Genomic DNA, 112,504 nt, shown 5'->3' on the forward strand with positions numbered 1-112,504 from the left:
CGGCGTGCACCAGCGTCTTCTCGGCGAACGCGCCGATGCCCAGGGCGGGGGAGAGCTCGGTGCCGTCTGCGAGGGTCATCTTCTGCGCGGCGTTGTGGGTGTCGAAGCAGTACTGCAGCTGCCCCTTGCGGCAGGCGCGGCACTGCCCGCAGACCGCCCGCCAGTTGAGGATCACGTAGTCGCCGACCGCGATGTCGGTGACGCCCTCCCCCACCGCCGAGACCACCCCGGCGGCCTCGTGGCCGAGCAGGAAGGGGAACTCGTCGTTGATCCCGCCCTCGCGGTAGTGCAGGTCGGTGTGGCAGACCCCGCACGCCTGCACGTCGACGACGGCCTCACCGGGGCCCGGGTCGGGCACGATGATCGTCTCGACGGTGACCGGGGCTCCCTTGCTGCGGGCGACGACGCCCTTCACCTCGTAGGCCATGTGGCGAGCTTAGGGGCGGCGCCGCCCCGCGCTCCCGCCCGCTCCCGGCAGGCGGAAGGGCCCGGTCACCCGATCGTTGAGAAGGCAACGATCCGGTCTCGTTCGGCGCGCGATCCGGCCGGACGCGACTTACCGTTCGCGGAGGTCCGTGACGCCGCGCACAGGCCCGTCCGAGACACCGGAACGTCGGAGGCCCGCTCATGGCAGTGCCCAGCTTCCTCAGCCGGGAGCGCATCGTCGCGCGCCCGGGCTTCAACCGCTGGCTGATCCCGCCGGCGGCGCTGGCGGTGCACCTGTGCATCGGCCAGGCCTACGCCACCAGCGTGTACAAGACCGCCCTGGTCAACCACTTCGAGACCAGCCTGACCGCGATCGGCATCATCTTCTCGATCGCCATCGTCGTGCTGGGCCTCTCGGCCGCGGCGTTCGGCACCTGGGTCGACAAGAACGGCCCCCGGGCGGCGATGTTCACCGCCGCCTGCTTCTGGACCTCCGGGTTCCTCGTCGGCGCTCTCGGCATCGCCACGAACCAGCTGTGGCTGGTGTACCTGGGGTACGGCGTGCTCGGCGGGATCGGGCTGGGCATCGGCTACATCTCGCCGGTCTCCACGTTGATCAAGTGGTTCCCCGACCGGCCGGGCCTGGCCACCGGCATGGCGATCATGGGCTTCGGCGGTGGCGCGCTCATCGCCGCGCCGCTGTCCCGCCAGCTGATGAACTGGTACGACCCCACCTACGACGGCACCGCGGGCACGACGCCGTCCGGCGGGGCGGTCGCGGCCCTGTTCGTCACCCTCGGGCTGGCCTACCTGGTCTTCATGATGTTCGGCGCCTTCCTGGTGCGGGTGCCGGCCGACGACTGGAGGCCCGACGGCTGGGATCCGTCCTCGGTGAAGCAGAAGTCGCTGGTCACGACCGAGAGCGTGTCGGCCCGCAACGCCATCAAGACCCCGCAGTTCTGGCTGGTCTGGACGGTGCTCTTCTGCAACGTCACCGCCGGGATCGGGATCCTCGAGCAGGCCGCGCCGATGATCCAGGACTTCTTCCGCGAGGGCGGCACCTCGACCGTGGCCGCGGCCGCGGCGGGCGGGTTCGTCGGCCTGCTGTCGCTGTTCAACATGGCCGGCCGGTTCGTGTGGTCCTCGACGTCGGACTACATCGGCCGCAAGGGCATCTACATGGTCTACCTCGGCGTCGGCCTGGTGCTGTACGTCGCGCTCGCCACCATCGGCAGCTCGGCGGTGTGGCTGTTCGTCATCCTCGCCGCGGTCATCATCAGCTTCTACGGCGGCGGGTTCGCCACGGTGCCCGCCTACCTGCGCGACCTGTTCGGCACCTACCAGGTGGGTGCCATCCACGGCCGGCTGCTCACCGCCTGGTCGGCCGCCGGCATCGCCGGCCCGCTGATCATCAACGGCGTCCTGGACACCCAGGGCACCCCGGGCGAGCTGGTCGCCGCCAACTACCGCCCGGCGCTGTTCATCATGGTCGGCCTGCTGGCCGTGGGCTTCGTCGCCAACCTGCTGATCCGGCCGGTGGCCGCCAAGTGGCACGAGCCGCAGGCCACCACCCCCGCCACCGCCCGCGCGAACCCGGAACGGAGCGCCACCCGATGAGCTCGAGCATCTCCTCCACCCCTGGGCAGCCGGCCTCGCACGAGGAGCCGACGCACACGCCCACCGCCCTCGTCGCCTTCGCCTGGACGCTGGTGGGCATCCCGCTGGTGTACGGCCTGGTGCAGACCATCCGCACCGCCAGCACGCTGTTCACCGGCTGAGCCGCCGCACCGTCCGCAGCGCCCCGGTCGCCCCTGGCGGCCGGGGCGCTGCGCCGTGGAGGCCCGCGCCGCGGCGGCGGCGCTCCATCCCGCCGGGACGGCTCCCGGCCGCGGTGCGCCCGACGAGCGGGGGCCCGCAGGGTCCCCCGAGGAGGGCACGACCGAGCGGCTCAGCGCCACCCGGGGACGGCTCCCGGCCGCGGTGCGCCCGACGAGCGGGGGCCCGCAGGGTCCCCCGAGGAGGGCACGACCGAGCGGCTCAGCGCCACCCGGGGACGGCTCCTGGCCGCGGTGTCACCCGGAGGGTGACGGAGGATGCGAAGTCCCCAGAGGGCGCAGGGGCAGGTAGGCGCTGAGGTCCGCCCGGTTGCCGCTGGCGCCGATCCGGCCGCCGGCCACCGCGGCCGCCCAGGTGTCGGCCCCGGTGCACAGCCGCAGCCAGGTGTGCGGGTCGGTCTCCACCACGTTGGGCGGGGTGCCGCGGGTGTGCCGGGGTCCGGGGATGCACTGGACGGCGACGTGCGGGGGGACCCGCACCTCCACCGACCGGCCGGGCACCTGCTGGGCCAGCCAGCGGGCGGTCGTCCTGACCGCGGCGGCCAGCACCGGGCGCGGCGGTGGCCCGTCCGCCCCCTCCAGCCAGCCGCGCACCGGGTCGACGGCGGCCCGCAGCTCCTCGGCGGGGATCGGCCCCCGGCCTCCCGTCCCCATCGCGGTCAGCTGGTCGGGACGGTCCCCGCCGGGACGCTGCCGACCGTGGCCTCGGGGGTGCCGAACAGGGCCGGGAGGGTGGCCGTCCACGCCGCCCGGAGCTCGGCCAGGGGCAGGTCGGCCGCGCCCTCGACGGCGAGCACGTCCCCGCCGGTGGTGCCGAGCTCGGTGACCGGGACGCCGGCCCACTCGGCCGAGGCCCGCACGCCTTCCGGGTCGGTGGTGGTGACCACGGCGCGGGCGGTGGACTCGCTGAACAGCGCGGTGAAGGCGTCGAGCCCGTCGGGCAGCGCCAGCCGGGCGCCGGTGCCGTGGCGGAGCGCCGACTCGGCGAGGGCCTGCGCCAGGCCGCCGTCGGCCAGGTCGTGCGCCGAGGTGACCAGGCCCTCCCGGGCCAGGGCGGCGAGCAGCTCGCCGAGCGCGCGCTCGGCCGCGAGGTCGACCGCGGGCGGCCGGCCGCCGAGGTGGCCGTGCACGACGCTCGCCCAGGCCGAGCCGCCGAGCTCCGGCCGGGTCTCCCCGAGCAGGAGCACCGCCTCCCCCGCCGTCCGCCACCCGGTGGGCACCCGCCTGCGGACGTCGTCGTGCACGCCGAGGACGCCGATGACCGGGGTGGGGTTGATCGCGACGTCGCCGGTCTGGTTGTAGAGGCTGACGTTGCCGCCGGTGACCGGCAGGCCGAGGTCGCGGCAGGCGTCGGCCAGGCCGCGGACGGCCTCGGCGAACTGCCACATGACCTCGGGCTCCTCCGGGGAACCGAAGTTGAGGCAGTTGGTGACCGCCAGCGGCCGGGCCCCGCTCACCGCCACGTTCCGGTAGGCCTCGGCGAGGTTGAGCTGCGCGCCGGTGTACGGGTCCAGCCGGGTGTGGCGGCCGTTGCCGTCGAGGGCCAGCGCGATGCCGCGGTGGGTCTCCTCGTCGATGCGGACCACGCCGGCGTCGTCCGGCTGCGCGAGCACCGTGTTGCCGCGGACGTAGCGGTCGTACTGCTCGGTGACCCAGGTCTTGTCCGCGCCGTCGGGGCTGGCGACGACGGCCAGCCAGTGCGCGGACAGCTCCTCGGGCGTCCGCGGCCGGGGCAGCGCCGCGGGGTCGTCGCCCCGCAGGTCGTCGAGGTCGGCCGGGCGCCGCATCGGCCGGTCGTAGACGGGGCCCTCGTGGGCGACGGTGCGCGGGGGGACGTCGACGATCCGCTCGCCGTGCCAGTCGACGGTGAGCCGGTCGCCGTCGGTGACCTCGCCGATGACGGTGGCCAGCACGTCCCACCTGCGGCAGACGGCGAGGAAGGCCTCGACCTTGCCGGGCTCGACGATGGCGCACATGCGCTCCTGCGACTCGCTCATCAGGATCTCGGCCGGGGTGAGCGTCGAGTCGCGCAGCGGGACCCGGTCGAGGTCGACGTGCATGCCGCCGGTGCCGGCGCTGGCCAGCTCGCTCGTGGCGCAGGAGAGACCGGCACCGCCGAGGTCCTGGATCCCGGTGACGAGGTCCTGCGCGAAGATCTCCAGGCAGGCCTCGATGAGCAGCTTCTCGGTGAACGGGTCGCCGACCTGCACGCTGGGGCGCTTGGCCGGGCCCTCCTCGTCGAAGGTCTCGGAGGCCAGCACGGAGACCCCGCCGATGCCGTCGCCGCCGGTGCGTGCGCCGAACAGGACGACCTTGTTGCCGACGCCCTCGGCCCTGGCCAGCCGGACGTCCTCGTGCCGCATGACGCCGACGCACAGGGCGTTGACCAGCGGGTTGCCGGCGTAGCAGTCGTCGAAGAGGACCTCGCCGCCGATGTTGGGCAGGCCCAGGCAGTTGCCGTAGCCGCCCACCCCGGCGACGACACCGGGCAGCACCCGGGCGGTGTCGGCGGCGTCGGCCCGGCCGAAGCGCAGCGAGTCCATGACGGCGACCGGCCGCGCGCCCATGGTGAGGATGTCGCGGACGATGCCGCCGACGCCGGTGGCCGCGCCCTGGTAGGGCTCGACGTAGCTGGGGTGGTTGTGCGACTCCACCTTGAAGGTGACCGCGTAGCCGTCGCCGACGTCGACCACGCCGGCGTTCTCGCCGATGCCGACGAGCAGGGCCTCGCTGCGCGGCAGGTCGCCGAAGCGGCGCAGGTGGACCTTGGACGACTTGTAGGAGCAGTGCTCGCTCCACATCACCGAGTACATGGCCAGCTCGGCGGTGGTGGGCCGGCGGCCGAGGATGTCCCGGATGCGGTGGTACTCGTCGGACTTCAGGCCCAGCTCGCCGTAGGGCTGCTCGACGTCCGGGGTGCGGGCGGCGAGCGCGACGGTGTCGAGCTGGCGCGACAGCGGGCCGGGCCCGGTGTCGAGGTCGGAGAGCCCCTGCGTGGCGCTGTCGGAACTCATGCGCTGACGACCGCCTCCAGGACGCTGGTGAAGAAGCCGAGACCGTCGGTGCCCGGCCCGGTGAGCGCCTCGACGGCGTGCTCGGGGTGCGGCATGAGACCGACCACCCGGCCGTCGGCGCTGGTGACGCCCGCGATGTCGCGGCTGGAGCCGTTGGGGTTGCCCTCGACGTACCGGACGGCGACCCGCCCCTCGCCCTCGAGCCGGTCGAGGTCGGCGTCGGCGGCCACGTAGCGGCCCTCGCCGTTCTTGACCGGGACGACGATCCGCTGGCCGGGCGCGTAGGACGTCGTCCACGCGGTGTCGGCGCGCTCGATGCGCAGCGCCTGGTCCCGGTTGCGGAAGTGCAGGTGCGCGTTCCGGGTCAGCGCGCCGGGCAGCAGGCCGGACTCGCAGAGCACCTGGAAGCCGTTGCAGATGCCCAGCACCGGCATGCCCTGGCGGGCGCGGTCGACGACGTCCTGCATCAGCGGCGCGCGGGCGGCGATGGCACCGGCCCGCAGGTAGTCGCCGTAGGAGAAGCCGCCCGGGAGGACGACGGCGTCCACGCCCTTGAGGTCGTGGTCGGCGTGCCAGAGCGCGACCGGCTCGGCGCCGGCCAGCCGCACGGCCCGCGCCGCGTCGACGTCGTCCAGGCTGCCGGGGAAGGTGATCACACCGATGCGCACGGGTCAGCCCTCGGGGAGGTGCAGCTCGACGTCCTCGATGACCGGGTTGGCCAGGAGGGTCTCGGCGATCCGCCGCAGCTCGCCGGCGTCCGGCGTCCCCTCGACGTCGAGGACGAAGTGCTTGCCCTGGCGCACGCCGCGCACGCTGTCGTGGCCGAGGCGGCCGAGGGCTTGCAGGACCGCCTGACCCTGGGGGTCGGAGATCTCCGGCTTGAGGACGACGTCGACGACCACCCGCGGCACGCCGACGAATGTACCGGGGTGGCGCGGGCTCCCCGCCGGGGTGCGGGTGACGCTGCCCACCCGCGCTGCGTCGAGTGCGACGAACCGGTGGCCGTCGCGGCCGGATCGCCACGACGTCGTCGCACTCGCCGGCGGACCGGCCGGGGTCGGGGGTGCCGGGCGCCCGCGGGCCGGCAGCGTCAGGGGGTGGGGACCAGCTCCCACACCGCCTCGGGGGTCTCCCAGTGCGCGTTGTGCCCGGCCCCCGGGAGGACGACGGCGTCCGGGTCGACCCGCTGCATCGTCGCGAGGTCGACCATCGGGTCGGTCTCCCCGGCGGCCAGCCGCAGCGGGGCCGCGCACCGCGCCAGCACCTCCTCCACCCGCGGGCCCACGGCCGAGAAGGTGCGCGGGTCGAGCGCCACGCCGAAGCCGCCCTCGACCTCGCGGACGCCGGCGGCCGCCACCGGGTCCCCGGGGCCGGCCAGCGAGCGCAGCCCCGCGAGCCTGAGGTGCCGGTCCTCGGCCTCCTCCCGGGTCGCGAAGACCTGCGGCGGCCGGCCGGCCATCCGGCGGGCGCCGGCCTCCTCCTCGTCCGTCCAGCTGATCTTGACCCCGACGGCGACCACGCGGGCCACCTCGACGCCGTACCACCCGCCGCCGAGGACGGCGCCCACCACGCCGCCGAAGGAGTGGCCCAGCACGGTCACCCGCGCGGCACCGGCAGCGGCGGCGAGCTCCGCGACGTCCGCGGCGTGCACCGCGTAGCCGTACGGCGGCTCGGCGACCGAGCGGCCGTGCCCGCGCAGGTCGGGCGCGGCCCACGCGCCGGGCCAGTCGCGCTCGACCCGGGGCAGCAGCCGGTCCCAGACCGCACCGGTGGCCCCCAGGCCGTGCAGCAGGACGAGCAGGTCCTCGCCGGACCCGCCGGATCGGTAGGACATCCCGGTACGCGTGAGCGGCACGTCAGCGGAAGGTAGTGCCCGTCAGCCGTTCGTAGGCGGTCACGTAGCGCTCCCGCGTGGCGGCCACGACGTCCCCGGGCAGCTCCGGCGGCGGGGAGACGCGGTCCCAGCCGGAGGCGGTCAGCCAGTCCCGCACGTACTGCTTGTCGTAGGAGGGCTGGGCGGCCCCGGGGGACCACAGCGTGGCCGGCCAGAAGCGCGAGGAGTCCGGGGTGAGGACCTCGTCGCCGAGGGTCAGCCGGCCCTCGGCGTCCAACCCGAACTCGAACTTGGTGTCGGCCAGCACGATCCCGGCCTCCAGGGCGATCTCCGCGCCCCGGCGGTAGAGCGCCAGGGTGAGCTCCCGCAGCTCGGCGGCCCGCTCGGCGCCCACGGCGGCCTCGACCGCGGTGAAGTCGATGGCCTCGTCGTGCTGCCCGGCCTCGGCCTTGGTGGACGGCGTGAACACCGGCTCGGGCAGCCGTGACCCCTCGACCAGCCCTGCGGGCAGCGGGACGTCGCGGATGGAGCCGGTGCGCCCGTACTCCACCGTGCCCGACCCCGACAGGTAGCCGCGGGCCACGCACTCGACCGGCAGCATGTCCAGCCGCTGCACGAGCATGGCCCGCCCGGCGACCTCGGCCGGGACGTCGCTCGCCGAGACCAGGTGGTGGGCGGCGCCGAAGCGCTCCAGCACCGGCGCGAGCTGCCCGAACCACCACACCGAGAGCTGGGTGAGCACCCGCCCCTTGTCCGGGATCGGGGTGGGCAGGACGTGGTCGTAGGCGGAGATCCGGTCGGAGGCCACGAGCAGCAGCCGCCCGGCGCCGGCGTCGTAGACCTCCCGGACCTTGCCGCGGGCGACCAGCGGCAGGTCCACCTCCGGGCCGGAGCTCACGACAGCGCGGCCACGCGGTCGAACAGCGGCCCGAGCCGGGCCACGTACCGCTCCGGCCGGCAGATCTCGTCCAGCCGGGCCTCGTCGAGGGTCACGCCGGCGGTCTTCGCCCGCTCCCGCAGCGTGTCGCGGAACGGCGTCCCGGTGTTCCAGGTCTCCATCGCCGCGGACTGCACCAGCGCGTAGGCGTCCTCGCGGGACAGCCCGCCCTCGACCAGCTCCAGCAGCACCGAGGAGGTGTAGATCAGCCCGCCGGTGGACTCGAGGTTGGCCCGCATCCGGTCGGCGTCGACGACCAGGTTCTCGACCAGGCCGGTGGTCAGGTGCAGCAGGTAGTCGGTGGTGATCGCCGCGTCGGGGAGGAACACCCGCTCGGTGGAGGAGTGCGAGATGTCCCGCTCGTGCCACAGCGGGATGCCCTCCATCACCGGGACGACGGCGGCCCGCACCACCCGTGCCAGCCCCGCGATGCGCTCGGAGCGGATCGGGTTCTTCTTGTGCGGCATGGCGCTCGAGCCCTTCTGGCCCGACCCGAACGCCTCCGACAGCTCCCGGACCTCGGTGCGCTGGCCGTGCCGGACCTCCAGCGCGACGGTCTCGCAGACCGTGGCGACGATGGCCAGGGCGGCGACCCACTCGCTCACCGAGTCGCGCAGCACCACCTGCGTGGAGGCCTCCGCCGGGCGCAGGCCCAGCGCCTCGGCCACGGCGACCTCCACCGAGGGGTCGATGAGCGAGTAGGTGCCCACCGCCCCGGAGATGGCCACCACGCCGATCCGCTCGCGGGCGGCGCGCAGCCGGTCGCGGGAGCGGGCCGCGGCGAAGGCGATGTCGGCGACCCGGTGGCCCCACACGTCCGGCTCGGCGTGCACCCCGTGCGTGCGGCCGACCTTGATCGTGCCGCGGTGGGCCAGGGCGTGGTCGCGGAGAGCGGCGACGAGCCGGTCGAGACGGGCCAGCAGCAGGTCGGTCGCCTCGGTCAGCTGCACGGCCAGGGCCGTGTCGAGCAGGTCCGACGACGTCATGCCGTGGTGCACGTAGGCGGCGGCCGAGCGGGGCTCGGTGTTGTCGGCCCAGGCGGTGAGGAACGCGATGACGTCGTGCTGCGTGGTCTCCTCGATCTCGGCGACCCGCTCCGGCGTCGGCGGCGGCGCGGCGCGCACCGGCTCCACCACGTCGGCGGGCACCCGGCCGGCCGCCGCGTGGGCCTCCAGGACCAGGGTCTCGACCCGGCACCACAGCTCGTACTTGTGCTGGTCGCCCCAGACCCGGCCCATCTCCGGCAGGGTGTAGCGCTCGATCATGCGGGTACCGCCCGGTGCCGGTCAGCTCGTCGAACCACGGGAACAGTCTCCCGTAGCGCTAACGTGATCATGGACGGCCCCTACTGCGGCGGAGGTGCGGGATGCTGCGACGGGCCAACACCCTGGTCGCCAGGGCGCGGGAACGCATCCGGGCGGCCGCGGAGCACGATCCGCACGCGTGGCCCGAGCGGGACGACGACCGGGCCATCCTGGTGTACGACGAGCCGGCGCCCGACCCCGCCGGGGCGGCCTCCCCCGGGTGGGACGACGACGCCCCCGGCCCCGCCGGGCCGGACGGCGGCGCCTCGCCGCCGCCGGGCGGCTCCGCGCGCCCGCCGCTGGGCAGCCCCGAGCCCGGTGCCCCCGACCTCGACGGCGCGCTCGGCCCCGGCGGGGTCAGCGGCCCGCCCGACGGCGGCGCCGCACGCCCCGGCACGGGCCGCCCGGCCGGCCGCGGTGACTACGCCCGGCGGCTGACCGCCGCCGGTCGCCGTCCCGCCGACGACCCCGCGGTGCCGGCCGCGCTGCGGATCGCCGCCTCCTGGTCGTGGCGGCTGATCGTGGTGATCGCCGGGGTCTACGTGCTGCTCTACGCCGCGGCGCACGTGGCCGTGGTCGTCGTCCCCGTCTTCGTGGCGCTGCTGCTGTCGGCGCTGCTGCAGCCGGGCGCGGCCGCCCTGGTGCGGCACGGCTGGCCGCGGTCGCTGGCCGCGACGACGATGCTCGTCGTGGGCCTGGGCGTGGTCGCCGGGATCATCACCCTGGTGGTCGAGCGGTTCGCGGCCGGGTTCACCGACCTCGCCGACCAGGTGAGCGAGGGCCTGGACCAGGTGCGCGACTTCCTGGTGAACAGCTTCCCGATCACCCAGCGGCAGATCGACGAGGCGATCACCGCCGCCCAGGACGCCATCGTCGACAACCAGGAGACCCTGACGTCGGGCGCGCTCACCACCGCCGTCACCGTCGGCGAGGTGTTCACCGGCATCGCGCTGGCGCTGTTCACGCTGTTCTTCTTCCTCAAGGACGGCCGCACCATCTGGCTGTGGCTGGTGGGGCTGTGCCCGGCCGAGGCCCGCGCCTACGTCGACGAGGCCGCCCGCCGGTCGTGGCGGACGCTGATCTCCTACGTCCGCGCGACGGCCGCCGTGGCCCTCGTCGACGCGGTCGGCATCGGCATCGGGCTGGCGGTCCTCGGCGTCCCCCTCGTGATCCCGCTCGCGGCCCTGGTCTTCCTCGGCGCGTTCATCCCGATCATCGGGTCGTTCCTCGCCGGCACCGTGGCGGTGCTCGTCGCGCTGGTGTCCGAGGGGCCGATCACCGCGCTCATCGCCCTGGCGATCGTCGTCCTGGTGATGCAGCTGGAGGGGCACGTGCTCCAGCCGCTGCTGCTGGGCCGCGCCGTCCGCGTGCACCCGCTGGCCGTGGTGCTCGCCATCGCCGCCGGGCTGCTCGTGGCCGGCATCTTCGGGGCGCTGATCGCCGTCCCGCTGGTGGCCTGCGCGAACGTGGCCGGCACCTACCTGGCCCGCCGGCACGAGGGCCCGCGGCCGCCCGAGCCGCGCCCGGAGCGGGCCCGGCCGGTGGTGGGCGCGGGCTGAGCAGCGGCTCCCGGCGAGGTTCCGGCACGCCGGCCGTCACGGCACGCTGATACGGCCCTCCACGGCGGCCAGCGCGATGTCGGTGCGCCAGTGCGCGTCGGCCAGCCGGACGCCGGCGACCCGCTCGTAGGCCCGCTGCCGGGCGGCCGCGAGGTCCTCGCCGACCGCGGTCACCGCGAGCACCCGGCCGCCGGCGGACCGGACCGCGCCGGTGGCGTCGAGCGCGGTCCCGGCGTGCAGCACCCCCTCGGCGTCGGCACCGGTCACCGGGTCGCCGGTCCGCGGCCGCTCGGGGTAGCCCGGCGCGGCGACCACCACGGTCACGGCCGCGCCCGGGCGCCAGCGCAGCGGCGGGTGCCCGGCCAGCGTGCCGGTGGCCGCGGCCCGCAGCAGCCCGCCCAGCGGGGTGGCCAGCAGCGGCAGCACGACCTGGGTCTCGGGGTCGCCGAAGCGGGCGTTGAACTCCACGACGCGCACGCCGCGGGAGGTCAGCGCCAGCCCGGCGTACAGCAGCCCGCTGAACGGCTCGCCGCGCCGGGCCATCTCGTCGACGGTCGGCTGCAGCACCGTGGCCAGCACCTCCTCGACCAGCCCCTCCGGCGCCCACGGGAGCGGGGCGTACGCCCCCATCCCGCCGGTGTTGGGCCCCGCGTCGCCGTCGTCGCGCCGCTTGGCGTCCTGGGCGGGCACCAGCGGCAGCACCGTCGTCCCGTCGGTGACGGCGAACAGCGACACCTCCGGGCCGTCGAGGTGCTCCTCGACCAGCACCGCGCCGCCCGCGTCGAGGACGGCGGTGCCGTGCGCCACGGCCGCGGCCCGGTCGGGGGTGACGACGACACCCTTGCCCGCGGCCAGGCCGTCGTCCTTCACCACGTAGGGCGCCCCCGGCGCGAGCCGGGCGACCTCGTCGAGCGCGGTCTCCAGCTCCGCCACCCCGCCCACCGGCCAGGAGCGGGCGGTCGGGACCCCGGCGGCGGCCATCACGTGCTTGGCGAAGGACTTGCTGCCCTCCAGCTGCGCCGCCTGGGCCGAGGGCCCGAAGCAGGCGATCCCCCGGTCCCGCACCGCGTCGGCGGCACCGGCCACGAGCGGCACCTCGGGGCCGACGACCACCAGGTCGGCCCGCCAGTCGGCGGCCAGCGCGGCGATGCCGGCCGGGTCGGCGACGTCGATCGGCATGGCCTCGGCCAGCGCGCGCGTCCCGGCGTTGCCGGGGGCGCAGGCGAGGGCGCTGACCGCCTGGTCGTCGGACAGAGCGACGCACAGGGCGTGCTCCCGGGCTCCCGAGCCGATCACCAGCACGCGCACGGCTGGCGACCCTACCGACCGGCGCTCACCTCGTCCGGGCGGGCCGGGCCCGCTGCGCCCGGTGCAGGGCCCGCACGCGGGCGTGTTCGGCGGCCCGCGCCCGGGCGTCGGCGCGCAGCTCCTGCCGGTGCGCCTCGGCCTGCAGCTTGCGCCAGGCGGTGTAGCGGGCGGGGTCCAGCCGGCCGTCCTCGATCGCCGCCGCCACCGCGCAGCCGGGCTCGGTGCGGTGGGCGCAGTCGCGGAAGCGGCACCCCGCCGCCAGCTCCTCCACGTCGGCGTAGGCGGCCCCGAGGCCCGCGTCGTCCACGAGCCCGAGTTCCCGCATCCCCGGCGTGTCCACCAGCAGGCCCCCACCCGGCAGGAGGTGCAGCTCGCGGGCGGTCGTGGTGTGCCGGCCGCGCCCGTCGGCCGCCCGGATCTCCCGGGTCGCCGCCACGGCGCGACCGGCCAGCGCGTTCACCAGGCTGGACTTCCCGACGCCGGAGGGCCCCACCAGCGCCGCCGTCCGCCCCGCCCCCACGCGGGCCCGCACCGCGTCCAGGCCCTCGCCCGTGACCGAGCTGACCGCGAGCACCTCGACGCCCGGCGCCGACTCGGCCACCTCCGCCACCCCGGCGGCGACGTCGTCGCACAGGTCGGCCTTGGTGAGCACGACCAGCGGCCGCGCCCCGCTGCCCCACGCGACGGTCAGGTAGCGCTCGACCCGGCGCAGCCGCGCCTCGCCGGCCAGCGCCTCCACCACCAGCACCAGGTCGAGGTTGGCGGCCACGACCTGCTCCCCCGAGGTGCGCCCGGCCAGGACCCGGGCGAACGCCGTCCGCCGGGGCAGCACCCCGACCGCGCGCCCGTCGCGCAGCGCCACCCAGTCGCCCACCGCCGGGCCGGTGCCGGACTGCACCGCCGGCGCGGCCGGTACCCGGTGCTCGCCGCCCCCGTCGACGACGGTCAGCAGCCCGCGGTCCACCCGGGCCACGCGGGCCGGCGCGGAGCCGCCGGGCAGCTCGGTCACCCGGTCGGGCGTCCAGCCGAGGAGGGCGAGATCGGTCACAGCCGGCATGGTCCCGCGCAGGTCAGCCCGCTGTCGTCCGATTTGTCGGCCGACCTCCGCCCGGCGTTGGGCTGCTGTTCAGGGAGGCGGTGTGTTGTAGCGGGCATGCGAGCGCCCGAGTCGCCGGCCCTGCCCCCGGTGACCCGCTTCCCCGGACCCGTCGTCGTCGGCCACCGCGGCGCCTGCGCCTACCGGCCCGAGCACACCCCCGCCAGCTTCGAGCTCGCGGTCGACATGGGCGCCGACCTGCTCGAGCCCGACGTCGTCGTGAGCCGCGACGGCGCGCTCGTCGTCCGGCACGAGAACGAGCTGTCGCTGTCCACCGACGTGGCCGGCCGTCCAGAGTTCGCCGCGCGGCGCACCACCCGGGAGGTCGACGGCCGGGAGCGCACCGGCTGGTTCACCGAGGACTTCACGCTCCCCGAGCTGCGGACGCTGCGCGCGGTGGAGCGGATGCCGCAGCTGCGCCCGCTCAACACGACCTACGACGGCCGGCAGGGCGTGCTCACCCTGGCCGAGGTCGTGGCCATCGCCCGGCGCCGGTCCACCGCCGAGCGGCCCGTGCGCGTGCTGGCCGAGCTGAAGAAGCCGAGCTGGTTCGAGGCGCACGACCTGCCGATGACCGAGCTGGTCGCCGCCGAGCTGCGCCGGCTGGGCGCCGACACCCCGGACGGCACGGTGGTGGTGCAGTCCTTCGACGCCGCGGCGCTGCGGACCCTGCGCGCCGAGCTCGGCAGCCGCGGGCCCACGATGCTGCAGCTGGTGGACGACGGCCCGGACGACGACCACCTCGTCACCCCCGTGGGCCTGCGCGAGGTCAGCACCTACGCCCAGGGCATCGCGCCCAGCCGGCACCGGGTGCTCCTCCGCGACGCCGACCAGGTCATGACCGGCGTCTCCGACCTCGTCGCCCAGGCGCACCGGGCCGGCCTGCTCGTCGTCCCGTGGACGCTGCGCCCGGAGAACGTCTACCTGCCGCAGCACCTGCGCCGCGGCGCGGACCCGATCGGCCCGGGCGACGCGCAGACCGAGGCCCGGCTGCTGTTCGCGCTCGGGGTGGACGGCGTCATCACCGACGCCCCGGACGTCGCCGTCCGCGCCCGCGGGGAGCTGTACCCCTCGCGGCCCGGGCAGCGGCGGGGCGCGGTCCCGGGCACCCGCTGAGCCCGTGATCGCCGGCCTCGCCGTGTGGTCGCCGACCTCGCCGCGCACCGCGGGGACGGCGGCAGCGGCGCGGGGCCGGCCGCGGGCCGGGAGCTCGCTCAGCCGATGAGGTCGTGGAGGACGACGTTCTCGTCCCGGCCCGGCCCGACGCCGATCACGCTCACCCGCGCACCGGAGAGCTCCTCGATGCGGCGGACGTAGGCCTGCGCGTTGGCCGGGAGCTCGTCGAAGGTCCGGCAGGCGCGGATGTCCTCGAACCAGCCCGGCATCTCCTCGTACACCGGGGTGGCGTGGTGGAACTCGGTCTGCGTCATCGGCATCTCCTCGTGCCGGACGCCGTCGACGTCGTAGGCGACGCAGATCGGCACGGTCTCCAGCCCGGAGAGGACGTCGAGCTTGGTGAGGAAGTAGTCGGTGATCCCGTTGACCCGGCTGGCGTAGCGGGCGACGACGGCGTCGAACCACCCGCAGCGCCGGTCCCGGCCGGTGGTGACGCCGACCTCCCCGCCCTGCTTGCGGAGGTACTCGCCCCACTGGTCGTGCAGCTCCGTGGGGAACGGCCCGGAACCGACCCGGGTCGTGTAGGCCTTGAGGATGCCCACCACCCGGTCGATGCGGGTGGGGCCGATCCCCGAGCCGGTCGCCGCGCCCCCGGCGGTCGGGTTGGACGACGTCACGAACGGATAGGTGCCGTGGTCGACGTCGAGCAGGGTGCCCTGGGAGCCCTCGAGCAGCACCCACTCGCCGGCGTCGAGCGCCCGGCCGAGCAGCAGCCGGGTGTCGGCGATGCGGTCCCGCAGCTGGTCGGCGTACCCGGCGTACTCGGCGACCACGTCGTCGACGTCGATGGCCTTGCGGTTGTAGACCTTGACCAGGACCTGGTTCTTCTCCTGCAGGGTCCCCTCGAGCTTCTGCCGGAGGATCGACGGGTCGAGCAGGTCGGCCACCCGGATGCCGGTGCGCGCGACCTTGTCGCCGTAGGCCGGCCCGATGCCGCGGCCGGTCGTGCCGATGCGCCGCTTGCCCAGGAAGCGCTCGGTGACCCGGTCCAGCGCCCGGTGGTGCGGCATGATCAGGTGCGCGTCGGCCGAGACGACCAGCCGCGAGGTGTCGACCCCGCGCTCCTCCAGGCCGGCCAGCTCCCCGATGAGCACCTCCGGGTCGATGACCACGCCGTTGCCGATCACCGGGGTGCAGCCGGGGGTGAGGATGCCCGACGGGATCAGGTGCAGGGCGTACTTCTCCCCGTCGGGGGTGATGACGGTGTGCCCCGCGTTGTTGCCGCCCTGGTAGCGGACGACGTAGGGGACCCGGCCGCCGAGGAGGTCGGTGGCCTTGCCCTTGCCCTCGTCGCCCCACTGGGCACCGATCAGCACGACTGCCGGCATCGCTCGTCCAGTTCCCCTCGAAGGCTCGGCACCGGCGGATGACCGGCTGGCAGGTGGCAGGGTATCGGCATGTCCCTCGTCGAGCTCGACCTGCGCGGCCTGGCCCCCGGCTGCGGGCCCGAGCGCGCGGCCCTCGAGGGGGTGACCGGCGCCGCGGCGCTGCTGGTCCGGGGGCCGGTGCCGGCACTGGCCGCCGCGCTCGCCGCGCTGCACAAGCAGGGCCGCACCGGGGAGGTCCCCGTCTCCTGGGAGCCGGCCGACGACCGCGCCTCGACCGGGCTGGCCCGGGCGCTGGGGATCGGCACCGGCAGCGAGCGGGAGCTCGGCCTGGTCCGCGACGACCACGGCGGGGTCCTGCTGCACCACGGCCGGGTCGAGTCCGCCGCGGACCGGCCGCGCGCGGCCCTGGGGCGCCGGCTGGGGGCGCGGGCGTACAACGACGACACCCGGGTGGCGGACGGGACGATCACCCGCATCGACGTGCGCCCGGACTGGGCGGCGGTGGACACGATCGGCGTCGTCGTCATGACCCTGCCGCTGCGCCCGACGGTGCGCAGCCGCGGCCGGGCCCTGCAGATCGCCTCCGACCCGGCGCGGGTGCTGCGCGACGGCGTCCCCTACCCGCGGCCGGTGAACCGCTGGACCTGGTACGCCGACGACCGGGTGCGCTGGCGGCTCGCCCCTTAGAAGGACGCCCGTGCCCCCACCCCTCGCTCCGCTCGCGGCGGGACCCTGCACGCGCGCCGCCCGTACCCCGCCGGCCGGCTCGCGGTGGGGCCCTGCACGGGGGATGCCGTCGCGGTCGTGGACACTGGGGTCCTGCCCCGAGGAGGTCTCCCTGCCGACGTCCGGACCCGCCCGGTGACCAGCGGCCGCCTGCCCTCGTTCGGGGCCCCCACGGCGGCGCTCGGCCCGGTCCGGCGCCGCGGCCCGGCCACGCGCGCGCTGGCGCGGCCCAGCCTCCCGGCCCTGGTCGGCCTCGTCCTGGTCCTCGCGCTCTTCCTGCCGGTCGCCCCCGGGCTGCTCGACAGCGGCGGGCTGGCCACCCTGCTCGACACCGCGGCCCTGGTCGGGATCGGCGGCGTGGCCGTGGCCCTGCTGATGGTGGCCGGGCACTTCGACCTGTCCGTCGGCGCGGTCGCCGCCGGCAGCGCCGTGGTCAGCGGGCTGCTCATGGCCGAGCTCGGCTGGGGCGCCTGGCCGGCGCTGGCCGCCTCGCTCGCGGCAGCCCTGGCCGTCGGCGCGGTCAACGCGGGCCTGGTGGTCGTGACCGGGCTGCCGAGCTTCCTCGTGACGCTGGCGACCGCGCTCGTCCTGCAGGGGACCGCCCTGGCCGGCACCGCCGCCCTCACCGGCTCGCTGCGGGTGGCCGGCCTCGAGGGCGCCGCCGGCTGGGGGTCGGTGACCGCCGTCTTCGACGCGACCGTGCAGCTCGGTGACGGGCGCTACCGCGTCTCCCTGCTGTGGTGGCTGGCGCTGACCGCCTGGGCGTCCTGGGCGCTGTGGCGGACCCGCTTCGGCAACGCGGTGCTCGGCATGGGCGGCTCCCGCCGCGCGGCGCGCGAGCTCGGGGTGGCCGACCGGCGGACGACGGTCGTCCTCTTCTGCGGCACGGCGGCCGCGGGATGGCTCATCGGCACGCTGGGGCTGGCACGGCTCGGGGCCGTGCAGGCCGCACCCGGGCTCACCGCGGCGATCCCCTACGTCGTGGTGGCCGTCATCGGCGGCTGCCTGCTCACCGGCGGCTACGGCTCGGCGGTCGGCGCCGCCCTGGGCGCGCTGGTCTACGCCACCGTGCGGCAGGGGGTGCCGCTGGCCGGCTGGGACGCCCGGTGGTTCGAGGTGTTCCTCGGCTTGCTGCTGCTGGCCGCGCTCGTGGCCAACGGCGTTGTGCGCGGGCGGCTGCGGGCGGTGCCGCGCTCGTGAGCGCCCCGGCGCGCCCGCCGGTGCTCGAGCTGCGCGGGCTGAGCGTCCACCACGGGCACGTCCCCGCGCTCGCCCGGGTGGGGACGGCGCTGCCGGCCGGCCGCATCACCTGCGTGCTGGGCGAGAACGGGTCGGGCAAGTCGACGTTGGTCGGCGTCCTCTCGGGGCTGGTCCGGCCGGACGCCGGCGAGCTGCTGCTCGACGGCCGCCCGGCGCGCTTCCGCTCCCCCCGCGCCGCGCGCGCGGCGGGCGTCGCGACCGTCTGGCCGGACCTCGCCGTGGCGCCGCTGCTGTCGGTGTGGCGCAACTTCTTCCTGGGCGCCGAGCCCACGCGCGGGTTCCCGCCGCTGCGCCGGATCGACCGGGACGCGGCCCGGGAGACGGTGGTGCGCGCCATGGCGCAGGTCGGGGTCCCGGGGATCGACCCCGAGCTGCCGGCGGCGGCGCTGCGGGCCGGGGAGCGGCAGAGCCTGGCGGTGGCCCGGGCGCTGCACTTCGGCGCCCGCGCCCTGGTCGTCGACGAGCCCACGGCCAGCACCACGATCAGCCAGCACGCCCTCGTCGGGCAGGCGGTGCTGGCCGCGCGGGCCCGGGGTCTGGCGGTCCTGCTGGTCACCAGCAACCCGGGCTTCGCGCACCTGGTCGGCGACCGGTTCCTGCTGCTGGCCCGCGGGCAGGTGGCCGGGGACCTGACGCGTGAGGACGTCGACGTCGACGTCCTCACGCGCCTCATGGCCGGCGGGGAGGGGCTGACGGCGCTCACCGCGACGCTCCGTGAGCTGCACCCGGAGCTCGACGAGCGGTGAGCGCCCCGGTCAGACGAAGACGCTCACCCCGAAGGGGCCGACGATCAGACCCACGACGATGAGCACGATCCCCCACAGCAGCTGGCGGCGGACGATCGCGACGATGCCGGCGATCACCAGCACGACGGCGAGGATCCACAGGAGCGTGGCCACGTGACACCTCCTTCTCGGGCACCCGGTCGGGCGCGCGTGGACGGAGCGTAAGCAGCACCGGGAGAACCTGCACGTCGGACGGTCACCCAGTGTAGTGAACGGGCGGCCGGGCCGCGGCCGCCTACCGTGCTGCCCTCGTGGGGGGACTCGTGCAGGCGGTGCTGCCCGCCCGGCTCGGGTCGCCGTTCCGCTGGCTGGTGGCCTCCTCGTGGAGCAGCAACCTCGGTGACGGCATCGGCCTGGCCGCCGGGCCGCTGCTGGTGGCGTCCCAGACCTCCGACCCCCTGCTGGTCGCCCTGGCCGGCCTGCTGCAGCGGCTGCCGTGGCTGCTGTTCGGGCTGCACGCCGGGGTCCTGGCCGACCGGGTGGACCGCCGCCTGCTCGTCGTGCTGGTCGACGGGCTGCGGGCGGCCGTGCTCGGGGTCCTCACCGTGGTGCTGGTGACCGGCCGGGTGGACGTCGCCGTGGTCCTTGTCGCCATGGCCCTGCTGGGCACCGCCGAGGTCTTCGCCGACACCGCGACCGGCACGCTGCTGCCGATGGTGGTGCCGCGGGCCGACCTCGGCGTCGCCAACGCCCGGCTCATGGCCGGGCACCTGACGGCCGGGGAGCTCGCCGGGCCGGCGATCGGGGCGGCGCTGTTCGCCGCCGGCAGCGCCTGGCCGTTCCTCACCCAGGCGCTCTGCGTCGCGCTGGGCGCCGTCCTGGTCTCCCGCATGCGGCTGCCCGCCGTGCCCCGCCCGGCCGGCCGTGCCCGCGTCAGCCGGGACATCCTGGAGGGGCTGCGCTGGACGTGGGGCAACCCCGCGGTGCGCACCCTGACGCTCACGATCGTCAGCTTCAACGTCACCTACGGGGCGGCCTGGTCGGTGCTCGTGCTCTACGCCGACCAGCGGCTCGGCCTGGGCCCGGTCGGGTTCGGGCTGCTCACGTCGGTCGGCGCGCTCGGCGGCGTGGTGGGGACGGCGTCCTACGACCGGCTCGAGCGGCACGCCGGCCTGGCGGGGCTCTGCGGGTCGGGCTGCTGCTGGAGACGCTGACGCACCTGGCCCTGGCCCTGACGACCACCGCCTGGGTGGCGATGGTGGTCATGTTCGTCTTCGGGGCGCACGCGTTCGCCGGGGGGACGACGTCGCGCACCGTGCGGATGCGGGCCGTCCCGCTGCACCTGCAGGGCCGGGTCGGCGCGCTGTACGCGATCGGCGTCTTCGGCGGCATCGTGGTCGGGCAGGCCGTGGGCGGGGTGGTGGCGCGGACCTGGGGCGTGACCGGCCCGTTCTGGTTCGGGTTCGCCGGCTCGGCCGTCGTCCTGGCGCTCATCTGGCGGCAGCTGGCGCACGTCGCGCACGCCGACGAGGGGGCCCGCGCGGCCGGGTGAGGCTCAGGCCGCCGGGTGGACCAGCCGGGCGAGGAGGTCGACGTGCCAGTCGACCTGCACCCGCCGGCCGACCGACCCGGCCGGGCGGACCAGGTCGAAGCGGGTGAGCACGCCGCCGGCGTCGGCCCAGAGCAGCGCCAGGTGGGTGGTGGTGGCTGCCGGCGTGTCGTCCAGGCCGAGGCGCAGCTGGCGGCTGGGCTCCTGGCGGTAGAAGGCCCGCAGGCCCTCGGTGGAGGCCGCGGGCAGCTCGCCGTCGTCGGCCCGCCACACCCGCAGCACGTCGGTGGGGGTGCGCAGCAGCAGGCCGCTCATCGGCAGGCCCAGGTTGTCGGTGCCGGGATCGCCGACCTCCAGCTGCCGGGCCTGGAGCGGGTCGGAGAGCTCGTCGTGGTGGGCCCCCCACGGCCGCAGCCGCTCCATCGCCTGGCGGCGGACGAGCTGGTGGTCGAGGTGCCGGTCGGCGGCCGGGTTCCAGCCGTGGGCGGCGTGCACGGCGGCGCTGACCCGGACCCCGGCGCCCAGCGCCTCGTGCACCGCGAGCAGGAGCGGGCGCAGGCGGACCAGGACGGCGGCGGGCGAGTGCTGCACGGTGACATCGTCGTCCTACCGGACGACAACCGCGGCCCGGTGCCGTCCCCGACCCGCGCCGAGCCGCTGCGGCCGCCACCCTCCTCGGGGACCCTCCGGGCCCCGCTCGTCGGGCGCAAACCGCGGCCCGGTGCCGTCCCCGACCCGCGCCGAGCCGCTGCGGCCGCCACCCTCCTCGGGGACCCTCCGGGCCCCCCTCGTCGGGCGCTCCCGGTCCCGCACGACTGCGGGGAGTCGTCGTCCGCGAGCGGTCCCGGGCGACGACTTCCCCGCAGCTGCCAGGGCGCTACCCCGCCAGGCTGGGGTCGCAGTCGCGCAGCAGCGCGGTGCAGCGCTCCTGCTCGTCGGTCTCGCCGATCGCCTCGGCCGCGCGGGCCAGCACGGTCAGGCAGCGCAGGAACCCGCGGTTCGGCTCGTGCGACCAGGGCACCGGCCCGTAGCCCTTCCAGCCGTTGCGCCGCAGCGCGTCGAGCCCGCGGTGGTAGCCGGTGCGGGCGTACGCGTAGGCCTCGATCGTGTCCCGCAGCTGCCGCTCCGGCCGGTGCAGCGCCTCCTCGGCCAGCGCCGCCCAGGCCGCGCTCACGGTCGGGTGCCGCGCGGCCACCTCGGCCGCCGGGGTGCCGGAGGCCAGCTCGGCGTCGGCCTCGGGGTTGCCCGGCAGCAGGGTGGCCGGGGGCTCCCCGAGCAGGTTGTGGTGCCCGTGGGTCACAGGCCCGCCTCGCTGACGCTCGTCGGCCCTGCGTCCCGGGCCGCTGTGTCCACGCGTGACCTCGCCGGCTCGGTCACGTCAGGCGCCCTGCGCCTGGCCGGCCGACCGGAGGTCCTCGCAGGCCTGGACGACCCGGGCGGCCATCGACGTCTCCGCGGCCTTCAGGTAGCTGCGGGGGTCGTAGGTCTTCTTGTTGCCGACCTCGCCGTCGATCTTCAGGACGCCGTCGTAGTTGCTGAACATGTGACCGGCGATGGGGCGGGTGAAGGCGTACTGGGTGTCGGTGTCGACGTTCATCTTCACCACGCCGTAGGAGAGCGCCTCGTGGATCTCCTCCTGCAGCGACCCGGAGCCGCCGTGGAACACCAGGTTGAACGGCTTGCTGCCCTCGGGCAGGCCGAACTCCTTGGCGACCAGCGCCTGGCCGCGCTGCAGCACGTCCGGGCGCAGCTTGACGTTGCCCGGCTTGTAGACGCCGTGCACGTTCCCGAAGGTGGCGGCGAGCAGGTAGACGCCGCGCTCGCCGAGGCCCAGTTTCTGGGCGGTGCGCAGGAAGTCGCCGTCGGCGGTGTAGAGCTTCTCGTTGATCTCGGCGACGACGCCGTCCTCCTCGCCGCCGACGATGCCGATCTCGAGCTCGAGGACGATCTTGGCCGCCGCGGCCTTCTCCATGAGCTCCTCGGCGATGTCGAGGTTCTCGCCGAGCTCGATGGCCGAGCCGTCCCACATGTGCGACTGGAACAGCGGGGCCTGCCCGGCGTCCACCCGCTCCTTCGACAGCGCGATCAGCGGTCGGACGTAGGAGTCCAGCTTGTCCTTGGGGCAGTGGTCGGTGTGCAGCGCGACGTTGACCGGGTACTTCGCGGCGACGACGTGCGCGAACTCGGCCATGGCGACCGCGCCGGTGACCATGTCCTTCACCCCGGTGCCCGAGGCGAACTCCGCGCCGCCCGTGGAGAACTGGATGATGCCGTCGCTGCCGGCGTCGGCGAAGCCCCGCAGCGCGGCGTTGACCGTCTCCGAGGAGGTGCAGTTGATCGCCGGGTAGGCGAAGCCGCCCTCCTTGGCCCGGTCGATCATGTCGGCGTAGACCTCAGGGGTCGCGATGGGCATGCGGGGCACTCCTGTCGTCAGGGGTCGGTCGCTCGCTCGGCGGTCAGTATCCCGCCGCCCCCGGCGCGGGCGACAGCCGCCGTCCTCACCCGACCCGCAGGCCGAGCGCGGTCGCGAGCGCCACCGCCTGGGCCACGTCGACGAGGGCGCCGCGGAGCGCCACGGTGCGGGGGTCCAGGCCGGTGAGGTCGCTGCCGCGCAGGTCCGCACCCGAGAGGTCGGCGTCGGTGAGGTCGGCCGCGGTCAGGTCGCACCCGGTCAGCGTGGCGCCGGCGGCGTGCACGCCGGCGAGCACGGACTCGCGCAGCCGGGTGCCGGTGAAGGACGCCCGGTGCAGGTCGGCGCCGGCGAGCACGGTGAGGGACCAGTCCCCCCGCTCCACGGCGAGCAGGTCGAAGCCGCACCGCTCGAAGCGGCTGCCCAGCAGTTTGCAGTCGGTCAGCGACGCCTGGGCGAAGGAGCAGCCGGTGAAGGTGCAGCCGACCAGGGCGGCGTCGGTCCAGGCCGCCCCCGTGAACCGGCAGTCGCGGAAGGTGCAGTCGGTCCAGACGACGCCGTCCCCGGTGGTCTCGGACAGGTCGACGCCGCTGAGGAGCACGCCGGTGTGCTCCTCGCCGGAGAGGTCCTCCCCGTAGCGGTCGACGTCCCGGACCTCGGCGCTCACGGTCGGACCGCCCCGCCCGCGCGCACGGTCAGGAGAGACCGAGGTCGTCGAGGGTGAACGCCGCCCGGTACTCCAGCCCGGCCTGCTCGACCGCGGCCCGCCCGCCGCGGTCCACGACCACCGCCACGGCGATCGGCTCCGCGCCGGCCTCCCGCAGCGCCTCCACGGCGGTCAGCGGGCTGGAGCCGGTGGTGGACACGTCCTCGACGACGAGGACCGCCCGGCCGGCGACGTCCGGACCCTCGATCCGCCGCTGCAGCCCGTGCGCCTTGCCGGCCTTGCGGACCACGCAGGCGTCCAGGTGCCCCTCCCCGGCCGCGGCGGCGTGCAGCATCGCGGCGGCCACGGGGTCCGCGCCGAGCGTGAGCCCGCCGACGACGTCGTAGCGCAGGTCCCCGGTCAGCTGCCGCATCACCCGGCCGACCAGCGGGGCGCCCTCGTGGTGGAGGGTGAGCCGGCGCAGGTCGATGTACCAGTCGGCCTCCCGCCCCGACGAGAGGGTGACCCGGCCGTGGACGACGGCCAGCTCGACGACCAGCTCGCGCAGACGGTCGCGGTCGGGGTGCGCGGCCCCGCCCCAGGGGCCCTCCCCGGCGGACGAGGGGTGCGCGGGGGCGGGGTCGGTGCTCATGCGCCCGACCCTACTGAGGGGCCACGATGGCACCGTGCCGCTCTCCCGCACCCGCCTGGCCGCGGCGGCCGGCCCGCTGGCCGCCGCCGTCCTCGGCGGCCTGGCCACCGACCCGGACAGCGCGTGGTTCCGCCGCCTGTCGAAACCCGGCTGGTACCCACCGCCGCAGACCTTCGGCGTCGTCTGGACCGGCCTCTACGCGGGGCTGGCCTGGGCGGCCGGCGAGGTGCTCGCCCGGTCGCCGGACGGCGGCCGGGGGTTCGCCCGCGCCTACGTGGTGAACCTGGCGCTCAACACCGCCTGGACGCCGGTCTTCTTCCGCGCCCACCGGCCGTGGCTGGCCGCGGTCGAGAGCGCCGCGCTGACCGCCTCGACCGCCGACCTGGTCCGGCGGGCCGGGCGGGTGAGCCCTCCCGCGGCCGCCGTCCTGGTGCCGTACGCGGCGTGGACGGCGTTCGCCACGGCGCTCACCACCGCCATCGCCCGGCGCAACTGACGCGGGCGGGGCCCTCCGTCAGGAGGCGGCGGGCGCGAGCACCCCGTCGATGACGTAGACGGTGGCGTTGGCGGTCCGGACGTCGCCGCAGACCACCGTGGCGGCGGTGCCGGTCAGCGTCCGGTCGATGGTGAACCGCTCCCCGGAGCCCTCGATGGTCACCTCGTCGTTGTTCAGCGTGGCGTGCGTCCCGGCCAGCTCGCCGGGCGCCAGCCGGCCCGGGATGACGTGGTGGGTGAGGACCGCGGTGAGCTGCGGCGTGTCGGCCAGGAGGGCGGCCAGCCGGTCCTGCGGCACGGCCTCGAAGGCGGGGTTGGCGGGGGCCAGGACGGTGATGTCCTCGGTGGTGTTGAGGGTGTCCACCAGGTTCGCCGCCTGCAGGGCCTGCACCAGCGTGGTCAGCACCGGGTTGTTGCCGGCCGCGGTCGCGACCGGGTCGTCGGCCATGCCGGTGAGGCTGCCCTCGCCGTCGGCCGGCACGGCCGCGCAGCCCTCGCCGAAGGGCTCGGTCGGGGCGGTCGCCCGGTCCGTGCCGCCGTCCGTGCCCGCCGCCGGCGGGGCGGGGGAGCTGGTGGCAGCGGCGTCCGCCCCGGCCGCGGTGCCGGTCGTGTCGTCGGAGCCGCAGGCGGGGAGGGCCAGCGCCAGGGTGGCGGCGAGGGCCGGCAGGCCGGTGCGGGCGAGGGTGCGCGTCACGGTGGGTCTCCTTGTCGGGGGCGTGCGCCATCGTCCCCGAGACCGGCCGCAGGGGTCGGTGACCGCGCCGACGGCCCGGCCGCACGTCAGGTCGCGACGACCCGGATCGAGTGCAGGCCGGTCGCACCCGAGGGGGAGGGGGGCGCCCGCTCGGCGGTCTGCACCTCGCCGTCCTCGGTCGTCGCCCGCACGGTGAGCAGGTGGGAGCCGGGGGCGAAGTCGTGCGGGAGGACCCACTGGCGCCAGATGTCGGCGTCGACCCGGGGGGAGAGCCGGGCCTCCTGCCACTCGCCGTCGCCCACCCGGACCTCGACCCGGCCGATGCCCCTGGTCTGCGCCCACGCCACCCCGGCGATCGCCCGCCGGCCGGCGGGGAACCGGCGCAGCGGGCCGGGGGTGTCGATGCGGGAGGCGACCTTCACCGGCCCCCGGGCGGCCCAGCCGCGCTCCACCCAGTACGCGTCGAAGGCGGCGTAGGTGCTGGCCTCGATCTCGGCGAGCCACTTGCAGGCCGAGACGTAGCCGTAGAGCCCGGGGACGACCATGCGCACCGGGAAGCCGTGCTCGACGGGGAGCGGCTCGCCGTTCATGCCGACCGCGAGCATCGCGTCCTCGACGGTGAGCGCCGCGCGAGCGGGGGTACCGATCGTCATGCCGTCCACCGAGCGGCAGACCAGCTGGTCGGAGTCCGGGGACACCCCGACCTCACGGAGCAGGGCGCCCAGCGGGACGCCGAGCCAGCGGGCGGTGCCGGCCAGCCCGCCCCCGACCTCGTTGGAGACGCAGGTCAGGGTCACGTCGCGCTCGATCAGGTCGTCGCGGCCGAGCAGGTCGTCGAGGGTGTAGCTGCGCGGGGAGCCCACCATCCCGCGCAGGGTCAGCCGGTAGGCCACCGGGTCCACCTGCGGCACGGTGAGCGCGGTGTCGATCCGGTAGAAGTCGCGGTTCGCCGTCACCAGCGGGGTCAGGCCGGGCACCTGCGCGGCGAGGTCGGCGCCGGCCGGCAGCGGCCCGGCGGGCGAGGCCGGCGCCGGGAGGACCAGTCCGGCCCGGGCGCCGGTGACGTCGAAGCGGCGCAGCAGCAGCCGGCCGGTCCCCCCGGCCGCCACGGCGGCCCCGGCCGCGGCCCCGGTGGTGAGGAGGAAGCGGCGGCGGTCCAGCCCGGCGCCCTTGCGGTCCCCCGCGGCCAGGGCGTCGCGGAGCCGCGCCACCCGGGCGGCCCCGCGCGGAGGTGCGGCCCCAGGCGAAGGTGCGGCCCCGGTCAGAGGTGCGGCCCCGGTCGCGGACGGCGCCTCCAGCGGGGCCAGCAGGACCGGCAGGACGAGGACCCCGGCCGCGGCCCCGACCAGCGAGGGGAGGACGTCGAGCGGGCTGCCGGCCGGACCGGTGAGCGCGGCCAGCGCCCCCAGGGCACCGAGCAGCAGGATCCCGGTCGTGCCCGCGGCCCGCCGGCGCAGCGCGAGGAGCCCGAGCGCGGCCGCGGCGAGCGCGACGAGGACCAGCGTGCCGCCGACGAGGACGGGCTTGTCGGCCTCCCCCAGGACGGCGATGGCGGCCTGCGCGACCGGCTCCGGGACGAGCGTGATGACGCGGTCCCCGACGGCGACCACGGGCGAGGACTGCGGCCCCACCGCCGCGGCGGTCAGCTCCGCGATCCCGAGCGCGAGCCCCGCCGCGACCACACCGGCCAGCGCGGCCGGCCACCGGCGCCGCCGGCCCGGGGTGGGGGCCGGGCCGGTGACGGGCGCCGGCTCGGTGGTGGTCACGGCACGTCTTCGTCCTGGGGGGCCGATCCGGTTCACCGGCGGGCCACCGACCGGTGGCGACGAGGTCGGCGGCGGGGTCAGCGCAGCCCGGCCCGCCTGCGGGCGGTCATCGCCGCGTACCACTCGGTGCTCGGCCGGCGGGAGAGCAGGACGATCCCGACGACGGCCAGCAGCATCTGGCACACCGCCAGCGCGGTGAGGAAGCCGGTGCTCGGCTGCGCGAGCGCCGACAGGCCGCTGACCACGGCGAACGCCCCGAGCACCAGCAGCACGACCCGCGCCCAGTTGCGCCCCTGCCAGGCGAACCAGAGGAACAGCACCTCGAGGACGGCGAAGACCAGGGCGACCACCCCGGTGATGAGGAAGACGGTGCGGACGCCGTCCTCGGTCAGCTCGGCGCCGCCGCCGGCGAGCGCCGTGTCGATGATCGAGTCCAGGTCGGCGAAGGTGACCACCGAGCCGACCAGGCCCAGCAGCAGGTTCGCGATGAAGGCGCCGACGCCGAACCGCACCGTGTCGGGGCGCACCGGGGCCGGCCCGGCGGGCATGCCGGGAGCGGACGGGGCGGGCCGGTAGCCGCCGGGGTGGGGCGGCGGCGCCTGCGGGTCCCGCTGCGGCGGCTGCCACCCCTGCTGGGGGTCCTGACCCCCGGGACCTGCGGTCATCGGGCGCTCCCTCCCCGTCGGCCTGCGCGGACGCCCCACGCTATCGGTGCGGGCGCGGCGACCCGCCCCGCGCCGCGGGTGGACGCGCGGACCCGGCGGCGCGGAGCCGCCGGGTCCCGCGTCCCGGGTCACCCGCGGGTGACGGTGAGGCCGTCCACGGCGAGGTCCTCCGGGGCGTCGACGAGCACGCGGTCGCCGTCCCGGATGTCGCCGGCCAGCAGGGCCTTGGCCAGCTGGTCGCCGATCGCCGACTGCACCAGCCGGCGCAGCGGCCGGGCGCCGTAGACCGGGTCGAACCCGTTGAGCGCCAGCCACTCGCGGGCGGCGTCGGTGACGTCGAGGGTCAGCCGGCGGGCGGCCAGCCGCTGCGCCAGGACGCCGACCTGGATGTCGACGATGCCGGCCAGCTCCTCGCTGCCCAGTGCCCGGAAGACCACGACGTCGTCGAGCCGGTTGAGGAACTCGGGCTTGAAGTGCGACCGGACCACCTCGAGCACCGCCGCCCGGCGCCGCCCCTCCTCGACCGACTGGTCGGCGATGAGCTGGGACCCGAGGTTCGAGGTCAGGATCAGGATGGTGTTCCGGAAGTCCACCGTCCGGCCCTGGCCGTCGGTCAGCCGACCGTCGTCGAGCACCTGGAGCAGCACGTCGAAGACGTCCTGGTGCGCCTTCTCGACCTCGTCGAACAGCACGACGGTGTACGGGCGCCGCCGCACCGCCTCGGTGAGCTGGCCGCCGGACTCGTAGCCGACGTAGCCGGGGGGTGCCCCCACCAGCCGCGCGACCGAGTGCTTCTCCGAGTACTCGCTCATGTCGATGCGGACCATCGCCCGCTCGTCGTCGAACAGGAACTCCGCCAGCGCCTTGGCCAGCTCGGTCTTGCCGACGCCGGTCGGGCCGAGGAACAGGAAGGAACCCGTCGGCCGGTTCGGGTCCGCCACGCCGGAACGCGCCCGGCGGACGGCGTCGGACACCGCACGGACGGCGTCGGGCTGGCCGACCACCCGCCGGCCGAGCTCCTCCTCCATCCGCAGCAGCTTCTGCGTCTCGCCCTCGAGCAGCCGGCCGGCGGGGATGCCGGTCCAGGCCTGCACGACCTCGGCGATGTCGTCCGGGCCGACCTCCTCCTTGAGCATCGACTCGCCGTCCTCGACCGACGCCTCGGCCTCGGCCAGCGCCTTCTCCAGCTGCGGGATCCGGCCGTAGCGCAGCTCGGCGACGTGCGCCAGCTCGCCGTCCCGCTCGGCCCGCTCGGCCTCGGTGCGCAGCCGCTCCAGCTCCTCCTTAATCTGCTGGATGCGGACGATCGCGCCCTTGTCCTGCTGCCAGCGGGCGGTCAGCTCGTCGAGCTGCTGCCGCTTGTCGGCCAGGTCGGCGCGCAGCGCCTCGAGCCGCTCGACCGAGGACGGGTCGTCCTCCTTGGCCAGCGCCATCTCCTCGATCTCCAGCCGGCGGACGGCCCGCTCGACCTCGTCGACCTCGACGGGGCGGCTGTCGATCTCCATGCGCAGCCGGCTGGCCGCCTCGTCCACCAGGTCGATCGCCTTGTCCGGGAGGAAGCGGGCGGTGACGTACCGGTCGGAGAGGGCCGCCGCGGCGACGATCGCCGCGTCGGTGATCCGGACCCCGTGGTGCACCTCGTAGCGCTCCTTGAGCCCGCGCAGGATGCCGATGGTGTCCTCGACGGAGGGCTCGCCGACCAGCACCTGCTGGAAGCGGCGCTCCAGCGCGGGGTCCTTCTCGATGTGCTCGCGGTACTCGTCGAGCGTGGTGGCGCCGACCATCCGCAGCTCACCGCGGGCGAGCATCGGCTTGATCATGTTGCCGGCGTCCATCGCGCCCTCGCCGGTCGCGCCGGCGCCGACGATCGTGTGCAGCTCGTCGATGAAGGTGATGACCTCGCCCTCGGCGTCGGTGATCTCCTGCAGGACGGCCTTGAGCCGCTCCTCGAACTCACCGCGGTACTTGGCGCCCGCGACCATGGAGGCCAGGTCCAGCGCCATCAGCCGCTTGCCCTTCAGGCTCTCCGGGACGTCGCCGGCCACGATCCGCTGGGCCAGGCCCTCGACGATCGCGGTCTTGCCGACGCCGGGCTCGCCGATGAGCACCGGGTTGTTCTTGGTCCGCCGGGACAGCACCTGCACGACGCGGCGGATCTCGGTGTCCCGGCCGATGACCGGGTCGATCTTGCCCTCGCGGGCCCGCTCTGTGAGGTCGACGGCGTACTTCGCCAGCGCCTGGAACGTGCCCTCCGGGTCGGGCGTGGTCACCTTGCGGCTGCCGCGCACGGTGCGGAAGGCGGCCAGCAGGGCGTCGCGGGTCGCGCCGGCGCTGCTGAGCACCGCCCCGGCCTCACCGCCCGCGTCGGCGAGGCCGACGAGCAGGTGCTCGGTGGAGACGAACTCGTCGCCCAGGGCGGAGGCCTGCTCCCCCGCCGCGTTGAGGACGCGCAGGAACTCGCGGGACGGCGACGGGGCGGGCACCGTGGCGCCGCTGACGCTGGGCATGCGACGGACGGCGGCCTCCGCCTTGGTGCGGACGTCGGATGCGTCGGCACCGACCGCCCGGAGCAGCGGGCCGGCGATGCCGTCGGTCTGCTCCAGGAGCGCGACGAGCAGGTGCAGGGGCTCCAGGGCCGCCTGGCCACGGTCGACCGCCAGCCGCTGGGCGGCCGCGATCGCCTCCTGCGAACGGGTGGTGAGCTTGCTCTGCATGGTCGGGTGGTCCGGTCCTTCCGCGAGTGGTCGGGGCGTCGACCGGTCCAACGCGCCAGGAGTTGAGTCTGTTCCGCTCAAGTCCACCGGCGGCCGTGCGGCCCGCGGGGGCCGCGACACCCTGGCGGGCGAGTTCGGGTGGGCGAATCCCGGTCGCGCGCCACCGAGCGCCTAGACTCGAAGGATGACGCGTCTGCCGGCCCCGAGCGTGGTCCTCGAGGACCAGTTGTGCTTCGCGCTCTACGCGGCCTCGCGAGCCATGACGGCGCGGTACCGCCCGCTGCTCGACGCCATCGGGCTCACGTACCCGCAGTACCTGGTGATGATGCTGCTCTGGGAGCAGGACAACCAGACCGTCGGCCAGCTCGGCGCCCGCCTCAACCTCGACAGCGGCACCCTCTCGCCGCTGCTCAAGCGGCTGACCGCCGCAGGCCTGGTGACCCGCCACCGCCGCCTCGACGACGAGCGCTCGGTCTCGATCGCCCTCACCGACACCGGCCGGGGCCTGCGCGAGCACGCCGAGCGGATCTCCTCCGAGATCATCTGCGCGCTGGACATGGACTCCGCCGAGTTCACCGAGCTCAAGGGCCGCCTGGAGCAGGTCACCGACCGGGTCACGAACAACTGACCCGCCGGGCGGGCGGTTGCCCGCAACCGGCCCGGGTAGGGCGCTCCCCGGACACCACCCGTCCGAGGAGGAGGACCCATGCCCACCCGTACCGCACGGACCGCCTGGAACGGCACGCTCATGGACGGCTCCGGCCAGGTCGAGCTCTCGAGCTCCAAGGTCGGCACCTACGAGGTGTCGTTCCCCAAGCGGGCCGCCGAGGAGGCCGACGGCACGACGAGCCCCGAGGAGCTCATCGCGGCGGCCCACTCGTCCTGTTTCGCGATGGCGCTGTCCAGCGAGATCGGCAAGGCCGGCGGCACCCCGCAGGCCCTCGAGGTCTCGGCCGACGTCACGCTCGGTCAGAAGGACGGCGCACCGACCATCACCACGATCAAGCTCACCGTGCGCGGTGAGGTCGAGGGGCTCGACGCCGACGGCTTCCAGCAGGCTGCGCAGGCGGCCAAGGTCGGCTGCCCGGTGAGCAAGGCCCTCGCCGGCGTCGAGATCAGCCTGGACGCCGCGCTCGACTCCTGAGCCCGTCGGCAGGGTCCGGGACGAGGAGGGACCAGGCCGCCGGCCGCACCGTCCAGGTGCGTGCCGGCACGGCCTCCTCGATCTCGCCGTCCCCGTCGAGGTCCACGGGCGCGCCGGACAGCCGGACGGCGCGCCCGCGGACCCGGACGACGTCCTCCCGCTCCAGGTGCCTCCCGGCCGCCAGCGCCGCCGCGTAGCCGGCCCGGGCCACCGGTCCGGTGGCGACGCTCACGACGACGTCGAGCAGCCCGTCGCCCGGGTCCGCGTCCGGCGCCAGCTCGCTGCCCCCGCCGATCGAGGGGCCGTTGCAGACCCCGGCCATGAGCACCGGCCGGTCGCCGTCGGCGGTCCACGCGCCGTCCGCGGCGGTCACCACCGCGCCGTCGACCTCCACGCGCAGCGGCCAGCCCTCCTCGGCCACCCCGGCCGCCACCGCACCCACCGGGTAGGCGACCGCTCCGAGCGCGGCCTTGAGGCCCGCGGCCCGGGCCCCCGCCCGAGCGCCGATCCCCGCGTGCACCGCGTTGACCACCAGGCCACCGGCGTCGTCGTCCAGCACGTCGAGCCGCCGGGGCACCCCGCCGAGGACGACGGCCGCGGCCTCCTCCGGGTCCAGCGGCAGCCCGAGCGCGCGGGCCAGGTCGTTGCCGGTGCCGGCCGGGACCACCCCGAGGGGCGAACCCGCGTCGAGCACCCCGGCCCGGTCGAGCGCGGTCGCCACCGCCGAGAGCGACCCGTCCCCGCCCACCACGACGAGGCGCCGGTCGCCGGCGGCGGCGACCACCTCGTCCAGGTCCTCGGGGGCCCGGGTTCCGACCACCTCGACGTCCGCACCCCGGCGCAGCGCCGCCACGGCGGCGTCGACCGCCTCCTCGCCGGCCGAGCCGGCCGCCGCGTTGACCACCACGAGCAGTGCCCGGTCCGCGGCCACCCGCACCTCCCTCGTCGCCGGCCCGCCTCCTGCGGGCCGGCGGACGACGCTAGCGGTCGTCCCGGTCGCCGCGCAGGCGCTCCTCGCCGCTCTCGGTGCGCAGGGCCACCTCGCGGACGAGCAGGACGGCCACCACGGCGACGACCGCGACCAGGCCGGAGACGAGGAAGACGCGCCCGGTCGCGTCACCGTAGGCGACCCGGATGAGGGTCTGCACCGCGGCGGGTGCGTCGGCCAGGTCGGCCAGCCCGACGCCCCCGGAGCCCTGGGCGGCGCGGGCGACCGCGGGCGAGCCGGCCAGGCCCTCGGTGACGAGGTCGCCGACCCGGCCGCTGAGCACCGCGCCGAGGACGGACACGCCGATGGTCCCGCCGAGGCTCCGGAAGAAGGCGACCGCGGAGCTGGCCGCGCCCAGGTCCCGGGCGGCCACGGTGTTCTGCACCGCGAGGACGAGGTTCTGCATCGTCATGCCGATGCCGGTGCCGAGGACGAAGAGGAAGACCCCGAGCACGACCACGTCGGTCTCGTGGTCGACGGTGGCCAGCAGGCCGAACCCGAGGACGACCAGCAGCGAGCCCCCGACCAGGAAGCGCTTCCACCGGCCGTACCGGGTGATCAGCAGCCCGGAGACCGTCGAGGACACCAGCAGCCCGGCCACCATCGGGACGGTGAGCAGGCCGGCCGCCGTGGGCGAGTAGCCGCGCGAGATCTGCAGGTACTGGCCGAGGAAGACCGACGAGCCGAACATCGCGACGCCGATCGCGATGCTGGCCACGACGGCCAGGGTGGTCGTCCGGTCCCGGAAGAGCCGCAGCGGCACGACGGGCTCGGCCACCCGCAGCTCGGTGACGACGAACGCGACGCCCGCCAGGGTGCCGCCGGCGAGGAGGAGCGCGGTGGGCAGCGACCACCACGGGAAGGTGTCGCCGGCGAGGGTGACCCAGATGAGCAGCGCGGAGACGCCCGCGGTCAGGAACGCCGCGCCGAGGTAGTCGATGGTGACGGCGCGCCGGGTGACCGGCAGGTGCAGCGTGCGCTGCAGCAGCACCAGGGCCAGCGCCCCGAAGGGGACGCCGACGTAGAAGACCGACCGCCACCCCAGCCAGCTGGTGTCGACCAGCACGCCCCCGAGGAGCGGGCCGCCGACGGTGGCCACGGCCATCGTGGCGCCGATCAGGCCGGAGTACCGACCGCGCTCCCGCGGGCTGATCATCGCGGCCATCGCGATCTGCACCAGGGCCTGGATGCCGCCCAGGCCCAGGCCCTGCAGCACCCGCCAGGCGATCAGCGTGTCGACCGACTGCGCCAGCCCGGCCAGCATCGAGCCGACGACGAACACCACGATCGCCAGCTGGAGCAGCAGCTTCTTGCTGGCGAGGTCGGCGAGCTTGCCCCAGACCGGCGTCGACGCGGTGGAGGCGAGCAGCGTGGCGGTGACCACCCAGGTGTACTGGGCCTGGCTGCCGCGCAGGTCGGTGATGATCGTCGGCAGGGCGTTCGAGACGACGGTCGAGGACAGGAACGCCACGAACATCGCCAGGAGCATCCCCGAGAGCGCCTCGAGGACCTGGCGGTGGGACATCGGGCCCTGCTGCTCGACCGGCGCGGTGGCGAGGGCCGGGCGGTCGGCGGGGCCGTCGGGCGCCGCGGCGGTGCCGGGACGGCGGAGGGTGGTGGTCACGGTGCTCCCGGAGCCGGTGCCGGGAGCACGGGCACGGGCCCGCCCTCCCCGGAACAAGGTGTAGACCGCAACCGTACGTCCACTTGGTTGCGGTCTACAACTTGCGGCGGGTGCGAGGTGGCCCACGCTCCCCGGTGGGGGAGGTCAGGACCGGTCGGCGTCCTCCCGGTCCCGCGCCTCACCGAGCTGGTTCAACCGGGCCAGCAGGTCGGCCAGCGTGCCGACGTCCTCGGCCGGCCAGTGCGCGAGGTCGGCCTCCCAGCGGGCCCGGCGCGCCTCGCGGATGCGGGTCAGGCGCGCGGCACCCTCCGGCGAGGTGCGCAGCACCTGCGCGCGCCCGTCGGCGGGGTCGGCCTCCCGGGTCACCAGGCCCAGGTCGACGAGCGAGGCCAGCTGCCGGCTGACGGTGCTCTTGTCCAGCCCCAGCCGGACGACGAGGTCGCTGGCGCGCAGCGGCCCGGTGTCCTGCAGCAGCGCGAGCAGGCCGTAGGCCGCGCCGTCTAGGTCGGGGTGCAGCTCCCGGGACAGCCGGGCGGAGATGGCGCGGGAGCGGCGCAGCAGCAGGCCGATCTCCCGCTCCAGGCGGACGTAGGCCTCGTGGGTGGCCCCGGCGGTGTCGCTCATCGGCGGTCCCGGGGCCGCCACACGACGAGCGCCGAGGTCGAGGGCCGCAGCGGGACCAGGTCACCGCCGAAACCGGCCCGCATCGCCGACTCGGCGGCGACCGCGCGGCCCTCGGCCACCTCGAGCTCGGTGAGCAGCTCCTGCACCCGCTGCCGGAGCGCCTCCACCTGCGACTCGAGGTCGATGATCCGCTTGATCCCGGCGAGGTTGACGCCGTCCTCCTGGGAGAGGCGCTGGACCTCCCGCAGGAGGGCGACGTCGCGCGGGCTGTACCGGCGGCCGCCCCCGCGGGTGCGGCCGGGGCTGACCAGGCCGAGCCGGTCGTACTGGCGCAGCGTCTGCGCGTGCATGCCGGCCAGCTCGGCGGCCACGGAGATCACGAACACCGGCGCGTCCTCGGCGACCGCGCGCCCGGCGTCCCGCTGCTCGCGGCTCCCGTCGATCGGTGCGCTCACCGCCCGCCCCCCTGGTCCTGCACGGCCGCGGTGATCCGCGGCCGCGGGTCGCCGAGCTCGGCGTCGAGGACCTTGACGGCCTCCTGCGCGGCCGGCGAGAGCCGCTTGGGGACGGCGACCTCGACGGTGACCAGCAGGTCGCCCGGGCGCCCCTTGCCGGGCACCCCGCGGCCGCGGACGCGCAGCGTCTGCCCGCTGGCGGTGCCCGGCGGCACCTTGAGCGAGACGCTGCCGTCCAGGGTCGGCACGGTGAGCGTCGTCCCGAGGGCCGCCTCGGCGAAGGTGACCGGGACGGTGAGCGTCAGGTCGTCGCCCTTGCGGCCGAACAGCTCGTGACCGGACACGTGGACCACGACGAACAGGTCCCCGGCCGGCCCGCCGCGCCGACCGGGGGCGCCCTTGCCGGCGAGCCGGATCCGCTGCCCGTCCTTGACCCCGGCCGGGATCCGCACGGTGATGGTGCGGGTCTGGGTGGTCACGCCGTTGCCCGCGCAGGTGGGGCAGGGGTCGTCGATCACCGTGCCGGTGCCGCGGCAGTTGCGGCACGGCTCGGAGAAGGCGAAGGCCCCCTGGCTGCGGCTGGTGACCCCCGCCCCCTGGCACACCGAGCACGTGTGCGGCGAGGTGCCGGGCCGGGCGCCGCTGCCCGAGCAGGTCGGGCAGACGCCCGGGCTCTGCATGCGCAGCGGGACGGTCACGCCGAGGACGGCCTCCTCGAACGAGAGGGTCGCCTCGGTCTCGACGTCCTGGCCCCGGGCCGGGCCGGAGGCCGCCTGGCTGCGGGCCCGGGCCGAGCCCGCGCCCCCACCGCCGAAGAGGCCGCCGAACAGGTCGCCCAGCCCGCCGCCGGCACCGGCCCCGCGGCCGGCGCCCGCGGCGCCGAACAGGTCGCCGAGGTCGAACGGCTGCCCGCCACCGGCGCCACCGGGGAACCCGCCGGGGAAGCCGGCCCGCGCACCCGCGCCACCGGCGCCGAACAGCCGCCGCGCCTCGTCGTACTCGGCCCGCCGCTTGGGGTCGGAGAGCACGTCGTAGGCCTCGGAGACGTCCTTGAACCGGGCCTCGGCCTCGGTGTTGCCCGGGTTCTTGTCCGGGTGGAGGTCCCGCGCCAGCTGGCGGTAGGCCTTCTTGATCGCCGCGGCGTCGGCGTCCTGGGGGACGCCCAGCGCGGCGTAGTAGTCCTTCTCGATGAAGTCCCGGGTGCTCATCGGACGCCCCCTCTCGCGCTCAGTCGGACGCCGGGGCGCCGGTCGACGGGTCGCTCGGGGCCTCGGTGCCCGGGGCGGCGTCCGCGGCACCGTCCCCGGCCCCGGCCGCGGGGGCCGCCGGGGACTCCGGGTCGGTCACCGCGACCATCGCGGTCCGCAGCACCCGGTCGCCGCGGCGGAAGCCCTGCCGCAGCACCGTGCTCGCCGTCGGGACCTGCACCTCGGGGGAGGTGTCGTGGATGACCGCCTCGTGCAGCGCCGGGTCGAACGGGTCGCCGGCCCGGCCGAACGCCTCCACGCCGAGCCCCTCGACCAGGCCGAGGATCCGGTCGGCCACCGACTTGAACCCACCGGTGAGCTCGCCGTGGTCCCGGGCGCGCTCGATGTCGTCGACGATCGGGAACAGCTGGGTGGCGAACCGCTCCGCGGCCTGGTCGACGACCAGCTGCCGGTCCCGGTCGACCCGCCGCCGGTAGTTCGCGTACTCCGCGGTGACCCGCTGCAGGTCCTCGGTCCGCTCCGCCAGCTGGCGGGTCACGTCGTCCTCGGCCGCCGCCGGTCGGTCGCCGGCCACGGTCTCGTGCTCGCTCATCTGCTCCCCTGTGCCGTGTGCGCCCGTGCGGGCACCGGCCGGCTCCTCACCGGCCGGCACCCGCACGGTGCCGCTGATCGGGTCGATGCGCCGCTTGTCGCGGATGACGACCCGCGGCTCCTCTTCCCGCTCCGTCATCGCCGACCTCCGCACGCGTCGGTCGGTGTCATCGGCGGTCGGTGCCCTCGCCCGGGCCCTCGTCGACGATCTCGGCGTCCACGACGTCGTCGTCCGCCGACCGGGCCGACGCACCGCCGTCACCGGGAGCGCCCGCCCCGGCCCCGGCACCGGCCGCACCGGCCGCACCGGCCGCACCGGCCTCGGACTGCTGGGCGTAGAGCGCCCCGCCGACCTCCTGGGAGATGCGCGCGACCTTCTCCTGCGCGGACTTGATGGCGGCGATGTCCGAGCCGCCGAGGGCGGAGCGCAGCTCGGTCAGCGCCTCGCCGAGCTCCTCCTTCTTGTCGGCCGGGATCTTCTCGCCGTTCTCGGCCAGGAACTTCTCGGTCTGGTACTGCAACGACTCGGCCAGGTTGCGGGTCTCGGCCTCCTCGCGGCGGCGCTTGTCCTCCTCGGCGTGGGCCTCGGCGTCCTTCATCATCCGCTCGATGTCCTCCTTCGGGAGGGCCGAGCCGCCGGTGATGGTCATCGACTGCTCCTTGCCCGTCCCGAGGTCCTTCGCGGTGACGTGCACGATGCCGTTGGCGTCGATGTCGAAGGCCACCTCGATCTGCGGGACACCGCGCGGCGCCGGGGGCAGGCCGGTCAGCTCGAACATGCCGAGCTTCTTGTTGTAGGCCGCCATCTCCCGCTCGCCCTGGAAGACCTGGATCTGCACCGACGGCTGGTTGTCGTCGGCCGTCGTGAAGATCTCCGAGCGCTTGGTCGGGATCGTGGTGTTGCGCTCGATGAGCTTGGTCATGATCCCGCCCTTGGTCTCGATGCCCAGGGACAGCGGGGTCACGTCGAGCAGCAGGACGTCCTTGACCTCGCCGCGGAGGACACCGGCCTGCAGGGCGGCGCCGATGGCGACGACCTCGTCGGGGTTGACGCCCTTGTTGGGCTCCTTGCCGCCGGTCAGCTCGCGGACCAGCTCGGTGACGGCCGGCATGCGGGTCGAGCCACCGACGAGGACGACGTGGTCGATCTGGCCGACGGAGATGCCGGCGTCCCGGACCACCTGGTTGAACGGGGCGCGGGTGCGCTCGAGCAGGTCCTGCGTCATCCGCTGGAACTCGGCGCGGGTGATCGTGACGTCGAGGTGCAGCGGCCCCTCGGCCCCGGCGGTGATGTAGGGCAGGTTGACGTTGGTCGACTGCGCCCCGGACAGCTCGATCTTGGCCTTCTCGGCGGCCTCGCGGAGCCGCTGCATGGCCAGCTTGTCCTTGGACAGGTCGATGCCGTTGGCGGCGTTGAACGTCTTGACCAGGTGGTCGACGATCTTCTGGTCCCAGTCGTCACCACCGAGGTGGTTGTCACCGGCGGTCGCCTTGACCTCGATGACGCCCTCGCCGATCTCCAGCAGGGAGACGTCGAACGTCCCGCCACCGAGGTCGAAGACGAGGATCGTCTGCTCGGTCTCGCCCTTGTCCAGCCCGTAGGCCAGCGCGGCGGCGGTCGGCTCGTTGACGATGCGCAGGACGTTGAGGCCCGCGATCTCGCCGGCCTCCTTGGTGGCCTGGCGCTGGGCGTCCTCGAAGTAGGCGGGGACGGTGATGACGGCGTCGGTCACCGGCTCGCCGAGGTAGGTCTCGGCGTCCCGCTTCAACTTCTGCAGGACGCGGGCGCTGATCTCCTGCGGGGTGTACCGCTTGCCGTCGATCTCGGCCGACTTCCAGTCGGTGCCCATCTCGCGCTTGACGCTGCGGATGGTGCGGTCGACGTTGGTGACCGCCTGGTTCTTGGCCGACTGGCCGACGAGGACCTCGCCGTTCTTGGCGAACGCGACGACCGAGGGGGTGGTGCGCGAGCCCTCGGAGTTGGCGATGACCGTCGGCTCACCGCCCTCGAGGACGGTGACGACGGAGTTCGTGGTGCCGAGGTCGATACCGACCGCTCGAGCCATGGGGCTGGCCTCTCTTCCGTGAACTGCGTGCTGTGCTGTGGTGTCCAGGAGCCGGGCGGGCCGCCTTGCGCGAGGTCCGCTCAACTTTCCTGACCACCATAACGGCACCCCGCACGCCGGTGTTCCCGGGGGGCCCGCCGTCCTCACCCGTGACCCCCACCACACCGCCGCGCCGCTCGATGACCAGGCGCGCACCTGGGTGACCCGACGATCAGGTGACCTGGTCGTCGCCGGTCCTGGCTCACGACCGGTGGTGAGCCAGGACCCGAAAGGGTGAGCCAGGACGGCGGATGGGCGCTTCACGCGCTCCGCGGCTCCCGTTCCTCCATCGGCACCGCCGTGAACCGCCGTGGACCCAGGAACGGGGTGGCGAGGAGCGCCGTCAGCCGCTCCTCGACGCGCGGCCAGGCCGGGCCGAGGTCCGCGTTGGCGATCCGCACCACCCGGATGTCCAGCGCGCGCAGCGCGTCCTCGCGCCGCTTCTCCTCCCAGACCACCCGGGCCGGCGATCGACCGTCGCGGGGCGCCTCGTACTTCACCAGACCGTCGAACTCGACGGCCACCGCCGCCTCCTCGTACCACCCGTCGACCCGGCCGACGAAGCCGTGCCGGTCGTGGATCTCCACCTGCAGGTCGGGCGCGGGCAACCCGGAGCCGAGGATGCGCAGGCGGCCCCGCGTCTCGAGCGGCGACTCGGCCCGGCCGTCGGCCAGCCCGGCCGCGCGCGCCGCACCACCGATGCCGAGCCAGTGCGTCTGCGCCAGCACGGCCGCCCTCAGCTCCTCGGCACCCAGCAGCCGGCGGTGGATGGCGTCGTCCATGGCGACGACGGCATCCTCGAGCGCCCACTGGCGCGCGCAGTCGACGAGGGTCCGGGCGGGCGCGGTCACCCGGAACGGGCCGAGGGGACGGACGGAGCCCTGCGGCAGGGAGGCCCGGGTGACCTCGTACCCGCGGCCGCGCCGCCACTGGGCCTCGTCGGTGAGCCGCACGTGGTCATCGGGGGATCCCGGGACCACGAGCCCGAGGACGCGGGCCGCGGAGGCGTGGCTGACGGCGGGGCCGGGTGCCAACCGCACGAGGACGGCGGCGCAGGCCAGGCGGTGCTGCGCCCCCGGATCCCCCGCGACCGCGTCGACGGCGGCCCGGTCGGCGTAGACCCCTCGGCGCAACCGGACCCGACGACCGCGGGCGACGAGCCCGCCGACGTCCTCCCGTGCGTAGCCGGCCGCGACGGCCTCCGCGGCGGTGAAGACGCCGAAGCGGGACTCGGCCACGGCCCTGAGTGTCGGGTGCACCAGGCCAGCGTCCGGCCCGGGGCCGGGCGGCGGGGCCCGCCGAGGACCTCTGTGGACAACCGCCGTCCGGGCTCACCGTTGCCGGTCCTGGCTCAGCACCGGTGGTGAGCCAGGACCGGCGACGACCAGGTGACCTGATCGTCGTCCGGGGCGGCCGGTCGCGGCGCCGACGTCTTCGGTTACCGGCGAGTAGCCTCCTGGCCCGACAGCTATCGTGCGACGCGTGCGGGCACCGGTGCCCGCCGCGGCCCGTCCCCGGCCCCGAGCCGGCGCGGGCACACCCGTCGTCCCGGCGGGCGGGGAGTCAACGGACGCCGGGCGGCGTCCGGGAGGGAAGTCGATGGGCCCCTTGCAGATCGTCCTCGGGACGATCAGCGTCCTGTTCCTGGTGGTCTCGGTCGTCATGGTGTACCGGGCGGTCCGGGCCATGATCCGCATCATCCGCACCGGGCAACCCGACGGGACGCGCTCCGGTCCCGTCGGCCCGCGCCTGAAGACGCTCGTCGTGGAGTCCCTCGGGCACACCCGGATGCTCAAGTGGTCGGCGATCGGCGTCGCCCACTGGTTCGTCTTCGTCGGCTTCTACGGCCTGTTCCTCACCCTGGTCGAGGCCTTCGGCGAGGTGTGGGACCCGGCGTTCCACCTGCCGCTGATCGGCAGCTGGGGCATCTGGAGCCTGTTCGTCGACGTCATCGGCACCGGCACGGTGCTCGGCATCATCTACCTGATCATCCGGCGCCAGCTCGACCACCCGCGCCGCCAGGGCCGCAGCAGCCGCTTCGCCGGCTCCAACGAGGGCCGCGGCTACTTCGTCGAGGCGATCGTCCTCATCGTCGGCCTGTGCATCCTCGGCATCCGCGCCGCGAAGATCGCCGCCGGCCTCGACGACGCCCCCGCGTGGTCGCACCCGGTCTCCGGCCTGCTGGCCAACCTCCTGCCCGCCTCCCCCGACCTGGTCAGCGTCATCGCGTTCGTCAAGATCGTCGCGTCGCTGGTCTGGCTGGTCGTCGTCAGCCGGCTGCTGAACATGGGCGTGGCCTGGCACCGGTTCAGCGCCTTCTTCAACATCTACTTCAAGCGCGAGGACGACGGCCGGGTGGCGCTCGGCCCGCTGCAGCCGATGACCTCCGGCGGCGAGCCGATCGACTTCGAGGACCCCGACGAGGACGCGATCTTCGGCCGCGGCAAGATCGAGGACTTCACCTGGAAGGGGATGCTGGACTTCACCACCTGCACCGAGTGCGGGCGGTGCCAGAGCCAGTGCCCGGCGTGGAACACCGGCAAGCCGCTGAGCCCCAAGATGGTGATCATGGACCTGCGGGACCACCTCTACGCCAAGGCCCCGTACCTGCTCGGCGAGAAGACGGCCAGCGAGTCCGCCCCCGACTACGACGTCCTCAAGCCCAGCGACGAGCAGGTCTGGGCCTCCGGCTACGCCCGCATCGAGGGCACCAACGACGCCCAGGCCCACCGCCCGCTGGTCGGCACCCTCGAGGAGGGCGGGGTCATCGACCCCGACGTCCTGTGGAGCTGCACCAACTGCGGCGCCTGCGTCGAGCAGTGCCCGGTCGACATCGAGCACGTCGACCACATCGAGGACATGCGCCGCTACCAGGTGCTCATCGAGTCCAACTTCCCCTCCGAGGCCGGCGTGATGCTGCGCAACCTGGAGAACCGCGGCAACCCGTGGGGCGTGCAGGCCGGCACCCGCGAGGACTGGATGAAGGAGCTGGACTTCGAGGTCCGGCAGGCCGACGGCCCGCTGCCCTACGACGTCGAGTACCTGTTCTGGGTCGGCTGCGCCGGCGCCATCGACGACCGCGCCAAGAAGGTCACCAAGGCCGTCGCCGAGCTGCTGCACACCGCGGGCGTCGAGTTCGCCGTCCTCGGCTCCGGGGAGACCTGCTCCGGTGACCCGGCGCGGCGCATGGGCAACGAGTTCGTCTTCCAGATGCTCGCCCAGGAGAACGTCGAGACGCTCAACGGCGTCTTCGAGGGCCGGGTGCCGGGGATGCGCAAGATCGTGGCCACCTGCCCGCACTGCTTCAACAGCCTCGGCCGGGAGTACCCGCAGCTCGGCGGCCACTACGAGGTGGTGCACCACACCCAGCTGCTGGGCAAGCTGGTCGAGGAGGGCCGGCTCACCCCGGTGACCCCGGTCGACCGCAAGGTCACCTACCACGACCCGTGCTTCCTCGGCCGGCACAACAAGGTCTACACGCCGCCGCGGGAGATCCTCGACTCCGTGCAGGGCCTGGACAAGCAGGAGATGCACCGCTGCGGGGACCGCGGCTTCTGCTGCGGCGCCGGCGGGGCCCGGATGTGGATGGAGGAGAAGATCGGCAAGCGGATCAACATGGAGCGCACCGAGGAGGCGCTCTCCCTGGATCCCGACCTGATCTCCACCGCCTGCCCGTTCTGCATCACGATGCTGTCGGACGCCCTGACCACCAAGAAGCAGAACGGCGAGGCCGGCGAGCACGTCGAGGTGCTCGACGTCAGCCAGATCCTGCTGCGCTCGCTGGCACCGGCCGGCGCGCCGGGCACCGAGCCCGGCGCCGACGTGGGCCGCAAGGCCGACGACGTGGCCGGCACCGGCTCGGCGGCCACGGAGCACGGCCCCGCGTAGGCGGACGGCCGGCGGCCGGCCCCCACGAGGCCGCGGAACCACGACGGCGCGTGTCCCGACCCGGGACGCGCGCCGTCGCCGTCCCGGGCGGTAGAACACCCCGGTGCTGCTGCACCTGCGGGTCACCGTGCCCCCCGACCGCACCGCCGCGGTGCGGGAGCTGTTCGCCGCGTGCCCGGGCACCGCGCACGTGGCGGTGTTCCCCGGCGCCTCGCTGGCCCCGCCGGGCGACCTGGTGCTCGCCGACGTCGCCCGCGAGTCCGCCGACGAGCTGGTCGCCTGCCTGCGCCGGCTGCACGTCGACCGGGACGGCGGGATCACGATGGAGGCCGTGGACGCGGCCGTCTCGGCCGCCGCGGAGGAGGCCGAGCGGCGGGCGCCCGGGGACGGCACGGACGCCGTGGTCTGGGAGCAGGTGGTGCGGACGACGGACGCCGAGTCCTCGCTGTCGGCCTCCTACCTGGCCTTCCTCACCATCGCCACGCTGCTGGCGGCGGTCGCCATCGTCAACGACTCGGCCGTCCTGGTGATCGGCGCGATGGTGCTCGGCCCGGAGTTCGCGCCCCTGGCCGCGCTCGCGGTCGCCGTCGTCCACCGGCGGCGCTCCATCGCCCGCCGGGCGGCCGTGTCGCTGGCCGTGGGGTTCGCCGTCGCCATCGGGGTCACGACCCTCGTCGCCGTCGCCGGGCGGCTGCTGGGCTGGTTCGGGACGGAGGTGCTCACGATGCCGCGCCCGGCCACCGGGTTCATCACCGCGCCGGACCGCTGGTCGGTCGTCGTCGCCGTGCTGGCCGGGGTGGCCGGCGTCCTGTCGCTGACCTCGGCGAAGAGCGGCGCGCTCGTCGGCGTCTTCATCTCGGTGACCACGGTGCCGGCCGCGGCCGACATGGCGGTGGCGATCGCGCTCGGCGGGGGCACCGAGTTCGCCCGCGCGGCCACCCAGCTCGGCATCAACCTGGCGGGCATCCTGCTGGCGGCGCTGGCCACGCTGGCGGTCCAGCGGGCGGTGTGGCGGCGGGTGCCCCGGTCGGCGCCCCGGGTGGAGCAGGTGCAGCCCACCGGGCACTGAGCAGGTCGTTGCCCAGTGAAACGACCCGGCTGCAGGAGGCCCCCGGCGGGGGTGGACCATCGTCCGGTGACCTCTCCCGCCGGCCCGGCCCGCGGCCAGGGCCTGGTGCTCATCGGCACCGCGATCGTGCTGACCGGCTTCAACCTGCGGACGGCGGTCAACAGCATCGGCCCGGTCCTCGAGGAGCTCGAGGCCGGGCTGGGCATCTCCAGCGGCCTGGCCGGGCTGGTCACCACGATGCCGGTGCTCTGCTTCGCCGCGATCGGGTTCGCCGGGCCGCCGCTGGCCGCCCGCTACCGCGACGGGCACGTGCTGGCCGGAGCGCTGCTGACCATGACCGCGGGGCTGCTGGTGCGCGCGGCCGCCGACGCGTTCTGGCTGTTCCTCGTCGGCACGGTGCTGGCCATGGTCGGCGGGGCGCTGGGGAACGTGCTCCTGCCGGGCCTGGTGCGGCGGCACTTCCCCGGCCGGACCGGCCTGCTCGTCGGCGCCTACGGGGTCGCCATGGCCGCCGGCGGCGCGGTCGCGGGCATCGCCGCGGCGCCGGTCGCGGCCGCGGTCGGCGAGGGCGGCTGGCGCTGGGCCCTGGGCATCTGGGCGGTGCCGGCGCTGCTGGCCGCCGTCCCGTGGCTGGCCGTCCCCGCCCGCCGCGGGCGGCCACCGGCGACCTCGGACGCCGTCCGCATGCGCAGCCTCACCCGCAGCCCGACGGCGGTGGCGATGGCGGTCTTCTTCGGCGTCCAGGCGATGCAGGCCTACGTGATCATCGGCTGGACGCCGCAGTACCTCCGCGACGCCGGGCTGTCCGCGGCCGCCGCCGGCGTGCTGCTCGGCGTCAACACCGTCGTGGTGATCCCGCTCAACGCCGTCGTCCCGGCGCTCACCGTGCGGCCGCACCTGCAGCGGCCGCTGCTGGTGGCGTTCATGGCCTGCTACGTGGCGGGCTGGAGCGGGCTCGCGGTGGCCCCGCGCACGGTCCCCTGGCTGTGGATGGGCCTGCTCGCCCTGGGCATGGGCACCTTCGCGATGGTGCTCACCCTCATCGGCCTGCGGGCGCGCACACCGGAGACCACGGCCGCGCTGTCCACCGTCGTCCAGGGCTGGGGCTACGTGCTGGCGGGGGCCGGGCCGCTCCTCGTCGGCGTGCTCCGGGGCAGCTCGGGGGACTACACCGGCATGTTCGTCATCGCCCTCACCGGCGTGGCGGTCCTGGCCGCCAGCGGCTGGGTGGTGACCCGCGAGCGGTTCGTGGAGGACGAGCTGCCCGGCGCGGCCCCCGCGGTGGACCGGGGGCCGGCCGGCCTCACGGTGCCGGGCGCCGCGTCTCCGCGCGGGTGAAGTTCCGGAACGAGCGGGACGGCGTCGGCCCGCGCTGGTCCTGGTACCGGGAGCCGTAGACCGCCGAGCCGTAGGGGTGCTCGGCCGGGCCGGTGAGCCGGAACAGGCACAGCTGGCCGATCTTCATGCCCGGCCAGAGCGTGATCGGCAGGTTCGCCACGTTGGACAGCTCGAGGGTGATGTGCCCGCTGAACCCGGGGTCCACGAACCCCGCCGTCGAGTGCGTGAGCAGCCCCAGCCGGCCCAGGGACGAGTTGTGCGTCGGCACGTACGCGTCCCCGACCAGGAACATGCCGCTGGGCGCCGACACCTGTATGCACCGGACTGGCACGGTCGGTACCTCCCGGACGGCGCGGATCGAGCGGTTCTCGTGGCCGCGGTCGTCCGTCCTCAGCCGGGCCAGCTTCCGGGCCAGCCGGAAGACGGGGACCCGGCGGGGGGTGAACTCCACCTGGAAGGCCGGGCCGCAGTCGATCCCGTGCAGCAGTGCCCGCTTCTTCCGGCGCGTGGGCCGGAGGCCGAGGCTCGCCGCGAGCTCGAACACCGCCCACGCGAGGTCCTCCCGCGTGTTGGTGAACTCGCAGCGGCCCCGGTCGTCGACGTACCCGTCGGAGTCCATGAGGCCCTGGAGCAGGGCCAGCCGCTGCGCCACGTCGCCGATCAGGTACGCCGGGGGCACGTGCTCGTCCCCCAGCACACCCAGCGCACGGAGGTGGCTGCTCAGCGACCCGTTGCCGCCGAAGCGGCCGCCGGCGCCGGGCCGGTGCGCGTGCCCGTCGCCGCGGACGTCGCCTCCGAGCCGGTACGCCGACGGGGCCGTCGCCGGCCACACCGCGTACCCGGCGGCGCAGAAGTGGTCGAGGACCTCCTCGTCCCCCGCGCCGACGGTGATCTCCCCCTTCGTGCTGGTGCCGTCACCGAGCCAGTAACCGAGGACGTAGGGGTCGACCGGCAGGTCGGCCGTCGGGTACCGCGCGGCACCGGCGAGCGCGACCTGGTGGTTGAACTCCCCGCCGACCCGGAGGGTGCGGGCGATCTCGTCCGTCGTCCGTGCCGTCGCACGCCGCGGCCGGCCGGGCCGGCGGCCCGCCCTGGTCACGGTGACCCACAGGTGGGAGGCATCGGCGGTGAACGTCGACCCGTCGCTGAACTCTACCTCCCGGCACGGCCGCCCGAGCATCACCTCGGTGGCGGCGACGACCCGGCACGGCACCCCGCGCTCGTCGAACACCTCGTCACCGACCGCGAGCTCGCCCATCGTCGTCCAGCCCCGCGGGGTCGGGACCCAGGTCGTGAGCGCGAGCGCCTTGCCCTCCAGCCTCGCGGCGAGGTCGTCGGGGATGCTGACGACCTCCAGCGTGGACCCGAGCACGAACTCGCCCGGGTGCAGCACGAACGGGCCGTCGCCCTCGGTCTCCACCGGCGTGGTGAGGTCGTCCTGCTGGACCGCGGGGTCGATGTGCGTGTACCGGGCGTTGTTGAAGACCCGGAAGAACCGGTCCAGCCGGACGTCGATGCTGGAGGGCTGCACCAGCGCCGCGTCGTAGGGCTCGATCCCGAGGCGGCCCTCGGCGATGGCGGCCGTGATGTCGCGGTCGGACAGCAGCATGCGCGGGAGTCTAGGGACGGCCGGCGGGTCGGAGGTCCCGGGACCTCGGTCCCCGATGCGGTCGATCCGGTCGCGTCCGACCGGTCACGGCTGGAGTCGGGGCCCGCGCTGCCGATGGGAACCGGACGACACCGTCCGATCCCCGGAGGGACCCGTGCTGGACACCCGGCCGGCCGTGCGCAGACACGGCGCCCCGCGCACCACCCGACCCACCGGCGAGGAGCGGACCTTAGCCCCGGACGAGCTGATCGTCTCCAAGACCGACCCCCGGGGCGTCATCACCTACGCCAACGACGTGTTCCTGCGGGTGAGCGGCTACTCCCTCGACGAGGTCATCGGGCGGCCGCACAGCATGATCCGCCACCCGGCGATGCCGCGGGCGGTGTTCGGCCTGCTGTGGTCCACCCTGGCGGAGGGCCGCGAGCTGTTCGCCTACATCGACAACCTGGCCTCCGACGGCGCGCACTACTGGGTGCTGGCGCACGTCACGCCGTCCTACGGGCCCGACGGCCGGGTGGTCGGCTACCACTCCAGCCGCCGCCGCCCCTCCCCCGGCGCCGTCCGCCGGATCACCCCGCTGTACGAGCAGCTCCTCGCCGAGGAGCGCCGGCACCCCAGCGCCCGGGCCGCGGTCGCCGCGTCGTCGGGGCTGATGGCCGAGCTCGTCGCGGCGCAGGCCCGCTCGTACGAGGAGTTCGTCTGGTCGCTCATCAGCAGCGAGGAGGGCTGACATGGGGTTCCGCACCCGCGGCGAGCGCAGCGACGCCGAGGAGCTGGCGGTCTACCGGGCCTTCGTCGCCCAGCTGACGCAGACCTGCGACGCCGCCGCCCGCGGTGACCTGGAGGCGCGCAGCCGGCCCACGGCAGGGGTGGACGGCGTCCCGGAGCTGCGGGCCCTGGGCGACAGCGTCAACCGCGTGCTCGACGTCTCCGACGCGTTCGTCCGCGAGTCCTCGGCCGCCCTGGCGTCGGCCGCGCAGGGGCGGTTCCACCGGCGGGTGCTGCTGACCGGGCTGTCGGGCGCCTTCCGCACGGGCGCCACCGAGATCAACGTGGCCCGGGACGCGATGCGCGAGACCGCCGGCCGGGTCACCGAGGCCCAGGCCGCCCGGCTGGCGCTGGCCGACGAGTTCGAGTCCGTCGTCCTGGCCATGTCCGAGCAGGTCGCCGCCGCGGCCACCGAGCTCAGCGCGACCGCGGCCGGGCTGACCACCGCCGGCGGCGCCGCCACGACCGAGGTGGACAACGCCCAGGGCACCATCGCCGGGCTGACCCGCTCGTCGGAGGAGATCCAGCAGATCATCGCGCTCATCGACGCGATCGCCGCGCAGACCCGGCTGCTGGCGCTGAACGCGACCATCGAGGCGGCGCGGGCCGGGAACGCCGGAAAGGGCTTCGCCGTCGTCGCCTCGGAGGTCAAGGACCTCGCCGACCAGACCGGCCGGGCCACCGAGCGGGTGACCGCGCAGGTCGAGCAGATCCGGCAGGCCTGCGAGGGCGTGGCCGACGTCATGAGCACCGTCGGCGGCACCGTCTCGGAGATGAACGGCCTCGTCGAGGGCATCGCCGCCGCCGTGGACGGCGGGGTCGCCACCGACGCGGTCGGCGCCGACGCCCGGGGCTTGTCGCAGATGGCCGAGCGGCTGCGGGCGGAGGCCACCGGGTTCCTCGCCGGGATGCGCCGCTGACCCGGGGTAGCGTTCGTCCCGGTGGGCGGCACGCCCGGCCACCGGGGCACGCGCCCGGCGCGGTCCCGACGGGGGCGCCGGACGGGGCGGGAGGTGCGCGAGGGGTGGCAGGGGACGGCCCGGCCGCGGCGGACCTGTTCGCCCACGGCGGGGAGACCGGCCGGCTGATGGCCGCCACCGACTGGGCGGCCAGCCCGGTGGGCCCCGTCGACGGCTGGCCCTCGAGCCTGCGGCACGCCGTCCGCACCGTGCTGGCCTCGCGGTTCCCGATGATCCTGGCCTGGGGCCCGGGCTACACCCAGTTCTACAACGACGCCTACGCCACCCTGATCGGCGCCAAGCACCCGGGCGCCATCGGCGCGGACCTGCGGGTGACCCTGGCCGAGGGCTGGGCGGCCCTGCAGCAGCCGGTCGAGCACGCGATGACCGCCCGCGAGGCGTCGTGGATCCCCCGCCTGCTGCTCCTGCTCGAGCGCGCCGGGTACCGCGAGGAGACCTGGTTCACCGTCTCGCACTCCCCGGCCTCCGGGGACGACGGCCGGGTGGCCGGCATGCTCGCCGTCTGCACCGAGGTGACCGGCCAGGTGCTCGCCGAGCGCCGCCAGCGGCTGCTGCACGACGTCGCCACGGCCGCGGCACGGCTGGACGGCGAGGTCCCGACGGTGACCGCGATGACCGCCGCGCTGGCCGCGGCCCCCGCGGACGTGCCCGTCGCCGCCGTCTACCTCTGCCCGCCCGGCGGGGGCCGGCTCGAGCGCGTGGCCGTCGCCGGGTGCGAGCCCGGGGCGCTGCCCGCCGCGGCCGGGGACCCCGGCGAGCTGCTCGGCCCGCTGCGCGGGCTGGGGGCGACCGGCGGCCCGTGGGGCGACCCGGTGACCGACGCGGTCGCCCTGCCGCTGCACGGCGGCGGGGGCGACCTGCTGGGCACCCTCGTGGTCGGCGTCAACCCCAACCGCGCGCTGGACCAGGACCACCGCGCGTTCCACGAGCTGCTGGCCGGGCAGATCGCGGCCGCGGTCCGCAACGCCCGGGCCTACGCCGCCGAGCGGGCGCGCGCGGAGTCGCTGGCCGAGCTCGACCGCGCCAAGACGGCGTTCTTCGCCGACGTCAGCCACGAGCTGCGCACCCCGCTGACCCTGCTGCTCGCGCCGATCGCCGACGCGCTCGCCGACCCCGCCGCCGAGCTCCCCGCGGCGGTGCAGGAGCAGCTCACCCTCGCCCACCGCAACGGGCAGCGGCTGCGCCGGCTCGTCGACGACCTGCTCGAGTTCGTCAGCATCGAGGCCGGGCGCACCGCGGCGGTCCGGGTGGTCACCGACGTCTCCGCGCTGACCACCGAGCTCGCCGGCGTGGTGCGCGCCGCCGCCGAACGGGCCGGGCTGCGGCTGACCGTCGACTGCCCGCCGCTGGACCGGCCGGCCGCCGTGGACCCGGCCATGTGGGAGAAGATCGTCCTCAACCTCCTCGCCAACGCGCTGAAGTTCACCTTCGTCGGCGGCATCGACGTCTCGCTGCGCCGGGAGGGTGGCGAGCTGGTCCTGCGCGTGGCCGACACCGGCGTGGGCATCCCCGCGGCGGAGCTCCCGCGCCTGTTCGAGCGCTTCCACCGGGTCCCCGGCCAGGCCGCCCGCAGCCGCGAGGGCACCGGTCTCGGCCTGGCGCTGGTGCACGACCTCGCCGGCCTGCACGGCGGGACGGTCGCGGTCGGCAGCGAGCCCGGCCGCGGCAGCACCTTCACCGTCCGGTTGCCGCTCGGCCGGCCCGACGCCGAGCCGGCACCTCCGGCCGCCTCCCCCGAGGTCCGCGCCGGGGCGGCCCTCGCCCCGTGGGACGACGACCTGCCGGGCCCCACCGCGCCGGCGTCCCCGCGGGACCCGGGCACCCGGGTGCTGGTCGTCGACGACAACGCCGACATGCGGACCTACCTGACCCGGTTGCTCTCCCCGCTGTGGACGGTGCAGACCGCGCCGGACGGGCAGGCGGCGCTGCGCGCGGTGGCGGCCGCGGCCCCGGACGTCGTCCTGACCGACGTGATGATGCCCGGGCTCGACGGCTTCGGGCTGCTGCAGGCGCTGCGCCGGGACCCCGCGACGCGCGGCATCCCGGTCGTGATGCTCACCGCGCGCGCCGGCCAGGAGGCCGCCGTGGAGGGCTTCGACGCCGGCGTCGACGACTACCTGGCCAAGCCGTTCGAGTCGGCGGAGCTGGTGGCCCGGCTGCGGGCGGTCCTCGACCGGGCCTCGGGGGCCGCGCGGGCACCGGCCCGCGCGGCAGCGCCCCACCCCGCGGCACCCGACCCGGCCGGGCCCGCCCCGGCCCCGCGGGAGCCCCGCCGCGGGGCACCCGCGCCCGTCACCGCGCGCCCGGCGGGGGAGCCCGGTCCGGCCCCCGCCCGCGGCGCCGGGCCGCAGCGCGCGCGCTGGCGGCTGCCGGCCGCCGCCACCGCGGTCCCGGTGCTGCGCCGCCGCCTGCAGGCCTTGTTCGCCGCCGCCGGCCTGCACCCCGACCAGGCCTACGACCTGGTGCTGGCCGCCTGCGAGGCCCTGACCAACGCCGTGGAGCACGCCCAGGACCCCACCGAGCCCTTCGTCGAGGTCGCGGTGGACGTCAGCGGTGGCCGGGTCGAGATCACCGTGCGCGACTCCGGCCGCTGGCGGGAACGGGTGCCGAGCATGGACCGCGGCCGGGGATCGGTGCTGATGAGCGCGGTCGCCGAGGTGACCGCCGTCCCGAGCCCCACCGGCACCACGGTGCGGCTGGTCGCGCGGACCGGCTGAGCCGGCGGCGATGAGAGGGGCCTCATCCGGCTCTCACCGCGCCCTCCCCCCGGCCGCCCGGCCCGGCGCGGTGCCGTCCCGCCTGCTGCCCCCGCCCGCCGACCCCGCCCTGGCCGAGTCCTGGCCCGCACCGCTGCGGCTGCTCCTGGGCCCCGCGGCCGGCGAGCTGTGGACCGCGGTGCTCGGCCCGCTGGGTGGCGCCCCGGTGGAGCTGCGGGCGACCGGGGTCACCCACCGGCCCGACGGGGCCACGACCGTCCGGTACGCCGCGGAGGTGGCCTGGGCGGGTGGCCGCCGCACCCGGGAGGCGCTGGCCGCCACGACCGGCCGCGCGGTGCCGCCCGGTGCGGCGGTGGTGGAGGGGGAGGTGGACGGGAGCAGCGTTCCGGTGGGGGTCTGGCGGTGGCCGCTCGACCCCGCCCTGCCCGGCCTGGCCTGGGCGGTGTCGGCGTCCGCGGCGGCGGGCCGGCTCGCGGGGCTGGGGCTGCCCGTCGGGCGCCCCCGGCTGCGGCTGCGGGCCTACCGCCCGGGCCGGCGGGGCGTGGTCGAGGTCCGGGCGGAGGGCCGACGGCTGTTCCTCAAGGTGGTCCGCCCCGACGCCGTCGAGCGGCTGGCCGGGCGGCACGCGCTGCTGGCCGGGGCGGTGCCCGTGCCGCCGGTGCTGGCGGCGACCGACGACGGCGTCGTCGTGCTCCCGGCCCTGCCCGGGACGACGCTGCGCGAGCTCCTGCGCGGCGACGGGGCGGGGCTGCCCGCCCCCGCGGCGCTGGAGGCGGTCCTCGACGCGCTGCCGCGGGCCCTCGCCCGGCCGGCGGCCGGGTCCGGGCCGCTCCCCGGGGACGGGCTCGCCCGCGCCGGCGAGCACGCCGCGGTGCTGGGCGCCGTCCTGCCGGCCCTGCGCCCGCGGCTGGCCGGCCTGACCGCCGCCCTGGCGTCCGCACCGCGCGGCGCGCACGCCGCGGTGCCGGTGCACGGCGACTTCCACGAGGCCCAGCTGCTGGTGGACGGCGGCGCGGTGGTCGGCCTGCTGGACGTCGACACCGCCGGCGCCGGGCACCGCGTCGACGACTGGGCCACGCTCCTGGCGCACCTCGCCGTCCTCGATCAGGTGTACCCGGGCGCGCCCGCGGTGCCGGCCTACCGGGACCGCGTGCACGCCGCCGGGCGGGAGCGCTGGCCGGCGGCCGAGCTGCACCCGCGGGTCGCCGCCGTCCTGCTGGGCCTGGCCACCGGGCCGTTCCGGGTGCAGCAGGCCGGGTGGCCGGCGCGCACCGCGGCCCGGCTGGACCTGGCCGAGCGGTGGCTGGCCGCCGCACGAGGGTCCCGGACCGTGCCTACGGGTGCGAGCCGGGTGGGAGGACCCTCATCCGCACCACCCCGTGGACGCCGCCCGGCGGACGCCGGGTAGCATGACCGGAGCAAGCCCGCGGGTGTAGTTCAATGGCAGAACATCAGCTTCCCAAGCTGACAGTGCGAGTTCGATTCTCGTCACCCGCTCCCCTCGACGGCCCGCCCCGGTGGCGGGCCGTTCGTGCGTCCGGGGCCCATCGGCGACGCCCGGCCGGGAACCGACGTCCCCGGTCGCTAGCATCGCCACATGGCGATGAATGACGCCGTGCCGGCCACCGCGCCGCCCGACGCCCTCGACGAGACCGCGGCGCTGTCGGCCGCCGCCTGCATGTTCCGCAGCCTGGGCGACCCCACCCGGCTGGCCATCCTGCGCCACCTGGCGCTCGGCGAGCACCGCGTCGTCGACCTGACCGCGCACCTGGGCCTGGCCCAGTCCACGGTCTCCGCGCACCTGGCCTGCCTGCGCGACTGCGCGCTGGTCACCTCGCGCCCGCAGGGGCGTGCCTCGCTGTGGTCGCTGACCACCGCGCCGGAGCTGCTCGGCGTGCTGGCCGCCGCCGAGCGCCTGCTGGCGGCCACCGGCGACGCGGTCGCGCTCTGCCCGGCGCACGGCGAGGCGGCCCACCCGTGACCGCCCCGCACGCACACCGGGCCCTCCCCGCGGACGAGCGCCGCCGGCTCGGCCGCCGCGCGCAACTGCTCGCCGGGGCGTCGGTCACCTACAACGTCGTGGAGGCCGTCGTCGCCGTGGCCGCCGGGATCGTCGCCGGGTCGGTCGCGCTGATCGGGTTCGGGCTGGACTCGGTCGTCGAGGTGTCGAGCGGGCTGGTCGTCCTCTGGCAGTTCCGCCACCGGCTGCCCGAGAGCCGCGAACGGCGGGCCCTCCGGCTCATGGCCGTCTCCTTCGCCGTGCTGGCCGCCTACGTCACGGTGGAGTCGGTGCGGGCCCTGCTCTCGGGCGGGGACCCGGACCCCTCCCCGGTCGGCATCGGCCTGGCGATCGCCTCGCTGGTGGTCATGCCCGTCCTGTCCTGGGCCCAGCGCCGCACCGGCCGGGCGCTCGGCTCCGGGGCCGTCGTCGCCGACGGCACCCAGACGCTGCTGTGCACCTACCTGTCCGCGGTCCTGCTGGCCGGGCTGGTGCTCAACGCCGGCCTCGGCTGGGGCTGGGCGGACCCGGTCGCCGGCCTGGTCATCGCGGCCGTGGCCGCCAAGGAGGCCCGGGAGGCGTGGCGCGGCGAGGGCTGCTGCGCCCCGGCGGCGCCGGGCCGCCCCACCGGCGACGGGTGCGGGTGCGCGGACGGGTGCACCGGCACCTGCTGCACGCCGTCCCCCACGGCCGGGGTCCCGCTCGGGTCGCCCGGCCCGCGGACCCCGTGACCGCACCCGCCGACGAGGAGGCGGCCCTGGCCGCCCGGCTGCGCGCCGCCGGGTGCGTGTTCGCCGAGGAGGAGGCCCGGGCCATCCTCGGCAGCGCCCGCGACGTGCCGGACGCGGTCACGCGGCGGATCGCCGGGGAGCCGCTCGAGACGGTCCTCGGCTGGGCCGAGCTGGCCGGGACGCGGGTGGCGATCGGCACGGGCGTCTTCGTGCCGCGGCGGCGCTCCCGGCTGCTCGTCACGCTGGCGGCCGGGCTGCTGCGGGGGCGGGACGGCGCGGTGGTGGTCGACCTGTGCTGCGGCTCCGGCGCCCTCGGCGCGGCCCTGGCGGCGCGGCTGCCCGTGACGCTGCACGCCGCCGACGTCGACCCCCGAGCGGTGGGCTGGGCGCGCCGGAACCTCGCCCCGCTCGGCGGCCGGGTGCACGAGGGGGATCTCTACGACGCCCTGCCCGGGGACCTGCGGGGCCGGGTGGACGTCCTGCTGGTCAACGCGCCCTACGTACCCACCGCGGAGATCCCCCTCCTGCCCCCCGAGGCCCGCGTGCACGAGCCGTGGGTCGCGCTCGACGGGGGCCCCGACGGCCTGGCCCTGCACCGCCGGGTCGTCGCCGGCGCGCCCCGGTGGCTGGCTCCCGGGGGCACCCTGCTGCTGGAGACCAGCGACCGCCAGGCCACCGCGACCGCCGCCGCCGTCCGGGGCGCGGGGCTGGCCACCCGGGTCGAGCACGACCCGGGCATCGGGGCGACCGTGGTGGCGGGTCACCGAACCGGAGGACGGCGTGATCGGCCAGTGACGTGATGCAACCACGCGCCGCGACCGGTTGCGGAACGGCGTCGGCCGCAACCGGTCGGCGCACGTACCGGGCCCTTGGTCCCTGCCCGGCCCGCCGGAGTACGGGAACGATCACCGCATGAACACGCCGCGCCCCGGGGAAGCGAGCGAGCCCGCGGAGGGGGCCGCGTCGCGCGGGCACCCCCGCCCGCAGCCGGAGCCGGTGCGCCTACCGCTGCTGCCCCGCCGGCAGGCGCCGTCGCTCGTCGTCGAGGTGGACGGCTCGCCGGAGAGCCACCGGGCGCTGGTGTGGGCGCTGCGGGAAGCGGCCCGCCGGGAGGCCACCGTCGTGGCCGCCTGCGTGGTGGAGACCGCCGGTGACGACCCGCTCGCCGGCGGGTCCCGCCGTCCCGACCCCGGCCCGGCGCTGGCCCGGGTGGAGGCGCAGGTGCTGCGCGCCATCGCCGAGACCGGCGTGACCGGGCGGGTCCGCACCGCGCTGGTCGACCGCCCCGTCTTCGACGCCCTCACCGGCACCACCCGGGGGGCCGACCTCGTCGTCGTCGGCGCGCACGGGAAGACCCTGCTGCGGCCGGCGTCCCCGCGGCCGCCCGCCCGACGGCTGGCCCGCGGGGCGTGAGGCCCCGCGACACACCCGGCGACCCCGCGCGCCGACCGGAACCGGCTCCCTCCCCCCGGGCCCTGACCCCGCCCGACCTCCCCGGCACCGGCACGCCCGCCCCCGCGGTCCCCTCGGCGCTGGACGCGGAGGTGCGCGCCACCCCGATCGGGGAGCACCTCAGCGGGACGCTGCACGCGATCGTCCGCGCGGCGGTCGCCGCCGCCGACGCCACCTACGGCGCGTTCGGCGTCCTCACCCCGGACGGCGCGCAGCTGGACCGCTTCGTCGTCGTCGGCATGGACGCGGCCGACCGCGAGCGGATCGGCCGGCTGCCGGTGGGGGACGGGGTCCTCGGCCTGCTGGTCGCCCACCCCGCCCCGCTGCGGCTGGCCGACCTGACCCGCCACCCGGCCGCCGTCGGGTTACCCCCGGGCCACCCGCCGATGCGGTCGTTCCTGGGCGTGCCGGTGCGGGTGCGCTCGGTCGTGTTCGGCCACCTCTACCTGACCGAGAAGCGGGACGGCGGCCCGTTCACCGCGGCCGACGAGCGGGCGGTGTCCGCCCTGGCCGCGGCCGCGGGGCTCGCCATCGAGAACGCCCGGCTGGTCGAGCAGGCCGAGCAGCGGCGGGCGTGGGCCCAGGCCGGCACCGACATCGCGACCGCGCTGCTGTCGGGCACCGACCCCGACACCGTGCTGCGCACGATCGCCGAGCGGGTCGCCACCCTGGCGGCCGCGGACGCCGCGGGGGTGCTGCTGCCCGCGCTCGACGCCGAGGACACGCTCACCGTGGTGGCCGCGGTGGGCACCCTGGCCGAGGACGTCGAGGGGGTGCGGGTCCCCCTGCACGACAGCCAGCTCGGCGAGGCGCACCGGTCCGGCGTCCCCCGGCTGCTGGCGGACGTGAACGCACCCCCGCTCGGGTGGCACCGGGCCGCCGTCATCGGCGAGCTGGCCGCCCGCCACGGGCCGGGCCTGCTCGTCCCGCTCGGGGGCCGCCCGGCGCTGGGGACCGTGGTGGCCCTGCGCCGGCGCGGGGCGGAGCCCTTCCCGCCGGAGACCCTCGGCCTGGCCTCGGCGTTCGCCGCCCAGGCCACGGTGGCGCTGGAGCTCGGGCGCAGCCAGCAGCGGGAGCGCCGGCTGCAGGTCGCCGCCGACCGGGACCGGATCGCCCGGGACCTGCACGACCACGTCGTCCAGCGGATCTTCGCGACCGGGCTGGCGCTGGACCGGATCAGCCGTTCGCTGCAGGACACCGACCCGGGCACGGCGGGTCGGATCGCCGAGCGCGTCGACGAGCTCGACGGCACCATCGCCCGGATCCGCTCCTCGATCTTCGAGCTCGCGGGGGACGTCGACGCCTCACCCGACGCCGTCCGCACCCGGGTGGTCGACGTGGTGCGCTCCATCACCGGCGGGCAGGGCATCCGGCCCGACGTCCGGGTGCGCGGGGACCTCGACGACCTGCCGCCGGCCCTGCTGCCCGACGTGGTGGCGGTCGTCCGGGAGCTGGTCACCAACGTCGTCCGGCACGCCGCGGCGACGCGGGTCGCGGTCACCGTCGAGGTCGACGGCGAGGTGCGCGTCGTGGTCACCGACGACGGCGCGGGCCTGCCGGAGGTCGCCGTCCGCAGCGGGCTGGCCAACCTGGCCGACCGCGCCGAGCGGCACGGCGGGCGGCTCACCACCTCCAGCGGGCCGGCCGCCACGCAGGTGCGGTGGACCGTGCCGCTGCCGCGCTAGGAGCCGTCGGTTCCCCGGTCGCGCAGCTCGGTCGCCAGGATCGCGGCCTGGGTGCGCCGCTCCAACCCCAGCTTGGCCAGCAGGTGGCTGGTGTAGTTCTTGACCGTCTTCTCCGCCAGGCCCATGCGCTCGCCGATCTGCCGGTTGGTCAGCCCCTCGCCGATCAGCCGCAGCACGGTGCGCTCCTGGTCGGTGAGCGCGGCCAGCCGGCGGTCGGGCTCGGGGGGACGGCGGCGCGGCGGTTGCTGCCCGGCGGCCGCCTCGGGGGCGAACAGCGTCCCCCCGGCCGCCACCCGGCGGACGGCGCTGATCAGCGCCTGCCCGCGCACCTGCTTGAGCAGGTACCCCGAGGCCCCGGCGGCCACCGCGGCCGCGACCGCCTCGGGGTCGGGGTAGCTGGTGAGCACCAGGAACCGCGCGCCCGGGACGCGGGCGCGCAGGGCACGGCACACCTCGGCGCCGTCCCCGTCGGGCAGCCGCATGTCGACCACGGTGACGTCCGGGCGGACCGCGGGGACGCGGGCCAGCGCCTCGGCGACCGAGCCGGCCTCCCCGACGACGCGGATCGAGGGGTCCTCCTGGAGCAGGTCGGCCACCCCGCGGCGCACCACCTCGTGGTCGTCGACCAGGAAGACGCGGACGAGTCCGTCGGCCGGCACCGCCCCTCCCGACAGGATGTGACGCAGCTCACAGTGAGGATACCGGGTCCTGGTCCGCGGGGATCAGGACGGCGCGCGGGTCAGGACGGCAGCAGCAGGGCGGTGTAGAGCGTGAGCCCCGGGCCGAAGGCCATGACCACGACCGGCCCGTCGACGTGGGCGAGCTCCTCGAGGACGAGCAGCACGGTCGCCGAGGAGCAGTTGCCGTGCTCGGCCAGGACCCGCCGCGAGGCGGCCATCCGCTCCTCGCCCAGCCCCAGCTCGTCGCGGACCACGTCGAGGATGCGCGGGCCGCCGGGGTGCACCGCCCAGCCGGCGACGTCCTCCACCCGCAGGCCGGCGCCGGTGAGCAGCTGGTCGACGACGTCGCCGACGTGCCGGGAGAGGACGTCGGGCACCCGAGGGGACAACCCCATCCGGAAGCCGAGGTCGGTGACGTCCCAGGTCATGTGGTCGGCGGTGGAGGCGTCGGTCCGGGCCACCACCGCGGCCAGCCGCCGGCCGCGGCGGGCCCCGGGTTCCACCACGACCGCGGCCGCGGCGTCGGAGAACAGCGCGTGCGCCACCACCTGGTCGAGCTCGGCCCGGGCCGGCTGCACGTGCAGGCTGGTCAGCTCGCAGCACAGCAGCACGGCCGGGCGGGACCGGGCCGTCACGAAGTCGCCGACGGCCGAGAGCCCCGGGACGGCGGCGTAGCAGCCCATGTGGCCGACCAGCAGCCGCTGCAGGTCGGCCGGCATGCCGAGGTCGCCGGCCAGGCGGATGTCCAGGCCCGGGGTGGCGTAGCCGGTGCAGGTGGCGACGGCGAAGAGCCCCACCTCGCCGGGGGACAGACCCGCGGCGTCCAACGCCCCGGCGACCGCCTGCTTGCCCAGCGGCAGCGCCTCCTCGACGTAGCGCTGCATCCGCGCGCCGGTGCCCCAGCCGGAGAGGTCCTCGTCGACCGGGTTGGCCACGGCGTGCCGGCGGCGCACCCCGGAGGAGCGGAAGATGCGCCGGGCGGCACGCAGGCCGGCGTAGTGGCCGGCGAAGAAGCCGTCCCAGACGGCGTCCTGGTCGAGCGTCGCCGGCAGCGCGGAACCGGCGCCGGTCACGACGGCGGCGGTCACCGGCGGCCGGGGATCGGGCTCGGCGTCATGCCCCGACGGTACGGGTGACCTGCGCGCATCGCCCCTCCACGGCGCCGGCCGGCACCGCCCCGGCCCCCACCGCCGGCGCCGGTCACCGCTTGCGCCCGTAGCCGGCGAACACCACCGCGGTCGAGCGGATCGGCTTCATGGTGACCAGGCGTCGGCGGCCCAGCCGCCAGGCCACCGCCTCGCGCAGCGAGGGCCGCAGCCCGACCAGCCGCAGGTCCAGCCCCAGCCGGTCGGCGGCCTCGAGCAGCCGCGCCCGGTCGACGAACAGCGCCGGGTCGTGCAGCCCGCGGGGCGGGCCGCCGGGCAGCCGTTCGAGCAGGTGCACGTTGACCAGCGTGGAGAGCCGGCCGGCGGCCAGCGCGTCGAGGACCAGGACGCCGCCGGGCCGCAGCAGGCGGGCGCACTCGGCGAGCACGCCGACGTCGTCCTCGACGTGCTCGAGCAGCTCGCAGGCGAGCACCACGTCGGCGCAGCCGTCGGCCAGCGGCACCGCCAGCGCGGAGGCGGCGACCGGGAGGACGCCGTGCTCGCGCGCCAGCCGCAGCCCGGGGACGCCGGTGTCGACGCCGAGGTGCCGGTACCCGAGCCGCGCCGCGTACGGGGCCATGAGCCCGCCGCCGCAGCCGAGGTCGACCAGGACCGCGCCCGGGCGCCCCGCCGGCGGGATGTGCCCGGCCCGCGACGCGGCCAGCCAGTGCAGGGCGGCGAACTCGCCGTCGTGCCGCCACCACTCCCCGGCCAGCTCGTCGTACTGCGCCGGGTCGTTGCGCCGCCGCCCGGCCCCGTTGCGGTTGCCGTTGCCGTTGCCGTCGATCACGGCGCCGCAACCGCCGCCGGGGCCTCTGGGGTGGTCACGGCGCCATGATCGCGGCCGCGCGGGTGGCTGGTCACCTCTTCAGCGGGTCGTGGCCCCAGTTCATGAGCGAGTAGCGCCACCTCGAGCTCTCGACGTCCTCCTTCCTCGGCTCCTGGGCGAGGTGCCGCTGCACGTAGCCGTGCACCTTGCGCATGTGCGCGTGGTCCTCGTCGGTGAGGTCGCCCTTCCTGGTGCGCAGCAGCTCGACGATGCGGCGTCCCGACTCGTGGCCGGTGGACTCCCCCGATCCGCCGCTCTTCTGCCCGACCGACCTCGACTCGTCGGTCTCCAGCCACTCCTCGAGCTCCTCGGGCGTCATGTTCACCGCCTCGCCGAACTCGCGGCGGGTGGTGTCGTGGTCGTCGTCGGCCATGCCGCCCTCCAGGTGTCCGGTGGTCACGGTTGCGGTACCGCAGGTCCGTGGCGCAGAAACGGACCGACCTGGCGCGCACCGTGGAGGCCCGCGGGCAGACCCGCGACGAGGTGCTCGACCGCAACCTGGCCGAGCTCCTCCAGGAGACCCGCGTGGTCATCACCGGCGTGCAGGTGCTGTTCGCCTTCCTGCTGACCCTGGCCTTCACCGCCCGCTTCGACGACCTCGGCGGCTTCGGCACCACCGTCTACACCGTCACGCTGCTGAGCACGGCCAGCGCCACGCTGCTGCTCATCGCACCGGTCTCCTTCCACCGGCTGCTGTTCCGCCAGCGGCGCAAGGAGGAGCTGGTCACCTTCGCCGACCGCGCGCTGCTGGCCGGGCTGGCCCTCCTGCTGGTGGGCATCACCAGCGCGGTGCTCCTGGTGCTCGACGTCGCGCTGGGCCGGTGGCCGGCCGTGGTCGGGTGCGCCTGGACGGTGCTGCTCGGCGTGGTCGTCTGGTACGCCGCCCCGCTGCGGCTGCGCCGCAGGCGGGACGGGTAGGGGAGGGGCCCACCCGCAGGAGGTCCGCGTGCCCGTCACCGTCGTCGGCAGCCTCAACGAGGACGTGCTGGTCACCGTGGCCCGGCTGCCCGGCCGGGGGGAGACCGTCGTCGGGGAGGGCACCAGCCTGGCCCCGGGCGGGAAGGGCGCCAACCAGGCCGCGGCGGCCGGCCGGCTGACCGGCGGTGTGGCGATGGTGGGGCGGGTCGGCGACGACCCGGCCGGGGAGCGCCAGCGGGCCGCCCTGACCGAGGTCGGCGTGGACGTCGGCGCGGTCCGCGTCACCGCCGGGGTGCCGACCGGGACGGCGACCATCCCGGTGGAGGAGGGCAGCGGGGAGAACCTCATCGTCGTGGTGCCCGGGGCCAACGCCCGGCTGACGGCGGCGGACGTGGGGGACGACGCGGTGCGCGACGCCCGGGTGGTGCTGCTGCAGCTCGAGGTCCCGCTGGACGCGGTGTCGGCCGCCGCCGCGGTGGCCCGGGGCACCGTCGTCCTCACCCCGGCACCGCCGCGGCCGCTGCCGCCGGAGCTGCTCGCCCGCGTCGACGTGCTGGTGCCCAACGAGCACGAGCTCGTGCAGCTGGCCGGCACCCCGCCCGGGGAGCGCAGCCCGGCCGAGCTGGCCGCGCTGGCCCGGGCGCTGGGCCCGACCACCGTGGTGACCCTGGGCGCCCGCGGCGCGCTGCTGGTCCCGGCCGACGGGCCGGTGCTGCTGCAGCCCCCGCCGCCGGCGCGGGCCGTGGACACCACCGGCGCCGGCGACTGCCTCTGCGGCGCGCTCGGTGCGGCGCTGGCCGCGGGGTCCGCACTGCCGGAGGCCGTGCGCCAGGCCGTGGCCGCCGCGGCGCTGTCGACCACCGCGCCGGGCGCCCGCGGTGCCCTCCCGGACCGCGCCGCGGTCGACGCGGTCCTCGACCGGGTCCCGCCGCCGGAGCAGGTGGGCTGACCGTTTCCCCGGCCCGGCGGCGGGCACTGCCACCGCGGGACCGGGAGGCGGTCCCCCTGCACGAGCCACAGGAGCGACAGATGACCGAGCCCACCGACCGCGCCCCGGACGTCGACCAGCCGGACGGGGGCGCGCCCGACCGCGACGCGACGGGCACCGGGACCACCCCGCACCCGCAGCAGCCGGCCGAGGGCGAGGACGGCGACGGCGAGGGCGCCGACACCCCCTGAGCCCCGGCCGGCCCTGGCCGGGGTGCCCCGCGGTGCGGCAGGCTCTGCGGCCGTGCTGATCGACGCGCTCCTGCCGGCCGGCCGCGACGACGTCGCCGAGGTCGCCCGTGACCTCGAGGAGCGCGGGTACGCCGGCGCCTGGACGTCCGAGACCGCCCACGACCCCTTCCTCCCGCTGGCCCTGGCCGCCCGGACGACGCGGGACCTGCAGCTCGGGACGGCGATCGCCGTTGCCTTCGCCCGCTCGCCGATGACCGTCGCCGGCACCGCGCACGACCTGCAGCGGCTGTCCCGGGGCCGGTTCGTCCTCGGCCTGGGCACGCAGGTGCGCGCGCACGTCGAGCGGCGCTTCTGCATGCCGTGGAGCGCCCCGGTGCCGCGGATGCGGGAGTACGTCGGCGCGCTGCGGGCCGTCTGGGCGGCGTGGCAGGACGGCGTCCCGCTGCGGTTCCGCGGCGAGCACTACCGGCACACGCTGATGACGCCGGTGTTCAGCCCCGAGCCGCACGAGTGGGGCGCCCCACCGGTGCACCTGGCCGCCGTCGGCCCGGCGATGACGCGGCTCGCCGGCGAGGTCGCCGACGGGCTGCTCGTGCACGCCTTCACCACCGCCCGCTACCTCGCCGAGCGCACCCTCCCGGCCCTGGAGGAGGGCCTCGCGGCGGGCGGCCGGGTCCGCGACGACGTCGTGGTCTCCCTCCCCGGGTTCGTCGTCACCGGGCGGACCGAGGGCGAGCGGGCGCAGGCGGCGGACACGGTCCGGGAGCGGATCGCCTTCTACGGCAGCACCCCGGCCTACCGCCCGGTGCTCGAGCTGCACGGCTGGGGCCGGCTGGCCGACGAGCTGCACGCGGTGTCCCTCGGGCGGGACCCGGGCCGCTGGGCCGCGATGCGGGACCTGGTCGACGACGAGGTGCTCGAGGCGGTCGCCGTGGTCGCCGCTCCGGAGGACGTCGGGCCGGCGGTGCGGCGCCGCTTCGGCGGCCTGGTCGACCGGTTCGGCGTCCCGGCGGGCGCGGACCCCGACCGGGATCCCTGGGGGCCCCTGGTCGCCACGTCGGGGACCTGACACCCGGCGACACGCCGCCGACCAGGCACGACGTGATGCATCTCTCAGCGCACGAGGGGCACGTCACCGCCACGGGGCTGTTTCCGGCGGCCCGGTCCGGGGGAGGCTGAGGCGCATGCAGGAGACGCAGCGCGACCCCCGAGTAGCCGAGGACACCGCGGCGGACCGCCCCGCCGACGAGCAGGCCGAGCGCGCGGCCACCGTGGCGCGGCTGCTGGCCAACCCCCGCCGGGTCCGCCGGGCCTGAAGGAGGACCTCCTTCCCCCACCCCTCGCGAGCTCGGGGCGGGACCCTGCACGAGGTCGTCGCGGGAGCTGCGGAAAGTCACGGACCGTCACACCCGCCTCACCGCTCCCCGACGTCCCGACGGGCCCGGCCGCCTCTCGTCACCCAGAGCGACCAACCGTCGGCCGGACCCGGCGTGCCGCGAACTGCTCCGTCACGCCCTCGGGCACGATCCGGCACGTGACCGCCGCCGCCCTCCCCCTCGCCGCCGCCGACGACGCCTCGGCCCCCGTCCGACGCAGCCGGGCGGAGCGGCAGGCGATCGTCCTCGACACCGCCGAGCGGCTGTTCGCCTCGCGCAGCTCGCGCAGCGTGGGCATGGACGAGCTCGTCCGGGAGACCGGCCTCGGGAAGATGACCGTGTACCGGCTGTTCAAGAGCAAGGACGACCTGGTCGGCGCCTACCTGGCGCGCAAGGCGGCAACCGTGCTCTCCGCCATCGACGCCGAGCTGGTGCGCCTGGAGGGCGATCCCCGGGCGGCGCTGCTCTCCGTCGTCGACACCGTCGAGCGCGACGTCACCCGGGCCGGCTTCCGCGGGTGCCCGTTCACCAACGTGAGCAGCGAGTACGACGACCCCGAGCACCCCGCCCGCAGCGCCGCCGCCGACTACAAGTTCGAGCTGCACGCGCGGCTGGAGCGGCTGGCCGACGCGATCGTGCCCGACCGCGGCGACGACCTCGCCGCGCAGGTGCACCTCATCATCGACGGCATGTACCTCTCCGGCGGCCTGCTCGGCCCGGACGGGCCCGCCGCGCACGGCCGCCGGCTGGCCGAGCGCCTCGTCGACGCCGCCCTCGCCGCGACCCCCTGATCCCCGGCGCGCGCCCCGGACGGGCGCACCGCAGGATGGGCCGGTGAGCACCGACCGCAGCCGGCCCGACCTCGACGACACCACCGTGGAGGGCCTCGGCAAGCTCTCCGAGGCGCTGGAGACCATCGAGCAGGCCCGCGGCCAGCTGTACGGCTTCCACCAGCACTCCGGGAAGGCCGACCTGCTCCTGCAGGACGCCGTCCGGCTCTTCCGCGAGGCCGGGCACACCCAGCTGGCCGACGACCTCGACCGCGACCTCGTCGGGCGCAACGTCATGGCCGACCGCTGGACCTTCCAGATCGTCGAGGACTACGACGAGAGCTACTGGTCGGTGTTCCGCGCCTTCGACGAGCGGGCGCGCACCGAGCTCGCCGACGGCGACCGGCACGTCTACGAGGCGCGGATGAAGCAGCGCGAGCGCACCGCCGGGCACCCCCGGCACCAGGCCGGTCCCGCGCTGGACGGCTGACCCGGGGCTCCGCCCCCGGGTCGCCGTCGGACCGGTCGCGCCGCAGACTCGCGGCATGACCATGCCGACACCGGACGACGAGCGCGAGACCGGCCCGCTGGGCAGCGAGACCGCCCCGCCGGCGGACGAGGAGTCCCAGGGCGGCAGCGGGGGCCCCGCCTCGGGCACCGCCGGCCCGAGCTACCCGCCGGCGGAGAGCGAGCCCGACGCCCGCTGACCGTGCGCGCGGCCGCGCCGCGCCGCACACTCGACCCGTGACCAGTCCCGACGCCCCGAGACCCTCCGGTCCGCCCGGCCCCGGTGCCACCCCCCGCCCCGGCACCACCCCCGGCTACGGGGGCCCCGCCGGGTCCGGTGGCGTCCCGCCCGGCCGCGACCCGGGGCTCGACCGCACCGCCGACCGGCCGGCACCTCAGCGGGAGCGGCACACCGGGCGGGCGATCGGGCGCACCCTCGCCCTGGCGCTGCTGGTCTTCGTCACCGTGGTCCTGGTGCTCTTCGTCGTCTTCAACACCCAGTCGGTGGAGATCAGCCTGGTCTTCGGCAACGTCAACGCCCCGCTCGTGGTCGCGCTGGTGATCGCTGCCGTGCTCGGCGGCCTCCTCGTCGGGCTCGCCGGCCTGGCCTCGCGCGCCCGCCGCCGCAAGGACTGACGCCGGGCGCTCCCCGGGCCCGGGACCCGCACGGGTGCCGGCCTCTCCCGTCCCGGCCCGGCCGGGGCCGCCCGCGCTGCGCACCCGCCTCCCTCCCCCCGAGCGGGGGCCGGGGGTCGCTGCTTGCTCTTGTTACTCGCCGGTAATAGCGTTTGTTACCGGCGGGTACGGACGAGCCGCCCACGGAGCACGGGAGCGACGCGCATGAGCCACTACACCGCGAACCTGCGGGACCTGGAGTTCAACCTCTTCGAGTTCCTCGACACCAAGGACCGGTTCGGCACCGGGCCGTTCGCCCAGATGGACGCCGGGACCGCCCGCGGCGTGCTCGCCGAGATCCGCCGGCTGGCGGAGGGCCCGATCGCCGCCTCCTTCGCCGACGCCGACCGCAACCCGCCGGTGTTCGACCCGGCCACGCACTCGGTGACCCTGCCCGAGAGCTTCAAGCGGTCGGTGCGCGCCATCGAGGACGGCGACTGGTTCAACCTCGACCTGCCCGAGCACCTCGGCGGCTTCGGCGCCCCGCACGCCCTGACCTGGGCGGCCTTCGAGATGGTGCTCGGCGCCAACCCCGCCGTCTTCATGTACGGCTCCTGGGCCGCCTTCGCCGCGATCCTGGACGAGCTCGGCACCCCGGAGCAGAAGCAGCTCGCCCGGCTCATGCTCGAGCGCAAGTGGGGCGCCACCATGGTGCTCACCGAGCCCGACGCCGGCTCGGACGTCGGCGCGGGCCGGACCAGGGCCGTGCGGCAGGACGACGGCTCGTGGCACATCACCGGCGTCAAGCGGTTCATCACCTCGGCCGAGCACGACCTCTCGGACAACATCGTCCACCTGGTGCTGGCCCGCCCAGAGGGCGCGGGGCCGGGCACCAAGGGGCTCTCGCTGTTCGTCGTCCCCAAGTTCCACGTCGACCTCGGGACCGGCGCCCTCGGCGAGCGCAACGGCGTGCACGTCACCAACGTCGAGAAGAAGATGGGGCTGAAGGTCTCCACGACCTGCGAGCTGACCTTCGGCGACGGCCCCGTGCCGGCCAAGGGCTGGCTGGTCGGCGAGGTGCACGACGGCATCGCGCAGATGTTCAAGGTCATCGAGCACGCCCGGATGTTCGTCGGCGCCAAGGCGATCGCCACGCTGTCGGCCGGCTACCAGGTGGCCCTCGACTACGCGAAGAACCGCGTCCAGGGTGCCGACCTGACCGCCACCGGCAAGGACGCCCCGCGGGTGACGATCACCCACCACCCCGACGTGCGCCGCTCGCTGATGCTGCAGAAGTCCTACGCCGAGGGCATGCGGGCGCTGTACCTGTACGCCGCCACGTTCCGCGACCAGGTGACCGAGGCCGAGGCCGCCGGCACCGCCGACAGCGAGGAGGCCCGGCTCGCCGCCCGGGTCAACGACCTGCTGCTGCCGATCGTCAAGGGCTTCGGCTCCGAGCGGGCCACCCAGCTGCTCACCAGCGAGTCGCTGCAGACCCTCGGCGGCTCGGGCTACCTGCAGGACTACCCGATCGAGCAGTACATCCGCGACTCCAAGATCGACACCCTCTACGAGGGGACGACGGCGATCCAGGGCCAGGACTTCTTCTTCCGCAAGGTCGTCAAGGACGGCGGCGTCGCGCTGACCTGGCTGGCCGGCCAGATCCAGGCCACGATCGACGCCGAGGCCGGCAACGGCCGGCTCAAGGAGGAGCGGGCGCACCTGGCCACCGCGCTGGGCGAGGTCCAGGCGATGCTGACCGCCGTGTTCGGCCAGCTGGGCGCCGCCCAGGAGGACATCGCCAACCTCTACCGGGTCGGCCAGAACACCACCCGGCTGCTGCTGGCCGTCGGCGACCTGGTCACCGGGTGGCTGCTGGTCCGGCAGGCCGAGGTGGCGCTCGGCGCGCTCGCCGGTGAGGTCAGCGGTCGCGACCGGCACTTCTACGAGGGCAAGCTCGCCGCGGCCCGGTTCTTCTGCTCGCAGGTGCTGCCGCGCCTGACCGCCGAGCGCGCCATCGCCGAGGCGACCGACAACTCCCTCATGGAGGTCGACGAGGCCGCCTTCTGAGCAGCCCCGCCCCTCCGCCGAGCGCCTCCTCCCCGCACGGGAGGGGCGCTCGGCGCGTTCCGGGCGGGAGCGCCGGGCACGGCCGCGGAGGGGGCGCGGGAGGGGCCGTTTCACCCTGCGCGACGCGGGCATGGCGCAGGGGACGGACGAGGCGAGGAGGAAGCCCGTGACCGACCCGCAGGGCAGCGACCGGATCCAGCAGGACGTGCCGACCGCGTCCGGCACCGGCGACAACAGCGACCTGAGCTCGTCGTTCGAGGACGTGCCCCTCACCGCCGAGGAGGCCGTCGAGCGGGACGCCGCCTCGGGCGACGACCTCCCCGCCCGCGCGGACGGTGACGTCGCCCGCGCCGAACGGGCCGGCGCGTCGGGTGAGGTCTCCGGCCCCACCCCGCGGTCCGGGGGGAGGGCCGACTGATGAGCCAGTCCGACGACACGGGGTACCGGGAGTCCCCGGACACCTCCGACGGGCCGACGAACAGCAACATGGTCGACGGCGTACCGGGCGAGGACCGCTCCGACGGCGGCGAGCGTGACGTCGCGCTGACCACGGACGACGACGCCCAACGCGACGACGGCGTCACGCGCCCGGGCAACGTCCCCGACTGAGCAGGGCCCCCGCCCCGCCCCGCTCGGGCCGGGGGCCTGCAGGGGCGCCGCCGTCCTCAGATCCAGCCGTGCCGGCGGGCGACCTCCACGGCCGCGTGCCGGTTCGGTGCGCCCAGCTTCGTGGCCGCCGCCGACAGGTGGTTGCGCACCGTCCCGGGGGACAGGTGCGCCCGGGCGGCGATCTCCTCGACCGGTGCCCCGCCGGCGGCCAGCTCCAGGACGTCGGCCTCCCGCGGGGTCAGCGGGCTGTCCCCGGCGCTGATCGCCTCGGCCGCGAGCTCGGGGTCGACGTAGCGGCCGCCGCGGTGCACCGTGCGGACCACCTCCGTCAGCACCGGCGCGCTCACCGTCTTCGGCAGGAAGCCGCGCACCCCCGCCTCGAGCGCCCGCTTGAGGTGCCCGGCGCGGCCGTGCCCGGTCACGATCACCACGGCGCAGGACGGCAGGACGGTCGCGAGGTCGGCGGCCACCCCGATGCCGTCCCGGTCGGGCATCTGCAGGTCCAGGACGGCGACGTCCGGGGCGTGCGCGCGGGCCATCGCCAGGGCCTCGGCGCCCGACGCCGCCTGGGCGACCACCTCGAGGTCGTCCTCGAGCGCGAGCAGCGCGGCCAGCGCCGAGCGGATCAGGTTCTCGTCGTCGGCCAGCAGCACCCGGATCACGCCGGCACCGCCGCGACGAGGGTGAACGCGCCCGCCGCGGGCCGGGTGGTCAGCCGGCCCCCGGCGGCGGCCAGCCGCTCCCCCAGCCCGGTCAGGCCGGTCCCCCACGGTCCGGGCGTCCCCGCGGCGTCGTTGGTCACCGTCAGCACCACCTGCTCCCCCTCGTCGGTGAGCGCGATCGTGCACCGGCCGGCCCGGCTGTGCCGCAGCACGTTGGTCACCGCCTCGCGCACCACCCAGCCGAGCACCACCTGGGCCGGCTCGCCCAGCCGGCCGACCACCGCCTCCCCCTCGACCGTGCAGGCCACGCCGGCCGAGCGCAGCACCGAGCGCGCCCCGGCCAGCTCACCGGCGAGGTCGGTGGCCCGGTAGCCGCGCACCACCTCGCGGACCTCCCGCAGCGATTCCTCGGCGATCCGGCTGATCCCGGCCACCTCCTCGGCCGCGCCGTCCCGGCCCCGGCGCACCAGCTCACCGGCCAGCTGGCTCTTCACCGCGATCGCCGAGAGGTTGCGGCCCATGACGTCGTGCAGGTCCCGGGCGAAGCGCAACCGCTCCTCGGCGACGGCCAGCTGGGCCTGCACGCCGCGGGTGCGCTCCATCTCCCGGACCACGTCGAGCACCCACACGGAGAAGCGGAAGGCGAGGGCCAGGAAGGTGAGGGCCGCGCCGGTGACGACGGCCTGCACCGCGCCCACCGCGAGAGGCGCCCCGAGCGCGACGACCACGATGCCGATCGCGCCGCCGGTCCCGAACCCGGCGCGGGTCAGCGTCCGGGTGGGCCAGACCGCGGCGGTGGCGGTGAGGACCATCGCCGGCGGCATGCCCGCCCCCCAGACGAGGGCGGGGCCGCCGGGCACGTCGCCCCCGTAGGCGAGCACCCCGGCGGCCGAGGTCAGCAGGGCCACCGCCGCGGCGGCGAGCGCCGGGCCCCGCGGCAGGGACCGGCCGGTCCGGCGGGCGGCCAGCCCCGCCCGGGCGAGCAGCACCGCGGTGAGCGCCACCGCCACCGAACCGACCAGGAACACCATCGCGGCGGGTCGGTCCGGCGGCTGCTCCGCCGAGCCGTGCACCCCGACGGCCAGCAGCGGCGCCATCGCCAGCCAGCCGTAGAAGGACCACCGGGTGTAGAGCTCGATCCGTTCCGGGTCGGTGCGGTCGCTCCACCACCGCGCGACGGTCGGCACGGCTCCCATGCTGCCGTACCGGCCGGCCCGCCCCGTCGGCGCCGGGTCCACCGTCAGCGCCGCGGGGCCCAGCGGAACGACCGCGCGGTCAGCGCCCCCGCGCCGAGCAGCCAGGCGACGAGCACGGCGAGCGGCACGAGCGCGGCCCCGTACAGCTCGGCGCCGGCGACCACCGCGCCGTCCCAGGTCCGCCCGGCCAGCCCCAGCTGCAGCAGCTCGACGACCGGGGTGAGCGGCAGCAGCCGGGCGGCCGTGGCCAGCGCCTCGGGCAGGACGGTCAGCGGGAAGAACAGGCCCGACAGCGCGGTGGCCGCGACGACGACCGGCAGCGTGGTGATCTGGGCGGACTCCGGGGTCCGGGTGAACAGGGTGCTCGCGGTGGCCAGCACCACCATGAGCACCGCCCCCAGGACGACGGCCAGCAGCGGCAGGACGACGTCCACGGGGGCGGTCCACCGCCCGAGGACGGCGATGCCCGCGGTGAGCAGGAGGACCTGGCCGGCGGTGACCAGCAGCGTGGGCACGGCGGTGGCCAGGAGCACCTCCGGGCCGGACAGCTCGCCGGTGCGCAGCCGCTGCAGCACGAGGTCCTCGCGGCGGGCGACGTAGGTGGTCACCAGGTTGTAGTAGGTCAGGAAGACGAGGGTGACGGTCACCGCCGTCCCCACCAGTCCGCGGCCGCCGACCTCGCCGGCCAGGGGCACGAGGGCGACCAGCAGCAGGGGCAGGACGACGGAGTTGACGAGGGCGGTGCGGTTGCGCAGCAGCAGCCGCGTCTCGGCGACGGCCAGGGCGGCGATGCGGCGGGCGCGGGACGGGCCCGCGGGGGCGGTCGGCGTGGTCACGGGTGCGGTCTCCTCCCGGGTCGGGGCGGTCGGGTCGGGGTGGTCGGTCGGTCGGGGATGGTCGGTCGGCGGGCTCAGTAGGCGTCGGCGACGGCGAGGAACGCCTGCTCGAGGGAGGCGGCGCGGGCCTGCAGGGCGCGGAGGACGACGCCGTGGCGGGCGGCCCAGGTCAGGAGCTCGGCGAGCACCGGCTGCAGGCTGCGGGTCCGCCACTCGACGCGGGGGCCGGCCCCGACGACCTCGACGGCGTCGGGCACCGGCGGCGCCGGCGTGCCCGGGTCGAGGGTGAAGCGGACGGTGGCCGGCTGGGTCTCGGCGATCTCCTCCTGCGTGCCGGCGAGGACGACGCGCCCGGCCTTGAGCACGGCGATGCGGTCGGCGAGCTCCTCGGCCTCCTCGAGGTGGTGGGTGGTGAGGACGACGGCGGCCCCGTCGTCCACGAGGCCGGCGACCAGCCGCCAGACCCGGCGGCGGCTCTCCGGGTCCAGGCCGGTGGTCGGCTCGTCGAGCACGACGACCCGCGGGCGGCCCAGCAGCGCCATCGCGAGGTCCAGCCGCCGCCGCTCGCCCCCGGAGAGGCTGCGCACCCGGACGTCGGCGCGCCCGGTGAGCCCGACCTGGGCCAGGGCCTCGGCGGGGTCCCGGGGTGCGGTGAGCGTGCCGGCCCAGGCCCGCACGGTCTCGGCGACGGTGAGGTCCCCGGGCAGGCCGCTGGACTGCAGCAGCAGCCCCAGGTGCGGGCGCACCCGCGCGCGGTCGGCGACCGGGTCGGCGCCGAGCACCCGCACGGTGCCACCGGAGGGGCGGGCCAGACCCTCGAGCACCTCGAGCGCGGAGGTCTTGCCGGCGCCGTTGACGCCGAGCAGCGCGAACACCTCCCCCGGGTGCACCTCGAAGGAGACGCCCCGGACCGCCTCGAAGTCGCCGTAGGCGCGGCGCAGGTCGGTGACCTCGACCGCCGGTGGCGCGGCGGTCGCGCGGTTGCCGCTGCGGGTGGGGGCAGGGTGCACGGGGTTCTCCCTCCTCGGGTGCCCGCCGGCCGGGGATCGGCCGGTCGCCTCCGGGCACCTCCCACGCTGCTGCCGTCCCCGCGCCGGCACAGGTGCCGCATCTCACGACCTGCGGCCCGCACGCCACGGGCCCCCCGTGACAGCTGTCACGGGGGGCCCGTGCGGCACCCGTCGGAACCGGAGAACGGCCGGCAGGGCCAGGACGCCGGTGGCCAGCAGGCTGCCCGCCGGGGCCCCGGCCTGCGGCCGGGACGCCCACGAGGTCGTCGCTCCCGGGGAAGACGACGCCAGGTCGCTGTGGCACGCCCACGATGTGCCCGCTGCCACGCCGTCCCGCTGTCCGGTGTGGTGCCGGCACACAGCTGCGGCTGGCGCCCGTGCGGCCGGACCGGTCCACGGTGGCGGGGGCCACACCGCGCCCGTCGCCCGTGTGCTCCGGACCCATGTCGGCGGCGCGGCCGCGGCCCTAGCGTGACCGCATGGCAAACGAGCAGCCGCTGGCCGGGCGCCGGGCACTGGTCACCGGTGGGGCGTCGGGGATCGGGCGGGCGTGCGCGGTCCGGCTGGCCGCGGCCGGTGCGGACGTCGTCGTCCTCGACCGGGACGGGGACGCCGCCCGGGCGGTCGCCGACGGGATCGGCGGCACCGCGGTCGCCGCGGACCTCACCGATCTGGACGGCATCGACGCCCTCGACCTCGACGTCGACGTGCTGGTGAACAACGCCGGCCGGCAGCACGTGGCACCGCTGCACGAGTTCCCGACCGAGACCTTCTCGGCCATCCTCCGGCTGATGCTGGAGGCGCCGTTCCGGCTGGTGCGCGGCGCGCTCCCCCACATGTACGGCCGCGGCTGGGGCCGGGTCGTCAACATCAGCTCCGTGCACGGGCTGCGGGCCTCGCCCTACAAGAGCGCCTACGTCACCGCCAAGCACGGGCTGGAGGGGCTGTCCAAGGTGGTGGCCCTCGAGGGGGCGCCGCACGGGGTGACCTCCAACTGCGTCAACCCGGCCTACGTGCGGACCCCGCTGGTCGAGGGCCAGATCGCCGACCAGGCCCGGGCCCACGGGCTGTCGGAGGACGAGGTCGTCGAGCGGGTGATGCTCGCCCCGGCGGCGGTCAAGCGGCTGATCGAGCCGGAGGAGGTGGCCGACGCCGTCCTCTGGCTGTGCTCGCCTGCGGCGCAGTCGGTCACCGGCACCTCGCTGGCCATGGACGGCGGGTGGAGCGCCCACTGACCGTGCGACCGGCGAGGATGCCGGTCGTGCCACGGGACGCCGCACCGACCACCGCCGAGGCCGGCCCGGCCGCGGACGACGCCACCGCCTGGGCCGCGGAGTACCTCGGGCTGCTGCTCGAGGACGCCCCGCCGATCGCCTACGAGGGCCCGCTGGTGCGGGCGCGGGCCGCCGGCGCGCCGCCGGCGGTGCTGGCCGGCCTGGAGCGGGCCCGCATGCTGGCCCTGCAGGTCCGGGACGCCTTCGAGGCCCGCCGCCGCCGCGAGTCGGAGCTCTCGGCGCTGTTCGACACCGCCAGCGACCTGGCCACCCTGCGCAGCGTCGACGAGGTGCTCACCGCGATCGTCCGCCGGGCCCGCCAGCTGCTGGGCACCGACGTCTCCTACCTGACCCTCAACGACGACGCCCGCGGCGACACCTACATGCGGGTGACGGACGGCTCCGTCTCGGCCCGCTTCCAGGCGCTGCGGCTGCCGATGGGCGAGGGCCTCGGCGGGCTGGTCGCCCAGTCCGCCGCCCCCTACGCGACCGCCGACTACTTCGCCGACGCGCGGTTCCACCACACCGACGACATCAACTCCGGGGTCCGCGAGGAGGGGCTGGTCGCCATCCTCGGCGTGCCGCTCATCCGGGGCCCCCGGGTCATCGGGGTCCTGTACGCGGCCGACCGGTCGCAGCGGTCCTTCGAGCGCTCCGAGGTCGCGCTGCTGGGCTCGCTGGCCGCGCACGCCGCGATCGCCCTGGACAACGCCCGCCTGCTCGAGGAGACCCGCACCGCCCTGCACGAGCTCTCGGCGGCCAGCCGGGAGCTGCGCGAGCACACCGCCTCGGTCGAGCGGGCCGCCGGCGCCCACGACCGCTTCATCGACGTGGTGCTGCACGGCGGCGGGGTGGAGGACGTCGCGGCCGCGGTCACCGAGGCGCTCGGCGGCCGCATCACGGTCCTCGACGAGGAGGGCCGGGCCGTGTCGTCGTCCCCCGGCGGTGGCGAGCTGCCCGCCGACCCGGCGGCCGCGCTGACCCTCGCCCGCAGCACCGGCCGCACGGTCCGCGACGGCACATGGTGGACCGCGGCGGTGACCGTCGGCAGCGAGCTCCTCGGCGGGCTGGTGCTGCGCCGGGACGACGGGCTCTCGGACTCCGACCAGCGCATCCTCGAGCGCGCCGCGCTGGTCACCGCGCTGCTGCTGCTCATCCGGCGGACCGCCGGCGAGGCGGAGGGCCGGGTCCGCGGCGAGCTGCTGGAGGAGCTGCTGGGCAGCGCGCTGCGCGACCCCGAGGGGCTGCGCGAGCGGGCGCGGCGGCTGGGGGCCGACCTCGACCGGCCGCACGCGGTCGTCGTCCTGCGGGTCGAGGAGGCGTGCCGCGGCCGGGCGCTGGCGGCCGCCGGTCACCTGGCCGCCCTCCGCGGCGGGCTGGCCGGGGTGCACGACGGTTCGGTGGTCCTCTGCCTGCCGGAGGTGGACGCCGCGACCGCCGCGGCCACCGCCCGCCGGGAGGTCGCGGCGGCCGTCGGCCGGCCGGTGACCGCCGGGGGCGCCGGGCCGGCCCGCGGGCCGGCCGGGGTGGCGCCCGCGTACGCCGAGGCACGGCGGTGCGCGGCCACCCTGGAGGCGCTGGGCCGGGCCGGGGAGTCGGCCGGGGCCGCCGAGCTGGGGTTCGTGGGCCTGCTGCTCGGGGAGGGCCGCGAGGTCGGCGGGTTCGTCCGGGCGACGCTCGGCCCGGTGCTGGACTACGACGCCCGGCGCGGCACCGACCTGGTCGGCACGCTGCGGGCCTACTTCGAGGCCGGCGCCTCCCCGGCGCGGGCGGCCGAGCGGCTGTCGGTGCACGTCAACACGGTCACCCAGCGCCTGGAACGGGTCGGGCGGCTGCTCGGCCGGGAGTGGTCGGCGCCGGACACCGCGCTGGAGGTGCAGCTGGCGCTGCGCCTGCACCGGCTCACCGGGTCCGCGGCGCTGGACTGACTGTGCGCCTGGCCGGGCGGGCGCCGCCGCGGCCCGCGGACCCGCCCGGTCCGGGACCTGCGGCCCTGCCTCACCGGCGAGGTGCCGGGGGAGCCTGGAGCGCAGACGGTCCTGGAGGGGGTGCGTGATGGGCACGCGCAGGGCAGGACGACAGGGTCCCGGCCGGGTCCGCCGGGCGGCCGCGGCCCCGGTCCGGGTGGTCGCGGCACCGTTCCGTGCCGCTGGGCGGTTCGTCTCCTGGGTGCGCCACTCCCAGGCCGACACCGAGGCCGTCTACGGTCCGGACCCGAACGACGTCCCGGCGGGGCAGCGGGCGGCGAAGGCCGCGGTGGTCCTGCACGGCCTGGGCGGGGGCGGGCAGCAGGGCGGCGGCATGGCGTGACGCGCCGGGCCCCGGCGGGCGCCGCCTACCCTGGCCCGGTGCCCGCCGTCGCGACCCTGCTGACCGCCGCGGCGTGGACCGCCCGGGCGCAGGCGCACGCGGAGCGGGCCGACGCCCTGACCGCCGGGCACCGGGCGCGGCGGGCCACCGGGGAGCGGCACCCGGTCGAGGACTTCCTCTACGAGTACTACCCGACCCGCCCGTCGGTGCTGCGCCGCTGGCACCCGGGGGCGGGGACGGCGCTGGAGGGCCCGGCCGTGCACGCCGGGTGGCGGTGCTACGCCACCGCCGCCGACGGCGCGGTGGCCCTGGACACCGGGGCCTATCGGGAGGCCCGCGGGGACACCGTCGCCTTCGTCGACCGGCTGCTGGCCGCCACCGCCGGCCGCCCCGCCTCCTTCGGCTGCTTCGGGCTGCACGAGTGGGCGATGGTCTACCGCGCCGGCGCGCACCGGCACCCCCTGCCGCTGCGGCTCGGGCAGGCCGGCACGGACGCGGTCGTGGAGGGCGCCACGGTGCGCTGCTCGCACTTCGACGCCTTCCGCTTCTTCACCCCGGAGGCCGTCGGTCTCAACCGGCTGCAGCCGACCCGCGCCACCCAGGTGGACCTCGAGCAGCCCGGCTGCCTGCACGCCACCATGGACCTCTACAAGTGGGCCACCAAGCTCGGGCCCGCCGTCCCCGGTGAGCTGCTGCTCGACTGCTTCGAGCTGGCCCGCGACGTGCGGGAGCTCGACATGCGGGCCTCGCCCTACGACCTGCGGGCGCACGGCCGCGCGCCGGTGCGGATCGAGACCGCGGAGGGGCGGGCGGAGTACGCGGCGGCGCAGCGCGGGTTCGCCGCCCGCGGCGCGGCCCTGCGCGCGCGGCTCCTCGAGGTCTGCCGGCGGCTGCTCGAGGAGGCCTGACCCCCGGCGTCAGGCCCCGGCGTCAGGCCCCGTCGTGCGGCCGGCCGGAGCCGGCGCCCACCCCGGCCCCGCGCCCGGCGGACTCCCGCAGCTGCTCGACCACCCGCCCGGGCGGCGGCGTCCCGTCGCCCGCCGGCCGCGCGCGGCCGCGGCGGCGCTCGCGCAACCGGGCCACCAGGCCGGCGATGCCCCCGGGCACGAAGAACACCACCAGGACGAACAGCGTGCCGAGCAGGAACAGCGGCTCCGACAGCGGCACCCGGAGCCAGGCCGGGAGGTCCTGCACCGCCGGGGAGGCGGCCAGGTCGGTCAGCCGGCTGTCCAGGTAGGTGTAGAGGACGCCGCCGAGGACCGCCCCCCACCGGCTGCCCGCGCCGCCGAGCACCACCATGACCAGGAGGCCGAGGGTGAAGTCGGCGGTGGTCACCCGCGGGGTCGACCCGCCGAGCAGCAGCAGGTGCACCACCCCGCCGAAGGCGGCGAGCAGGCCGGCGAGCACGAAGACCAGCAGCTTGAAGCCGTAGGGGCGCAGGCCGAGCACCTCCACCCGGCGCTCGTTCTCCCGGATCGCCTGCCACACGTGCCCGGCGCGGGAGTTGGTCACCCAGGTGACGACGAGGTACACCAGCGCCAGGTAGGCCAGGGCCAGCCAGTACTTGTTCACCGTGTTGAAGACCCCGACGAAGGCGTCCGGGATGGGGTCGCGGGCGACGGCCAGCCCCTCCTCGCCGCCGGTGAGCCCGCCCGGGTCCTGCAGCACGAGGATGGAGCCGACCTGCGCGGTGGCCAGGGTGACCATCGAGAAGGCGATGCCGGAGACCCGCAGGGCCACGCCGCCCACCAGCAGCGGCAGCGCGATGCCCACCACGGTGGTGAGCAGCAGCGCAGGCCCCAGCCCCCACCCGAGCTCGGTGAGCGCCAGGTTGGCCACGTACGTCCCCGCGGCGAAGTACAGCGCGTGGCCGAAGGACAGCAGCCCGGTGAAGCCGAAGAGCAGGTCGTAGGAGAGCGCCACCCCGCCGAAGACCAGGCACAGCGCCAGCAGCTGGAGGGTGCCCGGGCTGTTGAGCACGCCGTCGAACAGGCCCGGCACCTGCAGCGTCGAGTACGGCAGCAGCGCCAGCACCACCAGGACGACCAGCGGGGCGAACCGCCCCGGCCGCAGACCGCGCACTCCGCCGTCCCCTCTCATGCCACCCTCGCCGTCAGCCCGCCCGGGCGCGCCAGCAGGACCACGGCCAGCAGCAGGACGACCGACAGGTCGCCGACCCCGCTGGCCGCGTAGTAGTTCGCGAACTGCTGCACCAGGCCCACCAGCACCGCCGCGGCCGCCGTCCCGGTGATCGAGCTCATCCCGCCGATCACGACGACGATGAAGGCGAAGATCAGCAGGGAGGTGCCCTGCCCGGGCGAGATGGAGCCCAGGTACACCCCGCCGAGCGCCCCGGCCAGCGCGGCGAAGGCGCCGCCGACGGCGAAGACGAGGGTGAAGGCCTTCCGGACGTCGATGCCCAGGGCGGTGACCATCGAGCGGTTCTCCACGCCCGCGCGGATCACCAGGCCGACCCGGGTGGTCCGGAGGAACACCAGGACGGCGACCAGCACGAGCACCGCCGTCGCGACCAGCAGGAACCGGTCGTTGGGCACCTGGGCGCCGAGCAGGGACGTCGTCCGCTGGGTCCACGCCGGCCGCGGGAACGGGCGGGGGTCCGAGCCCCAGATGGCCCGCACCAGGGCCACCAGCGCCAGACTCAGCCCCACGGTCACCAGGACCTGCTCGATGTGCCGCTCGTACAGCGGCCGGATGAGCAGCAGCTCGACCAGGGCGGCCACGACCGTCCCGACGGCGACCCCGAAGACCACCGCGTAGACGAAGGACCAGCCGCCGTCCCCCGCCCCGGGCAGGTTCTCCGCCGCCCACCAGGTGCCGTAGGCCCCGATGGTGAGGAACGCGCCGTGGGCGAAGTTCAGCACGCCCATCAGCCCGAAGATCAGCGACAGCCCGGAGGCGACGAGGAAGTACAGGGCGGCCAGCCCCAGCCCGGTCACCGCGAGCAGGACGAAGGTGCTCATGCGTGGGTACCCCCGCTCGGCGCGACGCCCAGCAGCTCGCGGGTGCGGTCGGCGTCGGCCAGCAGCTCGGGCGCCGACCCGCTCCAGGCCACCCGGCCCTGGTCGACGACGACGGCGTCGGTGGCCAGCCGGCGCACCACCGTCAGGTTCTGCTCGACGAGCAGGATCGTCACCTCCTCGGCCGCGCGGGCCAGCACCTCGGCGACCTCGGCGACCAGCAGCGGCGCCAGCCCCTTGGTCGGCTCGTCCACGAGCAGCAGCCGGTTGTCGTTGAGCAGCAGCCGGGCGATCGCGACCATCTGCTGCTGGCCGCCGGAGAGGGTGCCGGCCAGCTGCCGGCCGCGGGTGCGCAGCTCCGGGAAGAGCTCGAACACCCGGTCGTGGTGGTGGGCGCTGCCGCGCCGCTCGGCGAGCGCCAGGTTCTCCGCCACCGTCAGCCCGCCGAAGACCTCGCGGTCCTCGGGGGCGTACCCGACGCCGAGCCGGACCACCTCGTGCGTGCGCCGCCCCGACAGCCGGTGCACCCGGCCGTCGGCGCCGGTGAGCTCGACCAGCCCGGTCGAGGGGACCAGCCCGAGCGCGGCCTTGACGGTGGTCGTCTTGCCGGCGCCGTTGCGGCCGAGCAGGGCGGTCACCCCACCCTGGCGCACGGCCAGGTCGACCCCCTGCAGGATGTGGCTGCCCGAGAGCCGGACGTGCACGTCCGACATGCGGAGCAGGACGTCGCCGCGCCCCGCCGCGGTCGCCCCGCTCACAGCGCGTCCCCGAGGTAGGCCTCCTGGACGGCGGGGTCGGCGGTGACCCGCCCGGGGGTGTCCAGGGCCAGCAGCGCGCCGTGGTGCATGACCGCCACCCGGTCGGCCAGGCCCAGCAGCACGTCCATGTGGTGCTCGACCATGAGGACGGTCCGGCCCTCCTCGCGGTGCACGCCCGCGATGACCTCGGTGAGCCCGCCGACGTCCTCGATGCTCACCCCGGCCATCGGCTCGTCGAGCAGCACGACGGCCGGGTCGGTGGCCAGCAGGATGGCCAGCTCCAGCTTGCGCTTGTCGCCGTGCGAGAGGGAGCCGGCCAGGGCGGCGGCGCGGTGCCCCAGCCGCACCCGGTCCAGGGCCCGGCCGGCCACCTCGTACGCGCGGTCGGTGCGCCGCACCAGCTGCCAGGGCCGCAGGCTCCCGCCCAGCCGGGCCTGCGCGGCCAGCCGGACGTTCTCCTGCACGGTCAGCCCCGCGAAGACCGACGAGGCCTGGAAGGTGCGGCCCAGGCCCCGCCGGGCCCGCGCCGCCGGGCTCGCCGACGTGATGTCGGCGCCGTCCAGCGTCACGCTGCCCGCGGTGGCCGGGAGCAGCCCGGAGAGCAGGTTGAACAGCGACGTCTTGCCGGCCCCGTTGGGGCCGATGACGGCCACGAACTCCCCCGGCGCCACGTCGAAGCTGACGTCGGAGACGATCACCGCCCCGCCGATCGCGCAGGTCAGGCCCGCCACCTGCAGCACCGGCGCTCCGGGCGGCGGCGCGGTCGGGGTCGCCGCCCGGCTCCCCACCGGTCCGGACACGTCCTGCTCCCCGGTCCCGGTCAGGAGGAGGCGACCGGCGGGGCGGTCGCCTCCGGGTCCAGGGTGTCGACGAGGACGGGGACGAGCTCGCCGCCCTGCTGCTCGAGGCGCGCCTGGAACATCGGCTGCAGCAGGGCGTGGTCCTCCTCGCGGATGGTCAGCTCGCCCTTGACGCCGTCGAAGGTCCAGCCCTCGAGGGCGTCGATCATGGCCGTGACGTCGTCCCCGCCGCTCTCCTCGACGGCGTGCGCGATCATCTGGGCGGCCGTGCACCCGTCGGGCGTGAAGAGGTCGACCTCGCCGCCGGCGGCCTCGACCCGCTCGGCCATCCCCCGGGCCACCTCGTTGTCCACCGCCTCGGCGAAGAAGTGGGAGAGGAAGTTCAGCTGCCCGGCGACCTCGTCGCCGTAGGTCGGGTAGGACGCGCGCAGGTCCAGCCCGGTGACGACGTTGGTCGAGTCGAAGACCCCCTGCTGGCCCATGGCCTGCCACATCGCGGGCGCGGTCTCCCCGGCCCAGGCGACGAAGGTCAGGTCGGCGCCGGCGTCGCGGGCCTGCGCGGCGAACGGGGTGAGGTCGGTGGCGCTGGCGGGGACGAGCAGGGGCGTGACGGTCGCCCCGCCCTGGTCACCGAGGACGGCGGTGACCGCGGCGACGTTGGCCTGGCCGAAGGCGCTGTCCTGGGCGAAGACGAGCACGCTCTTGCCGGCGGCGTCCCCGATGAAGGACTCGGCCGTGCGCACGTCCTGGTAGGTCTGCCGGCCGGACCGGAAGGTGTTGTCGTTGACGCCGGTGATGGCGTCCGTGGCGGCCGGGCCGGAGATGAACAGCACGTCGTTCTGCTCGGCGAGCGGGGCCACCTGCGTGGCCACCCCGGAGGAGGCCGACCCGGCCAGGATCTGCACGCCCTGGCCGATCAGGTCGGTGGCCTCGGCGACGGCCTTGGCGGGGTCGCCGGCGTCGTCCCGCTGGACGACCTCGATCGGTCGGCCGGCGACCTCGCCGGTGCCGTCGGTGACCATGTCCAGGCAGGCCTCGAACCCCTGCAGGTACTGGGCGCCGTAGGCGGCCAGCGGACCCGAGGTGGAGGTCACCAGCCCGACCTGGACCGGCGCGCCCTCGTCCCCACCACCACCACCGCCGCCGCCGCCGGAGCTCCCCGCCGTCGGGCTGCCGCAGGAGGTGGCCATCGCCAGCACACCGGTCACCCCCAGGCAGACGGCGGTGGTGCGGGACCGGGGACGGGGTCGCGTCATCGCGTGCTCCTCGGGGTGCGGGCCGGGTGGGTGCCCCGGCACGGTCCCGGGACGTGGGCTGGACCACACCGTAGGGAGACGATCTCGTTCCGCACATGGCGGCCGACCCCACATCACGACGCGCAGGTGTGGGGGCGCGCGCCACAGAACCCTGGCCCGGCGAGGAGGGATACCGGGCCCACGCGGCGGGCTCGACAGATCCCCGCATCCCCGCAGGGCCCGTGGGTCGGCACCGTTCAGTCGAGGCCCGCCCGCGATCCTCGTGCCGCTCCAAGGGGTGGCAGATCGACGAGCGGCGAACGAATCGGCCCCCACGGCCGGGAAGAGGAGGTTCCGGCTGTTCCTTTGTGCGGCTGGCCGGCTGCTGGCAGGGTGCCCTTCACGCTCCGGCGGGCATCCGGGCCCCCAGGGCGTCACTGAACTCGACGTCGTAAGGCAGGGTCCGGAGCTCCTCGACGGAGGCTTCGACGCCGCGAGCGCGCAGGAGCTGGGAGAGCCACTCCCAGGGGTGCTCCTCGCCGCTGCCATCTGCATCGTCCGGCAGGACGGTCGTGCGCACGCTGCGCTCGAGATGCTCGCGAGTCAGGTGCTGCCAGCGATCCACCGGCGCCCGTCCTCCTGCGGCATGCAGCCAGGTGCTGAACCCTCGGTCGGCGTGTAGTCGGACGCGGCGGCCATCGGCCAGGACAGCGAACTCCTCGACGCGGAACGACATCCCGAGGGTGGTGTCGTCCTCGGTCTCGATGTCGCACCACGCGCCGAGGCGGACGACCTGCGTGGGCACGGTGGGACCGTTGCGCCGATCACCGCAGCCCTGCGGCGCGCGAGGCAGACCGTTCAGGACACCGGCGTCAGGTCGTCACACCTCCACCGTGCGGAGGCCTGCGGACAGCCACCACGCGGAGCCTGGCAGGCACCATCTGACGGCGCACGGCCCTGGTCGGGCGACGAGGAGTGGCTAGTGCGGGGCCGGGTCGGTCCCCGGTTGACCCTCCGCAGGGACGCTCACCTCCACTCCGAGCGAGACGAGCCGCGATCTGTGGACAGGCCCCGACCTGGGGATCCGCCGTGCGCGGCGGCCGCGCCGGCGATGCCCTTCGTGCACACGTTCGAGGCGGTGGGAGCGGGAGGTGACCCGGCGTGGAGCGGCTGTCGAGTGCGCTGGACGAGCTGGCCGGTGCGGAGTTGACCTCGGCGCTCGGGCCGGAACTGCTGGAACGGCTGGGTGGGCTGCTGGTCGCCCAGCACCGGCTGGCCGCCGAGGTCGCCCGCACCGTGCGCGCCGGCGAGCCGGCCGGGGCACCGGAGTTCGACGGGCTGAAGACCATGGCCGCCTGGCTGCGCGGGCACGGGCGCCTGTCGACCCCCGCCGCCGCCGGGCTCGTGCGCGCCGGGCGCGCGCTGGGAACACCTCCCCGCCCTCGCGGCCGCGCACGCCGCCGGGGCGGTGTCGGCCGAGGCCGTGGCGGTGATCGCCCCGATCACCCGGGAGGAGAACCTCGCCGCCGCACGGGCCCAGGGCGTGGACCTCGGTGCGATCGACCGGCTGCTCACCGGCGTCGCCGCCCGGCTCCCGCACGCCGACCTGGTGCAGGTCGTGCGGCACTACCTGGCCGGCCTGGACCCCGACGGCACCGAACCCGACCCCACCGCGGGCCGCCGGCTGGCGCTGGTCCGCCACGCCGACGGGTCGCTGCCCCTGCGCGGCGAGCTCGACGCCGCCGGCGGGGAGAAGCTGCAGGCCGCGCTGGAGGCGGTGCGGCAGGCCGGGCGGTGCGCCGGCGACGACCGGTCGCGGGTCCAGCAGCAGGCCGACGCCCTGGTCCAGCTCTGCGACAACCAGCTCGCCGCCGGCACCCTGCCGGTGCTGCGCACGGTCAAGCCGCACGTCGCCGTGGTCCTCGACGCCGCCGGCCTCATCGACCCCAGCACCGGGCCCGGTGCCGCGGAGCTGGGCTTCGGCGCCACCGTCTCCGCCGCCCGGGCCCGCGGGCCGGCCTGCGACGGCGCGGTCACCCGCATCGTCCTGGGCCCCGACGGCACACCCCTCGATGTGGGACGCACCCACCGCGTCGTCCCACCCCACCTGCGCACAGCGGTCGAGCGCCGCGACCGCGGCTGCGTGTTCGCCGGCTGCGGCGCCCCGACCCACTGGTGCGACGTCCACCACCTGCTCGAGTGGGCCCTGGGCGGGGAGACCAGCCTGGCCAACTCGGCGCTGCTGTGCGAGCGCAACCACACGAAGGTCCACCACGGCTTCCGGGTGGAACGCCGACCCGACGGCCGCTGGCGCACCCGGCGCCCCGACGGCACCGAGATCCGCATCCCCGCCTCGCCCCTGGCCGCCGCCTGAACCCACCAGGCCCCGGCCGAAGCCAGGGGCCGACAGATCGGCCGACCCGGCGCACCCACCCGTGCGCCGGGCACCCGGCGTGCCCGGCAGCGGAACCTGCCCGGCAGCCTGCTCGCTCGGCGGCCAACCCGGGGGGTCGACGGCCACCGGGGCGACACGCCCGCGCCACCGTCAGGTCGTACCGTCGGAGGGTGACCTCCCGCCCTCTCGACGACGTGCACACCGCCCGCTGGCTGCTCCTCGACGGGACCACCAACACCCGTGACCTCGGCGGCCTGCCCACCACCGACGGCCGGAGGACCCTCCCCGGCCGGGTGCTGCGCAGCGACAACCTGCAGACGCTCAGCGACACCGACGTCCGGCGGCTCGTCGACGAGATCGGCCTGCGGGAGGTCGTCGACCTGCGGACGACGGCGGAGGTGCTGCTGGAGGGGCGCGGCCCGCTACGTGCGCACCCCGCGGTCAACCACCGGCACTTCAGCCTGCTGCCCGAGCGCGGGCACCACACCGACGTCTTCGCCGTCGAGGAGGCCGAACTGCCGGAGCTGCCCGCGGACTGGGCCGAGTCGGTGCTGCCCCGCCAGGTCGCCGAGACCGACCAGGGCGAGCCGCCCGCGGTGCGCTCCTACCTCGGCTACCTGTCCCACCGGCCGGAGAACGTGCTGGGCGCGCTGCGGGTCATCGCCGCGCAGACCGCCGGCGCGGCCGTGGTGCACTGCGCCGCGGGGAAGGACCGCACCGGCGTGGTCGCCATGTTCACGCTGGCCTGCGCGGGCGTTCCGCACGAGGAGATCGTCGCCGACTACGCGCTGACCGCCGAGGTGATCCACGACCTCGTGGCCAAGCTGGCCGCCTCCCCCACCTACGCCGAGGACATGGAGCGCCGGGACGTCTCGGTGCACACGCCGCGCGCGGAGACGATGGACCGGCTGCTCACCCTGCTCGACGAGCGGCACGGCGGGCCGCTGGGCTGGCTGACCGAGCACGGCTTCGGGCCGGACGAGCAGATCGCGCTGCGGGCCCGCCTGCGCGACTGACGGAGCACCCCAGCACCCCCGTCAGCCGTCGAACGCCTCCGGCCCCTGGCGGCCGACGTGCTTGTGCCGGTACATCGCCTCGTCGGCCCGGCGCAGCAGCGCGTCGGCGCTGCCCCACTCGCCGCTGTGCACGGCCACGCCGACGCTGGTGCCGACCGCCACCTCGACCCCGTCGAGGCGGAAGGTGTCCTCGAAGCAGCCGAGCACCCGGGCCACCACCCGGTCGGCGTCCTCGGGGCGGGAGAGCTCGGGCAGCAGGACGGCGAACTCGTCGCCGCTGAGCCGCCCGACGCTGTCGCCGGGCCGCACCGCCGCGCGCAGCCGCGCCGCGACCTGGCGGAGCAGCTCGTCACCGGCGGCGTGGCCGTGGGTGTCGTTGACCGCCTTGAACCGGTCGAGGTCGCAGAACAGGACGCCGACGTGCCCGCCCGGGCCGGTCGCGGCCAGCGCGCCGCCGAGCAGGTCGAGGAACAGCCCGCGGTTCGGCAGCCCGGTGAGGACGTCGTGGGTGGCCTGGTGGCGGACGGTCTCGAGCAGCCGGGCCCGCTGCAGGGCGGTGGCGGCCTGGTCGCCGACACCGCGCAGCCGGGCGAGGATGTCCCCGGCCAGCGATGCCGGGGCGCGGCCGGCGGGCCAGGAGGCCGTGGCCACGCCGAGGAAGGTGCGCCCGGCGGCGATGGGGACGGCGACCCCGTCGCTCAGCCCCAGGACGTCGAGGAGCTCGCGCACCACGGGGCTCGAGGCGGCGCCGAGGAAGCGGGGCTCCCGGTCGGTGATCATGCCGACCAGCTCGGGGACGTCCTCGGCGTGCAGCGAGGTGGCCAGCAGGTGCTCGCGGGCCCGGGGGGAGAGCCCGGCGGTCGCGGCGGTGTGCAGGGCCGCGGTGGCCGGGTCCCACAGCATCATCGAGGCGCTGTCGCAGCCGACGACGCGGGGCAGGGCGTCGGCGACCACCCGGCACACGGCCGCGGCGTCGGTGGCCCCGGCCAGCTCGTGCGCCAGCGCCAGCAACCGGCCCGCCCGATCGGCCTCGAGGCGGGCGGAGTCCCGCGCCATCAGCAGGTCCAGCGCGGCGGCGGCGTGCCCGGCGTACGCGGCGAGCATCGCGGCCTCGTCACCGAGGAGCCCGACGCCGGGGGCGTAGAGGGCGGCCAGCCGCCCGTGCCGGCGACGGGTGGAGGCCACGTCGACCGCGACGACGTCCGGCCCGAGGTCCTCCCCGGCCAGCAGCTGCGCCGCCAGGGCGGGGACCGCGTCCTCCGGCAGCCCGGCGCTGTGGACGAGGGGGCGGCCGCCGGCCGGATCGGCCACCGCGAGCAGGTGGGCCGGGGCCAGCACGGCCTCCGCGGCGCGGACCACGATCCGCTGCAGCACGGTGCCCAGGTCGTCGCTGGCGACGAGTTCGGTGGCCGCCGTCTGCAGGGTGCGCAGCTGCTCCCGGAGCGCGAGCAGCTCCGGCTCGGCGGCGCGCCGGTCACGGCGGCGCGTGCCCAGGCGGAGACGGCGCTCCCAGGTCAGGTGGTAGAGGCACGCCGGGTGCCCGTCCGACTCGCACTCCTCGTGCACCACCTCGGCAGGGGGCAGCCCGAAGATGCTCGGCACCATGCCGATGAGGCCCTGCACGTACAGGCAGTCCAGCCGGGAGTGGGCGTAGCCCGGGTGGAGGGTGAACCGGACGGTCGCCGAGGTCGCACCGGCGTCCAGGATCTCCATGGTGGACGTCGTCGAGAACTTGGCCACCGCCGGCGGCAGCCTCCGGAAGACCTGCCGGGGCGATCCCATCGCCCGCACCACCAGGACGAGCGCGGGGTTCATCCCGAAGCTCAGCGCCTCGCGGCCGACCCTGAACATCGTGTCCGGGTCGCCGAGCACCTCCGTCGCGGCGGCGAACAACCGGATGCGGGTGTCGTAGCTCGTCCACGACGACGGGTGCGACAGCTCCTCGGCCGTGTACGGGGTCCCGGCCCGCCGGAGCACCTCGGCGACGGCGGCGTCCCCGGCCTGCTGGCGGACGTACCCGAGCACCAGGCCCGTGGTCGCGCCCGAGGTCTCGCGCGGCTCGGCCGGCCGCGGGTCGCTCACCGGACGCCGCCGAGAAGTGGAACGAGCCGGTCCGATGTCTTCACGACCGGTGATTCGGCAGGGGGGTCCGCGACGTTGAGCGGAGACCCCCCAAGGGAGGAGGGCCGGCCGGGAGCGACGTCGGCCCCGGACGGCGGACGACCCCGGCCTCCGGGGCAGGAGGCCGGGGTCGCGCGGGCAGGAGCGCCGTCCCGGAGGACGGGCGGCCTCCCTGCAGGGTCCCGCCGCGAGCCTGCGAGTGGCGGGGGGCAGGGAGGTCCTTTCTCAGCGGAGGTCGAAACCGCCGCGGTTGGCCATCGTCAACAGCTCGTCGCGCATGGCGGGGCTGCTGCTGCGCGCCAGGGCGCGGTCCAGCGCCCGGCGCGTGCGCGCCGCCTGCCGACGCTGCCGCCAGCGGGTGGTGACGCTGCTCATCTCGGGGTCCTTCTCTGTCGTGCCGTCGGGAACTACACCCTGAGCAAAGCAGGGAGACCGCGCGATATTCCGAAGGAACGCAGGTGAGGCGCGCTACATGTCGACGGATGTTCACCCCCCTGGGCGATGGTTCAGTCGATCGCCAGGCTCCGCCGGACCGCCGCCCGTGCCCCGGCCGGGTCGTCGGCCGCCAGGGCCGCGTCCGCGGCGCGGCGGCAGTCGTCCAGGGTCACGGTGGCCAGCCGGGCGCCCACGCCGGCCACGGACGAGGCCGCGCAGGACAGCGAGGTGACCCCCAGGCCCACCAGCACGCACGCCAGGAGCGGGTCCGCGGCGGCCTCGCCGCACACCCCGACGGGCTTGCCGGCCCGCCGGCCGGCCTCCGCGGTGACCTGCACCAGGGCCAGCAGGGCCGGCTGCCAGGGGTCGGTGAGGTCGGCGAGGTCGGCGGAGAGCCGGTCGGCGGCCAGGGTGTACTGCGAGAGGTCGTTGGTGCCGATCGACAGGAAGTCGACGTGCCGCAGCAGCCGCTCGGCCTGCAGCGCCGCCGAGGGCACCTCGACCATCACGCCGGGGGTCATCCCGCGGGCGCGCACCCGGTCGGCGAAGTCCCGGGCCTCGGCCACGGTGGCGACCATCGGCGCCATCACCCACGGCTGCGCGCCCGCCCGCCGGGCACCCTCGGCGATCGCGTCCAACTGCCGCTCCAGCAGCCCCGGGTCCCGGCGGGCGACCCGCAGGCCGCGCACGCCGAGGGCCGGGTTCTCCTCGTCCGGCATCGTCGCGAAGGCCAGCGGCTTGTCCGAGCCGGCGTCGAGGGTCCGGACGACGACCCGCTGCCCCGGGAACGCCTCGAACACCTCGGCGTAGCCCGCGGCCTGCTCCTCGACGGAGGGCTCCTCGGCCCGGCTGAGGAACGCCAGCTCGGTGCGCAGCAGCCCGACCCCCTCGGCGAACCTGGCCGCGGCCGCCCGCGCCCCCGCGCCGTCCTGCACGTTGGCCATCACCTTGACCTCGAGCCCGTCGCGGGTCCGGCCCGGACCGCGGTAGGACGCCAGCGCGGCGGCGGCCGCGCGGGCGGCCTCGACCCGGGCCTGCGCGTCGCCGGGGTCGGGGGCCACGGTCACCGTGCCGCGCTCCCCGTCGAGCAGGACGGTGACGCCCTCGGGTACGTCGTCCAGCCCGCCGACGGCGACCACGCAGGGCAGCCCGAGCTGGCGGGCGATGATCGCCGTGTGGCTGGTGGTGCCGCCGAGCCGGGTGGCCAGGCCGACGACGCGCTCGGGGTCGAGGCCGGCGGTGTCGGCCGGCGCCAGGTCGTCGGCCAGCAGCACCGACGGCGTCCCCGGCCGCGGGACGCCCGGCTCCCCCTGCCCGGTCAGCTGGGCGACGATCCGGTCCCGGACGTCGCGGACGTCGGTGACCCGCTCGGCCATCACGCCGCCGAGGGAGGTGAAGAGGTCGACGAACTGCTGGGCGGCCGCGACCGTGGCCACGGCGGCCGGGGCGCCGGCGTCGATCCGCTGCTCGACGGCCGACAGCAGGCCGCGGTCGCGGGCCAGCCCCGCCGTCGCCGCCAGCACCTCCGCGCTCACGCCCGTCGCACCCGCGGCGCGCTCGGAGAGCCGGTCGGCCACGGCCGAGGCCGCGGCGGTGAACCGCTCCTTCTCCGCGGCCCGGCCGCCCTCGGGGACGGTCGCCCCCTCGTCGGCCGGGAGGACCACGGCCCCGGACGGGCGGACCACCGGCCCGAGGACGACGCCCGGGACGACCGGGGTGCCGGGGAGCACGACGGTGCCCGCCGGGGTGGGCGCGGGGCCGGTGGCGGGAGCGGTGGTGGACATGGGTACCTCGCCTGGGGTGCCGTCGGGACGGGACGGTGGTCGCGAGGGCCGCGACCGAGGATGCTCGTGACCAGCCTCACGCGTGGGTGTTGACTTGTCAACGTTTCGGACGTAGAACAACACCATCACAACCCGATTCCAACATGATCGGGCATCGGAAGGGGGCGGGCGGTGTACGCCGAGGAACGTCAGCAGGCGATCGCCGGGCTGGTGACCGACCGCGGTCGGGTCGCCGTCACGGTCCTGGCCGAGCAGTTCGGGGTCACCACCGAGACGGTGCGCCGGGACCTCGCCGTGCTGGAGCGCGCGGGGATGCTGCGCCGGGTGCACGGCGGCGCGGTGCCCGCCGGCGCCCTCTCCCTGGTGGAGACCGGGTACGGCGAGCGGCGCGGCACCCGCACGGAGCAGAAGGCGAAGATCGCCGCGGCGGCGCTCGACCTGCTGCCGGGCACCGACGGCAGCCTCGTGCTGGACGGCGGGAGCAGCACCGCGGCCCTGGCCGACGTCCTCCCCACCGACCGGCGGCTGTACGTCGTCACGAACTCGGTGCCCATCTCCGCGCGGCTCGCCGGCGCCCCGGGCGTCACCCTGCACGTGCTGGGCGGCCGGGTCCGCGGCATCACCCAGACCTCCGTCGGCGAGGCCACCAACGCCGCGCTGTCCGCCCTCCGCGTGGACGTCGCCTTCCTCGGCACCAACGGGATCACCGCCGCGCACGGCTTCTCGACCCCCGACGAGGCCGAGGCCGCCACCAAGCGGGCCATGGTGCGGGCCGGCGCCCGGGTGGTCGTGCTCGCCGACAGCAGCAAGCTCGGCCGGGAGCACCTGGTGCGCTTCGCCGGCCCCGAGGACGTCGACGTCCTGGTCACCGACGACGGGGCCGACCCCGAGGCGGTCGCCACCCTCGAAGAGGCCGGCGTCGAGGTGGTGATCGCGTGAGCACCCACCCCGCGCGGTCGCCGGGCCCCCGGGTGGTCACCCTGACGGCCAACCCGAGCCTGGACCGCACGCTGGCGCTGCCGGGCCCGCTGGAGCGCGGGAGCGTCGCCCGGCTGGCGCCGAGCTCCACCGAGCCCGGCGGCAAGGGCGTCAACGTCGCCCGCGCGGTGGCCGCCGCCGGAGGGGACGTGCTCACCGTGCTGCCCGCGCCGGACGACGACCCGATCGTCGCCGCGCTGCACCGGCTCGGCCTCCCGCTGGCCACCGTGCCGGTGCCCACGCCGGTCCGCACCAACTACACCCTGGCCGAGCCCGACGGCACCACCACCAAGCTCAACGAGCCCGGCGCACCGCTGGACGACGCGACCCGGCTGCTGCTCGCCGACGCCCTGCACCGGCACGCGGCCGACGCCTCGTGGGTGGTGCTCTCCGGCTCCCTCCCGCCGGGCACCCCGACCGACTGGTACGCCGAGCTCGTCCGCTCGCTGCGCGACACCGGCGCGCGGATCGCGGTGGACACCTCCGAGGCCCCGCTGCTGGCGCTGCTGGCCGCCGGGCCGGCGAGCGCCCCCGACCTGCTCAAGCCCAACTCCGAGGAGCTGGCCCAGCTGTCCGGCGTCCCGGAGGAGGACCTGCTCGCCGACCGGTCGGCCGCGCTGGCCGCCGTCGCCACCCTGCACGCCCGGGGGGTGGGCGAGGTGCTGCTGACGCTCGGCGCCGACGGCGCGCTGCTGTCCCGGGCCGGGGGCGGGGTCTGGACCGCGAGCCCGCCGCCGGTCACCGTCCGCAGCACCGTCGGTGCCGGCGACTGCAGCCTGGCCGGCTACGTGCTCGCCGACCTGGCCGGCGCCCCGCCCGCGCACCGGCTGGCCACCGCGGTGGCCTACGGCGCCGCCAGCGCCTCCCTCCCCGGTTCCGCCGTCCCGGCGCCGTCGCAGGTGGACGTCGCCGCCGTCCGGGTCACCGCCGACCCGGTCCCGCACGCCGCCCCCAGCGGCACCCCCGTCCCGGCCGTCGGCCGGGACGTCTGACCCACCCGGACAGGACGCTCCCATGCCCCCGTTGATCACCCCTGACCTGGTCGCGCTCGACACCGACCTGGGCGCCGACAAGACTCAGGTGGTCCGCTCCCTCGCCGCGCTCGTCGCCGGCGCCGGGCGGGCCACGACCGCCGACGCGCTCGCCGAGGACGCCCTCGCCCGCGAGGCCCAGGCCGCGACCGGCCTCCCCGGCGGGATCGCCATCCCGCACTGCCGCTCGGCCGCGGTGACCGAGGCCTCGCTGGCCTTCGCCCGGCTCTCGCCGAAGGTGGACTTCGGCGCGCCCGACGGGCCGGCCGACCTGGCCTTCCTCATCGCCGCCCCGGCGCACGGCGACGCCGACCACCTCACCCTGCTCACCGCCCTGGCCCGGGCGCTGGTGCGGCCGGAGTTCGTGGAGTCGCTGCGCGCGGCCGGCTCGGCCGAGGAGGTCGTCCGCCTGGTGCAGGAGGTCGTCTCCCCGGAGCCGGCGCCCGCGACCGGCGAGACGGCCTCCGGGGCGACCACCTCGGGGGCGACCACCGCCGGAGCGACGACCGCGGGAGCCACCGCGGGCACCGCGACCGCTCCTGCCCCGGCCGCTCCTGCCGCGGCCGCGGCCGCGGCCGCGCCGGCCGGCGCGGGCGGCGCGGCCACCTCCACCGCCCGGCGGAGCATCGTGGCCGTCAGCGCCTGCCCGACCGGCATCGCGCACACCTACATGGCCGCCGACAAGCTGCGGGCCGCGGCCGACCAGGCCGGCGTGGACCTGCACGTGGAGACGCAGGGCTCCTCGGGTTCCACGCCGGTGGACCCGGCGGTCATCCGGTCGGCCGACGCGGTGATCTTCGCCGTGGACGTGGGCGTCAAGGACCGGGAGCGGTTCGCCGGCAAGCCCGTCGTCCAGTCCGGCACGAAGCGGGCCATCAACGAGCCGGACGTGATGATCCGGGAGGCGCTGGCCGCCGCCGACGACCCGCAGGCCCGCCGCGTGCCGGGCGCCGGCGCGGCCGGCGAGGCCCCGGCCGCCGCGGCCGCGGGCCGCCCGAGCACGGCGTCGGAGATCCGCCGCTGGCTGCTCACCGGCGTCAGCTACATGATCCCGTTCGTGGCCGCCGGCGGCCTGCTCATCGCGCTGGGCTTCCTCTTCGGCGGTTACCAGATCGTCTCCGACAACCCGGACGCCGACGGCCAGAGCTACGCGCTGAGCTGGGTGCTGACCAACTCGTTCGTCGACCTCCCGGTCGCCGCCCCCCTCGAGGGCCTCAACGACGGGTTCTGGGGCTACCTCGGCGCGATCTGCACCGTGCTCGGCCAGGCCGCGTTCGGGTTCCTCGTCCCGGCGCTGGCCGGCTACATCGCCTACGCGATCGCCGACCGCCCCGGCATCGCGCCCGGGTTCGTGATCGGCGCCGTCTCCCTCACCGTGGGCGCCGGCTTCCTGGGCGGCCTGGTCGGCGGCATCCTCGCCGGCCTGGTGGCGCTGTGGATCAGCCGCTGGAAGCTGCCCGCCGGCGTCCGCGGGCTGCAGCCGGTGGTGATCATCCCGCTGCTGGCCACGCTGATCTCCAGCGGGATCATGGTGGTCCTGCTCGGCCGCCCGCTGGCCGCCGCCCTCGACGCCCTGGGCGACTGGCTCAACGGTCTCTCGGGGACCTCCGCGGTCCTGCTCGGGATCATCCTCGGCCTGATGATGTGCTTCGACCTCGGCGGGCCGGTGAACAAGGCGGCCTACCTGTTCGCCACCGCCGGCCTGGCCTCGCAGACCAGCGGCTCGCTGGTGATCATGGCGACCGTCATGGCGGCCGGCATGGTCCCGCCGCTGGCGATGGCGCTCTCCACCGCCGTCCGGCCGCGGCTCTACACGCCGGCGGAGCGGGACAACGGCAAGGCGGCCTGGCTGCTCGGCGCGTCGTTCATCTCCGAGGGCGCCATCCCCTTCGCCGCGGCCGACCCGCTGCGGGTCATCCCGTCGATGATGCTCGGCGGCGCCACCACCGGCGCGATCGTGGCGGCCAGCGGCGTCGAGCTGCGCGCCCCGCACGGCGGCATCTTCGTGTTCTTCGCGATGAACAACGTGCTGGTCTTCGTGCTGGCCCTGGTGGTCGGCACCGTCGTGGGGGCCCTGGCCGTCACCGTCGCGAAGAGCATCGGCCGCCCGAAGGCCGACGTCGTCCCCGAGGACGCCGTCGACATGGCGCACGCGCACGCCGCCGGTCAGCCGGCCCCCGTCGCCCAGCCGACCCGGGCCTGACCCGGCAGGCTGTCCGCAGCACCGCCCAGCAGCGCAGCACGTCCCCAGCAGCGAGGAGAGGACCCCATGCCCAGTCAGACCGTCACCGTCGGTTCCCGCGTCGGGCTGCACGCCCGGCCGGCCGCGCTCATCGCCGAGGCCGTCGGGAAGGCCGGCGTCCCGGTCACCCTGGCCACGCCGGGGGGCAACCCGGTCGACGCCGGGTCACCCCTGATGATCATGACGCTCGGCGCCAAGCAGGGCACCGAGGTCGTGGTGAGCAGCGAGGACCCCGCGGTGCTCGACCAGATCGCGGGCATGGTCGCCCAGGACCTCGACGCCGACTGAAGGGTGGCCGCGGCGCCCGTCCCCTCCGGGGGACGGGCGCCGTCGTCTGCGGCCCTTCCTCAGGCTTGATCGGGACGGGAGACGTCACCCCGCCAGGCGCCGGTCTCGGTGCCCCGGCTCTCGATGAACTCCTTGAACCGCTTCGCGTCGGCCTTGACCTGGCGGTCGTCGAAGCCGAGCGCGGCGCCGGCCTTCTCCACCACGCCGTGGGGCTCCCAGTCGATCTGGATCATCACGCGGGTCTTGTCGTCGGCCAGGCGGTGGAAGGTGACCACGCCGGCGTGCTTGGCGTCGCCGCTGGTGCTGGTCCAGGCGACCCGCTCCTCGGGGTGCTGCTCGGTGATCTCGGCGTCGAACTCGCGGGTGACCCCGTCGATCTTCGTGACCCAGTGGGTGTGCGTGTCGTCGAGCTGGGTGATCCGCTCGACCCCGCCCATGAACTGCGGGAAGGTCTCGAACTGCGTCCACTGGTCGTAGGCGACGCGGATGGGGACGTCGACGTCGACGGCTTCCTGCACGGTGGCCACGGGATGCTCCTCCTGTCTCGGGATCGCTGTCCCCGTCCGCCTACCCGGCGACCCCGCGCGGAACACCTGCCAGCGCCGCCGCCACGCTCCCGCGGACCGGCCTGCCCTCCTGCAGCAGCAGCGCCTGCACCAGGTGGTACACGTCGGGCTGCCCCGCCCACGTGCCGGTGGCCACCTCCCCGGACGGCGTCAGCTCGTGGCGCCACGACCCGGTCGTGGGGTCGGCGAAGCGCGCCTCGCCGTGGGCCCACCAGCGCGCCGCGAGCTCGCGCGCGTCCGCCCGGCCGGTGACGTCGGCGAGCACCGCCGCGGCCGCGACGGCCTCGCACACGACCCAGTGCATGCGCTGCCCCACCACCGGGCGGTCGTCCCAGTCGAGGGTGTAGGGGAACCCCTCGTGCCCGTCGGCCGCCCAGCCCCGGGTCGCGGCGGCGTCGAACAGCGCGACCGCGTCGTCGAGCAGCCACCCGGGCGCGCCGTCCCCGAGGGCGGCGCGCAGGTGCAGGCACAGCCGCGCCCACTCGAACTGGTGGCCCACCGTGACGCCGTAGGGCCGGAACGGGTGCGCCGGCTCGGCCCGGTTGTACGCCGGCAGCGGTTCCCAGGAGGCGGTGAAGTGCTCGGGCAGCCGCCAGTCCCGGTCGCGGGCGAAGCCGTGCACCACCCGCTCGGTGCTGCGCAGCGCCTGGTCGCGCAGCCGCCCCGCCCGCGGGTCGTCGCCGAGGGCGTCCGCCGCAGCGAGGGAGGCCTCGACGCCGTGCATGGTGGCGTTGGCCCCGCGGTAGCCCGAGAGCCGGGTGAAGGCGGCGTCCCACTCCTCCACCGGCAGCCCGGCGTCGTCGTCCCAGAACCGGTCCTGCCAGACCCCGAGCGCGGCGTCGAGCAGCTCCCGGCCGCCCGCGGCCCCGGCCGTGGTGGCGGTCGCACCGGCGAGGACGACGAAGGCGTGCGGGTAGGCGCCCTTCCCGTCGTCGTCCGCGGCCGCCCGCCAGCCGCCGTGCACCTCATCGCGCAGCGGCCCACCGGCCAGCGCCGCCACCCCGTGGCGGAGCGGTCCGCCCGCCCCCGGCCGGCCGAGCAGCGCGGCCATTCCGAGGACGTGGGTCATCCGCGCGGTGATCCACGTCTGCAGCGGCCGGTCGGGCAGCGGGACGCCGGCCGGGCCGAGGTAGCCGAACCCGCCGGGGACCGCCGCGCGCGCGGCCAGGTCGAACAACCGGTCGAGCCGGGTCACGGGCTGCGTCACGCCGTCATCGTCGCGTGCCCGGCCGCACGACGCCGGTCTCGTAGGCGAGGACGACGGCCTGCACGCGGTCCCGGACGCCCAGCTTGGCCAGCAGGCGGGTGACGTGCGCCTTCACCGTGGCCTCGGTGACCACCAGCGTCGCGGCGATCTCGGCGTTCGACAGCCCCTGGGCGACCAGCAGCCACACCTCGCCCTCGCGCGGGCTCAGCTCGGGCACCGGCCGGCGCGCCGCACCGGGCGCCGGGGAGCTCAGGTACTGCTCGATGAGCCGGCGGGTCAGGGCGGGTGCGAGCAGGGCCTCGCCCGCCGCGACGGTCCGGACCGCCTCCACCAGCCGTCCCGGCGGGGCGTCCTTGAGCAGGAAGCCGCCCGCGCCCGCCTCCAGAGCGCGGAAGACGTACTCGTCGAGGTCGAAGGTGGTGAGGACCAGGACCTGCGGCGCATCGGCACCCGCGCGCAGCCGGCGGGTGGCCTCGATGCCGTCGAGCCGCGGCATGCGGACGTCCATCACCACCACGTCGGGCCGCACCCGCCGGGCCACGTCCACCGCCTCGGCGCCGTCGGCGGCCTCGCCCACGACCTCCAGGCCGCCGCCCTCGAGCAACCCGGTGATCCCGGAGCGGACGAGGGCGTGGTCGTCGGCGACGACGACCCGCAGCGGATCCCCGTCACCCGTGCCGCCGACCGTGCCGCCGCTCATGCCGCCGCCAGGGGGAGCACCGCCCGGACGGCCCAGCCGCCGCCCTCGGCCGGGCCGGCGGTCAGCGACCCGCCGTACACCCGCACCCGCTCGCGCATCCCCGGGATGCCGTACCCGCCGCCGGTCGCCAGCTCCGCCCCGGGGGGCGGCAGGTCCGGCGCGCCGGCCCGGCCGCCGTCGTCGGCCACCTGGAGGGTGACCTGCTCGGGCGTGGCCGCCACCCGGACCGCCACCCGGGCGCCGGGCGCGTGCTTGAGCACGTTCGTGAGCGACTCCTGGACCAGCCGGTACACCGCCAGGGACGGGCCGTCGGGCACCTCGTCCTCCCCGGTGACCGCCAGGTCGACCGCCAGGCCGGCGGCGCGCCCCTCCTCGGCCAGCTCGGCCAGCCGGCCGAGCCCCGGCTGCGGCGCGTAGGAGGGGTCGCCCTCCTGGAGCACGTCGAGCAGGTGCCGCATCTCCCGCATCGCCTCGGTGGCGGTGCGGCGGGCCAGGCCGAGGTGGTCCAGGGCGCGCTGCGGGTCGCGGACGACGAACTGCTCGGCCGCCCCGGTCTGGAGGACCACGACCGAGACCGCGTGCGCCACGACGTCGTGCAGCTCCCTCGCGATGCGGGCCCGCTCCTGCGCCACCGCGCGGTCGGCCGCGGCGGCCGACCCCTCCTCCGCCCGTGCGGCGGCGAGCGCCCGGTGCCGCACCACGCGGCCGCCGGCCCACGCCCCGCCCACGAAGAACACCGCGATCACCACCGCGCGGGGCTGCGCTCCGTCGACGCCGAAGTAGCCGAACTGCCCGGCCGCGCCCATGGCCGCCACCGGCAGCGCGCCGAGGACCGCGGCCCGGGGCAGCGCCGCCACCTGCAGCGCGACCGTGAAGGCCGCCAGCAGCAGGCTCGGGAACGGCGTGAACGTCGCGCCGGCGCCGGTCAGGGCGGCGTGCGCCACCAGGACCGCGCAGACGACCACCACGACCGGGCCGGGGAAGCGGCGGGCCAGCGCCAGCGGCAGCGTCGACAGCAGGGCGAAGGCGCTGCCCCCGACCGCCGTCAGCTCCGGGGTCACCGCCACCTCGACCAGCCCCCAGGCGGCCAGGGCGACGGCCACCCAGGCGTCGACGGGGCCGGTCCAGCGCGGCGCCCGGGCCAGGGAGAGCGCCGGCGACGCGGCCGCGGCGCCGAGCGGCAGCGTCCCGGCGGTGCTCCCGGTGGTGGTCACGGTCGGGGAACCTACGGGCCGCCGGGCCCGCCGCGCGTCCCTCCCGCGGTCGAACCCCGTGTCGACCTTCGTCGACACCCGGATCTCGACCCGCCGGTCGTCCGGATGTGGCCTCCGGGCCGACGCGGCGGGGCCCGCGCCGTCCCTACCTTTCCCCGGCGACGGCCCGACGACGGGCCGCACCGACCGAGGAGACCGACGTGACCACCGTGTCCGCACCGCCCCGCACCGCACCGTCCACCGTCCCCGCCCGCGACCGGCGCGCCGGTGCCGCCGCGCTGGCCTGCGCCGTCGTGTCGACCGCCGTCGGCGCCACCCAGCTGCTGTTCCCGCAGGACACCCTCGCCGCGATCGACCCGCGCACCCGGGTGCTGCTGGTGGCCACCGCGGCGCTGCTGTGGACGCTGCCCCTCCTGCACAGCCGGCTGGCCGCCTCGGCACGCGGGCCGTGGGGGGCCCGGGTCGCCTCGGCCGGCACGGTGCTGCTCGGCGCCGGCATGGTGTCCAGCGCGGTCAACGGCGAGGACCTGGCGTTCTTCCCCGCCGTGGCGGCCGCCGCCAACGCGCTGTGGTTCCTCGGCTCGGTGGCCCTCGCCGTCTCGCTGTGGCGCGCGGGCCGGGTCCCGCGGGCGATCGCCGGGCTGCTCGTGCTGCTGATGCCGTGCACGATCGTCCTGTCCCAGCTCGGCGGCGGGATCCCGGCCGGCGCCTACCTGGCCGTGCTCGGCTGGGTGCTGCTGCGCGGCCAGCTGGACTCCCGCGGCCGCTGACCGCCGCGGCCGCGATCACGGCGCCGGGACCGCCCTGCGGGCCGCAGGAGTGGTACCGGCGCCGTGATCGCCGGGGACGGCGGGCACGGGCACCGGCTCAGAGGGCCAGCGCCGTCCCGGGGTCGTGCAGGACCGCCCCCACGTCGGCGAGGAAGCGGCTGCCCAGCTCCCCGTCGACGATGCGGTGGTCGAACGACAGCGCCAGCTGGGTCACCTGCCGCGGCACGACCTTCCCCTTGTGCACCCACGGCATCTCCCGGACCTGCCCGAAGGCCAGGATCGCCGACTCGCCGGGGTTGAGGATCGGCGTGCCGGTGTCGACGCCGAACACCCCGACGTTGGTGATGGTGATCGTGCCGCCGGTTATGTCCGCCGGTGCGGTGCGACCGGCCCGCGCCGTCTCGGTCAGCTCGGCCAGCGCCGCGGCGAGCTCGGGCAGCGAGAGCCGCCCGGCGTCCTTGACGTTCGGGACGACCAGGCCCCGCGGCGTCGCGGCGGCGATGCCGAGGTTCACCTGCCCGTGGACGACGATCTCCTGCGCGGCCTCGTCCCACGAGCTGTTGACCATCGGGTGCCGGCGCGCGGCCAGCAGCAGCGCCTTGGCCACGAACAGCAGCGGGCTGACCTTCAGCCCCGCGAACTCGGGCCGGGCCGCGATCCGGCTGCGCAGCTTCATCGTCCGGGTCACGTCGACGGTGAGGAACTCGGTGACGTGCGGGGCGGTGAAGGCGCTGGCCACCATGGCCGCCGCGGTGTGCTTGCGGACCCCCTTGACCGGGATCCGCTGCTCCCCCGCGGTGCCGCCGGGCGCCGGGGCCACGACGGCGGCAGGGGCGGTGCCCGGGACGGCGGCCGGCGACCCCGGCTCGCCCTGCCCGGCCGCGGCCTGCACGTCGGCGCGGGTGATGACCCCGCCGTCGCCGCTGCCGGCGAGCGCGGCCAGGTCCACGCCGAGGTCCTTGGCGAGCTTGCGCACCGGGGGCTTGGCCAGCGGCCGGGGGCGGCCCCGGCCGCGGGTGGCCGCGGCCGACGGGGCGGCGGCCTCCGACAGCGCGTGCGCCTCGGCCTGCCGGCCGACCTCGAGGCCGCCGTGGCGCACCGGCTTGCTCCGGGCATCGGGGGCGGTGGTCAGCAGCGGCGTGCCCGGGGCGGCCGCGGGGCGCTCGGTGCCGCCGGACCCGTGGTCGGCCCCGGCGAGGGTGCCGGTGGCCTGCGGCGCGCTCGCCCGGGCGGCGACCGCGCTGCCGCCGCGGCGCGGGCGCCGGCGGGCCTCGGTGGTCCGCGGGCCGTAGCCGACCAGCACCGCGGTCCGCCCGCCGGGGGCCGCGCCGCCGATCAGCCCGGCGGCGGGCTCGGGGGCGCCCGAAGGGCCGTCGGCCGCCTCCGCCGGCGCTGCGGCAGCCGGCGCCGGGGTGGCGCCGTCCCCACCCGCGTCGCCCCCGCCCTCCCCACCGACGTCGATGGTGATGATCGGCGTGCCGACGTCGACCGTCTCCCCCGCCTCGTGCAGCAGCGCGGTGACCGTCCCGGCGTAGGGCGAGGGCAGCTCGACCGCGGCCTTGGCGGTCTCCACCTCGCACAGCGGCTGGTTGACGGTGACCGTGTCGCCGACGGCGACCAGCCACTGCAGGATCTCGCCCTCGGTCAGGCCCTCCCCGACGTCGGGGAGCTTGAACTGCTTGAGGTCCGGCACGGTCAGAACTCCATCGCGCGGTCGACGGCGCCGAGCACCCGGTCGAGGTCGGGGAGGTACTCCTCCTCGAGCTTCGACGGGGGGTAGGGGACGTCGTAGCCGCCCACCCGGAGCACCGGCGCCTCCAGCGAGTGGAAGCAGGCCTCGGTGATCCGCGCGGCGATCTCCGCCCCGAGCCCGAGGGTCACCGGGGCCTCGTGGACGACGACGCAGCGGCCGGTGCGGCGCACCGACTCGACCACCGGGTCGAGGTCGAGCGGGGCGAGGGTGCGCAGGTCCACGACCTCCAGCGACCGGCCCTCCTCCTCCGCCGCCTGAGCCGCCTGGAGCGCCGTCTTCACCATCGGGCCGTAGGCCAGCAGGGTGAGGTCGTCGCCGCCGCGGACCACGCGGGAGGCGAACAGCGGGTCCGGCGTGGCGTCGGTGTCGACCTCGGCCTTCTCCCAGTAGCGCCGCTTGGGCTCGAGGAAGACGACCGGGTCGGGGGCGGCGACGGCCTGCTGGATGCCGAAGTAGGCGTCCACCGGGTTGCTGACCGCGACCACCTTCAGGCCCGGGGTGTGGGCGAAGTACGCCTCGGGGCTCTCGCTGTGGTGCTCGACCGCGCCGATGCCGCCGCCGAACGGGATGCGGATGACGATCGGCATGGCCAGCTTCCCGCGGGAGCGGGCGTGGATCTTGGCGACCTGGGTGACGATCTGGTTGTAGGCGGGGAAGACGAAGCCGTCGAACTGGATCTCGCACACCGGCCGGTAGCCGCGCATGGCCAGGCCCACGGCCGTGCCGAGGATGCCGGCCTCGGCCAGCGGGGTGTCGACGACGCGGTCCTCCCCGAAGTCCTTCTGCAGGCCGTCGGTGATCCGGAAGACGCCGCCGAGGCGGCCGATGTCCTCGCCCATGAGCACGACCTTCGCGTCGTCCTCCATGGCCCTGCGCAGGCCCAGGTTGAGGGCCTTGCCGATCGTGAGGGTCTGGGCGCTCACCGGCCGGCCTCCTCGAAGCTCGCCTGGTAGGCCGCGAAGTCGGCCCGCTGCTGCGCCAGGTGCGGGGTCTGCTCGGCGTACACGTGGTCGAACATCGCCGTCCCCGGCGGGTCGGGCATCTCGGTGGTGCCGCGCCGGATCCGGGCGGCGAGCTCGTCGGCCTCGGCCTCGACGGAGTCGAGGAAGGCGGCGTCGGCGACGCCCGACCGGGACAGGTGCGCCTTGAGGCGGGCGATCGGGTCGCGCAGCTTCCACTCCTCCAGCTCGCTGGCCAGCCGGTAGCGGGTGGGGTCGTCGGAGGTGGTGTGCGCGCCCATGCGGTAGGTGAAGGCCTCGATGAACGTGGGGCCCTGGCCGTCGCGGGCGGCGGCCAGCGCCGCCCGGGTCACCGCGAGGACGGCGAGGACGTCGTTGCCGTCGACCCGGACGCCGGGGAAGCCGAAGCCCGCGGCCCGCCGGTACAGCGGTACCCGGGTCTGCCGCTCCAGCGGGACGCTGATGGCGTACTGGTTGTTCTGGCAGAAGAAGACGACGGGGGCCGAGAAGCTGGCCGCCCAGATCATCGCCTCGTTGACCTCGCCCTGGCTGGTCGCGCCGTCACCGAGGAACGCCAGCGCGGCGGTCTCCGCGCCGTCGCGCTGCAGGCCCATCGCGTACCCGGTCGCGTGCAGGCACTGGGCGCCGATGACGACCGTGTAGAGGTTGAAGCCGGTGGCGGCCGGGTCCCAGCCGCCGTTGTCCACGCCGCGGAACAGGCTGATGACCTCGAGCGGGTCGACGTCCCGCGTCCAGGCCACGCCGTGCTCGCGGTAGGTGGGGAAGGCCATGTCGCCCGGCTGCAGCGCGCGGCCGGCGCCGATCTGGGCGGCCTCCTGGCCCAGCAGCGAGGCCCAGATGCCCAGCTCGCCCTGGCGCTGCAGCGCGGTGGCCTCGACGTCCCACCGGCGGACCAGCACGAGGTCGCGGTACAGGTCGCGCAGCTCCTCGTCGCCGATCTCCAGCGGGTACTCGGGGTGCTCGACCCGCTCGCCCTCGGGGGTGAGGAGCTGGACGAGGTCGGGCTGCTGGGGGAGGTGGGGGGCGTCGGCCCCCGGGACGGGGTCGACCACCTCGGTGGTCGCGCTCGACACACTCACGGGCATCTCCTCGCCGTCGGCCGCCGCTCCCGGGGTCACCGGCGGGCGGTACTGGACGTGTCGCGGCACCGGGGTGTGGCACCACTCACACCCATGGTGGCACGGACCGGCCTCCGGTGAGAACACACCTGCCGGTAGATCTGCGCAAGGTCACGAGATCGTATTGCGCACGATGACCGGTCCGCGGGCGCCCTCGCGTGTCAGACTGAGCAGCGTGCCGGCCCTCGACGCCACCGACGCGCGGCTGATCCGAGCCCTGACCGAGGACCCGCGCGCCACCGTCATGGCGCTCTCCCAGCGGCTGGGGCTGGCCCGCAACACGGTGCAGACCCGGCTGGCGCGCCTGGAGGCCGGGGGCGTGCTCGCGCCCTTCGACCACCGGGTCCGGCCGGAGGCGCTGGGCTACCGCCTCGGCGCCTACGTGACGGTGCAGGTGGTGCAGCGCAGCCTGGCCGACGTCGGCGAGGCGCTGGCCGGCATCCCGGAGGTGCTGGAGGTGACCGCGCTGTCGGGGGTCGCCGACCTGCTCGTGCGGGTGGTGGCCACCGACGCCGACGACCTGTGGCGGATCACCGAGCAGGTGCTGGCCATCCCGGGGGTGCAGCGCACGGACACCGCGCTGGCGCTGCGCCGGCTGGTCGACCACCGGGTCGCGCCGCTGCTGGACCGGGCCGCCGGACCGGAGCCGGCCGGCGACGCCTGACCCGCCGTCCGGGCGTGCCACGGGCCCGGCGGGGGTAGCCCTCCACCCCGTGGACCACGACCTGCTGCAGGAGCTGCTGTACGCCTACGGCCCGGGAGGCCAGGAGGACGACGTACGGGAGATCTGCCGCCGGGAGCTGGCCCCGCTGGTCGACGAGCTCACCGTGGACCCGGCGGGCAACCTCGTCGGGCTGGTCCGCGGGTCCGGCGCGGCCGACGCCCCGGTGGTGCGGGTCATGGCGCACATGGACGAGCTGTCCATGGTCGTCAAGCGGATCGGGGAGGACGGCAGCCTGCGCCTGTCGCAGCTGGGCACCATGTACCCGGCCAACTTCGGCCTCGGTCCGCTGACCGTGCTCGGTGACGCCGGGGCCCTCACCGGCGTCCTGCTGCTGGGCTCGGAGCACACCACCCGGGAGACGCCGCAGGTGTGGCGGACCCGGCCCGGGGACGGCGGGCAGGCGATGCAGTGGGCGGACGTGCACGTCTTCACCGGCCGCACCACCGACGAGCTGGCCGGCGCGGGGGTGCGCCCCGGGACCCGGGTGTGCGTGCACCGCAGCCGCCGCACGCTCGTGGAGGTCGGCGACTTCGTCGGCTGCTACTTCCTCGACGACCGGGCCGCCCTGACCGCGCTGGTGTGCGCCGCGCGCCTGCTGCGGGCCGAGGGCCGGCCCCCGGCCGACGTGCACCTCGTGTGCACCACCGGCGAGGAGATGGGCGGCATCGGCGCCTCCTACGCCACCCGCGCCCTGCCCGGCGAGGTGACCCTGGCCCTGGACGTCGGCCCGGCCGAGCCGGAGTACCAGGTGCCGGCCGACTCCGGGCCGCTGGTCTGCTACGCCGACGACGCCGTCGTCTACGACAAGGCCCTCGCCGACCACCTGCTCGGCGTGGGCCGGGAGCTCGGGCTCGACCCCCGTGCCGTGGTGTTCGAGACCTACGACTCCGACGGCTCGCAGGCCAAGAGCGCCGGGCAGTCCGCCCGCGCCGCGCTGCTGGCCCTGCCCACGCTGTCCACCCACGGCTACGAGGTGCAGCACCGCGAGACGGTGGAGCGCACCGCCCGGCTGCTCGCCGCCTTCCTGCGCCGGCCGGTGCCCGCGTGACCGGCCCGGCCGCGGGGTAGGGCCGCGCCATGGCGAAGCAGACCCGGATCGGGACCCTCGGCAAGGGCCGGCGCGGCATCGGCGTGCTCGGCTGGGCACTGCGCGGGGCCGCCGCCGGCGCCGCCGGCACGACCGCTCTCAACGCCGTGACCTACCTCGACATGGTGGTGCGCGGTCGGGGGAGCAGCTCCACGCCCGAGCAGACCGTCGAGAAGCTCGCCGAGAAGGCCCACGTGGAGATCCCCGGCGACCAGGAGACCCGCCAGAACCGGGTGCAGGGCCTCGGCCCGATGACGGGGCTGGTCGCCGGCGTGGGCGTCGGGGTCGCCGTGGGCCTGGTGCGGGCGGCCGGCTACCGCTCCCAGCCGCTGGTGGGCACGCTGCTCACCACCCTCGGCGTGCTGGTGGCCGCCAACGGGCCGATGACCGTCCTGGGCATCACCGACCCGCGGTCCTGGTCGGCCACCGACTGGGCCAGCGACGTCGTCCCGCACGTGGCCTACGCCGCGGTGGTGAAGACGACGATGGACGCCTTCGACCGCGCCTGAGCCCCCTGCCCGAGTGCGACGCACCCGTGGTGATCAGCGGCCGACGGCCACGGGTTCGTCGCACTCGCCACCGGGGAGCACCCACCGCCCGGAGCGGCCGCCGGGCTCAGGCCCGCCAGCCGCCCCCGTCGACGCCGCCGGGCACCGGGGCGGTCGGGTCGTAGGGCTCGCGGGTGAACACGAAGGTCCCGAGGTCCAGGTGGTCCTCGGCGATGCGCAGCGGCTCGCCGGCGTAGTAGCCCTCCAGGCCCACCCAGGTGCCGTCGTCCCGGCGGGCGAACCGGCTGGCCCGCCCGGCCCGGCCGGGCAGCGGGCCCAGGTGCAGCAGCCCGCCGGGCAGTGCGCGCAGGACGTGCGGCGTGGGCCCCCAGTACCAGATGCCGAGCGTCTCCAGCGGCAGCGGGGGCGGCGAGGGCCGCCACGGCTCCACCACCCGCGGCTCGGCCGCGCGCAGGTCGGCGAGCAGGCCGGGCAGCAGCGGGTCCAGGCCGCTGGTCGTGTTGGCCAGCGACACCGCGCCGGCCCGCTCCTCCCGGTCGACGAAGACCCCGGCCAGGAAGCCGGGCATCGAGCCGCCGTGGCCGACCAGGGTGCGGCCGTCCACCCGGAGCACCTGGAGGCCCAGCCCGTAGGCCGACCACCCCGGCGCGGACGGGTCCACGCCGGCCGGCACGGCCATCTCCTCCAGGGTGTCGGGGTCGAGCACGTCGCCGGTGTCGCCGAGCAGGAAGGCGGCGAAGCGGCCGAGGTCGGCGAGGGTCGCCCAGAGCTGGCCGGCGGCGGCCATGACCCCGGCGTCGTGCTCGGGCTCGGGGAGGACGACGTCGGCCCACGGGTGGACCGCGTGCCCCTCGGCGGCGGGGGCCGCCGGCCGCGGCGTGGTGCGGGCCATGCCGAGCGGCGCCAGCACCTCCGTGCGGACGACGTCCTCCCACGACCGTCCCCGCAGCCGGGCCACCAGCTCGCCGAGCAGGCCGAACCCGAGGTTGGAGTAGTGGAACCGGCGGGCGGCACCGAGGACGACGTGCTCCTCGGCCAGGGCGAGGTCCTCCAGCGCGCCGCCGGGGGTGCGCTCCCACCAGCCGCCCGGGCTCTCGGCCGCGGCGCCGGCCACGTGCGCCAGCAGCTGCCCGACCGTCCGGTCCCCCAGCGGCGTGCCGGGCACGTGCCGGTCCAGCGGGTCGTCGAGGTGCACCCGGCCCTCGTCGCGCAGCCGCAGCACCGCCACCGCGGTGACCGTCTTGCTGATGGACCCGAGTCGGTACTGCACGTCGGTGTGCGGTTCGCCGACGTCACCGCGGCCGGCCGACCAGGCCAGCCCGCCGTCGCGCACCACGCCCGCCACGAGGGACGGCGCACGGCCGTCGCGCTGCACCCGCGCGGTGCGGGCGAGCAGCAGGCGGGCGGTGGACGGCAGGACGGGCTCGGGCATGCCGGCGACGGTAGCGAGGGCGCCGGCGGCCCGCGGCTCTAGGACGTGGGCACGGGCTCCGGCAGCGGGAGCCGGCCGGTGCGGGTGGCCCACCGGTCGAACCACAGGGTGACCAGCGGCGGCACCGAGGCGGCGAGGGCGAGCAGCGTGGTGCGCGGTTCCCAGCGCAGCACCCGGGCGGCGACCAGGGCGAGGACGACGTAGGCGATGAAGATCCCGCCGTGGACCGGCCCGAAGATCTGCACGCCGCGCTCGGAGGTGCCGAGCACCCACTTGACGAACATGCCGAACAGCAGCCCGACCCAGGAGCACGCCTCGGCGAGGGCGACGGCGCGGAAGGCGAGGGCGGTGGCGCGGGGGGTCACCGGCCCATGGTCCCACCGCCCCGGGACCCCGGGCTGGCAGGCTGGGCGCCCGTGCGGGGTCTGGCGCGGCGGGAGTTCTGCCTCGTGCTGCTGCGCCGGATGGCCGACCTGCGCCCGGACCTGGTCGCCGAGGCGCTGCCCCGGCTGGGTGCCACCCGGGCCGAGGCGCACGCCGCGCACACCCGCTTCCAGGCGCTCCAGCACTCGCACCGGGCCCCGCGGGGGCTGGCCCTGCGGACCGCCGTCCTCGGGCCGGCCGCGGAGGTGGCCGACCGCCGGTTCGGCGACCTGGACCTGCAGGTGCGCCGCTGGCCGCTGCCGCTGTGGCCGCACCTGTCGTGGGAGGTGCTGACCGGCCCGGGCGGGACGGTGCTCGAGGAGCACCTCGTCCGGGCGCCCGGCTCCCCCGTCCCCCGCGCGAGCGCCGGCCGGCTGCTGGTCTGGGGGCACGTGCTGGACGACGTGGTGGGCCTGCCGGGCGCGCGCGGCGTGGACCCGGGGGTGGTCACCCGCTGGGAGGTGGAGCTCCCCGGTGGCGTGCGGGCGCGCTTCGTCTGGGGCCTGCTGCAGCAGGTCAGCGGACCGCCGGGGCGCTGACCGGGGTCTGCGGCTGCTGGGCGGTCAGCGGCCCGGAGAGCACGGTGCCGAGCACCGCCGCGACGGCGAGGACGGCGGCCAGCCGGGGCGCCCCCGCACCCAGCAGCGCCAGGACGGCGGCGCCGAACACGACGACCTTGGTCAGGACGGCGAGGACGAGGACCTGCACCACCGCCTGCGGTGCGGCGAACAGCCCCCAGGCCGCCGCGGCGACGAGCGGCAGGCCGACCGCCAGCACCCACCGCAGCGCGGCCGTCCCACCGGCCGTGGCACCCCACCACGCCAGCGCAGCGAGGGCCGCCAGCTCCGCCGCGAACGTCACGAGCGCCCAGGCCCACTGCCAGGTCTGCGCCACGACCGCCCCCTCGTTGCGAGCACTGATCCGATACAAGAGCAGTGTTCACCTCCTGGCACGGGGCGTCAAGGAGCACTCGACCCGCGGCGGCCGGCGCCCGCCGCTCGCCGACGGCGTCAGCCGGCGATGCGGCGGGCCCCGGCGTAGCTGCCCATCACGTCGATGCCGGCGACCTTCACCACGTCCCCCGAGGTCGGCGCGTGCACCATCTGCCCGTTGCCGATGTAGATGCCCACGTGGCTGACCGGGCTGTAGAAGAACACCAGGTCACCGGGGCGCAGGTCGGCGCGGGAGACGGCCTGCCCCATCGTCGACTGCATCCGGCTCGAGTGCGGGAGGCTGATGCCGGCGGCGGCGAAGGCGTACTGCACCAGCCCCGAGCAGTCGTAGGAACCCGGGCCGGACGCCGCCCACACGTAGGGCTTGCCGCGCTGGGCCATGGCGGTGTCGACCGCGGTCTGGGCGGCCCCGCTGTCGGCCACCACGGGGGCCGAGGGGGCGGGCTCCTCGCGGGCCGCCGACCGGCTGGCCCGCTCCTCCTCCCCGCCGACCGCGTGCGTGGCGGCGAGCTCCACCGCGGCCCGCCGCTCCTCGGCCGAGAGCCGGGCGAAGTCGGCCTGGTAGGCGGCGATCTCGGCCTCGAGCGCGGACTGCTGCGCGGCGACGGCGTCGTACTGCTGCTGCGCCTCCCCGGCAGCCCGGTCGGCGACGGCCTGGGCCGCGGCCGCGGCCTCCCCGGCGGCGACCGCCTCGCCGAGGAGGGCGTTCTGGTGCCCGGCGACGGCCTGGAGCAGGCCGACCCGGTTGACGAACTCGTCCGCCGAGTCGCTGGTGAGGAGCGCCTGCAGCGAGCCCATGCTCTCGCCGGTGTAGGCGGTGCGCGCGATGCCGCGCACCTGCTCGCGGGCCGCGGCGGCCACGGTGGCGGCCTCCTGCACCTCCGCGGCGGCCTGCTCGGCGGCGGCCTGCTGGGCGCGGAGGACCTCACGGGCCTCGTTGAACTGCTCGGTGACCGCCTCGAGGGCGTGCCCGCGGGCAGCCACGAGGGCGGCCGCCTCCTGCGCGGTGCCCGGCTCCTCGGCCCCGGCCGGCGCCGGGAGGAGCGCGATGGTCAGGGTGGCCGCCAGGGCGGCGGTCAGCCGGGCGGCGGTACGCGGCGTCGCCATGGGACGGCGGCTCTCCCTCACTCCCTCGAGCCGCCTACCGGTGAGCTGACGGGCCCGGGCAGAAGGCGCCCGGCGCGGCCGGCGGCGTCCGGGGGGTGTCACCCTTCTCGGTGACTGAGCGCCCCGTCGGACACACGCAACGTAATGGCCGTGACCCGGTCGTGACAATGACGGGCATGTGATCTCGTGGACTCCCGCCCGGTTCCCGCAGGTCGGCCGGTACGCCCGTGGCGGCTGGGGCGGATGGGTTCACGTCCGGTCCGGAATGGGCAGCAGAGGCCCCATGGACCTCAAGCGCCTCCTCGTCGCCCTGGCCCTGGCCGGGGCCGCCGCCGGCCCGCTGGCCGCCTGCGGCGAGAACACCGACCTCGAACGCGGCACCACCGACTGCGGGGCCGCCGAGGCGGACGTGCGCGACGAGGAGATCTGCGCCGACGAGGAGCCCGGCTCGCCCACCTGACCCCGCCGGGCAGGGACGGCTACGGTCCGCCGGTGGACGCGCGCAGCAGGTACGACGTCGTGGTGGTGGGAGCGGGGCACAACGGGCTGGTCGCCGCCGCCTACCTGGCCCGGGCGGGCCGCTCGGTGCTGGTGCTCGAGCGGCTGGAGCGGGTGGGCGGTGCCGCCGTCAGCCGGCAGGTCTTCCCCGGCGTCGACGTCCGGCTGTCGGCCTACTCCTACCTGGTCAGCCTGCTGCCCGACCGCATCGTCGACGACCTCGACCTGGACGTCACCCTCGCCGACCGCGCGGTGGCCTCCTACACCGCCGTCCCCGGCGGCCCCGGCCTGCTCGTCGAGCGCGACGAGGGCCCGGCGACCGAGGCCTCCTTCCGCGCGCTCACCGGGTCCGACGCCGAGTTCGCCGGCTGGCGGCGGTTCTACCGTCGGGTGGCCGCACTGGCCGAGGACCTCGCGCCGACCCTCACCGAACCGCTCCTGTCGCCGGGCGCGCTGGCCGGCCGGCTGCGCGACCCGGGCCTGTGGCACGACCTGCGCGAGCGGCCGCTGGCCGACGTGGTGGCCGACGAGCTGGCCTCCGACGTGGTCCGCGGGGTGGCGCTCACCGACGGGCTGATCGGCACGTTCGCCGACGTCCACGACGCCGGGTCCGCGGCCGGGCGGTGCTTCCTCTACCACGTGGTCGGCAACGGCACCGGCCGCTGGCGGGTGCCGGTCGGGGGCATGGGCGCCGTCAGCGGGGCGATGGCGGCCGCCGCGCGCGGGGCCGGTGCCGAACTGCTCACCCGTGCCGCGGTCACCCGCCTGGACCCGCGGGGGGACGGCGTCACGGTGCACTGGACCGACGAGGACGGCGCCGAGCACGCCGCGGACGCCGCGCACGTGGTCTGCGGGGCCGCCCCGGCCGTGGTGGACCGGCTGCTGGGCCGGCCGGCCGCGGACGGCACCGAGGGAGCCCAGCTGAAGGTCAACATGGTCCTGGCCCGGCTCCCCCGGCTGCGCTCGGGCGTCGACCCGGCCGTGGCCTTCGCCGGCACCTTCCACGTCGACGAGTCCGCCGCCCGGCTCGACGCCGCGTACGCCCAGGCGGCCGCGGGCCGGCTGCCGGACGTCATCCCCTTCGAGGTGTACTGCCACTCGCTGTCCGACCCGTCGGTGCTCGGTCCGGAGGAGCGCGCCGCCGGCCACCAGACCCTGACGCTGTTCGGCCTGCACACCCCCGCGGCGCTGTTCCGGGAGGACCCGGTCGGCACCCGCCGGGAGGCGGTGCGCCGGGTCGTCGACCAGCTCGACGCGCACCTGGCCGAGCCGCTGCTGGACTGCCTGGCCCGCGACGCCGACGGGGAGCCCTGCCTGCAGGCGGCCTCGCCGCTGGACGTCGAGGCGTCGCTGGCGATGCCGGGCGGCCACATCTTCCACGGCGACCTCGCCTGGCCGGTGGCGGGCACGCCGGAGGAGGCGGGCACCTGGGGGGTGGCCACCGACCACCCGCGCGTGGTCGCGGCCTCCTCCGGCGGGACGGTGCGCGGCGGGGCGGTCAGCGGCCTGGGCGGGTACGCGGCCGCACGGCACCTGCTGGAGCGGTGCTGAGCGGCGGGCGGCGCGCCGGGAGGTCGCGGCGGCTGCGCGCCGAGACCGCCGGTCTGCTGCGCGGCGTGCGGGACCGGCTGCAGGGGCGGGACCTCGCCCTGATCGCCGCCGGGCTCACCTTCTACGCCGGCATCGCCGTGGTGCCCCTGCTGCTGGTGGCCTTCTCGCTCACCGCCCTCGTCACCTCCCCGGCACGGGTCCGGGAGCTCTCCGGCCGGCTCGCCGAGGTGCTGCCGGCCGAGCTCGGCGCCCCCCGGGCGCTGCGCGCGCTCGCCGACGCCGGCGTCGGCCTGGACGTGATGGCCTTCGCCCTCGCCCTGCTGCCGCTGTCCCTCTACGGGGAGGGGCTGCGCCGCGCGCTGCTGCGCTTCACCACCCGCCGGGACACCCTGACCGGCTGGCGGGGCCGGTTGCTGGCCCTCCCCCTGGTCGGCGCCTTCCCGCTGCTGCTCTACCCCCTGCTGCTCGCCGCCGCCGCGATGGCCGTCCTGCAGGAGCAGGGCCGCACCCTGGGCAGCCTGGCGGTGGGCTACTACTCGGTGCTGTTCGTGCTCACCGTGCCGCTGTTCTGGGGGTACGGGGTGGTGGCCGCCGGCCGGGTCCGGTGGACGGCGCTGGTCTGCGGCGTCCTGTTCACCGCCGCCTGCCTGTCCGGCTTCCTCCAGGGCTTCGTGCTCTTCCTCGCGCTGCCGCTGGCCCTCGGCGCGCCGTTCGGCGGGCTGACCGTCGTCGGGGCGGTGGTGGCGGTCAGCCTGTGGCTCTGGCTGCTCCACCTGGTCGTGATCGGTGGGTGGCTGCTCACCCAGGCCCTCGACGAGCGGCTGCGCACCGGTCAGCCCCCGGGCGGTCCCGGCGCGGGCGGTCCCGGCTCGGCCGGCGCGGGCGGTCCCGGCTCGGCCGGCGCGGGCGGCGGCTCGGCCGGCGCGGGCTCGGGCGGCCCCCCGTCCGCTGGCCCGCCACCGGGCGGTCCGTCGGCCGGCGGACCGGCCGGTCGCTCCGGCTCCGGGGCCGGCTCCTCGGCCGGCGGGGGCCCGGCGGGCGCCTCGGGCGCGGTGGCCGGCGGGGCCGGCTCGGGGTCCGGGGCGGGGGGCGGCGGCGGGACGTAGTCGGAGCCGTTGCTGACGAGGATGGTCACGACCTGGCCGGGCACCGCCCGCCCGCCGCGGGACGGGCTGGTGCCGAGGAAGGTCCCCGCCGACCGGCTGCTGTCGACCCGCACCGTGGTGTGCTCGAAGCCGGCGTCGGCGAGCGCCGCCTGGCAGGCCCGCACCGAGGAGCAGCCGGGCACCGGGCGGGTGTTGCCGTGCTCCACCACCGGGTCGGCGGGCGGGAACTCGCCGCTGCCCCGGGCCTCGAGCACCGGCGCCATCGCGTCGTGCCAGATGGTCGCGCCCTTGCCGCCACCGAAGCCGCCGACGTCCTCGTTGCGCTTGGGGTTGAGCACCATGACGCTCGCCGCGATCTCCGGCGTGTACCCGACGAAGGCGACCGAGTAGTTGTCCTGCGAGGTCCCGGTCTTGCCGGCGATCTGGTGCCCCGGGACGTAGGCGCGGCGGCCGGTCTGCCCGGGGTGCCCCGGCTCGACGTCCTTGCGCAGCATCTGGTTCAGCGTGGTCGCCACGCCCGGCGGGATCGCCTCGGGCGTGCAGCGGTCGCCGAGGGCCAGCGGCTCGCCGTCCGGGCCGACCGCGGGGTCGCCGTGCTGGTCGAGGACGGCGGTCACCGGGACCACGTCGCACCGGGTCCCGCTCGCGGCCAGCGTGGAGTAGGCGCTGGCCAGCCCGAGCGGGCTGGTGGCCTCCGAGCCGAACGTGAACGACCCGCGGTTCTCGTCGATGATCCGCTGCGGCAGGCCGGGGTCGCTGAACTGGAACAGGCCCATCGCCTCGGCCATCCGCACCGGGTCCTCCACGCTGCCGAGGGCGTCCTCCAGCGCGAGGAAGTAGGTGTTCGACGACTGGTACAGGGCGGTCGTGAGGTCCAGGGTCGAGCGGTAGGTGCCGGCGTTCTCCACGTCGTAGGGGCCGCTGCCGTCGCGGTAGACCCGCGAGACGTAGGGGTCGGACGTGGTGAGGGTGTAGGTGCTGGAGTAACCACGGGCCAGTGCCGCCGCCGCGACGAACACCTTGTAGGTGGACCCCGAGCCCTGGCTCGGCGCCACGTTGAGGTTGTAGGACTCCTGCGCGGGGTCGCCCTGGTCGTAGCCGAACACCCGGTTGACGCTCATCGCCAGCAGGTGCCCGGTGCCCGGCTCCACGGCGGTGAACATGCCGGCCAGCGAGTCGCCCATGGGGAGGGTGCCCAGCACCGCGGCGTCCCCGGCGCGCTGCAGGTCGACGTCCAGGGTGGTCTGGACGACGTAGCCGCCGTTGTCGAGGTCCTCCTGGGTGAGGCCCAGCTCCTGGACGAGGTAGCGCTGCACGAAGTCGCAGACGAACGGGCCGACCGTGGCCTCCACGCAGCCGCGCGGCGGGGCGGGGGCCGGGGACAGCCCGAGCGGGCTCGCCTGCGCCGCGGCGGCCTCGTCGGCGCCGATGTAGCCCTGCTCGGCCATCCGGGAGAGGACCTCGTTGCGCCGGTCGGTGGCCGCCTGGGGGTTGGTGAACGGGTCGTCCGAGGTGGGGCTCTGCGCCAGCCCGGCCAGCAGCGCGGCCTGGGTCAGGGTGAGGTCCGCGGCGTCGACGCCGAAGAAGGCCCGCGCGGCCGGCTGCACGCCGTAGGCGTTCTGCCCGAAGTAGACGATGTTGAGGTAGCGGGTGAGGATCTCGTCC

At 76.3% G+C, this 112,504-nt stretch carries 112 protein-coding genes, 1 tRNA gene and 1 pseudogene (1 of these 114 cut by a window edge); 55 read left to right on the forward strand and 59 right to left on the reverse strand.

Going from position 1 to position 112,504, the window contains the following annotated elements; translation table 11 throughout:
* Positions 1-427: alcohol dehydrogenase catalytic domain-containing protein (locus tag ACI8AC_RS10515; protein ID WP_456897708.1), on the reverse strand; the 427-nt coding region annotated here is incomplete at its 3' end.
* 200 nt (positions 428-627) lie between these two features.
* Here ACI8AC_RS10515 and ACI8AC_RS10520 point away from each other — a divergent pair.
* The gene (locus ACI8AC_RS10520) at positions 628-2,043 is read left to right on the forward strand and encodes an OFA family MFS transporter (protein ID WP_456897709.1); all 1,416 of its coding nucleotides are present in this window, start codon (positions 628-630) and stop codon (positions 2,041-2,043) included.
* The gene (locus ACI8AC_RS10525) at positions 2,040-2,204 is read left to right on the forward strand and encodes an MFS transporter small subunit (RefSeq protein ID WP_456897710.1); all 165 of its coding nucleotides are present in this window, start codon (positions 2,040-2,042) and stop codon (positions 2,202-2,204) included. Before ACI8AC_RS10520 ends, ACI8AC_RS10525 begins: the two co-directional genes overlap by 4 nt.
* A 294-nt stretch (positions 2,205-2,498) precedes the next feature.
* Here ACI8AC_RS10525 and ACI8AC_RS10530 read toward each other — a convergent pair whose 3' ends face one another.
* The 7 genes from ACI8AC_RS10530 to purB form a co-directional block, all read right to left on the reverse strand.
* Entirely contained in the window at positions 2,499-2,915 is a 417-nt protein-coding gene (locus ACI8AC_RS10530; RefSeq protein WP_456897711.1) for a sterol carrier family protein, read from the reverse strand.
* Positions 2,916-2,920: 5 nt separating this feature from the next.
* The gene (gene purL, locus ACI8AC_RS10535; RefSeq protein WP_456897712.1) at positions 2,921-5,275 is read right to left on the reverse strand and encodes a phosphoribosylformylglycinamidine synthase subunit PurL; all 2,355 of its coding nucleotides are present in this window, start codon (positions 5,273-5,275) and stop codon (positions 2,921-2,923) included.
* Positions 5,272-5,943, reverse strand: a complete 672-nt coding sequence (gene purQ, locus ACI8AC_RS10540) for a phosphoribosylformylglycinamidine synthase subunit PurQ (RefSeq protein WP_456897713.1) — start codon at positions 5,941-5,943, stop codon at positions 5,272-5,274. Before purQ ends, purL begins: the two co-directional genes overlap by 4 nt.
* A 3-nt stretch (positions 5,944-5,946) precedes the next feature.
* Positions 5,947-6,186: a phosphoribosylformylglycinamidine synthase subunit PurS gene (gene purS, locus ACI8AC_RS10545; RefSeq protein ID WP_456897714.1), complete on the reverse strand. Its 240-nt coding sequence runs from the start codon at positions 6,184-6,186 to the stop codon at positions 5,947-5,949.
* A gap of 179 nt (positions 6,187-6,365) precedes the next feature.
* Complete coding sequence (locus ACI8AC_RS10550) at positions 6,366-7,130, reverse strand: alpha/beta fold hydrolase (protein WP_456897715.1); 765 nt, start codon at positions 7,128-7,130, stop codon at positions 6,366-6,368.
* A 1-nt stretch (position 7,131) separates the two neighbouring features.
* Positions 7,132-8,007, reverse strand: a complete 876-nt coding sequence (locus tag ACI8AC_RS10555; protein ID WP_456897716.1) for a phosphoribosylaminoimidazolesuccinocarboxamide synthase — start codon at positions 8,005-8,007, stop codon at positions 7,132-7,134.
* Complete coding sequence (gene purB, locus ACI8AC_RS10560; RefSeq protein WP_456897717.1) at positions 8,004-9,311, reverse strand: adenylosuccinate lyase; 1,308 nt, start codon at positions 9,309-9,311, stop codon at positions 8,004-8,006. Before purB ends, ACI8AC_RS10555 begins: the two co-directional genes overlap by 4 nt.
* A gap of 101 nt (positions 9,312-9,412) precedes the next feature.
* Here purB and ACI8AC_RS10565 point away from each other — a divergent pair, with 101 nt between their 5' ends.
* Positions 9,413-10,909: an AI-2E family transporter gene (locus ACI8AC_RS10565; RefSeq protein WP_456897718.1), complete on the forward strand. Its 1,497-nt coding sequence runs from the start codon at positions 9,413-9,415 to the stop codon at positions 10,907-10,909.
* Between the two features lie 36 nt (positions 10,910-10,945).
* Here the strand turns inward: ACI8AC_RS10565 and purD are convergent, their stop codons facing one another.
* Together purD and rsgA are read right to left on the reverse strand one after the other, a co-directional pair.
* The gene (gene purD / locus ACI8AC_RS10570; RefSeq protein ID WP_456897719.1) at positions 10,946-12,217 is read right to left on the reverse strand and encodes a phosphoribosylamine--glycine ligase; all 1,272 of its coding nucleotides are present in this window, start codon (positions 12,215-12,217) and stop codon (positions 10,946-10,948) included.
* 25 nt (positions 12,218-12,242) lie between these two features.
* Positions 12,243-13,274, reverse strand: coding sequence for a ribosome small subunit-dependent GTPase A (rsgA, locus tag ACI8AC_RS10575; RefSeq protein WP_456897720.1), 1,032 nt, complete (start codon positions 13,272-13,274; stop codon positions 12,243-12,245).
* Between the two features lie 96 nt (positions 13,275-13,370).
* Between rsgA and ACI8AC_RS10580 the strand changes: the two genes are divergently transcribed.
* Positions 13,371-14,429, forward strand: coding sequence for a glycerophosphodiester phosphodiesterase family protein (locus ACI8AC_RS10580; protein WP_456897721.1), 1,059 nt, complete (start codon positions 13,371-13,373; stop codon positions 14,427-14,429).
* 98 nt (positions 14,430-14,527) lie between these two features.
* Here ACI8AC_RS10580 and ACI8AC_RS10585 read toward each other — a convergent pair whose 3' ends face one another.
* On the reverse strand, positions 14,528-15,817 hold the full coding sequence (locus ACI8AC_RS10585) for an adenylosuccinate synthase (protein WP_456897722.1): 1,290 nt from the start codon (positions 15,815-15,817) through the stop codon (positions 14,528-14,530).
* Between the two features lie 69 nt (positions 15,818-15,886).
* On the opposite strand from ACI8AC_RS10585, the gene ACI8AC_RS10590 reads away from it, so the two are divergent.
* From ACI8AC_RS10590 to ACI8AC_RS10600, 3 genes are all read left to right on the forward strand, one after another.
* Positions 15,887-16,504, forward strand: coding sequence for a hypothetical protein (locus ACI8AC_RS10590; RefSeq protein WP_456897723.1), 618 nt, complete (start codon positions 15,887-15,889; stop codon positions 16,502-16,504).
* A gap of 174 nt (positions 16,505-16,678) precedes the next feature.
* The gene (locus ACI8AC_RS10595) at positions 16,679-17,743 is read left to right on the forward strand and encodes an ABC transporter permease (protein ID WP_456897724.1); all 1,065 of its coding nucleotides are present in this window, start codon (positions 16,679-16,681) and stop codon (positions 17,741-17,743) included.
* Entirely contained in the window at positions 17,740-18,549 is an 810-nt protein-coding gene (locus ACI8AC_RS10600; protein ID WP_456897725.1) for an ATP-binding cassette domain-containing protein, read from the forward strand. The genes ACI8AC_RS10595 and ACI8AC_RS10600 overlap by 4 nt, the downstream gene beginning before the upstream one ends.
* Before the next feature lie 9 nt (positions 18,550-18,558).
* Here the strand turns inward: ACI8AC_RS10600 and ACI8AC_RS10605 are convergent, their stop codons facing one another.
* Positions 18,559-18,702, reverse strand: coding sequence for a GPGG-motif small membrane protein (locus tag ACI8AC_RS10605; RefSeq protein WP_456897726.1), 144 nt, complete (start codon positions 18,700-18,702; stop codon positions 18,559-18,561).
* A 137-nt stretch (positions 18,703-18,839) separates the two neighbouring features.
* Here ACI8AC_RS10605 and ACI8AC_RS10610 point away from each other — a divergent pair, with 137 nt between their 5' ends.
* Positions 18,840-19,742 carry an MFS transporter gene (locus tag ACI8AC_RS10610; protein ID WP_456897727.1) on the forward strand — a complete coding sequence of 301 codons (903 nt, stop codon included), beginning with the start codon at positions 18,840-18,842 and terminating at the stop codon, positions 19,740-19,742.
* 35 nt (positions 19,743-19,777) lie between these two features.
* The gene (locus ACI8AC_RS10615) at positions 19,778-20,080 is read left to right on the forward strand and encodes a hypothetical protein (protein WP_456897728.1); all 303 of its coding nucleotides are present in this window, start codon (positions 19,778-19,780) and stop codon (positions 20,078-20,080) included.
* A 3-nt stretch (positions 20,081-20,083) separates the two neighbouring features.
* Here the strand turns inward: ACI8AC_RS10615 and ACI8AC_RS10620 are convergent, their stop codons facing one another.
* The 5 genes from ACI8AC_RS10620 to pyrE form a co-directional block, all read right to left on the reverse strand.
* Positions 20,084-20,668 (reverse strand): hypothetical protein, encoded by a 585-nt coding sequence (locus tag ACI8AC_RS10620; RefSeq protein ID WP_456897729.1) that lies wholly within the window; start codon positions 20,666-20,668, stop codon positions 20,084-20,086.
* 286 nt (positions 20,669-20,954) lie between these two features.
* Positions 20,955-21,377, reverse strand: a complete 423-nt coding sequence (locus tag ACI8AC_RS10625) for a DUF3151 domain-containing protein (RefSeq protein WP_456897730.1) — start codon at positions 21,375-21,377, stop codon at positions 20,955-20,957.
* Positions 21,378-21,455: 78 nt separating this feature from the next.
* Positions 21,456-22,490 carry a class II fructose-bisphosphate aldolase gene (gene fbaA, locus ACI8AC_RS10630; protein WP_456897731.1) on the reverse strand — a complete coding sequence of 345 codons (1,035 nt, stop codon included), beginning with the start codon at positions 22,488-22,490 and terminating at the stop codon, positions 21,456-21,458.
* A gap of 85 nt (positions 22,491-22,575) precedes the next feature.
* Positions 22,576-23,154: a pentapeptide repeat-containing protein gene (locus tag ACI8AC_RS10635; RefSeq protein WP_456897732.1), complete on the reverse strand. Its 579-nt coding sequence runs from the start codon at positions 23,152-23,154 to the stop codon at positions 22,576-22,578.
* Between the two features lie 28 nt (positions 23,155-23,182).
* The gene (gene pyrE, locus ACI8AC_RS10640; protein WP_456897733.1) at positions 23,183-23,785 is read right to left on the reverse strand and encodes an orotate phosphoribosyltransferase; all 603 of its coding nucleotides are present in this window, start codon (positions 23,783-23,785) and stop codon (positions 23,183-23,185) included.
* 34 nt (positions 23,786-23,819) lie between these two features.
* Between pyrE and ACI8AC_RS10645 the strand changes: the two genes are divergently transcribed.
* Positions 23,820-24,281, forward strand: coding sequence for a TspO/MBR family protein (locus ACI8AC_RS10645; protein WP_456897734.1), 462 nt, complete (start codon positions 23,820-23,822; stop codon positions 24,279-24,281).
* A gap of 18 nt (positions 24,282-24,299) precedes the next feature.
* On the opposite strand, the gene ACI8AC_RS10650 is transcribed toward ACI8AC_RS10645, so the two are convergent.
* From ACI8AC_RS10650 to clpB, 4 genes are all read right to left on the reverse strand, one after another.
* Positions 24,300-24,974 carry a fasciclin domain-containing protein gene (locus tag ACI8AC_RS10650; protein ID WP_456897735.1) on the reverse strand — a complete coding sequence of 225 codons (675 nt, stop codon included), beginning with the start codon at positions 24,972-24,974 and terminating at the stop codon, positions 24,300-24,302.
* Between the two features lie 86 nt (positions 24,975-25,060).
* A complete protein-coding gene (locus ACI8AC_RS10655; protein WP_456897736.1) occupies positions 25,061-26,740 on the reverse strand; it encodes a molybdopterin-dependent oxidoreductase in 1,680 nt (559 codons plus the stop codon).
* A gap of 77 nt (positions 26,741-26,817) precedes the next feature.
* Complete coding sequence (locus tag ACI8AC_RS10660; protein ID WP_456897737.1) at positions 26,818-27,405, reverse strand: hypothetical protein; 588 nt, start codon at positions 27,403-27,405, stop codon at positions 26,818-26,820.
* 128 nt (positions 27,406-27,533) lie between these two features.
* Entirely contained in the window at positions 27,534-30,119 is a 2,586-nt protein-coding gene (gene clpB, locus ACI8AC_RS10665; RefSeq protein ID WP_456897738.1) for an ATP-dependent chaperone ClpB, read from the reverse strand.
* Positions 30,120-30,303: 184 nt separating this feature from the next.
* On the opposite strand from clpB, the gene ACI8AC_RS10670 reads away from it, so the two are divergent.
* Together ACI8AC_RS10670 and ACI8AC_RS10675 are read left to right on the forward strand one after the other, a co-directional pair.
* Positions 30,304-30,747 (forward strand): MarR family winged helix-turn-helix transcriptional regulator, encoded by a 444-nt coding sequence (locus tag ACI8AC_RS10670; protein ID WP_456897739.1) that lies wholly within the window; start codon positions 30,304-30,306, stop codon positions 30,745-30,747.
* Positions 30,748-30,825: 78 nt separating this feature from the next.
* Positions 30,826-31,263, forward strand: coding sequence for an OsmC family peroxiredoxin (locus ACI8AC_RS10675; protein ID WP_456897740.1), 438 nt, complete (start codon positions 30,826-30,828; stop codon positions 31,261-31,263).
* Here ACI8AC_RS10675 and ACI8AC_RS10680 read toward each other — a convergent pair.
* The 8 genes from ACI8AC_RS10680 to ACI8AC_RS10715 form a co-directional block, all read right to left on the reverse strand.
* Positions 31,235-32,194 (reverse strand): diacylglycerol/lipid kinase family protein, encoded by a 960-nt coding sequence (locus ACI8AC_RS10680; protein ID WP_456897741.1) that lies wholly within the window; start codon positions 32,192-32,194, stop codon positions 31,235-31,237. The genes ACI8AC_RS10675 and ACI8AC_RS10680 overlap by 29 nt on opposite strands.
* Positions 32,195-32,243: 49 nt before the next feature.
* Positions 32,244-33,875, reverse strand: a complete 1,632-nt coding sequence (locus ACI8AC_RS10685; protein WP_456897742.1) for an MDR family MFS transporter — start codon at positions 33,873-33,875, stop codon at positions 32,244-32,246.
* Positions 33,876-34,019: 144 nt separating this feature from the next.
* Positions 34,020-34,499, reverse strand: a complete 480-nt coding sequence (locus tag ACI8AC_RS10690) for a MarR family winged helix-turn-helix transcriptional regulator (protein WP_456897743.1) — start codon at positions 34,497-34,499, stop codon at positions 34,020-34,022.
* The gene (locus ACI8AC_RS10695; RefSeq protein ID WP_456897744.1) at positions 34,496-34,954 is read right to left on the reverse strand and encodes a heat shock protein transcriptional repressor HspR; all 459 of its coding nucleotides are present in this window, start codon (positions 34,952-34,954) and stop codon (positions 34,496-34,498) included. Before ACI8AC_RS10695 ends, ACI8AC_RS10690 begins: the two co-directional genes overlap by 4 nt.
* Complete coding sequence (gene dnaJ, locus ACI8AC_RS10700) at positions 34,951-36,162, reverse strand: molecular chaperone DnaJ (protein ID WP_456897745.1); 1,212 nt, start codon at positions 36,160-36,162, stop codon at positions 34,951-34,953. Before dnaJ ends, ACI8AC_RS10695 begins: the two co-directional genes overlap by 4 nt.
* Positions 36,163-36,181: 19 nt before the next feature.
* A complete protein-coding gene (grpE, locus tag ACI8AC_RS10705; protein WP_456897746.1) occupies positions 36,182-36,892 on the reverse strand; it encodes a nucleotide exchange factor GrpE in 711 nt (236 codons plus the stop codon).
* A gap of 28 nt (positions 36,893-36,920) precedes the next feature.
* Positions 36,921-38,819, reverse strand: a complete 1,899-nt coding sequence (gene dnaK, locus ACI8AC_RS10710; protein WP_456897747.1) for a molecular chaperone DnaK — start codon at positions 38,817-38,819, stop codon at positions 36,921-36,923.
* Positions 38,820-39,118: 299 nt separating this feature from the next.
* The gene (locus tag ACI8AC_RS10715) at positions 39,119-40,096 is read right to left on the reverse strand and encodes a type IV toxin-antitoxin system AbiEi family antitoxin domain-containing protein (protein ID WP_456897748.1); all 978 of its coding nucleotides are present in this window, start codon (positions 40,094-40,096) and stop codon (positions 39,119-39,121) included.
* A 361-nt stretch (positions 40,097-40,457) separates the two neighbouring features.
* On the opposite strand from ACI8AC_RS10715, the gene ACI8AC_RS10720 reads away from it, so the two are divergent.
* The 3 genes from ACI8AC_RS10720 (at position 40,458) to ACI8AC_RS10730 (ending at position 45,153) form a co-directional block, all read left to right on the forward strand.
* Positions 40,458-42,746 (forward strand): heterodisulfide reductase-related iron-sulfur binding cluster, encoded by a 2,289-nt coding sequence (locus ACI8AC_RS10720; RefSeq protein WP_456897749.1) that lies wholly within the window; start codon positions 40,458-40,460, stop codon positions 42,744-42,746.
* 103 nt (positions 42,747-42,849) lie between these two features.
* Positions 42,850-43,815, forward strand: coding sequence for a DUF389 domain-containing protein (locus ACI8AC_RS10725; protein WP_456897750.1), 966 nt, complete (start codon positions 42,850-42,852; stop codon positions 43,813-43,815).
* Between the two features lie 66 nt (positions 43,816-43,881).
* Complete coding sequence (locus ACI8AC_RS10730; RefSeq protein WP_456897751.1) at positions 43,882-45,153, forward strand: MFS transporter; 1,272 nt, start codon at positions 43,882-43,884, stop codon at positions 45,151-45,153.
* On the opposite strand, the gene dcd is transcribed toward ACI8AC_RS10730, so the two are convergent.
* On the reverse strand, positions 45,119-46,762 hold the full coding sequence (gene dcd, locus ACI8AC_RS10735; RefSeq protein ID WP_456897752.1) for a dCTP deaminase: 1,644 nt from the start codon (positions 46,760-46,762) through the stop codon (positions 45,119-45,121). The genes ACI8AC_RS10730 and dcd overlap by 35 nt on opposite strands.
* A 154-nt stretch (positions 46,763-46,916) precedes the next feature.
* On the opposite strand from dcd, the gene ACI8AC_RS10740 reads away from it, so the two are divergent.
* From ACI8AC_RS10740 to ACI8AC_RS10785, 10 genes are all read left to right on the forward strand, one after another.
* Positions 46,917-47,492, forward strand: a complete 576-nt coding sequence (locus ACI8AC_RS10740; protein WP_456897753.1) for a PAS domain-containing protein — start codon at positions 46,917-46,919, stop codon at positions 47,490-47,492.
* A 1-nt stretch (position 47,493) separates the two neighbouring features.
* Entirely contained in the window at positions 47,494-48,450 is a 957-nt protein-coding gene (locus ACI8AC_RS10745; RefSeq protein WP_456897754.1) for a methyl-accepting chemotaxis protein, read from the forward strand.
* A gap of 104 nt (positions 48,451-48,554) precedes the next feature.
* Positions 48,555-51,227 carry an ATP-binding protein gene (locus ACI8AC_RS10750; protein ID WP_456897755.1) on the forward strand — a complete coding sequence of 891 codons (2,673 nt, stop codon included), beginning with the start codon at positions 48,555-48,557 and terminating at the stop codon, positions 51,225-51,227.
* 70 nt (positions 51,228-51,297) lie between these two features.
* Positions 51,298-52,635, forward strand: coding sequence for a phosphotransferase family protein (locus tag ACI8AC_RS10755; RefSeq protein WP_456897756.1), 1,338 nt, complete (start codon positions 51,298-51,300; stop codon positions 52,633-52,635).
* Positions 52,636-52,653: 18 nt separating this feature from the next.
* A tRNA-Gly gene (locus tag ACI8AC_RS10760) sits at positions 52,654-52,724 on the forward strand.
* A 100-nt stretch (positions 52,725-52,824) separates the two neighbouring features.
* Entirely contained in the window at positions 52,825-53,208 is a 384-nt protein-coding gene (locus tag ACI8AC_RS10765; protein WP_456897757.1) for an ArsR/SmtB family transcription factor, read from the forward strand.
* Positions 53,205-53,957 carry a cation diffusion facilitator family transporter gene (locus ACI8AC_RS10770; protein WP_456897758.1) on the forward strand — a complete coding sequence of 251 codons (753 nt, stop codon included), beginning with the start codon at positions 53,205-53,207 and terminating at the stop codon, positions 53,955-53,957. The genes ACI8AC_RS10765 and ACI8AC_RS10770 overlap by 4 nt, the downstream gene beginning before the upstream one ends.
* Positions 53,954-54,757: a putative protein N(5)-glutamine methyltransferase gene (locus tag ACI8AC_RS10775; RefSeq protein WP_456897759.1), complete on the forward strand. Its 804-nt coding sequence runs from the start codon at positions 53,954-53,956 to the stop codon at positions 54,755-54,757. The genes ACI8AC_RS10770 and ACI8AC_RS10775 overlap by 4 nt, the downstream gene beginning before the upstream one ends.
* Positions 54,758-54,869: 112 nt before the next feature.
* On the forward strand, positions 54,870-55,370 hold the full coding sequence (locus ACI8AC_RS10780) for a universal stress protein (protein WP_456897760.1): 501 nt from the start codon (positions 54,870-54,872) through the stop codon (positions 55,368-55,370).
* A gap of 131 nt (positions 55,371-55,501) precedes the next feature.
* On the forward strand, positions 55,502-57,094 hold the full coding sequence (locus tag ACI8AC_RS10785; RefSeq protein WP_456897761.1) for a GAF domain-containing protein: 1,593 nt from the start codon (positions 55,502-55,504) through the stop codon (positions 57,092-57,094).
* Here ACI8AC_RS10785 and ACI8AC_RS10790 read toward each other — a convergent pair.
* The 4 genes from ACI8AC_RS10790 to ACI8AC_RS10805 all read right to left on the reverse strand — a co-directional run bounded on the left by ACI8AC_RS10790 (position 57,091) and on the right by ACI8AC_RS10805 (position 60,148).
* Positions 57,091-57,753: a response regulator gene (locus ACI8AC_RS10790; protein WP_456897762.1), complete on the reverse strand. Its 663-nt coding sequence runs from the start codon at positions 57,751-57,753 to the stop codon at positions 57,091-57,093. The genes ACI8AC_RS10785 and ACI8AC_RS10790 overlap by 4 nt on opposite strands.
* An 80-nt stretch (positions 57,754-57,833) precedes the next feature.
* Positions 57,834-58,862 (reverse strand): type III polyketide synthase, encoded by a 1,029-nt coding sequence (locus tag ACI8AC_RS10795; protein ID WP_456897763.1) that lies wholly within the window; start codon positions 58,860-58,862, stop codon positions 57,834-57,836.
* 112 nt (positions 58,863-58,974) lie between these two features.
* Positions 58,975-59,709 (reverse strand): methyltransferase domain-containing protein, encoded by a 735-nt coding sequence (locus ACI8AC_RS10800; protein WP_456897764.1) that lies wholly within the window; start codon positions 59,707-59,709, stop codon positions 58,975-58,977.
* A gap of 70 nt (positions 59,710-59,779) precedes the next feature.
* On the reverse strand, positions 59,780-60,148 hold the full coding sequence (locus ACI8AC_RS10805) for a DUF3140 domain-containing protein (protein ID WP_456897765.1): 369 nt from the start codon (positions 60,146-60,148) through the stop codon (positions 59,780-59,782).
* 20 nt (positions 60,149-60,168) lie between these two features.
* Here ACI8AC_RS10805 and ACI8AC_RS10810 point away from each other — a divergent pair, with 20 nt between their 5' ends.
* The 12 genes from ACI8AC_RS10810 (at position 60,169) to ACI8AC_RS10865 (ending at position 67,792) form a co-directional block, all read left to right on the forward strand.
* Positions 60,169-60,666 carry a DUF6328 family protein gene (locus ACI8AC_RS10810; RefSeq protein ID WP_456897766.1) on the forward strand — a complete coding sequence of 166 codons (498 nt, stop codon included), beginning with the start codon at positions 60,169-60,171 and terminating at the stop codon, positions 60,664-60,666.
* 28 nt (positions 60,667-60,694) lie between these two features.
* Positions 60,695-61,615 (forward strand): ribokinase, encoded by a 921-nt coding sequence (locus ACI8AC_RS10815; RefSeq protein WP_456897767.1) that lies wholly within the window; start codon positions 60,695-60,697, stop codon positions 61,613-61,615.
* 80 nt (positions 61,616-61,695) lie between these two features.
* Complete coding sequence (locus tag ACI8AC_RS10820; protein WP_456897768.1) at positions 61,696-61,845, forward strand: hypothetical protein; 150 nt, start codon at positions 61,696-61,698, stop codon at positions 61,843-61,845.
* Positions 61,846-61,897: 52 nt separating this feature from the next.
* A complete protein-coding gene (locus ACI8AC_RS10825; RefSeq protein ID WP_456897769.1) occupies positions 61,898-62,914 on the forward strand; it encodes a TIGR03617 family F420-dependent LLM class oxidoreductase in 1,017 nt (338 codons plus the stop codon).
* Between the two features lie 115 nt (positions 62,915-63,029).
* Positions 63,030-63,161, forward strand: coding sequence for a hypothetical protein (locus ACI8AC_RS10830; RefSeq protein ID WP_456897770.1), 132 nt, complete (start codon positions 63,030-63,032; stop codon positions 63,159-63,161).
* A gap of 218 nt (positions 63,162-63,379) precedes the next feature.
* A complete protein-coding gene (locus ACI8AC_RS10835) occupies positions 63,380-64,012 on the forward strand; it encodes a TetR/AcrR family transcriptional regulator (RefSeq protein ID WP_456897771.1) in 633 nt (210 codons plus the stop codon).
* Positions 64,013-64,055: 43 nt separating this feature from the next.
* Entirely contained in the window at positions 64,056-64,481 is a 426-nt protein-coding gene (locus tag ACI8AC_RS10840) for a hypothetical protein (RefSeq protein WP_456897772.1), read from the forward strand.
* A 55-nt stretch (positions 64,482-64,536) separates the two neighbouring features.
* Positions 64,537-64,698, forward strand: a complete 162-nt coding sequence (locus ACI8AC_RS10845) for a hypothetical protein (RefSeq protein WP_456897773.1) — start codon at positions 64,537-64,539, stop codon at positions 64,696-64,698.
* Positions 64,699-64,735: 37 nt separating this feature from the next.
* A complete protein-coding gene (locus tag ACI8AC_RS10850) occupies positions 64,736-65,134 on the forward strand; it encodes a lipopolysaccharide assembly protein LapA domain-containing protein (protein WP_456897774.1) in 399 nt (132 codons plus the stop codon).
* A gap of 204 nt (positions 65,135-65,338) precedes the next feature.
* The gene (locus tag ACI8AC_RS10855; protein ID WP_456897775.1) at positions 65,339-67,183 is read left to right on the forward strand and encodes an acyl-CoA dehydrogenase; all 1,845 of its coding nucleotides are present in this window, start codon (positions 65,339-65,341) and stop codon (positions 67,181-67,183) included.
* Between the two features lie 166 nt (positions 67,184-67,349).
* Positions 67,350-67,601, forward strand: coding sequence for a hypothetical protein (locus ACI8AC_RS10860; RefSeq protein WP_456897776.1), 252 nt, complete (start codon positions 67,350-67,352; stop codon positions 67,599-67,601).
* The gene (locus ACI8AC_RS10865; RefSeq protein WP_456897777.1) at positions 67,601-67,792 is read left to right on the forward strand and encodes a hypothetical protein; all 192 of its coding nucleotides are present in this window, start codon (positions 67,601-67,603) and stop codon (positions 67,790-67,792) included. The genes ACI8AC_RS10860 and ACI8AC_RS10865 overlap by 1 nt, the downstream gene beginning before the upstream one ends.
* 56 nt (positions 67,793-67,848) lie before the next feature.
* Here ACI8AC_RS10865 and ACI8AC_RS10870 read toward each other — a convergent pair whose 3' ends face one another.
* The 4 genes from ACI8AC_RS10870 to ACI8AC_RS10885 all read right to left on the reverse strand — a co-directional run bounded on the left by ACI8AC_RS10870 (position 67,849) and on the right by ACI8AC_RS10885 (position 71,496).
* Entirely contained in the window at positions 67,849-68,454 is a 606-nt protein-coding gene (locus tag ACI8AC_RS10870) for a response regulator (protein ID WP_456897778.1), read from the reverse strand.
* On the reverse strand, positions 68,451-69,641 hold the full coding sequence (locus tag ACI8AC_RS10875) for a sensor histidine kinase (protein ID WP_456897779.1): 1,191 nt from the start codon (positions 69,639-69,641) through the stop codon (positions 68,451-68,453). Before ACI8AC_RS10875 ends, ACI8AC_RS10870 begins: the two co-directional genes overlap by 4 nt.
* 53 nt (positions 69,642-69,694) lie before the next feature.
* On the reverse strand, positions 69,695-70,486 hold the full coding sequence (locus tag ACI8AC_RS10880; protein ID WP_456897780.1) for an ABC transporter permease: 792 nt from the start codon (positions 70,484-70,486) through the stop codon (positions 69,695-69,697).
* Positions 70,487-70,560: 74 nt separating this feature from the next.
* Positions 70,561-71,496 (reverse strand): ABC transporter ATP-binding protein, encoded by a 936-nt coding sequence (locus tag ACI8AC_RS10885; RefSeq protein WP_456897781.1) that lies wholly within the window; start codon positions 71,494-71,496, stop codon positions 70,561-70,563.
* A 479-nt stretch (positions 71,497-71,975) separates the two neighbouring features.
* On the opposite strand from ACI8AC_RS10885, the gene ACI8AC_RS10890 reads away from it, so the two are divergent.
* The 4 genes from ACI8AC_RS10890 to ACI8AC_RS10905 all read left to right on the forward strand — a co-directional run bounded on the left by ACI8AC_RS10890 (position 71,976) and on the right by ACI8AC_RS10905 (position 75,988).
* Positions 71,976-72,731, forward strand: a complete 756-nt coding sequence (locus ACI8AC_RS10890; protein WP_456897782.1) for a 3-hydroxybutyrate dehydrogenase — start codon at positions 71,976-71,978, stop codon at positions 72,729-72,731.
* A 17-nt stretch (positions 72,732-72,748) separates the two neighbouring features.
* Complete coding sequence (locus ACI8AC_RS10895; RefSeq protein ID WP_456897783.1) at positions 72,749-74,698, forward strand: helix-turn-helix domain-containing protein; 1,950 nt, start codon at positions 72,749-72,751, stop codon at positions 74,696-74,698.
* 241 nt (positions 74,699-74,939) lie between these two features.
* Positions 74,940-75,080 carry a hypothetical protein gene (locus ACI8AC_RS10900; RefSeq protein ID WP_456897784.1) on the forward strand — a complete coding sequence of 47 codons (141 nt, stop codon included), beginning with the start codon at positions 74,940-74,942 and terminating at the stop codon, positions 75,078-75,080.
* A 38-nt stretch (positions 75,081-75,118) separates the two neighbouring features.
* Positions 75,119-75,988 carry a 3-methyladenine DNA glycosylase gene (locus ACI8AC_RS10905; protein ID WP_456897785.1) on the forward strand — a complete coding sequence of 290 codons (870 nt, stop codon included), beginning with the start codon at positions 75,119-75,121 and terminating at the stop codon, positions 75,986-75,988.
* Positions 75,989-76,010: 22 nt separating this feature from the next.
* Here the strand turns inward: ACI8AC_RS10905 and ACI8AC_RS10910 are convergent, their stop codons facing one another.
* From ACI8AC_RS10910 to ACI8AC_RS10935, 6 genes are all read right to left on the reverse strand, one after another.
* Positions 76,011-77,162: a branched-chain amino acid ABC transporter permease gene (locus tag ACI8AC_RS10910; RefSeq protein WP_456897786.1), complete on the reverse strand. Its 1,152-nt coding sequence runs from the start codon at positions 77,160-77,162 to the stop codon at positions 76,011-76,013.
* Between the two features lie 14 nt (positions 77,163-77,176).
* Positions 77,177-78,061: a branched-chain amino acid ABC transporter permease gene (locus ACI8AC_RS10915; RefSeq protein WP_456897787.1), complete on the reverse strand. Its 885-nt coding sequence runs from the start codon at positions 78,059-78,061 to the stop codon at positions 77,177-77,179.
* Positions 78,058-78,816: an ABC transporter ATP-binding protein gene (locus tag ACI8AC_RS10920; protein WP_456897788.1), complete on the reverse strand. Its 759-nt coding sequence runs from the start codon at positions 78,814-78,816 to the stop codon at positions 78,058-78,060. The genes ACI8AC_RS10915 and ACI8AC_RS10920 overlap by 4 nt, the downstream gene beginning before the upstream one ends.
* On the reverse strand, positions 78,813-79,616 hold the full coding sequence (locus ACI8AC_RS10925; protein ID WP_456897789.1) for an ABC transporter ATP-binding protein: 804 nt from the start codon (positions 79,614-79,616) through the stop codon (positions 78,813-78,815). The genes ACI8AC_RS10920 and ACI8AC_RS10925 overlap by 4 nt, the downstream gene beginning before the upstream one ends.
* A 20-nt stretch (positions 79,617-79,636) precedes the next feature.
* Complete coding sequence (locus ACI8AC_RS10930) at positions 79,637-80,872, reverse strand: substrate-binding domain-containing protein (RefSeq protein WP_456897790.1); 1,236 nt, start codon at positions 80,870-80,872, stop codon at positions 79,637-79,639.
* A 379-nt stretch (positions 80,873-81,251) separates the two neighbouring features.
* A complete protein-coding gene (locus tag ACI8AC_RS10935) occupies positions 81,252-81,656 on the reverse strand; it encodes a hypothetical protein (RefSeq protein WP_456897791.1) in 405 nt (134 codons plus the stop codon).
* Positions 81,657-82,340: 684 nt separating this feature from the next.
* Here ACI8AC_RS10935 and ACI8AC_RS10940 point away from each other — a divergent pair.
* Together ACI8AC_RS10940 and ACI8AC_RS10945 are read left to right on the forward strand one after the other, a co-directional pair.
* Complete coding sequence (locus ACI8AC_RS10940) at positions 82,341-83,225, forward strand: DUF222 domain-containing protein (protein WP_456897792.1); 885 nt, start codon at positions 82,341-82,343, stop codon at positions 83,223-83,225.
* A gap of 191 nt (positions 83,226-83,416) precedes the next feature.
* Positions 83,417-84,262: a tyrosine-protein phosphatase gene (locus ACI8AC_RS10945; RefSeq protein ID WP_456897793.1), complete on the forward strand. Its 846-nt coding sequence runs from the start codon at positions 83,417-83,419 to the stop codon at positions 84,260-84,262.
* Between the two features lie 21 nt (positions 84,263-84,283).
* Here ACI8AC_RS10945 and ACI8AC_RS10950 read toward each other — a convergent pair whose 3' ends face one another.
* The 3 genes from ACI8AC_RS10950 to ACI8AC_RS10960 all read right to left on the reverse strand — a co-directional run bounded on the left by ACI8AC_RS10950 (position 84,284) and on the right by ACI8AC_RS10960 (position 88,602).
* Positions 84,284-86,344 (reverse strand): diguanylate cyclase domain-containing protein, encoded by a 2,061-nt coding sequence (locus tag ACI8AC_RS10950; protein ID WP_456897794.1) that lies wholly within the window; start codon positions 86,342-86,344, stop codon positions 84,284-84,286.
* Between the two features lie 264 nt (positions 86,345-86,608).
* Positions 86,609-86,758, reverse strand: coding sequence for a hypothetical protein (locus ACI8AC_RS10955; protein WP_456897795.1), 150 nt, complete (start codon positions 86,756-86,758; stop codon positions 86,609-86,611).
* 131 nt (positions 86,759-86,889) lie between these two features.
* Positions 86,890-88,602, reverse strand: a complete 1,713-nt coding sequence (locus ACI8AC_RS10960; protein WP_456897796.1) for a phosphoenolpyruvate--protein phosphotransferase — start codon at positions 88,600-88,602, stop codon at positions 86,890-86,892.
* 171 nt (positions 88,603-88,773) lie between these two features.
* Between ACI8AC_RS10960 and ACI8AC_RS10965 the strand changes: the two genes are divergently transcribed.
* The 4 genes from ACI8AC_RS10965 to ACI8AC_RS10980 all read left to right on the forward strand — a co-directional run bounded on the left by ACI8AC_RS10965 (position 88,774) and on the right by ACI8AC_RS10980 (position 93,141).
* Positions 88,774-89,541: a DeoR/GlpR family DNA-binding transcription regulator gene (locus tag ACI8AC_RS10965; protein ID WP_456897797.1), complete on the forward strand. Its 768-nt coding sequence runs from the start codon at positions 88,774-88,776 to the stop codon at positions 89,539-89,541.
* Positions 89,538-90,572, forward strand: a complete 1,035-nt coding sequence (locus ACI8AC_RS10970; RefSeq protein WP_456897798.1) for a 1-phosphofructokinase family hexose kinase — start codon at positions 89,538-89,540, stop codon at positions 90,570-90,572. Before ACI8AC_RS10965 ends, ACI8AC_RS10970 begins: the two co-directional genes overlap by 4 nt.
* A gap of 22 nt (positions 90,573-90,594) precedes the next feature.
* Entirely contained in the window at positions 90,595-92,814 is a 2,220-nt protein-coding gene (locus ACI8AC_RS10975; protein ID WP_456897799.1) for a PTS fructose transporter subunit IIABC, read from the forward strand.
* Positions 92,815-92,880: 66 nt separating this feature from the next.
* Entirely contained in the window at positions 92,881-93,141 is a 261-nt protein-coding gene (locus tag ACI8AC_RS10980; protein ID WP_456897800.1) for an HPr family phosphocarrier protein, read from the forward strand.
* A 59-nt stretch (positions 93,142-93,200) separates the two neighbouring features.
* Here ACI8AC_RS10980 and ACI8AC_RS10985 read toward each other — a convergent pair whose 3' ends face one another.
* From ACI8AC_RS10985 to ACI8AC_RS11000, 4 genes are read right to left on the reverse strand one after another with little or no spacing between them, the layout of a single operon-like run.
* Positions 93,201-93,668 carry an SRPBCC family protein gene (locus tag ACI8AC_RS10985; protein ID WP_456897801.1) on the reverse strand — a complete coding sequence of 156 codons (468 nt, stop codon included), beginning with the start codon at positions 93,666-93,668 and terminating at the stop codon, positions 93,201-93,203.
* Positions 93,669-93,708: 40 nt separating this feature from the next.
* Positions 93,709-94,914: an AGE family epimerase/isomerase gene (locus tag ACI8AC_RS10990; protein ID WP_456897802.1), complete on the reverse strand. Its 1,206-nt coding sequence runs from the start codon at positions 94,912-94,914 to the stop codon at positions 93,709-93,711.
* Between the two features lie 4 nt (positions 94,915-94,918).
* Positions 94,919-95,614 (reverse strand): response regulator, encoded by a 696-nt coding sequence (locus tag ACI8AC_RS10995; protein ID WP_456897803.1) that lies wholly within the window; start codon positions 95,612-95,614, stop codon positions 94,919-94,921.
* The gene (locus ACI8AC_RS11000) at positions 95,611-96,828 is read right to left on the reverse strand and encodes a sensor histidine kinase (protein ID WP_456897804.1); all 1,218 of its coding nucleotides are present in this window, start codon (positions 96,826-96,828) and stop codon (positions 95,611-95,613) included. The genes ACI8AC_RS10995 and ACI8AC_RS11000 overlap by 4 nt, the downstream gene beginning before the upstream one ends.
* Positions 96,829-97,028: 200 nt before the next feature.
* On the opposite strand from ACI8AC_RS11000, the gene ACI8AC_RS11005 reads away from it, so the two are divergent.
* Positions 97,029-97,598 carry a hypothetical protein gene (locus ACI8AC_RS11005; protein ID WP_456897805.1) on the forward strand — a complete coding sequence of 190 codons (570 nt, stop codon included), beginning with the start codon at positions 97,029-97,031 and terminating at the stop codon, positions 97,596-97,598.
* A 97-nt stretch (positions 97,599-97,695) separates the two neighbouring features.
* Here the strand turns inward: ACI8AC_RS11005 and ACI8AC_RS11010 are convergent, their stop codons facing one another.
* From ACI8AC_RS11010 to pdhA, 3 genes are read right to left on the reverse strand one after another with little or no spacing between them, the layout of a single operon-like run.
* The gene (locus tag ACI8AC_RS11010; protein ID WP_456897806.1) at positions 97,696-99,291 is read right to left on the reverse strand and encodes a dihydrolipoamide acetyltransferase family protein; all 1,596 of its coding nucleotides are present in this window, start codon (positions 99,289-99,291) and stop codon (positions 97,696-97,698) included.
* Between the two features lie 2 nt (positions 99,292-99,293).
* Complete coding sequence (locus ACI8AC_RS11015; RefSeq protein WP_456897807.1) at positions 99,294-100,274, reverse strand: alpha-ketoacid dehydrogenase subunit beta; 981 nt, start codon at positions 100,272-100,274, stop codon at positions 99,294-99,296.
* Positions 100,271-101,416 carry a pyruvate dehydrogenase (acetyl-transferring) E1 component subunit alpha gene (gene pdhA / locus ACI8AC_RS11020; RefSeq protein WP_456897853.1) on the reverse strand — a complete coding sequence of 382 codons (1,146 nt, stop codon included), beginning with the start codon at positions 101,414-101,416 and terminating at the stop codon, positions 100,271-100,273. Before pdhA ends, ACI8AC_RS11015 begins: the two co-directional genes overlap by 4 nt.
* Before the next feature lie 208 nt (positions 101,417-101,624).
* On the opposite strand from pdhA, the gene ACI8AC_RS11025 reads away from it, so the two are divergent.
* The 3 genes from ACI8AC_RS11025 to ACI8AC_RS11035 are packed head-to-tail and all read left to right on the forward strand — an operon-like array spanning position 101,625 to position 103,769.
* Positions 101,625-102,113, forward strand: coding sequence for an Lrp/AsnC family transcriptional regulator (locus ACI8AC_RS11025; RefSeq protein WP_117375373.1), 489 nt, complete (start codon positions 101,625-101,627; stop codon positions 102,111-102,113).
* Positions 102,114-102,162: 49 nt separating this feature from the next.
* Entirely contained in the window at positions 102,163-103,221 is a 1,059-nt protein-coding gene (locus tag ACI8AC_RS11030) for a M42 family metallopeptidase (protein WP_456897808.1), read from the forward strand.
* A 29-nt stretch (positions 103,222-103,250) separates the two neighbouring features.
* Positions 103,251-103,769: a hypothetical protein gene (locus ACI8AC_RS11035; protein WP_456897809.1), complete on the forward strand. Its 519-nt coding sequence runs from the start codon at positions 103,251-103,253 to the stop codon at positions 103,767-103,769.
* Positions 103,770-103,875: 106 nt separating this feature from the next.
* Here ACI8AC_RS11035 and ACI8AC_RS11040 read toward each other — a convergent pair whose 3' ends face one another.
* Both ACI8AC_RS11040 and ACI8AC_RS11045 read right to left on the reverse strand, forming a co-directional pair.
* Entirely contained in the window at positions 103,876-105,201 is a 1,326-nt protein-coding gene (locus ACI8AC_RS11040; protein WP_456897810.1) for a serine hydrolase domain-containing protein, read from the reverse strand.
* 38 nt (positions 105,202-105,239) lie between these two features.
* Entirely contained in the window at positions 105,240-105,566 is a 327-nt protein-coding gene (locus tag ACI8AC_RS11045; protein WP_456897811.1) for a DUF3817 domain-containing protein, read from the reverse strand.
* Between the two features lie 51 nt (positions 105,567-105,617).
* On the opposite strand from ACI8AC_RS11045, the gene ACI8AC_RS11050 reads away from it, so the two are divergent.
* Complete coding sequence (locus ACI8AC_RS11050) at positions 105,618-106,163, forward strand: hypothetical protein (RefSeq protein WP_456897812.1); 546 nt, start codon at positions 105,618-105,620, stop codon at positions 106,161-106,163.
* Here ACI8AC_RS11050 and ACI8AC_RS11055 read toward each other — a convergent pair.
* Together ACI8AC_RS11055 and ACI8AC_RS11060 are read right to left on the reverse strand one after the other, a co-directional pair.
* Positions 106,141-106,518, reverse strand: a complete 378-nt coding sequence (locus tag ACI8AC_RS11055; RefSeq protein ID WP_456897813.1) for a DUF2568 domain-containing protein — start codon at positions 106,516-106,518, stop codon at positions 106,141-106,143. The two genes, ACI8AC_RS11050 and ACI8AC_RS11055, sit on opposite strands and share 23 nt — an antisense overlap.
* A 116-nt stretch (positions 106,519-106,634) precedes the next feature.
* Positions 106,635-107,684, reverse strand: coding sequence for a C40 family peptidase (locus tag ACI8AC_RS11060; RefSeq protein WP_456897814.1), 1,050 nt, complete (start codon positions 107,682-107,684; stop codon positions 106,635-106,637).
* A 283-nt stretch (positions 107,685-107,967) separates the two neighbouring features.
* Between ACI8AC_RS11060 and ACI8AC_RS11065 the strand changes: the two genes are divergently transcribed.
* The 3 genes and pseudogenes from ACI8AC_RS11065 to ACI8AC_RS11075 form a co-directional block, all read left to right on the forward strand.
* Positions 107,968-108,144, forward strand: coding sequence for a hypothetical protein (locus ACI8AC_RS11065; protein ID WP_456897815.1), 177 nt, complete (start codon positions 107,968-107,970; stop codon positions 108,142-108,144).
* A gap of 32 nt (positions 108,145-108,176) precedes the next feature.
* The gene (locus ACI8AC_RS11070; RefSeq protein ID WP_456897816.1) at positions 108,177-109,733 is read left to right on the forward strand and encodes a phytoene desaturase family protein; all 1,557 of its coding nucleotides are present in this window, start codon (positions 108,177-108,179) and stop codon (positions 109,731-109,733) included.
* Between the two features lie 65 nt (positions 109,734-109,798).
* Positions 109,799-110,542 (forward strand): annotated as a pseudogene (locus ACI8AC_RS11075) (YhjD/YihY/BrkB family envelope integrity protein); the annotation flags it as partial.
* 23 nt (positions 110,543-110,565) lie between these two features.
* On the opposite strand, the gene ACI8AC_RS11080 reads toward ACI8AC_RS11075, so the two are convergent.
* Positions 110,566-112,504 carry the 3' portion of a transglycosylase domain-containing protein gene (locus tag ACI8AC_RS11080; RefSeq protein ID WP_456897817.1) on the reverse strand. It continues 575 nt past the right edge of the window, so the window shows 1,939 of its 2,514 coding nt (coding positions 576-2,514); its start codon lies off the right edge, out of view; it ends in the stop codon at positions 110,566-110,568.

The sequence above is a fragment of the Geodermatophilus sp. SYSU D00758 genome (assembly GCF_054049955.1).

Excerpts from the sequence above, each read along its gene's own strand:
- ACI8AC_RS10955 (WP_456897795.1), bottom strand. The coding sequence starts at position 86,758 with ATGAGCAGCGTCACCACCCGCTGGCGGCAGCGTCGGCAGGCGGCGCGC.
- pdhA (WP_456897853.1), bottom strand. The coding sequence starts at position 101,416 with ATGCCCGTGAGTGTGTCGAGCGCGACCACCGAGGTGGTCGACCCCGTC.
- ACI8AC_RS10890 (WP_456897782.1), top strand. The coding sequence starts at position 71,976 with ATGGCAAACGAGCAGCCGCTGGCCGGGCGCCGGGCACTGGTCACCGGT.
- ACI8AC_RS10585 (WP_456897722.1), bottom strand. The coding sequence starts at position 15,817 with ATGCCGGCAGTCGTGCTGATCGGTGCCCAGTGGGGCGACGAGGGCAAG.
- ACI8AC_RS10670 (WP_456897739.1), top strand. The coding sequence starts at position 30,304 with ATGACGCGTCTGCCGGCCCCGAGCGTGGTCCTCGAGGACCAGTTGTGC.
- dnaK (WP_456897747.1), bottom strand. The coding sequence starts at position 38,819 with ATGGCTCGAGCGGTCGGTATCGACCTCGGCACCACGAACTCCGTCGTC.
- ACI8AC_RS10980 (WP_456897800.1), top strand. The coding sequence starts at position 92,881 with ATGCCCAGTCAGACCGTCACCGTCGGTTCCCGCGTCGGGCTGCACGCC.
- fbaA (WP_456897731.1), bottom strand. The coding sequence starts at position 22,490 with ATGCCCATCGCGACCCCTGAGGTCTACGCCGACATGATCGACCGGGCC.
- ACI8AC_RS10530 (WP_456897711.1), bottom strand. The coding sequence starts at position 2,915 with ATGGGGACGGGAGGCCGGGGGCCGATCCCCGCCGAGGAGCTGCGGGCC.
- ACI8AC_RS10520 (WP_456897709.1), top strand. The coding sequence starts at position 628 with ATGGCAGTGCCCAGCTTCCTCAGCCGGGAGCGCATCGTCGCGCGCCCG.
- ACI8AC_RS11040 (WP_456897810.1), bottom strand. The coding sequence starts at position 105,201 with ATGCCCGAGCCCGTCCTGCCGTCCACCGCCCGCCTGCTGCTCGCCCGC.
- ACI8AC_RS11035 (WP_456897809.1), top strand. The coding sequence starts at position 103,251 with ATGGCGAAGCAGACCCGGATCGGGACCCTCGGCAAGGGCCGGCGCGGC.
- ACI8AC_RS10690 (WP_456897743.1), bottom strand. The coding sequence starts at position 34,499 with ATGAGCGACACCGCCGGGGCCACCCACGAGGCCTACGTCCGCCTGGAG.
- purB (WP_456897717.1), bottom strand. The coding sequence starts at position 9,311 with ATGATCGAGCGCTACACCCTGCCGGAGATGGGCCGGGTCTGGGGCGAC.
- clpB (WP_456897738.1), bottom strand. The coding sequence starts at position 30,119 with ATGCAGAGCAAGCTCACCACCCGTTCGCAGGAGGCGATCGCGGCCGCC.
- ACI8AC_RS10915 (WP_456897787.1), bottom strand. The coding sequence starts at position 78,061 with ATGAGCACCTTCGTCCTGCTCGCGGTGACCGGGCTGGGGCTGGCCGCC.
- ACI8AC_RS10525 (WP_456897710.1), top strand. The coding sequence starts at position 2,040 with ATGAGCTCGAGCATCTCCTCCACCCCTGGGCAGCCGGCCTCGCACGAG.
- ACI8AC_RS10720 (WP_456897749.1), top strand. The coding sequence starts at position 40,458 with ATGGGCCCCTTGCAGATCGTCCTCGGGACGATCAGCGTCCTGTTCCTG.
- ACI8AC_RS10830 (WP_456897770.1), top strand. The coding sequence starts at position 63,030 with ATGCAGGAGACGCAGCGCGACCCCCGAGTAGCCGAGGACACCGCGGCG.
- ACI8AC_RS10590 (WP_456897723.1), top strand. The coding sequence starts at position 15,887 with ATGTCCCTCGTCGAGCTCGACCTGCGCGGCCTGGCCCCCGGCTGCGGG.
- ACI8AC_RS11065 (WP_456897815.1), top strand. The coding sequence starts at position 107,968 with ATGGACCTCAAGCGCCTCCTCGTCGCCCTGGCCCTGGCCGGGGCCGCC.
- ACI8AC_RS10660 (WP_456897737.1), bottom strand. The coding sequence starts at position 27,405 with ATGACCGCAGGTCCCGGGGGTCAGGACCCCCAGCAGGGGTGGCAGCCG.
- dcd (WP_456897752.1), bottom strand. The coding sequence starts at position 46,762 with ATGCTGCTGTCCGACCGCGACATCACGGCCGCCATCGCCGAGGGCCGC.
- ACI8AC_RS10960 (WP_456897796.1), bottom strand. The coding sequence starts at position 88,602 with ATGTCCACCACCGCTCCCGCCACCGGCCCCGCGCCCACCCCGGCGGGC.
- ACI8AC_RS10995 (WP_456897803.1), bottom strand. The coding sequence starts at position 95,614 with ATGAGCGGCGGCACGGTCGGCGGCACGGGTGACGGGGATCCGCTGCGG.
- ACI8AC_RS10865 (WP_456897777.1), top strand. The coding sequence starts at position 67,601 with ATGAGCCAGTCCGACGACACGGGGTACCGGGAGTCCCCGGACACCTCC.
- ACI8AC_RS10930 (WP_456897790.1), bottom strand. The coding sequence starts at position 80,872 with ATGACGCGACCCCGTCCCCGGTCCCGCACCACCGCCGTCTGCCTGGGG.
- ACI8AC_RS10565 (WP_456897718.1), top strand. The coding sequence starts at position 9,413 with ATGCTGCGACGGGCCAACACCCTGGTCGCCAGGGCGCGGGAACGCATC.
- ACI8AC_RS10765 (WP_456897757.1), top strand. The coding sequence starts at position 52,825 with ATGGCGATGAATGACGCCGTGCCGGCCACCGCGCCGCCCGACGCCCTC.
- ACI8AC_RS10675 (WP_456897740.1), top strand. The coding sequence starts at position 30,826 with ATGCCCACCCGTACCGCACGGACCGCCTGGAACGGCACGCTCATGGAC.
- ACI8AC_RS10745 (WP_456897754.1), top strand. The coding sequence starts at position 47,494 with ATGGGGTTCCGCACCCGCGGCGAGCGCAGCGACGCCGAGGAGCTGGCG.
- ACI8AC_RS10780 (WP_456897760.1), top strand. The coding sequence starts at position 54,870 with ATGAACACGCCGCGCCCCGGGGAAGCGAGCGAGCCCGCGGAGGGGGCC.
- ACI8AC_RS10845 (WP_456897773.1), top strand. The coding sequence starts at position 64,537 with ATGACCATGCCGACACCGGACGACGAGCGCGAGACCGGCCCGCTGGGC.
- dnaJ (WP_456897745.1), bottom strand. The coding sequence starts at position 36,162 with ATGAGCACCCGGGACTTCATCGAGAAGGACTACTACGCCGCGCTGGGC.
- ACI8AC_RS10895 (WP_456897783.1), top strand. The coding sequence starts at position 72,749 with ATGCCGGTCGTGCCACGGGACGCCGCACCGACCACCGCCGAGGCCGGC.
- ACI8AC_RS11060 (WP_456897814.1), bottom strand. The coding sequence starts at position 107,684 with ATGGCGACGCCGCGTACCGCCGCCCGGCTGACCGCCGCCCTGGCGGCC.
- ACI8AC_RS10975 (WP_456897799.1), top strand. The coding sequence starts at position 90,595 with ATGCCCCCGTTGATCACCCCTGACCTGGTCGCGCTCGACACCGACCTG.
- rsgA (WP_456897720.1), bottom strand. The coding sequence starts at position 13,274 with ATGCCGGCTGTGACCGATCTCGCCCTCCTCGGCTGGACGCCCGACCGG.
- ACI8AC_RS10580 (WP_456897721.1), top strand. The coding sequence starts at position 13,371 with ATGCGAGCGCCCGAGTCGCCGGCCCTGCCCCCGGTGACCCGCTTCCCC.
- ACI8AC_RS10820 (WP_456897768.1), top strand. The coding sequence starts at position 61,696 with ATGACCGAGCCCACCGACCGCGCCCCGGACGTCGACCAGCCGGACGGG.
- ACI8AC_RS10855 (WP_456897775.1), top strand. The coding sequence starts at position 65,339 with ATGAGCCACTACACCGCGAACCTGCGGGACCTGGAGTTCAACCTCTTC.
- grpE (WP_456897746.1), bottom strand. The coding sequence starts at position 36,892 with ATGACGGAGCGGGAAGAGGAGCCGCGGGTCGTCATCCGCGACAAGCGG.
- purL (WP_456897712.1), bottom strand. The coding sequence starts at position 5,275 with ATGAGTTCCGACAGCGCCACGCAGGGGCTCTCCGACCTCGACACCGGG.
- pyrE (WP_456897733.1), bottom strand. The coding sequence starts at position 23,785 with ATGAGCACCGACCCCGCCCCCGCGCACCCCTCGTCCGCCGGGGAGGGC.